The organism is Massilia sp. Mn16-1_5 (genome assembly GCF_004798585.1).
Taxonomy (GTDB): Bacteria; Pseudomonadota; Gammaproteobacteria; order Burkholderiales; family Burkholderiaceae_D; genus Telluria.
The window spans coordinates 115,344-230,686 of record NZ_PPXQ01000008.1; the positions used below are offsets into that span (position 1 = coordinate 115,344).

Annotated in this window: 91 protein-coding genes and 1 tRNA gene (2 of these 92 cut by a window edge); 37 read left to right on the plus strand and 55 right to left on the minus strand. The window is 64.8% G+C overall.

What is annotated here, in order from left to right; all coding sequences use genetic code 11:
- Positions 1–1,797, minus strand: partial view of a transketolase gene (gene tkt, locus C2862_RS11395; protein WP_136220241.1) — the 5' portion only. Its footprint begins 201 nt before the window's first position; 1,797 of the gene's 1,998 nt are visible here — the first part of the coding sequence; its start codon is at positions 1,795–1,797; its stop codon lies beyond the left edge, outside the window.
- Positions 1,798–1,961: 164 nt separating this feature from the next.
- Positions 1,962–4,829: a TonB-dependent receptor domain-containing protein gene (locus tag C2862_RS11400; RefSeq protein ID WP_136220242.1), complete on the minus strand. Its 2,868-nt coding sequence runs from the start codon at positions 4,827–4,829 to the stop codon at positions 1,962–1,964.
- A 309-nt stretch (positions 4,830–5,138) separates the two neighbouring features.
- Here C2862_RS11400 and C2862_RS11405 point away from each other — a divergent pair, with 309 nt between their 5' ends.
- Positions 5,139–5,870 carry a 16S rRNA (uracil(1498)-N(3))-methyltransferase gene (locus C2862_RS11405; protein WP_136220243.1) on the plus strand — a complete coding sequence of 244 codons (732 nt, stop codon included), beginning with the start codon at positions 5,139–5,141 and terminating at the stop codon, positions 5,868–5,870.
- Positions 5,871–5,961: 91 nt separating this feature from the next.
- On the opposite strand, the gene C2862_RS11410 is transcribed toward C2862_RS11405, so the two are convergent.
- Both C2862_RS11410 and C2862_RS11415 read right to left on the minus strand, forming a co-directional pair.
- Positions 5,962–8,946 carry a TonB-dependent receptor gene (locus tag C2862_RS11410; RefSeq protein WP_229467390.1) on the minus strand — a complete coding sequence of 995 codons (2,985 nt, stop codon included), beginning with the start codon at positions 8,944–8,946 and terminating at the stop codon, positions 5,962–5,964.
- 655 nt (positions 8,947–9,601) lie between these two features.
- Positions 9,602–12,661 (minus strand): TonB-dependent receptor, encoded by a 3,060-nt coding sequence (locus C2862_RS11415; RefSeq protein WP_136220245.1) that lies wholly within the window; start codon positions 12,659–12,661, stop codon positions 9,602–9,604.
- Between the two features lie 606 nt (positions 12,662–13,267).
- Here C2862_RS11415 and C2862_RS11420 point away from each other — a divergent pair.
- A complete protein-coding gene (locus tag C2862_RS11420; protein WP_136220246.1) occupies positions 13,268–14,905 on the plus strand; it encodes an NAD(P)/FAD-dependent oxidoreductase in 1,638 nt (545 codons plus the stop codon).
- Positions 14,905–15,774 (plus strand): DMT family transporter, encoded by an 870-nt coding sequence (locus tag C2862_RS11425; RefSeq protein WP_136220247.1) that lies wholly within the window; start codon positions 14,905–14,907, stop codon positions 15,772–15,774. Before C2862_RS11420 ends, C2862_RS11425 begins: the two co-directional genes overlap by 1 nt.
- Here the strand turns inward: C2862_RS11425 and corA are convergent.
- The 5 genes from corA to glnA form a co-directional block, all read right to left on the minus strand.
- Positions 15,771–16,739, minus strand: a complete 969-nt coding sequence (gene corA / locus C2862_RS11430) for a magnesium/cobalt transporter CorA (protein ID WP_136220248.1) — start codon at positions 16,737–16,739, stop codon at positions 15,771–15,773. The two genes, C2862_RS11425 and corA, sit on opposite strands and share 4 nt — an antisense overlap.
- Before the next feature lie 173 nt (positions 16,740–16,912).
- Positions 16,913–18,379 carry a nitrogen regulation protein NR(I) gene (gene ntrC / locus C2862_RS11435; RefSeq protein ID WP_136220249.1) on the minus strand — a complete coding sequence of 489 codons (1,467 nt, stop codon included), beginning with the start codon at positions 18,377–18,379 and terminating at the stop codon, positions 16,913–16,915.
- Positions 18,380–18,440: 61 nt separating this feature from the next.
- On the minus strand, positions 18,441–19,523 hold the full coding sequence (gene glnL, locus C2862_RS11440; RefSeq protein WP_136220250.1) for a nitrogen regulation protein NR(II): 1,083 nt from the start codon (positions 19,521–19,523) through the stop codon (positions 18,441–18,443).
- The gene (locus tag C2862_RS11445; protein ID WP_136220251.1) at positions 19,520–20,038 is read right to left on the minus strand and encodes a DUF4124 domain-containing protein; all 519 of its coding nucleotides are present in this window, start codon (positions 20,036–20,038) and stop codon (positions 19,520–19,522) included. The genes glnL and C2862_RS11445 overlap by 4 nt, the downstream gene beginning before the upstream one ends.
- Before the next feature lie 162 nt (positions 20,039–20,200).
- Positions 20,201–21,616 (minus strand): type I glutamate--ammonia ligase, encoded by a 1,416-nt coding sequence (gene glnA / locus C2862_RS11450; protein WP_136220252.1) that lies wholly within the window; start codon positions 21,614–21,616, stop codon positions 20,201–20,203.
- A 333-nt stretch (positions 21,617–21,949) separates the two neighbouring features.
- On the opposite strand from glnA, the gene C2862_RS11455 reads away from it, so the two are divergent.
- Complete coding sequence (locus C2862_RS11455; RefSeq protein ID WP_136220253.1) at positions 21,950–22,408, plus strand: rhodanese-like domain-containing protein; 459 nt, start codon at positions 21,950–21,952, stop codon at positions 22,406–22,408.
- A gap of 92 nt (positions 22,409–22,500) precedes the next feature.
- Here C2862_RS11455 and C2862_RS11460 read toward each other — a convergent pair whose 3' ends face one another.
- From C2862_RS11460 to C2862_RS11475, 4 genes are all read right to left on the minus strand, one after another.
- Positions 22,501–24,453: a CocE/NonD family hydrolase gene (locus tag C2862_RS11460; RefSeq protein ID WP_136220254.1), complete on the minus strand. Its 1,953-nt coding sequence runs from the start codon at positions 24,451–24,453 to the stop codon at positions 22,501–22,503.
- A gap of 62 nt (positions 24,454–24,515) precedes the next feature.
- A complete protein-coding gene (locus tag C2862_RS11465) occupies positions 24,516–25,898 on the minus strand; it encodes a TAXI family TRAP transporter solute-binding subunit (RefSeq protein ID WP_136220255.1) in 1,383 nt (460 codons plus the stop codon).
- On the minus strand, positions 25,895–29,143 hold the full coding sequence (locus tag C2862_RS11470; protein ID WP_229467392.1) for a transglycosylase domain-containing protein: 3,249 nt from the start codon (positions 29,141–29,143) through the stop codon (positions 25,895–25,897). Before C2862_RS11470 ends, C2862_RS11465 begins: the two co-directional genes overlap by 4 nt.
- 335 nt (positions 29,144–29,478) lie before the next feature.
- Positions 29,479–30,309, minus strand: coding sequence for an EI24 domain-containing protein (locus tag C2862_RS11475; RefSeq protein WP_136220256.1), 831 nt, complete (start codon positions 30,307–30,309; stop codon positions 29,479–29,481).
- A gap of 104 nt (positions 30,310–30,413) precedes the next feature.
- Here C2862_RS11475 and C2862_RS11480 point away from each other — a divergent pair, with 104 nt between their 5' ends.
- Positions 30,414–30,770 (plus strand): FKBP-type peptidyl-prolyl cis-trans isomerase, encoded by a 357-nt coding sequence (locus C2862_RS11480; protein ID WP_136220257.1) that lies wholly within the window; start codon positions 30,414–30,416, stop codon positions 30,768–30,770.
- 165 nt (positions 30,771–30,935) lie between these two features.
- Positions 30,936–31,190: an acyl-CoA-binding protein gene (locus C2862_RS11485; protein WP_136220258.1), complete on the plus strand. Its 255-nt coding sequence runs from the start codon at positions 30,936–30,938 to the stop codon at positions 31,188–31,190.
- Between the two features lie 116 nt (positions 31,191–31,306).
- Here the strand turns inward: C2862_RS11485 and C2862_RS11490 are convergent, their stop codons facing one another.
- Positions 31,307–31,588: a polyhydroxyalkanoic acid system family protein gene (locus tag C2862_RS11490; protein WP_136220259.1), complete on the minus strand. Its 282-nt coding sequence runs from the start codon at positions 31,586–31,588 to the stop codon at positions 31,307–31,309.
- A gap of 179 nt (positions 31,589–31,767) precedes the next feature.
- On the opposite strand from C2862_RS11490, the gene C2862_RS11495 reads away from it, so the two are divergent.
- The 5 genes from C2862_RS11495 (at position 31,768) to C2862_RS11515 (ending at position 39,790) form a co-directional block, all read left to right on the plus strand.
- The gene (locus C2862_RS11495; protein WP_229467393.1) at positions 31,768–33,291 is read left to right on the plus strand and encodes a hypothetical protein; all 1,524 of its coding nucleotides are present in this window, start codon (positions 31,768–31,770) and stop codon (positions 33,289–33,291) included.
- A 305-nt stretch (positions 33,292–33,596) separates the two neighbouring features.
- Entirely contained in the window at positions 33,597–33,920 is a 324-nt protein-coding gene (fdxA, locus tag C2862_RS11500) for a ferredoxin FdxA (RefSeq protein WP_136220260.1), read from the plus strand.
- Positions 33,921–34,059: 139 nt separating this feature from the next.
- Positions 34,060–35,157, plus strand: coding sequence for an NAD(P)/FAD-dependent oxidoreductase (locus C2862_RS11505; RefSeq protein WP_229467394.1), 1,098 nt, complete (start codon positions 34,060–34,062; stop codon positions 35,155–35,157).
- Positions 35,158–35,445: 288 nt separating this feature from the next.
- The gene (locus tag C2862_RS11510; protein ID WP_136220261.1) at positions 35,446–36,681 is read left to right on the plus strand and encodes a polyhydroxyalkanoate depolymerase; all 1,236 of its coding nucleotides are present in this window, start codon (positions 35,446–35,448) and stop codon (positions 36,679–36,681) included.
- Positions 36,682–37,063: 382 nt separating this feature from the next.
- Positions 37,064–39,790 (plus strand): TonB-dependent receptor, encoded by a 2,727-nt coding sequence (locus tag C2862_RS11515; RefSeq protein WP_229467395.1) that lies wholly within the window; start codon positions 37,064–37,066, stop codon positions 39,788–39,790.
- 73 nt (positions 39,791–39,863) lie between these two features.
- Here C2862_RS11515 and C2862_RS11520 read toward each other — a convergent pair whose 3' ends face one another.
- Together C2862_RS11520 and C2862_RS11525 are read right to left on the minus strand one after the other, a co-directional pair.
- Positions 39,864–40,070: a hypothetical protein gene (locus C2862_RS11520; protein WP_136220263.1), complete on the minus strand. Its 207-nt coding sequence runs from the start codon at positions 40,068–40,070 to the stop codon at positions 39,864–39,866.
- Between the two features lie 214 nt (positions 40,071–40,284).
- Positions 40,285–40,728: an RcnB family protein gene (locus C2862_RS11525; RefSeq protein WP_136220264.1), complete on the minus strand. Its 444-nt coding sequence runs from the start codon at positions 40,726–40,728 to the stop codon at positions 40,285–40,287.
- A gap of 171 nt (positions 40,729–40,899) precedes the next feature.
- Here C2862_RS11525 and rsxB point away from each other — a divergent pair, with 171 nt between their 5' ends.
- Entirely contained in the window at positions 40,900–41,595 is a 696-nt protein-coding gene (rsxB, locus tag C2862_RS11530; protein WP_136220265.1) for an electron transport complex subunit RsxB, read from the plus strand.
- Positions 41,595–42,275, plus strand: coding sequence for an endonuclease III (gene nth / locus C2862_RS11535; protein WP_136220266.1), 681 nt, complete (start codon positions 41,595–41,597; stop codon positions 42,273–42,275). Before rsxB ends, nth begins: the two co-directional genes overlap by 1 nt.
- A gap of 28 nt (positions 42,276–42,303) precedes the next feature.
- On the opposite strand, the gene C2862_RS11540 is transcribed toward nth, so the two are convergent.
- The 9 genes from C2862_RS11540 to rplU all read right to left on the minus strand — a co-directional run bounded on the left by C2862_RS11540 (position 42,304) and on the right by rplU (position 50,411).
- Entirely contained in the window at positions 42,304–43,269 is a 966-nt protein-coding gene (locus C2862_RS11540; protein ID WP_136220267.1) for an IS1595 family transposase, read from the minus strand.
- A gap of 134 nt (positions 43,270–43,403) precedes the next feature.
- Entirely contained in the window at positions 43,404–45,080 is a 1,677-nt protein-coding gene (locus C2862_RS11545; protein ID WP_136220268.1) for a methyl-accepting chemotaxis protein, read from the minus strand.
- A 247-nt stretch (positions 45,081–45,327) separates the two neighbouring features.
- Positions 45,328–46,584: a serine hydrolase gene (locus tag C2862_RS11550; protein WP_136220269.1), complete on the minus strand. Its 1,257-nt coding sequence runs from the start codon at positions 46,582–46,584 to the stop codon at positions 45,328–45,330.
- A 79-nt stretch (positions 46,585–46,663) separates the two neighbouring features.
- Positions 46,664–47,035 carry a nuclear transport factor 2 family protein gene (locus tag C2862_RS11555; protein ID WP_136220270.1) on the minus strand — a complete coding sequence of 124 codons (372 nt, stop codon included), beginning with the start codon at positions 47,033–47,035 and terminating at the stop codon, positions 46,664–46,666.
- Between the two features lie 8 nt (positions 47,036–47,043).
- Positions 47,044–48,162: a glutamate 5-kinase gene (proB, locus tag C2862_RS11560; protein ID WP_136220271.1), complete on the minus strand. Its 1,119-nt coding sequence runs from the start codon at positions 48,160–48,162 to the stop codon at positions 47,044–47,046.
- The gene (locus C2862_RS11565) at positions 48,159–48,575 is read right to left on the minus strand and encodes a hypothetical protein (RefSeq protein WP_136220272.1); all 417 of its coding nucleotides are present in this window, start codon (positions 48,573–48,575) and stop codon (positions 48,159–48,161) included. The genes proB and C2862_RS11565 overlap by 4 nt, the downstream gene beginning before the upstream one ends.
- Positions 48,565–49,680, minus strand: coding sequence for a GTPase ObgE (gene obgE, locus C2862_RS11570; RefSeq protein WP_136220273.1), 1,116 nt, complete (start codon positions 49,678–49,680; stop codon positions 48,565–48,567). Before obgE ends, C2862_RS11565 begins: the two co-directional genes overlap by 11 nt.
- A gap of 106 nt (positions 49,681–49,786) precedes the next feature.
- The gene (rpmA, locus tag C2862_RS11575; protein WP_136220274.1) at positions 49,787–50,059 is read right to left on the minus strand and encodes a 50S ribosomal protein L27; all 273 of its coding nucleotides are present in this window, start codon (positions 50,057–50,059) and stop codon (positions 49,787–49,789) included.
- A gap of 40 nt (positions 50,060–50,099) precedes the next feature.
- Positions 50,100–50,411 (minus strand): 50S ribosomal protein L21, encoded by a 312-nt coding sequence (gene rplU / locus C2862_RS11580; protein ID WP_136220275.1) that lies wholly within the window; start codon positions 50,409–50,411, stop codon positions 50,100–50,102.
- Positions 50,412–50,699: 288 nt separating this feature from the next.
- Between rplU and ispB the strand changes: the two genes are divergently transcribed.
- Both ispB and C2862_RS11590 read left to right on the plus strand, forming a co-directional pair.
- The gene (ispB, locus tag C2862_RS11585; protein WP_136220276.1) at positions 50,700–51,686 is read left to right on the plus strand and encodes an octaprenyl diphosphate synthase; all 987 of its coding nucleotides are present in this window, start codon (positions 50,700–50,702) and stop codon (positions 51,684–51,686) included.
- A 52-nt stretch (positions 51,687–51,738) separates the two neighbouring features.
- Positions 51,739–51,815 (plus strand) — tRNA-Pro (locus tag C2862_RS11590).
- 55 nt (positions 51,816–51,870) lie between these two features.
- On the opposite strand, the gene C2862_RS11595 is transcribed toward C2862_RS11590, so the two are convergent.
- Positions 51,871–53,112, minus strand: a complete 1,242-nt coding sequence (locus tag C2862_RS11595; RefSeq protein WP_136220277.1) for an ROK family transcriptional regulator — start codon at positions 53,110–53,112, stop codon at positions 51,871–51,873.
- A gap of 294 nt (positions 53,113–53,406) precedes the next feature.
- Here C2862_RS11595 and C2862_RS11600 point away from each other — a divergent pair, with 294 nt between their 5' ends.
- From C2862_RS11600 to C2862_RS11610, 3 genes are all read left to right on the plus strand, one after another.
- Entirely contained in the window at positions 53,407–53,670 is a 264-nt protein-coding gene (locus C2862_RS11600; RefSeq protein WP_136220278.1) for a hypothetical protein, read from the plus strand.
- A gap of 340 nt (positions 53,671–54,010) precedes the next feature.
- Positions 54,011–54,760 carry a DUF6345 domain-containing protein gene (locus tag C2862_RS11605; protein WP_136220279.1) on the plus strand — a complete coding sequence of 250 codons (750 nt, stop codon included), beginning with the start codon at positions 54,011–54,013 and terminating at the stop codon, positions 54,758–54,760.
- Positions 54,761–54,763: 3 nt separating this feature from the next.
- The gene (locus C2862_RS11610) at positions 54,764–55,711 is read left to right on the plus strand and encodes a hypothetical protein (RefSeq protein WP_136220280.1); all 948 of its coding nucleotides are present in this window, start codon (positions 54,764–54,766) and stop codon (positions 55,709–55,711) included.
- Here the strand turns inward: C2862_RS11610 and C2862_RS11615 are convergent.
- The 7 genes from C2862_RS11615 to C2862_RS11645 form a co-directional block, all read right to left on the minus strand.
- Positions 55,708–58,392 (minus strand): nitrate reductase, encoded by a 2,685-nt coding sequence (locus tag C2862_RS11615; RefSeq protein WP_136220281.1) that lies wholly within the window; start codon positions 58,390–58,392, stop codon positions 55,708–55,710. The two genes, C2862_RS11610 and C2862_RS11615, sit on opposite strands and share 4 nt — an antisense overlap.
- Positions 58,393–58,408: 16 nt before the next feature.
- Positions 58,409–59,635, minus strand: a complete 1,227-nt coding sequence (locus C2862_RS11620) for an NAD(P)/FAD-dependent oxidoreductase (RefSeq protein WP_136220282.1) — start codon at positions 59,633–59,635, stop codon at positions 58,409–58,411.
- Positions 59,632–59,973 (minus strand): nitrite reductase small subunit NirD, encoded by a 342-nt coding sequence (gene nirD / locus C2862_RS11625; protein ID WP_136220283.1) that lies wholly within the window; start codon positions 59,971–59,973, stop codon positions 59,632–59,634. Before nirD ends, C2862_RS11620 begins: the two co-directional genes overlap by 4 nt.
- A 13-nt stretch (positions 59,974–59,986) precedes the next feature.
- Positions 59,987–62,512 (minus strand): nitrite reductase large subunit NirB, encoded by a 2,526-nt coding sequence (gene nirB / locus C2862_RS11630; RefSeq protein WP_136220284.1) that lies wholly within the window; start codon positions 62,510–62,512, stop codon positions 59,987–59,989.
- A 10-nt stretch (positions 62,513–62,522) separates the two neighbouring features.
- Entirely contained in the window at positions 62,523–63,830 is a 1,308-nt protein-coding gene (locus C2862_RS11635; RefSeq protein WP_136220285.1) for an MFS transporter, read from the minus strand.
- Between the two features lie 365 nt (positions 63,831–64,195).
- Positions 64,196–65,344, minus strand: a complete 1,149-nt coding sequence (locus C2862_RS11640; protein WP_136220286.1) for a CmpA/NrtA family ABC transporter substrate-binding protein — start codon at positions 65,342–65,344, stop codon at positions 64,196–64,198.
- A complete protein-coding gene (locus tag C2862_RS11645) occupies positions 65,341–66,000 on the minus strand; it encodes an ANTAR domain-containing response regulator (RefSeq protein WP_136220287.1) in 660 nt (219 codons plus the stop codon). Before C2862_RS11645 ends, C2862_RS11640 begins: the two co-directional genes overlap by 4 nt.
- Positions 66,001–66,488: 488 nt before the next feature.
- Here C2862_RS11645 and C2862_RS11650 point away from each other — a divergent pair, with 488 nt between their 5' ends.
- The 4 genes from C2862_RS11650 (at position 66,489) to C2862_RS25705 (ending at position 72,986) form a co-directional block, all read left to right on the plus strand.
- Positions 66,489–68,840 (plus strand): S9 family peptidase, encoded by a 2,352-nt coding sequence (locus C2862_RS11650; RefSeq protein WP_136220288.1) that lies wholly within the window; start codon positions 66,489–66,491, stop codon positions 68,838–68,840.
- A 94-nt stretch (positions 68,841–68,934) separates the two neighbouring features.
- A complete protein-coding gene (locus C2862_RS11655) occupies positions 68,935–71,193 on the plus strand; it encodes a hypothetical protein (RefSeq protein WP_229467396.1) in 2,259 nt (752 codons plus the stop codon).
- Positions 71,194–71,300: 107 nt separating this feature from the next.
- Positions 71,301–71,951, plus strand: a complete 651-nt coding sequence (locus C2862_RS25700) for a von Willebrand factor type A domain-containing protein (RefSeq protein WP_229467397.1) — start codon at positions 71,301–71,303, stop codon at positions 71,949–71,951.
- Between the two features lie 9 nt (positions 71,952–71,960).
- A complete protein-coding gene (locus C2862_RS25705) occupies positions 71,961–72,986 on the plus strand; it encodes a YfbK domain-containing protein (RefSeq protein ID WP_373888255.1) in 1,026 nt (341 codons plus the stop codon).
- Positions 72,987–73,082: 96 nt separating this feature from the next.
- Here C2862_RS25705 and C2862_RS11665 read toward each other — a convergent pair whose 3' ends face one another.
- Positions 73,083–74,300 (minus strand): urate hydroxylase PuuD, encoded by a 1,218-nt coding sequence (locus C2862_RS11665; RefSeq protein WP_136220289.1) that lies wholly within the window; start codon positions 74,298–74,300, stop codon positions 73,083–73,085.
- 106 nt (positions 74,301–74,406) lie between these two features.
- Here C2862_RS11665 and C2862_RS11670 point away from each other — a divergent pair, with 106 nt between their 5' ends.
- Positions 74,407–75,345, plus strand: a complete 939-nt coding sequence (locus C2862_RS11670; protein ID WP_136220290.1) for a LysR substrate-binding domain-containing protein — start codon at positions 74,407–74,409, stop codon at positions 75,343–75,345.
- A gap of 49 nt (positions 75,346–75,394) precedes the next feature.
- Here C2862_RS11670 and C2862_RS11675 read toward each other — a convergent pair whose 3' ends face one another.
- The 10 genes from C2862_RS11675 to C2862_RS11720 form a co-directional block, all read right to left on the minus strand.
- Positions 75,395–75,694, minus strand: coding sequence for a hypothetical protein (locus C2862_RS11675; protein WP_136220291.1), 300 nt, complete (start codon positions 75,692–75,694; stop codon positions 75,395–75,397).
- Positions 75,695–75,834: 140 nt separating this feature from the next.
- The gene (locus C2862_RS11680) at positions 75,835–76,698 is read right to left on the minus strand and encodes a DMT family transporter (RefSeq protein ID WP_136220292.1); all 864 of its coding nucleotides are present in this window, start codon (positions 76,696–76,698) and stop codon (positions 75,835–75,837) included.
- A 122-nt stretch (positions 76,699–76,820) separates the two neighbouring features.
- Entirely contained in the window at positions 76,821–77,150 is a 330-nt protein-coding gene (locus C2862_RS11685) for a hypothetical protein (protein WP_136220293.1), read from the minus strand.
- Positions 77,151–77,199: 49 nt separating this feature from the next.
- Positions 77,200–78,474, minus strand: coding sequence for a Zn-dependent hydrolase (locus tag C2862_RS11690; RefSeq protein ID WP_136220294.1), 1,275 nt, complete (start codon positions 78,472–78,474; stop codon positions 77,200–77,202).
- A 38-nt stretch (positions 78,475–78,512) separates the two neighbouring features.
- Complete coding sequence (hydA, locus tag C2862_RS11695) at positions 78,513–79,892, minus strand: dihydropyrimidinase (RefSeq protein ID WP_136220295.1); 1,380 nt, start codon at positions 79,890–79,892, stop codon at positions 78,513–78,515.
- 22 nt (positions 79,893–79,914) lie between these two features.
- Positions 79,915–81,399: an NCS1 family nucleobase:cation symporter-1 gene (locus C2862_RS11700; protein WP_136220296.1), complete on the minus strand. Its 1,485-nt coding sequence runs from the start codon at positions 81,397–81,399 to the stop codon at positions 79,915–79,917.
- 116 nt (positions 81,400–81,515) lie between these two features.
- On the minus strand, positions 81,516–82,838 hold the full coding sequence (preA, locus tag C2862_RS11705; protein WP_136220297.1) for an NAD-dependent dihydropyrimidine dehydrogenase subunit PreA: 1,323 nt from the start codon (positions 82,836–82,838) through the stop codon (positions 81,516–81,518).
- Positions 82,826–84,196: an NAD(P)-dependent oxidoreductase gene (locus tag C2862_RS11710; protein WP_136220298.1), complete on the minus strand. Its 1,371-nt coding sequence runs from the start codon at positions 84,194–84,196 to the stop codon at positions 82,826–82,828. Before C2862_RS11710 ends, preA begins: the two co-directional genes overlap by 13 nt.
- Positions 84,197–84,465: 269 nt before the next feature.
- Positions 84,466–85,968 carry a CoA-acylating methylmalonate-semialdehyde dehydrogenase gene (locus C2862_RS11715; RefSeq protein WP_136220299.1) on the minus strand — a complete coding sequence of 501 codons (1,503 nt, stop codon included), beginning with the start codon at positions 85,966–85,968 and terminating at the stop codon, positions 84,466–84,468.
- 11 nt (positions 85,969–85,979) lie between these two features.
- Positions 85,980–87,296, minus strand: coding sequence for an aspartate aminotransferase family protein (locus C2862_RS11720; protein ID WP_136220300.1), 1,317 nt, complete (start codon positions 87,294–87,296; stop codon positions 85,980–85,982).
- Between the two features lie 318 nt (positions 87,297–87,614).
- Between C2862_RS11720 and C2862_RS11725 the strand changes: the two genes are divergently transcribed.
- The 5 genes from C2862_RS11725 (at position 87,615) to C2862_RS11745 (ending at position 93,107) form a co-directional block, all read left to right on the plus strand.
- Positions 87,615–88,202 carry a GNAT family N-acetyltransferase gene (locus C2862_RS11725; RefSeq protein ID WP_136220301.1) on the plus strand — a complete coding sequence of 196 codons (588 nt, stop codon included), beginning with the start codon at positions 87,615–87,617 and terminating at the stop codon, positions 88,200–88,202.
- 95 nt (positions 88,203–88,297) lie between these two features.
- Positions 88,298–88,549, plus strand: a complete 252-nt coding sequence (locus C2862_RS11730) for a hypothetical protein (RefSeq protein WP_136220302.1) — start codon at positions 88,298–88,300, stop codon at positions 88,547–88,549.
- Between the two features lie 3 nt (positions 88,550–88,552).
- Positions 88,553–89,443, plus strand: a complete 891-nt coding sequence (locus tag C2862_RS11735; RefSeq protein WP_136220303.1) for a sensor histidine kinase — start codon at positions 88,553–88,555, stop codon at positions 89,441–89,443.
- Complete coding sequence (locus tag C2862_RS11740; protein WP_136220304.1) at positions 89,443–90,204, plus strand: LytTR family DNA-binding domain-containing protein; 762 nt, start codon at positions 89,443–89,445, stop codon at positions 90,202–90,204. The genes C2862_RS11735 and C2862_RS11740 overlap by 1 nt, the downstream gene beginning before the upstream one ends.
- A gap of 1,055 nt (positions 90,205–91,259) precedes the next feature.
- Complete coding sequence (locus C2862_RS11745; RefSeq protein ID WP_168710047.1) at positions 91,260–93,107, plus strand: cytochrome-c peroxidase; 1,848 nt, start codon at positions 91,260–91,262, stop codon at positions 93,105–93,107.
- Positions 93,108–93,268: 161 nt separating this feature from the next.
- Here the strand turns inward: C2862_RS11745 and C2862_RS11750 are convergent, their stop codons facing one another.
- From C2862_RS11750 to xapA, 6 genes are all read right to left on the minus strand, one after another.
- On the minus strand, positions 93,269–93,673 hold the full coding sequence (locus C2862_RS11750) for a cytidine deaminase (protein ID WP_136220306.1): 405 nt from the start codon (positions 93,671–93,673) through the stop codon (positions 93,269–93,271).
- A gap of 6 nt (positions 93,674–93,679) precedes the next feature.
- Positions 93,680–95,005, minus strand: a complete 1,326-nt coding sequence (deoA, locus tag C2862_RS11755; RefSeq protein ID WP_136220307.1) for a thymidine phosphorylase — start codon at positions 95,003–95,005, stop codon at positions 93,680–93,682.
- Positions 95,006–95,186: 181 nt separating this feature from the next.
- Positions 95,187–97,565, minus strand: coding sequence for an aldehyde dehydrogenase family protein (locus C2862_RS11760; RefSeq protein WP_373888254.1), 2,379 nt, complete (start codon positions 97,563–97,565; stop codon positions 95,187–95,189).
- 18 nt (positions 97,566–97,583) lie between these two features.
- A complete protein-coding gene (gene deoC / locus C2862_RS11765; RefSeq protein WP_136220309.1) occupies positions 97,584–98,540 on the minus strand; it encodes a deoxyribose-phosphate aldolase in 957 nt (318 codons plus the stop codon).
- The gene (locus tag C2862_RS11770; protein WP_136220310.1) at positions 98,537–99,730 is read right to left on the minus strand and encodes a phosphopentomutase; all 1,194 of its coding nucleotides are present in this window, start codon (positions 99,728–99,730) and stop codon (positions 98,537–98,539) included. Before C2862_RS11770 ends, deoC begins: the two co-directional genes overlap by 4 nt.
- A gap of 15 nt (positions 99,731–99,745) precedes the next feature.
- Complete coding sequence (gene xapA / locus C2862_RS11775) at positions 99,746–100,588, minus strand: xanthosine phosphorylase (RefSeq protein WP_136220311.1); 843 nt, start codon at positions 100,586–100,588, stop codon at positions 99,746–99,748.
- Between the two features lie 285 nt (positions 100,589–100,873).
- Here xapA and C2862_RS11780 point away from each other — a divergent pair, with 285 nt between their 5' ends.
- From C2862_RS11780 to C2862_RS11790, 3 genes are read left to right on the plus strand one after another with little or no spacing between them, the layout of a single operon-like run.
- Positions 100,874–101,965: a carbohydrate kinase gene (locus C2862_RS11780; RefSeq protein WP_136220312.1), complete on the plus strand. Its 1,092-nt coding sequence runs from the start codon at positions 100,874–100,876 to the stop codon at positions 101,963–101,965.
- Between the two features lie 14 nt (positions 101,966–101,979).
- The gene (locus C2862_RS11785; RefSeq protein ID WP_136220313.1) at positions 101,980–102,897 is read left to right on the plus strand and encodes a pseudouridine-5'-phosphate glycosidase; all 918 of its coding nucleotides are present in this window, start codon (positions 101,980–101,982) and stop codon (positions 102,895–102,897) included.
- Positions 102,898–102,904: 7 nt separating this feature from the next.
- On the plus strand, positions 102,905–103,807 hold the full coding sequence (locus C2862_RS11790; RefSeq protein WP_136220314.1) for a LysR family transcriptional regulator: 903 nt from the start codon (positions 102,905–102,907) through the stop codon (positions 103,805–103,807).
- A gap of 115 nt (positions 103,808–103,922) precedes the next feature.
- Here C2862_RS11790 and pcp read toward each other — a convergent pair whose 3' ends face one another.
- The 3 genes from pcp to C2862_RS11805 are packed head-to-tail and all read right to left on the minus strand — an operon-like array spanning position 103,923 to position 106,215.
- Positions 103,923–104,567 (minus strand): pyroglutamyl-peptidase I, encoded by a 645-nt coding sequence (gene pcp, locus C2862_RS11795; RefSeq protein ID WP_136220315.1) that lies wholly within the window; start codon positions 104,565–104,567, stop codon positions 103,923–103,925.
- A gap of 2 nt (positions 104,568–104,569) precedes the next feature.
- Positions 104,570–105,526: a DUF979 domain-containing protein gene (locus C2862_RS11800; RefSeq protein ID WP_210735961.1), complete on the minus strand. Its 957-nt coding sequence runs from the start codon at positions 105,524–105,526 to the stop codon at positions 104,570–104,572.
- Positions 105,523–106,215 carry a DUF969 domain-containing protein gene (locus C2862_RS11805; RefSeq protein ID WP_136220317.1) on the minus strand — a complete coding sequence of 231 codons (693 nt, stop codon included), beginning with the start codon at positions 106,213–106,215 and terminating at the stop codon, positions 105,523–105,525. Before C2862_RS11805 ends, C2862_RS11800 begins: the two co-directional genes overlap by 4 nt.
- Positions 106,216–106,343: 128 nt before the next feature.
- On the opposite strand from C2862_RS11805, the gene C2862_RS11810 reads away from it, so the two are divergent.
- Positions 106,344–107,504 carry an SMP-30/gluconolactonase/LRE family protein gene (locus C2862_RS11810; protein WP_136220318.1) on the plus strand — a complete coding sequence of 387 codons (1,161 nt, stop codon included), beginning with the start codon at positions 106,344–106,346 and terminating at the stop codon, positions 107,502–107,504.
- 21 nt (positions 107,505–107,525) lie between these two features.
- On the opposite strand, the gene C2862_RS11815 is transcribed toward C2862_RS11810, so the two are convergent.
- Positions 107,526–107,828 (minus strand): YciI-like protein, encoded by a 303-nt coding sequence (locus tag C2862_RS11815; RefSeq protein WP_136220319.1) that lies wholly within the window; start codon positions 107,826–107,828, stop codon positions 107,526–107,528.
- A gap of 209 nt (positions 107,829–108,037) precedes the next feature.
- Between C2862_RS11815 and C2862_RS11820 the strand changes: the two genes are divergently transcribed.
- The 5 genes from C2862_RS11820 to C2862_RS11840 all read left to right on the plus strand — a co-directional run bounded on the left by C2862_RS11820 (position 108,038) and on the right by C2862_RS11840 (position 113,983).
- Positions 108,038–108,910, plus strand: a complete 873-nt coding sequence (locus C2862_RS11820; RefSeq protein ID WP_136220320.1) for an alpha/beta hydrolase — start codon at positions 108,038–108,040, stop codon at positions 108,908–108,910.
- A gap of 383 nt (positions 108,911–109,293) precedes the next feature.
- Positions 109,294–110,301, plus strand: coding sequence for a BMP family protein (locus tag C2862_RS11825; protein WP_136220321.1), 1,008 nt, complete (start codon positions 109,294–109,296; stop codon positions 110,299–110,301).
- A 93-nt stretch (positions 110,302–110,394) separates the two neighbouring features.
- The gene (locus C2862_RS11830; protein ID WP_136220322.1) at positions 110,395–111,924 is read left to right on the plus strand and encodes an ABC transporter ATP-binding protein; all 1,530 of its coding nucleotides are present in this window, start codon (positions 110,395–110,397) and stop codon (positions 111,922–111,924) included.
- A gap of 5 nt (positions 111,925–111,929) precedes the next feature.
- Positions 111,930–113,015: an ABC transporter permease gene (locus tag C2862_RS11835; RefSeq protein ID WP_136220358.1), complete on the plus strand. Its 1,086-nt coding sequence runs from the start codon at positions 111,930–111,932 to the stop codon at positions 113,013–113,015.
- 2 nt (positions 113,016–113,017) lie between these two features.
- Positions 113,018–113,983 carry an ABC transporter permease gene (locus C2862_RS11840; protein WP_136220323.1) on the plus strand — a complete coding sequence of 322 codons (966 nt, stop codon included), beginning with the start codon at positions 113,018–113,020 and terminating at the stop codon, positions 113,981–113,983.
- A 125-nt stretch (positions 113,984–114,108) separates the two neighbouring features.
- On the opposite strand, the gene C2862_RS11845 is transcribed toward C2862_RS11840, so the two are convergent.
- Positions 114,109–115,343, minus strand: partial view of a hypothetical protein gene (locus C2862_RS11845; RefSeq protein WP_136220324.1) — the 3' portion only. Its footprint extends 136 nt past the window's final position; 1,235 of the gene's 1,371 nt are visible here — the last part of the coding sequence; its start codon lies off the right edge, out of view — the gene reads right to left on this strand; the stop codon is at positions 114,109–114,111.

The window sequence follows — 115,343 nt, forward strand, 5'->3', positions numbered from 1 at the left end:
TGCCTTGTAAGCTGCGTCCTGGCGGTCGAACACGTCGGTCGACGGCATCGAGACGACACGGGCGGCGATGCCCTCGCCTGCCAGCGCCTCGGCGGCTTTCACAGCCAGCTCGACTTCCGAACCGGTGGCGATCAGGATCACCTTGGCGTCAGCGGCGTCGCGCAGCACGTAGCCGCCCTTGGCGATGTCGGCCACCTGGCCGGCTTCACGTTCCATGAACGGCAGGTTCTGGCGCGAGAAGATCAGGGTCGACGGGCCGTCGCGACGCTGCACTGCCGCGCCCCAGGCCACCTGCGATTCGACCGTGTCGCACGGACGCCAGTTGTCCAGGCCCGGGATCAGGCGCAGCGAGGAGACGTGCTCGATCGACTGGTGGGTCGGGCCGTCTTCGCCCAGGCCGATCGAGTCGTGGGTGAACACGAACAGCGAGCGGATCTTCATCAGGGACGCCATGCGCAGCGCGTTGCGGCTGTAGTCCGAGAAGGTCAGGAAGGTCGCGCCGAAGGGGATGAAGCCGCCGTGCAGGGCGACGCCGTTCTGGATCGCGGCCATGCCGAATTCGCGCACGCCGTAGTTGATGTGGTTGCCCGGGATGCCCGAACGCACGGCAACGATCTCTTTCCAGTTGGTGAGATTGGAGCCGGTCAGGTCGGCCGAGCCGCCCAGGAATTCCGGCAGGATCGGGGCCAGGGCCTGGATCGCGTTCTGCGAGGCCTTGCGAGTGGCGATGGTTTCCTTTTTGTCGACGCAGGCAGCGATGGCGGCGTTCAGCACGTCGTTGAAGTTACCTGGCAGCTCGCCCTTCATACGGCGCTCGTATTCGGCGGCCAGTTCCGGGTGCTTGCTACGGTACTCGGCGAACATCGCGTTCCAGCTGTTTTCCAGCTCGGCGCCGCGTGCCTTGGCATCCCATGCCTGGTAGATTTCGCCAGGAATGTCGAACGGGATCGGATCCCAGACCAGGTGCTGGCGCACGGCCGCGATTTCCTTGTCGCCCAGCGGGGCGCCGTGGACTTTATCTCCACCTTCCAGGTTCGGGGCGCCCTTGCCGATGATGGTCTTGCAGCAGATCAGGGTCGGACGGTCCGATTTCTTGGCCGCTTCGATCGCGTTCGAGACGGCGGTCACGTTGTGGCCGTCGACCTTCGGAATGACGTTCCAGCCGTAGGCTTCGAAACGCTTCTGGGTGTCGTCGGTGAACCAGCCTTCCACCTTACCGTCGATCGAGATGCCGTTGTCGTCGTACAGCCAGATCAGCTTGTTCAGGCGCAGGGTACCGGCCAGCGAGGCGACTTCGTGCGAGATGCCTTCCATCAGGCAGCCGTCGCCCAGGAAGGCGTAGGTGTAGTGATCGACGACCTCGAAGCCCGGACGGTTGAATTCATACGACAGCAGCCACTCGGCCAGCGCCATGCCGACGGCGTTGGCGATGCCCTGCCCCAGCGGTCCGGTGGTCGTTTCCACGCCCGGGGTGATGCCCACTTCCGGGTGGCCCGGGGTCTTCGAGTGCAGCTGGCGGAAGTTGCGGATGTCGTCCATCGACACGTCGTAGCCGGCCAGGTGCAGCAGCGCGTAGTGCAGCATCGAGCCGTGGCCGTTCGAGAGCAGGAAGCGGTCGCGGTTCGACCAGTTCGGGTTGGCCGGGTTGTGGCGGTAATGCTTGTCCCACAGGGCGACGGCGATTTCCGCCATGCCCATTGGCATGCCTGGGTGGCCGGAGTTGGCTTTCTGGACAGCGTCCATTGCCAGCGCGCGGATTGCGTTGGCCATCAGGGTCGTGGTTTGCATAGATGTCATGATTGGTAAGTCTGGATTTGGAAGGCGGCGGCGCTACGGGAGGCCGTAGCCCGCTATTCTACCAGAGCTGCACCTGCCTAATAAAAAAGCGTTCAAGCAAAGTTGTGCAGTGCAAACAAAAATGGCGGACCGAAGTCCGCCATTTTATTGTCGACTACCAGCGATCAGAACCTGACCGTAGCGCCGAGGGTCACGTACCGCCCCACCGCGTCGTAGCTTTGCGGGAAGGTGTTGCCGCTGTTCGGACCGGTACCGCCGATCGAGCCGCCGACGATCGGCGGCTTCTTGTTCGCGGCATTGGTCACCGAGGCCACCAGGCGTACGTTCTTGCTGACGTTCCAGCTGGCGTTCAGGTCGACGTAATGGTACGACGGGATGCTGGCGAAAGCCGGCAGGAACACGGTGCCGCCCGGTTCCTCGATCACGCCGCTGACATAGCGCCAGTTGTAGCCGACCGCCCAGGCACCGAAGCTCCAGTTGGTGCGTTGGTTGAACTTGCGCTTGTAGACCGGCGCCGACACGATGTTGTTGCAGGCCACGCTGTAGTAGCCCAGGCAGTCGCGCTCGACCGCGGTCGGCGTCGCCTGGAAGGTGTAGCTATTGACCTGGTTGGCGCCAAGGCTGATGTCGAAGTTGCCCCAACGCGCATCCAGGCCCACGCGGCTGGCGGCCAGGCGGTACGAGATGTTCAGGTCGACGCCGCTGGTGCTTTGCGAGCCCAGGTTCGACAGCGGCGTGGCGACGCCGCGCGCCTCGTTGCCGTTGAAGGTGCCGTTGATCGTGTTACGGCCAATCATGCCGCAGAACTCGTTGAGCGTGAAGCCCGGATTCTGGCCCGCGCTGTAGCAGCGTTCCAGGATGTCGGTGGTCGCCGGCGACGAGACGGCATCGGTGATGTCGATCTTGTAGTAGTCGAGCGACAGGTTCAGGCGCGGCAGCGGCTCGATCACGAAACCGATGGTCTTGGTCTTGGCCGATTCAGGTCCCAGCGCCGGGTTGCCGCCGGAGAGGTTGTTGATCTGGCCCGAGGACGGCGCCGGCAGCGCGCCGACTTCGCTCAGCGGCACGCCGGTCTGCACGCACAGGTTCGACAGGGTACCGGCGCGGGCAGCGTCGGCCTTGTTGATGTTCGTGCCCTGGCAAGGATCGGTGGCCAGGTTCGACAGGCCGGTCACGGCCGGTGCGAACAGCTCGTTCACGTTCGGCGCGCGGGTGGCTTTCTGCACCATGGCGCGGAAGCGCAGCTTCTCGATCGGCGCCCATTCGCCGCCCGCTTTCCAGCTGCCGTAGTCGTTCTTGGCGCTGGCGGTGGAGAACTCGGTCTGGCGATAACCAAGCTCCGCGTTCAGGGTACGCACGAATGGCAGGTCGCGCGCGATCGGGACCAGCATCTCGACGGCGTACTCCTTCAGCGAGAAGCGGCCCGAGCGGTCAGGCGTCGGCGCGCCCGTGCCCAGCACTTCACCCTGCAGCTGCGAAGCGGCGTCCGACTGGGTACCGGCCGTGACCTTGCGGTTTTCGGCCAGCAGCGACATGCTGATCGGATCCTGCGCAAAGGGGCTGCGGATGGTGTTGCCCAGGTTGCCCGAGAACGCAATGGCGGCCACGTCCTGCTTGACGCTCTGGTTCAGGATCGCGCTGTTGTTGATGAACTTGGCCTGCTCGGGCGTGATCGAGCCTTCGGCGCCGAACACGTTCAGCGGTACGCAGCCATTGGTGTTGTTGACGCAGGTGGTGGTATTGAGAGCGTTCAATGCCTGGCCGACCTTGGCCAGCGAACCCCAGTTGCGACGCGTCTGGGTCTGGTCGGCGGTGCCGCGCGTCCAGTAAGCGTCGTAGGTCCAGTCGTAGGCGATCTCGCCCTTCAGGCCGATCGTGTACTGCAGCGTCTTGTTGTCGAAGTCGTTGAAGCGCGGGCCGAGTTCGGTGAAGCGGCGGTTGACCAGCAGCGGGACGATCGTGTTGTTGCCGGCAACGCAGTTGGCGGCCGGAATGCCGCGCCGTGCGCAGATCTGCTCGCGCGCCGCTTGCGGGATGTACGGGTTGCCGATCGGGACGTTGAAGGTGTTGCCGAAGGTACCGGTCGAAGCCAGGGCCGAGGCCACCTTGCTGTTGGTGGCGAATACCTCGGTATAGGCTTCGGCGTACTCGTTGATCTTGTAGTTGCCGAGCGCGGTCGCCTGGGTGCGGTCGAGGCCGGTCACATAATAATTCGGCGGATTGGTGTTGTAGAGCGCGACAGGCTGCACCAGCGTGCCGGTGGCCGGATTGATCTGCCATGCGCCGGACAGCACGTTGGCGTTGCCCGCCGTGCCGGCACTGGTCGAGAATGCGGCCGGCACGGTCGTGCCCGAGCCGGTCGGCGCGCCGGTCACCGAGTTCAGGCTGGTGATGCCGTATTCGCGTTCGCCCTGGGTCAGCGGATCGGACTTGGTCTTGCCGATGCTCAGCACGACATTGCCGCGGCCGCCGTCCAGGTTGGCGCCCATGGTGACGTCGGTGCGGCGGCGCTTGGCGTCGTGCTGGTCGGCGGTCATGCCGTAGGAGGTGGTGACGTCGACGCCGGTGAAATTGCGGCGCAGATTGAAGTTGGCCACGCCGGCGACGGCGTCGGCGCCGTACACGACCGAGGCACCGCCGGTCAGGATGTCGACGCGGCTGAGCAGGGCCATCGGGATCGAGTTGGTATCGACCGTGCCGCCGAGGCTGTAAGGAACGAGGCGGCGGCCATTGACCAGGACGAGGGTGCGGTTGGTACCGAGGCCGCGCAGGTCGATCGTCGCAGCGCCGCCGGTGCCGTTGTTGGTAGCCGGACCGACGGCGGGAACCGCTGCCGGCAGGGCCTTGAAGAACTCTTCCACGGCGACCGGCTGGGTGGCGCGGATCTCTTCGGCAGTCACCGAGCCGATCGGGCTGCTCGAATTGAAGCCGGGCGCCGTCATGCGCGTACCCGTCACTTCGACGACAGCGGGTTTCTGCTCTTGCGCCCAGGCGCCGGCACTCAGGCCGGCCAGGACGGCACCGGAAAACATCAGGCGTACAGACCGCGACAAAATCTTCTCTCTAGTCATTATTATCATCTTCCTCGTAGTGACAACCGAACGCTGCCAGTCCCGGATCGCGGTCCCGGCACGTTCCCCTCGGCAAGCAGTCAAGCCATGCGTGATGACATACATACTTGCTAGAAAGATAGGATCATCTTGTATTGACGTGTGTCAATACATTACGGTTATTGTTTCGTAAATACAACGATTGCAAACATCCGGCCGGCGCGTTCCCGCATGCGGCCGCGAACGGCGCCGATTACAATGCGCCCTTCCCTTTCTTGTTTGCAGCTGCTTATGCCACGTTTTTATTGTCCCCAGCCCCTTGCCGCGGGTACTGTCGCCGACTTGCCGGAAGCGGTCGCCCACCACCTGCACGTGGTGCGCATGCAGCCGGGCGAAGCGCTGACCCTGTTTGACGGGCGCGGCGGGCAATACCGGGCCAGCTTGCTCGAGACCGGCAAGAAGCGCGCAAGCGCTACGGTCGAAGCGCACGAAGCGGTCGAGGCCGAGCTGCCCTATGCGATCACATTGGCGCAGGGCTTGCCCGAGGGGAGCAAGATGGACTGGATCATCGAGAAGGCGGTCGAGCTGGGCGTCGCAAGCGTCCAGCCGCTGGCTGCGCGCCGCAGCGTGGTACGCCTGTCGGGCGAGCGCGCCGAGAAGCGCCACGCGCACTGGCAGGGCGTGATCGTGGCGGCTTCCGAGCAGTGCGGCCGTAACCGCCTGGCCGAGCTCGCGCCACTCAGCAGTGTCGATGCATGGCTGGCTGCGCCGGTGCAGGCGGCGCAGCCGACCATTCTGCTGTCGCCGCGGGCGCGGCAATCGCTGTCGGGCTGGGCACGTGAAGCGGGTCCGCAAGACCTGCGCTTGATGATCGGGCCGGAGGGCGGATTCAGTCCGGAAGAGGAAGATGCGGCGGTCGCCGCCGGCGCCATCGCCCTCTCGATGGGACCGCGCGTGCTGCGCACCGAGACCGCCGGGGTCGCGGTGGTCGCCGCGCTGAACGCGTTGTGGGGCCAGTACTGAGGCTTGCGCGTTTCGCAAGGCCATAAAAAAACGCAGCCGAAGCTGCGTTTTTTTGTTGCGGCCCGCAGGCCGCAAGCACTACGCGGTTCGATTACTTGAAGCGGTAGTTGTACTCGACGGTGAACTTCGCCGAACGTGGTGCGGTGAAGTACGAAGGCATTTCGTACGTAGCGACACGTGCGTAGTCGTCGTTGTATGCCTCGTAGACCTTCTGGATCGACTGGTCGTTGAGGACGTTGTAGACGTCAACGCGCAGCGACAGGCCCTTGGCGTACGCTGGCTTGTAGACCAGGTTCAGGTCCAGGGTCTTTTCCCAAGGCAGGCGGCCGACGGTACCGCGCGGCGACAGGGTGTTCTCTTCACCGGTTGCGCCGAAGCAGTAGTGCGCTGCCGAGTTGTAGTGGTAGCCCGAATCGATCGCGGTCGGATCGGCGCCCGAGCACGAACGTGGACGACCCGATGCCAGCAGCAGGTTGGCGCCGGCAGTGATCTCAGGCGTCACGTCGTAGAAGCCGAAAGCCTTGATCTGGTGCTTGCGATCGTTCGGCAGCAGGCCGTATGCACCGACCATCAGCTCCGGGAAGTCCCAGGTCTGGGTTGCGGCGACGTCGCCCTGGGCGCTCGTGGTATCCGACAGGGTCTGGCCTTCGGTGTTACCGCGGTTGCGCGACAGGGTGTAGTTGACCTTGGCATACCAGCCGTTGCGATATGGATGCTCGAAGAACATGTCCAGTGCAGCGTAGGTACGCGTCGGCTTGTCGAAGCCCAGTTCTTCCGCGCTCAGGTTAACCTTGGTGTAGGTCTGGTTGCCGGCGTAGTCGACCAGGAACTCGTTACTACGGCCCGGGTTGAACGTGGCGCAACCGAAACCGGCGTAGTTCGATGTGTCGATGTTGTTACGCTCGGCGTAAGCATCGAACGGACGTGGATCGCACAGGTCGTCGATGGTCGACTTCAGCTTGCGGTAGGTGACCTTGGCGCCGAAGTTCAGGTTCGGGCTGAATGCACGCTCCATGCCGATCGTGAACTCGTCCTGGTAGGCCGGTTTCATGTTCTGCGCGGCAACGGTCTTCGGATCCTTGGCCTGGCCGTATTCGTTGTTGTTCGACACTGGCTCGGTCAGCTGGGTGGTGCCGGTCGGCAGGCCGTTGGCGTCGGTACCGGTGTAGGTGTAGTACTGGAAGGTGTAGGTCGAGCCGTTGGCGCCACGCAGAGCGACCATGGTCGGGATCTGGATGGTGTAACGGCCGAGGCTACCGAAGACCTTGAACGACGCATCGCCGTTCACGTCCCACGACGCGTTCACGCGTGGGGCGTACTGGTTCTTCATCTCGATGTACTTGGTGTTGTCCTGGTTGGCGTTGTAGAAGCCTTCACGACGCAGACCGGCGGTCAGCAGGACGTCCTTCGTGACTTGCCAGCGGTCTTCCAGGTACTGCGCATCCTGGCCGGCATAGGCGTTCGAGATCGTCGAGTAGATGATGTTGCGGACGTAGTAACCCTGGGCTGCCAGACCACCGAACTGGGACAGTGCAGGCAGGGAGCCGCCCGACACGTTGATCGACTGGTTCGGAGTCGTGGTGCGCTGGTATTGCATCAGGCTACCGCCGGCGTAGGCTTCGCCCGCGCCGGTCGAGACCGCCTTGTTGTTGTCCAGGCCGGCACGCAGGGTGTGGTTACCCAGCTTGTATTCCAGGTCCAGGCGCTTCGAAGTGACGTCGTCCTTCGAGCCGCTCAGTGGAATCGTGCTCGTGACCTTCTGGCCGGCGACATAGTTCAGGCCAGGAGCGCGGTTGGCAGCAGCAGCCGACACCTGCGGCAGGGCCGGGTTGTAACCGAACGGTTCGTAGATGTGACGCGACTGGGTCTTGCCGTACAGGGCGTTGATCGTCAGGTTGTCGGTGAGGTTACCCACGTAACGCAGGCTCTGCAGCTCGCCGCCGTTGGCGTGGGCCGGACCGAATTCCTGGTGGATCGACGAAGTAACCGTCGAACCGACCGCGCGCGTGGCGTAGTTATACCCGCGGTAGTCGTAATCGCTCTTCGGCAGGTCGCCGATGGCCGTGAATTCCAGGCGGTGGTTATCGTTGATGTTCCAGTCCAGCTTGCCGTAGTAGCGCTTGGTCGTGGTCTCGGCATTGCGGAAACCGCTGTTGTTCAGCGTGGTGGACGTCGTGCTGCCGACGACCTGGTCCGCTTCGGACTTGGTCTGTTCCAGGGCCACGAAACCGAACAGGGTGTCCGGAATCAGCGGGCCGCCAACCCAGGCCGAGGCCTGGGTCTGCTGCAGTTCGTTGTCCTGGCGGCGCAGGTACAGCTTGCCGTCGGTTTCAGGGAAGGCGCCGGTGTTCGAGTAGTACTGGTCGCGATAGCTGGCGCGGGTCGAACGTGGGGTGATCGACGCCATGGCGCCGGCTTCCCAGGTGTTGGTACCCGACTTGGTGGTGATGTTGACCACACCGCCGGTCGAGCGGCCGAATTCGACGCCGAAGCCGCCGGTCAGGATCTGTGCCTGAGCGATCGCGCCGAATGGCAGTTCCATCGCGCCCAGCTGGGTCAGCGCATTGGTGGCGACCATGCCGTTGATGTAGTACGCATTCTCCGATGCGCCGCCGCCGCCGAAGCTGGCGCCAGCCGGGTAGCTCGGGTCGCCGCGGGTGGTGTTAGGAGCGAGCTGGACGATCGATTCGACGTTGCGGCCAATCGGCAGCTTTTCCAGTTCGCGCGCGGTGAAGGTCGCGCCGTTGTTCGAGCTCGACACGTCGATACGGCTGCGGCGGCCGGCCACGCGAACCGTTTGCACCGCGGTGGTGCCGGCGACGGCAGGAGCGTCGAAGCTGGCTTCGACGCCCTGGCCTGCCAGGACTTCGAGCTGGGTGGTGCCGACGGTGGCGCCGCCCTTGACTAGGGTCGCGGTGTAGGTACCGATCGGCAGGCTGGTGACGCGGAAGTTACCGTTCGCATCGATTGCGGACGAGCGGGTGGCGTTGGTGCCGGTGTTCTTGAGGACGATCGTGTCGCCTGCACCGCCGGCGACCTTGCCGAAGACGGTACCCGAAGCATTCGACTGTGCCATAGCGGTTGGCATCGTTGCTGCCGTGATAGCAGCGGTTGCGAACGCAACCTGCAACGCGCGAACCAAAACTGTGTTTCTCAACATATTTGTTCCTATTTGATTTTAGATCTACTGACAGTCGTGCCTTGGCATGGAGTCCCCGCAGCAGCCCCAGCCACTCTCCTCGACACGATGCCTACGAGGTCAAGTACACAGCGAGTGTTACTTAACTTACAAATATAAACATGCAGCAAGCATGTGTGTCAACGGCAACAGACACACATGTGCAGGATTGCAACAGTATTTTTTTCGTAAATACAGTTTTGGTAGTACATTCAAACCAACAAAAGACTGTTATCAATAAATTTTTTCTAGGTCAAACAGTATTTGTTAAAAGTGGAATTTGATAATGTGCATTTTGCGCTGCAACTAAATGTCCGCTAGAAGCGAAGCCTATGTAGTTTCACTATAAATACTCTAGAGTCATCTATTTTGCGTTCGCGCCTATCATTGCTGACTTTCAGATTTATACATCCAGAAAAAATAACTATCTGAATTATTCATTCCTGAAGTTAAGCAGAGCAGCAGCGCTGTGAAGCAGGATTTATAAAGCAAAGTGAACGGCCAAAAAAAAGCCCCGGCGAACCGGGGCTTTTACATCACGAGGTGATGAGGATTAGAACTTCTTGTCGTACATCACCGACACACGAGCATAACGCGGGGCGCTCAGGCTCAGTGGGGTTTCGTACAGCGAGCTGACGGCGTCTTCGACGTTGTAGGCTTCCGTCACGCTTTCGACAGCCTGGCGGTTGAACACGTTGAAGACGTCCAGACGAACCTGCAGGCCTGGGACCATCGATGGCTTGTAGGCCACATTCAGGTCAAGGCGACGCTCGCCGGGCAGACGGCCGACGGTACCGCGCTGAACGATGCGGTTTTCTTCGCGGGTAGCACCCAGGCAGTAGAAGGTCTGGTTTTCGTAGTTCGGCGAATCGCCTGGATTCGGCTCGGTACCGATGCAGCTGCGTGGACGGCCGGATGCCAGGACAACGTTACCGCCAACCACAACTTCCTTGGTCAACTCATAGAAGCCGAAGGCCTTCAGCTGGTGCTTGCGGTCGTTCGGCAGCAGGCCGTTGGCGCCGATCATCAACTCAGGGTAATCCCAGGTCGAGGTGACGGCGACGTCAGCCTGGCCATTGTCCGAACGGACCTGGCCTTCGGTGTTGCCCTTGTTACGCGACAGGGTGTAGTTGACCTTGCCGTACCAGCCATTGCGGAACGGGTGCTCGACAAACACGTCGAGTGCCGCGTAGGTACGCTTCGGCTTGTCGAAGCCCTGCTCTTCCGCGGACAGGAAGACCTTGGTCAGCTGGGTTTCGCTCGTGCCGTACTGCACCATGAAGGTGTTGTCCTGGCCCGGGTTGAAGGTCTGGCAGCTGTTACCGTACAGCGGGTTCGTGATCGCGATGTTGTTCGCTTCAGCATAGCGGGTGAACGGACGCGCATCGCAGAAATCGTCGATAGTCGACTTCAGCTTACGGTAGGTCACCTTGCCGCCGAAGTTCAGGCTTGGCGAGAATGCACGCTCGAAGCCCAGGGTGATTTCATCCTGGTAAGCCGGATCCATGTCCAGCGCTGCGAGGGTCGCGACGACCTTGTCCTGGCCGTATTCGTTGTTGCTCGACAGCGGAACGCTCAGCTGGGTCAGGCCGGTCGGATTGCCTTTGGCATCCACGCCCGAGTACGTGAAGTACTGCGAGGTGAAGGTCGAACGGCCCGCGCCGCGCACCGAGATGTGGGTCGGGATCGGCACCGAGTAACGGCCGGCGGTACCGAAGACTTTCAGGCTGGCGTCGCCATTGACGTCCCAAGCCGCGGCGAAGCGCGGGTTGATCTGGTTCTTCATCTCCAGGAAGGTCGTCTTCGAATCGTTCTGGTTCTTGAACGATTCGTTACGCAGACCGAAGGTCAGCAGCAGGTTCTTGGTAGCCTGATACTTGTCTTCCAGGTAGAAAGCGCTTTGTTCGCCGAACGAATCGGTCACGCTCGAGAAGATGCCCTTGATGACGTAGTAACCTTGCGGACCAAAACCGCCACCAGTGGCCGGTGCAGGAACACGGACACTGCCAGGACCGGTGATCGGGTTATTCGGATTTGCAGATTTTGCGTAGGTCCAACGGCCGCCACCGGCACGGAAGTCGCCGGCCTTGGCCGACTCGATCTTGGTCTGGTCCAGGCCACCGCGCAGGGTGTGGGCGCCGAAACGGTATTCCAGATCCAGACGTGCCGAGTCAACGATGTCTTCCGAGCCAGGGGCCAGGATGTTGGTGGTCACCGACTGCGAGTTCGTGTAGGCAACGCCAGGAACGCGGGCAGCCACTGGCGCCGAGATCTGGAACTGGTTCGGATCGAAGCCGTCGAAGTCGTTGGTGTGCTCCGACTTGGTACGGCCGTACAGGGCGGTCACGGTCAAGTCCTGGGTCAAGTTACCCGTGTACTTGAGCATGTTGGTCTTGCCACCGTTGTTGTTGATGTTGACGTTGGTGGCACCTGCGGTGACGATACCGTTGCGCGCGCCGGTCGTGTAGTCGTAGCCGCTGTCGCGGGTCTTGACGGTCGGCGTATCGCCCAGCGCGGTAAACTCCAGACGATGGTCGTCAGTGATGTTCCAGTCGATCTTCGCCATGTAGCGCTCGATCTTGGTATCGCGGTCGCGCCAGCCGAAAGCAGTGTTCGATGCTGCCGAAGAGACGGTGGTGGTATTAACGAAACCGTCATCCTGGCGGGTGGTTTCAGCTGCTGCGAAGAAGAACAGCTTGTCCTTGATGATCGGACCGCCGACGTAGGCGCCGTAGACCTTCTGCTCGCGCTCGTTCTGTTCGCGACGCTGGTACAGCTTGGTGTCGGTCAGCGGATTGAAGCCGGTGTTAGCGTAGTAGAAATCCTTCGGTTTCGCGCGCCACGACTTCGGCTCGAAGGTCACGATGCCGCCTGCTTCCCAGGTGTTGGTACCGCTCTTGGTGATGATATTGACCACACCACCGATCGAACGGCCGAACTCGGCGCCGAAGCCGCCGGTCAGGACCTGGGCTTCAGCGATCGCGCCGAACGGCAGCTGGGATGCGCCCAGGCCGGTCAGCGGGTTCACGACTGGGAAGCCGTTGATGTAGTACGAGTTTTCCGATGCTGCACCGCCACCGAAGGAAGCACCGCCGGCGAAGCGCGAGTCGGCGCGGGTGGTGTTCGGAGCCAGCTGGATGATGGCCTCGACGTTACGGGCGATCGGCAGTGCAGCCAGTTGGCGAGCGTTGAAGGTCGCGCCGTTGTTGGTGCTGCTGACGTCGATAGTGCGGCGCTGGCCGGTAACCTGGACCGTCTGCATGCTGGTCGCGGCAGCGGCTTGCGGGAACACGGCTTCGGCACCCTGGCCGATGCTGGCGTCGACCTGGACGGTCGAGACCACGGTGTCGCCTTTCATCTGCGACACGGTGTAGGTACCGGTCGGCAGCGAGGTCGCGCGGAAGCGGCCCTGTGCGTCCGGGGTAAGGACGCGGCGCAGGCCGGTTGCCGGATTTTCAACCACGACGGTGACGCCAGCGCCTGGGGTCACGGTACCGAAGACGGTACCGGTCGCGTTCGACTGCGCCATTGCCGGGTTCATGACGCCGACGGTCAGGGCTGCGCCGCTGAACGCCAGAGTCAAGGCATGCACTAATACGGTTTTTTTAAACATGTGTGATTTCCTGTCTGGATTTTCGTTCGTCCATTGTGTGGATGAACGGGTCTTGTTTTCGTTACTAATCACTCGTACTACAAAGGTCCCACTTTTTCTACTTCACCCCAAAAGGGTAGAAAATTCATGCTCTTGAACTTAATCAATAAATATGAATTTCTACATAGAACCATATGCATAATTGCAGTGTCAACATTCTCAAACGCAGTTTGTGCATATTCGCAACACTTTCAAAAAGTGACGCAGCGCAATCAAAATTTTCTCCTTTTGTTGGTGCAATGCAGCACTTTTATGGGATTTGCATGCACCAAAAAAGTGCACGAATCTACGGCAGCGTAAATATTCAACTGTTAGAACTAAATTCACCGAAATTTGGAAAGACGCTCGACTTTGCAGCGCAACAAAGGGAACAGGACGGCTCGCGCCTTTTGTTGTTTTTACGCGAATCTCATCTTCCCGAGCTCGTCTAGACAAATGTAACCGGCAGGTACAGCCGCGTGCATGCCTCGTTGGTCCCCGGTAAGTGAACAGGTAGAATAGAGGTTTGCCCTTCACCTGCGCTGGCGCCTCCTGATGCACAGCCATGGTGTGCCTCCTGGAATTGACATGCTGCGCATTAACGAACTCAAACTCCCCCTCGACCACCCCGACCACGCGCTGCGCGACGCCATCCTCACGCGCCTCGGCATCGGCGGCGCCGACCTGGTCGACTTCAACGTCTACAAGCGCAGCTACGACGCGCGCAAGAAGGCGGCCATCGTCCTGATCTATGCGATCGACGTCGAAGTCAGGAACGAGCAGGCGGTGCTGGCGCGCCTGAAGGGCGACCAGTACGTCGGCCCTTCCCCCGACACCGGCTACAAGTTCGTCGACGCGCCGCGTCCGCCGGCCGGCACGCCGCGTCCAATCGTGGTCGGCACCGGCCCCTGCGGCCTGTTCGTGGCCCTGATCCTGGCGCAGATGGGTTTGAACCCGCTGGTGCTCGAGCGCGGCAAGGTGGTGCGCGAGCGCACCGTCGACACCTTCGGCTTCTGGCGCAAGCGCAAACTGAATACCGAGTCGAACGTGCAGTTCGGCGAAGGCGGCGCCGGCACCTTCTCGGACGGCAAGCTGTACAGCCAAATCAAGGACCCCAAGCATTACGGACGCAAGGTGCTGACCGAGTTCGTGAAGTCCGGCGCGCCGGAAGAGATCATGTATGTCAGCAAGCCGCACATCGGCACCTTCCGCTTGGTGAAAATGGTGGAGCAGATGCGCGCCGAGATCCTGTCGCTGGGCGGCGAGATCCGTTTTGAAACCCGCGTCGACGACATCCGCATCAGCGAGACCGATGGCGTACGCCAGGTCCGCGGCGTGGTGCTGGCCAGCGGCGAAGAGATCGCCACCAACCACCTTGTGATGGCGGTCGGCCACAGCGCGCGCGACACCTTCCAGATGCTGTACGACCGCGGCGTGTACGTGGAAGCGAAACCGTTCTCGATCGGCTTCCGCGTCGAGCACCCGCAGTCGCTGATCGACGTCTGCCGCTTCGGTCCGAACGCCGGCAACAAGATCCTCGGCGCGGCCGATTACAAGATCGTGCACCACGCCTCGAACGGGCGCTCGGTCTACAGTTTCTGCATGTGCCCCGGCGGCACCGTGGTCGCCGCCTCCTCGGAAGAAGGCCGCGTCGTCACCAATGGCATGAGCCAGTATTCGCGCAACGAACGCAATGCCAACAGCGCGATCGTGGTCGGCATCACGCCGGAAGACTATCCGGGCCATCCACTGGCCGGCATCGCCTTCCAGCGCGAACTGGAGTCGCGCGCGTTCCTGCTGGGCGGCAGCACCTATGATGCGCCGGGCCAGCTGATGGGCGACTTCGTGCGCGGCGTACCTTCCAGGGAATTTGGCTCGGTGATCCCGTCGTTCAAGCCGGCCGTGCACCTGACCGACCTCGCGCCCTCGCTGCCGGAATACGCGATCACGGCGCTGCGCGAAGCGTTTGTCGCATTCGACAAGCAGATCAAGGGGTATTACAAGGAAGACGCGGTGCTGACCGGGGTCGAGACCCGCACCTCCTCGCCGATCCGCATCAAGCGCCGCGACGACGACCTGCAAAGCCTGAACACGCGCGGCCTGTTCCCGGCCGGCGAAGGCGCGGGCTATGCCGGCGGCATCATGTCGGCCGCCGTGGACGGCATCCGCGTGGCCGAAGCGGTCGCCATGGCCATGGGCGTGCCGGTGCCGGCACTGCAGGACTGATGGTGCAGGCCGCGCCGACCGCCGCTTCTCCCCGCGCGTTCGCGCCCTTCCTGGCGATCGTCGGATCGCTGGTATCGGTGAACGTGGGCGCGGCCTATGCCAAGGGCCTGTTCCCGCTGGTGGGCCCCGCCGGCATCACGGCTGTACGCGTCGGCCTGGCGAGCATATTCCTGATGGCCTTCTGGCGCCCTTGGCGCGCGCCGTTGGCACGCGCCGATGCCATGAACGTCGCCATCTATGGCGTCATGCTGGGCATGATGAATCTGCTGGTGTATGCCGCGTTTGCGCGCATCCCGATCGGGGTGGTGATTGCCATCGAGGTCATCGGGCCGCTGGCGGTGGTGGTACTGTCCTCGCGCCACCTGCGCGACTTCCTGTGGGTGGGCTGCGCCGCCTTCGGCCTGTGGCTGCTGGCGCCGACCACCGCGGGCGCGGCCGCGCTCGACCCGGTGGGCGTGCTGGCCGCCGCCGGCGCCGGCTTCTGCTGGGCCATGTACATCGTCTTCGGCAAGCGCGTCTCGACCCTGAAAGGCGGCCATGTCGTCGCCTGGGGCATGCTGGTCGCGGCCCTGTGCACGGTGCCGGTCGGGATCGCGCAGGCGGGCACCGCTTTGTTCGCGCCGCCCGTGCTGCTCGGCGGCCTGGCGGTGGCCCTGCTGTCCTCGATCCTGCCTTACTCGCTCGAGATGATGGCGCTGTCGCGCCTGCCGCGCCGCGTGTTCGGCATCCTGGTCAGCGCGGGACCGGCCGTGGGCGCGCTGGCCGGCTTCTTCGTGCTGGGCGAAGTGCTGACGGCGCTGCAGTGGCTGGCGATCGGAATGATCGTCGTGGCCACCGCGGGCAGCGCGGCGACCGCCGGGAAAAACTAGAGCCAGCCGGATTTCTTGAAGCGGTAATACAGATAGCCGCACACCCCGACCATGATGCAGATCGCGGTCGGGTAGCCGTACTTCCACTTCAGTTCCGGCATCACCTCGAAATTCATGCCCCAGACGCCGGCAAAGGCCGTGAACACGGCGAAGATTGCGGCATAGGCGGCAAGCTTCTTGTTGATGTCGTTTTCCTCGATCGTCACCATCGACAGCGTCACCTGGATCGCCGTGGCGATGGTGTCGCGGATGGTATCCAGGCGCCCGGAAATGCGCAGCAGGTGGTCGTGGACGTCGCGGAAGTAATCCTGGGTATGCGCCGCCAGGTCGGGCACGCGCCCGCCGTGCAGGCGGTCGACGGCGTCCATCAGCGGAATCACCGCATGGCGCAGGACCAGCGTATTCCTCTTCAAATCATACAGGCGTTCGATGTTGTCGCGCTGGGCGCCCTGGCCGCCGAAGATGCGGTCTTCGATCGATTCCAGGTCGGACTCGAGTTTATCGATGACGGGGAAATAGCGGTCGACGATCGCGTCCATCAGCGCATACAGCACGAAGCCGGAACCCATTTTCAGCAGCTTCGGTTCGCGCTCGGCGCGCGCACGCACGCCCAGGAAACCCTGGGCCGAATCGCGCCGCACCGACAGCACGTAATTCGGGCCGGCGAAGATCGCGACCTCGCCGGAGCACAGTTCGTCGCCGTTCAGGTTCACCGTGTGGACGACCGTGAACACGGAATCGCCATACTCTTCCAGCTTCGGGCGCTGGTGGCCGCGCGAGGCGTCTTCCACGGCCAGTTCGTGCAGGCCGAACTCCTCCTGCATGATGGCCAGTTCGCGCGGATCGGGATCGCGCAGTGCGACCCAGACGAAGCAGTCGGGTAGTTTCAGGTACTCGCTGATATCCTCGACCGGGATATCGGACAGTTTCTTGCCTTCCTGGTAGGCGACGCAGTTGATCAGCATGTGGGGCGAATGGATGGGACAGCGATACAGGAGCTTACACCATCCATGCCTGCCGCCGATGGGCGGACGTTACGCGTTCGCTGCTCGTAGGGTGGGCGCCCCGTGCCCACGCGTGAAGCGCGCGTCAACGAGGCGCATGCAGTCGGTGGGCACGGGGCGCCCACCCTACTCTTCTACTCCTCGCGCGCGCCGTCGATCCCTAACTCCACGATCTTGCGCGTGATCGTGTTCCGCCCGATCCCCAGGCGCATGGCCGCATCGTTCTTGCGCCCGTGCGTGTGCTTCAGCGCCGTCTTGATCAGCGCCGACTCGAACTGTTTACCGAGCGTGTCCATCACCTCGAACTGGCCGGCGCTGAGCATGCTGGCCGCCTGCAGTTCGAGGAGGCCGATCCAGCCGTCCGGTGTCGGCGGGGTCGTCAGCATGGCCGGGACCGCTGCGCCGCCGTCGGCCGGCGCGGCCACGAAAGAAGTCGTGCCCGCGGGCGGGGCCTGGGTCAGGTCGCGCGGCAGGTCCTTGATTTCGACCGTCTGGCCCGGCGCCATCACCGTGATCCAGTTACACAGGTTTTCCAGCTGGCGCACGTTGCCCGGCAATTCCAGGCTGCTGAGGAAACGCATCGCGCTGTCGCTCATGCGTTTCGGTTCGACGCCCAATTGGTGTGCGCTCTGCACCAGAAAGTGGCGCGCCAGCAGCGGGATGTCTTCGCTGCGCTCGCGCAGGCTCGGCAGGCGCAGGCGGATCACGTTCAGGCGGTGATACAAGTCTTCGCGGAACAGGCCGTCGCGCACGCGCTGTTCCAGGTTCTGGTGGGTCGCGGCGATCACGCGCACATTGGCTTTTACGGGCTGGTGTCCACCGACGCGGTAGAAGTGGCCGTCGGAGAGCACGCGCAGCAGGCGTGTCTGCAAGTCGAAAGGCATGTCGCCGATCTCGTCCAAGAACAGGGTGCCGTCCTCGGCCTGCTCGAAGCGCCCGCGCCGCATCGCCTGCGCGCCGGTAAAGGCGCCACGCTCGTGGCCGAAGAGTTCGGATTCGAGCAGGTCCTTCGGGATCGCCGCCGTGTTCAGGGCGATGAAGGGCTGCTGGGCGCGCGGGCTGTGCTTGTGCAGGGCGCGTGCGACGAGCTCCTTGCCGGTGCCCGATTCGCCCGTGATCAGCACCGTCACGTTCGACTGCGACAGGCGGCCGATGGCGCGGAACACTTCCTGCATCGCCGGCGCCAGGCCCAGGATCTCGGGCGTTTCCGCGGGCGCCGCTTCGACGCTGGCTTCGCGCAGGCTTTCCTCGAGCGCACGCCGGATCAGGGCCACAGCCTTGTCGATGTCGAAGGGTTTCGCCAGATAGTCGAAGGCGCCGCCCTGGAAGGAGGCGACGGCCGAATCGAGATCGGAAAAGGCGGTGATGATGATGACCGGCAGGCCGGGGTGTTTCGCCTTCACGGCCTGCAGCAGGTCGATGCCCGATTCGCCCGGCATGCGGATGTCCGATACCAGCACCTGCGGCGTATCGTGCTCGAACGCGCTCAGCGCATCGCGCGCGTTGGCGAAGCTGCGCGTTTCGAGATTTTCGCGCGCCAGGGCTTTTTCCAGCACCCAGCGGATCGATGCATCGTCGTCGACAATCCAGATTGGTTTCATGTAGTTCGTGGCTTTCCGCAATATGGTGTCAAAGTGGGACGCGGCGGCCTGCCACGGCCACTTATGGCAACGGCAGCAGGATCCGGAAATCCGTCAGTCCAGGCCGGCTTTCGCACTCGATCATCCCCAGGTGCTGCTGCACGAAGGTTTGCGCCAGCGTCAGCCCCAGGCCGCTGCCGCCATCCCTGCCCGACACCAGCGGGTAGAAGATACGGTCGCGGATCTCCGGTGCGATGCCCGGTCCATTGTCGATGATATGCAAGTCTAATGCCAGCCCGTAGCGGACCTTGGCCAGGGTGACCTGGCGGGCCACCCGGGTGCGCAAAACGATCTCGGCGTCGCCCGCCGCGATGCGGCTCGCCAGGGCCTGCGCGGCGTTGTGCACGATGTTCAGGACGGCCTGGATCAGCTGCTCCTTGTCGCCCCTGAATTCGGGGATCGAGGCATCGTAGTCGCGCCGGATGGCGAGGCCGTTCGGGAATTCGGCCAGCACCAGCGAACGCACGCGCTCGCACACTTCGTGGATGTTGACATCGCCGACGATGTGCGGCTTGCGGTGCGGCGCCAGCAGGCGGTCGACCAGGGTCTGCAGGCGGTCGGCTTCCTTGATGATCACCTGCGTATATTCCTTCAGCTGGCTCACGTGCAGCGGCGGCAGTTCGAGTTCCAGCAACTGCGCCGCGCCGCGGATGCCGCCCAACGGGTTCTTGATCTCGTGCGCCAGGTTGCGGATGAGTTCCTTGTTGGCCTGGCTCTGGTCGAGGAAGCGCTCCTCGCGATCGAGTTTCAGCTGCTGCACGTTCTCGCGCAGCTCGATCAGCACCTCGCCGCCTTCCAGGCTGCTGGCGATCGAGTGCACGTGCAGGGTTTCGCGGCCCGGCCGGTCCAGGGCCAGGTCTTGCCGCAGGTCGGAATACTGGTGAGCGCGGGTCTGTTCGCACAGCGCGGCCAGTTCCTCGCCGTTCGAGAACAACGACTTCAGGGTCCGGCACGACAGTGACTTGAGGGAGGCGTCGAGCATGTTCTCGGCCGCCGGGTTGGCGTAGCGCACACGGTCGCCGGCGTCGATCAGCAGGACGCTGGAGGCCAGCAGTTCGAGGCCGGCAAAGCGGCCCTCGGCAATCGCGCGGTCGGGAAGGTTCATCGGATATTCGAAATTTCGCGCCGCAGCGCCTCGATGTTGCGCTCGGTACGGCTGATGTCGTCGCGCATCTGCGCCACGCGCTCCTGGTACTTGGCGTAATTGCGCTCGTTGCCCTGGCGTTCGGGCTCGCCGTTGTTGAAGACCTTGCGCAAGTCCGCCAGCTTCTGCTCTTCGGCGCGCAGTTCCTCGTTCAGGATGCCGCGGCGATCGTCGTCGCGCGCGCGCTGCTGGGAGGTGTCGACCCGCGGGAAATTCGCAGGGCTCGGCGTAGCGGCGGGAGGCGCCGGACTACTTGCGCGAGCCGCAGGCGCCGGCCCGACGCGCGCGGGCGGCGCCGGGATATAGCCCGGCAGGTCGAGCGCCTTGCAGCCCTTCTTGCCGGTATCGGTGAATTCGACGCGGCCTTGCGCATCGACGCATTTGTAGACCGTGGTCTGGGCCGCGGCCGCACCGCTCAACAGCACGCCGGCGGCCAGTACGAGTTGTAAACCGCGAGCGGTCACACTGGTTGTCATTCGCATCAGTAGAAAGCTGCACGGCAACGCGTGCCAAGGGTATCGTTGGGCCGAATATACCGCATCCAAATAAAAACGCGGGGAAAGCCATCGGCCCTCCCCGCGTTTGTTACCTGCGCTTACAGCTTCTGATGCCGTAGCGCAACAGTCGATCCGTGCGGATTACGACGAGTAGTACATGTCGAATTCGGCCGGGTGCGGGGTCATGCGCAGGCGCTGGACTTCGTTCATCTTCAGTTCCAGGTAAGCGTCGATCATGCTGTCGCTGAACACGCCGCCGCGGGTCAGGAACTCGCGGTCCTTGTCCAGGGCTTCCAGTGCTTCTTCGAGCGAGGAGCAGACGGTCGGGATCAGCTTGTCTTCTTCCGGCGGCAGGTGGTACAGGTCCTTCGACGCGGCTTCGCCCGGGTGGATCTTGTTCTGGATGCCGTCCAGGCCGGCCATCAGCAGCGCGGCGAAGCACAGGTAGACGTTGGCCAGCGGGTCCGGGAAGCGCACTTCGATGCGGCGGCCTTTCGGGTTCGCCACGTGCGGGATGCGGATCGAGGCCGAACGGTTACGGGCCGAGTAAGCCAGTTTCACCGGCGCTTCGTAGCCTGGGACCAGGCGCTTGTACGAGTTGGTGCCAGGATTCGTGATCGCGTTCAGGGCCTTGGCGTGCTTGATGATGCCGCCGATGTAGAACAGCGCCGTTTCCGACAGGCCGGCATAGCCGTCGCCTGCGAACAGGTTCTTGCCGTCTTTCCAGATCGACTGGTGCACGTGCATGCCCGAGCCGTTGTCGCCGTTGATCGGCTTCGGCATGAAGGTGGCGGTCTTGCCGTAGCTGTGGGCGACGTTCCAGATCACGTACTTCAGGTTCTGGGTCCAGTCGGCGCGCTCGACCAGGGTCGAGAAACGGGTGCCGATCTCGTTCTGGCCGGCGCCGGCCACTTCGTGGTGGTGCACTTCGACCGGGATGCCCAGCGATTCGAGGATCAGGCACATTTCCGAGCGCATGTCCTGGAAGCTGTCGACCGGCGGCACCGGGAAGTAGCCGCCCTTGACGGTCGGACGGTGGCCGCTGTTGCCGCCTTCGGTTTTCGCATCGGTCGACCACGAGGCTTCATCCGAATCGATCTTCACGAAGCAGCCCGACATGTCCACTTTCCAGCGGATCGAGTCGAAGATGAAGAATTCAGGTTCCGGACCGAAGTAGGCGGTGTCGCCCAGGCCGGTCGACTTCAGGTAAGCCTCGGCGCGCTTGGCGATCGAGCGCGGGTCGCGGTCGTAGCCCTTGCCGTCCGACGGTTCGATCACGTCGCACTGCATGAACAGGGTCGTTTCTTCCATGAACGGGTCGATGTTCGCGGTGCTCGGGTCCGGCATCAGGATCATGTCCGATGCTTCGATGCCTTTCCAGCCGGCGATCGAGGAGCCGTCGAACGCGTGGCCCGACTCGAATTTGTCGAGGTCGAAGTGCGACACAGGAACGGTGACGTGCTGCTCTTTACCGCGGGTATCCGCAAAGCGGAAATCCACGAACTTGACTTCGTTATCCTTCACCATCTGCATCACATCTGCGGCGGTCTTTGCCATGCGTTTCTCCTAAATGAAATCGGGTGCTGTAGAACGGGCGAGATCGCATTCGACCGGTCAGCCCTCTACAACATGCTTGCAGGAACATATGCAGGAACCATGCCAGCCGCTTATCGGACTTTTCAGCATGAACAAATGCATAATCCTTCTTTAGAACGCCCAGCGTTTGACCCTAAAATCAGACAGCAGGCCGTGGTGCAGCTTTGCTCATCCATTGCACCAAAACAGTGCACGCGCTCCAAAGCGCACCATTTTGATGCAGAGCGCACCGTTTCGGCAAGCGCGCTCCGTTGCAGTGCGCACGCCCGGTGCGCATGCTCATGAAAGGACATTATGCAAACGACCAAAGAAATACTCGACGCCGCGCGCGAACGCGCACCGGGCCAGCCCTATGCCGGCGCCGTCACCCCGGCCGAGGCCTTCACGCTGCTGCAGGCGGCGCCGAACGTGAAGCTGGTCGACGTACGCACCAACGCCGAGCGCGACTGGGTCGGCCGCGTCGTCGTGCCCGAAGGCCAGCACCTGGCCGTCGAATGGGCGACCTACCCGGGCGGCCAGCCGAATCCCCTGTTCGGCCAGCAGCTCGAACGCCTGGCCGGCAAGGACGACGTCCTGCTCTTCCTGTGCCGCTCCGGCGTGCGCTCGCGCCACAGCGCGCGCGTGGCGACCGAACTGGGTTATGCGAATGCCTTCGACATCCTCGAAGGGTTCGAAGGCGACAAGGATGGGGAAGGACACCGCAAGACGATCGGCGGCTGGTGCAAGGCGGGGCTGCCCTGGGCCGGGGCGTAGGGTGGGCGCCCCGTGCCCACCAAACGATGCGTCGACGGCACCTAGGCTCATGGTGGGCACGGGGCGCCCACCCTACATGACTACGCCTAGCGTTACATTCCCGTCGGCAGCACCATCACCTGCAGCCCCGAGGCCTGCCCCGGCGCGTGATACACGCGCTGGGTCGCCTTGACGAAATCTTCCGGCTTCGCCTTCGGAATGTGCGTGAAGGTCTGCGGATTCAGGTCGATCAGCGGGAACCAGGAGCTCTGCACCTGCACCATGATGCGGTGGCCGCGGCGGAAGGTGTGGTTCACGTTGCCGATGTCGAAGCCGATTGCCTCGACTTTACCAGGCGTGAACGGTTCCGGCTTCTCGAAACTGTTGCGGAACTTGCCGCGCAGTGGGTTGCCGCGCACCAGCTGCTGGAAGCCGCCCATTTCCACGCCGGGCGCGCCGACGTCGCCGCCGCGCCGCTCGGAGGGCGTTTCCGGATAGGCCGCCGGATACACGTCGATCAATTTGACCACCCAGTCGGCATCGGTCCCGGTGGTGGAGACGAAGAGTTTCGGCGTCACCGGCCCGGCGATCGTCACGTCTTCTTCCAGTACCTCGCTCTGGTAGACCAGCACGTCCGGACGGGTGCTGGCGAAACGCTGGTCGGAGACCATGTATTCCTTCGGCATGCCGGTGGCCGGGTAGCCGATGAAGGGCACCGGCTTCTTCGGATCGGCCACGTACTCGTCGAAGGCGGCACCGCTTGGGGCAGGCTGGGTCCAGCCCAGGGTGCCGTTTGCCCCGAAGTAGAGCGTGCGCGGTTTCGCCTGCACCGGCGGCCAGGCGGTGTAGCGGCGCCAGACGTTGCTGCCGGTCTCGAACGCCGTCACTTCGGCGATCGCCTGCGCAGGCTTCGCGCCTTTCAGGTGCTGCTCGAAGAAGGGGAATTGCAGCTCCTTGCGGAAGTACTCGGCCGTCTTGCTGTCGAAGGAGACATGGCCGAGGCGTGCGCCCTCCCCGCGCGCCCAGCCGCCGTGCACCCACGGCCCCATCACCAGGCTGTTGGCGATGCCCGGGTTCTGCTTTTCGATGGCGCCGTAGGTGGTGAATGGTCCCTGCGGATCTTCGGCATCGAACCACCCGCCCACGGTCAGCACGGCGGCCCTGATGTTCTTCAGGTGCGGGGCGATGGCGCGCGCTTTCCACCAGGCGTCGTAGGTATCGTGTTCGATATTCGGCATGAAGAGCGCGCGCTGCTCCGCGCTCATGGCGCCGGCGATGTTCGACAGGGTCAGGTGCTTGAGGAAGAAGTCGTAGCCGCTGGTGGTGCCGTAGTCGAAGCCGGACCAGGTCTTGGGCAGCGGGGTCGGATTCGGCGCCTCGGTAAACGCGGCGTAGAAGCCGAAGTTCGCGGCCAGCATGAAAGCGCCGCCATGGTAGGAGTCGTCGCCCATGTACAGGTCGGTGACCGGAGCCTGCGGCGACGCTGCCTTGATCGCCGGATGCGAGTCGATGATGCTGGCCGCCGTATAGAAGCCCGGATAGCTGATGCCGTAGATGCCGACCTTGCCGTTGTTGTTCGGGACGTTCTTCAGCAGCCAGGCCACGGTGTCGTGCATGTCCTCGCTCTCGACGCCTTCACCGGCGGCGCGTTTCGCCTGCACGTGCGGCGTCATCTCCTGCCACTTCCCTTCCGACATGTAGCGGCCGCGCACGTCCTGCTCGACGAAGATGTAGCCGGCATCCTCGAACTCGCGCGACGGGCCGATGGCGTCCGGCATCCACTGCACGCCGTAGCGCAGCTCGCCCTGGGCCTGCACGCCGGCGCTGTAGGGCGTGCGCTGCATCAGGAAGGGAGAGGGGCGGCTGCTGTCCTTCGGCACGTAGACGGTGGTGAACAGCTTGACACCGTCGCGCATCGGGATGCGGTATTCGTACTTGGTATAGGTTTCGCGCAGATTGCGCTTGGCCGGCGGGGCATCCACCGCATTCATGGTGGTGGCGTGCACGGGACCGGCACCGAAGGCCAGCGCCAGGCTCAGCGCAAGGAGGGATAGCGGACGACGCATATGAATTCTTTCTGAAGCGGATACACGGGGCCGCCAGTGTAATCCGTTTCGGAACAGAATTGCTATTCGGGCAAGGCGTCGCCGCTGTGCTGCACGGTCTTCAGCCGCTGGCGCACGATGTTGATGTGGCCGCGCAGGCCATACAGGCCGTCGGCATAGGCCAGCGGAATCGAGATGTGGTTCACCTGCTCCTCGATCTCGTCCAGGCGTTTCAGGAGGTCGGCGCGGACGATCTCGCGCTGCGGCTCCTGCACGCCTTCCCATGCCTGCTCCACCGCGCGCAGTTCGCCATACCAGCGGTACACGCGCGAGCGCACGCGCCACACGTACAGCGGCGGCACGATTTTAGAAAGCGGAATCACGAGGGCCGCCAGCGCCACCACCACGACCCAGAGCCGCTCGAACAGATTCGCCAGCCAGAAGCGCATGTAGCGCTGCAGCAGCGGCGGACCGTCGCGGTAGTACTTGGCCGCCTCGTCGGCCACTGGAATCTCGGTGAACTTCGGCGAGGGGAACTGGCCCTGCTGCTGGAACCACCCTGCCCCGCCGTGGATCTCGCCGGCCGCCTTGACGAACAAGTCGATCAGGGCCGGATGCAGGTCTTCGCGCGCCACCAGCGTCGCCGTGGGCGCGATCAGGTGATAGTCCTGGTTCGGGATGTCGCGCCCGAGGTCGACGATCCCGCGCGGCAGGGTCACGTGGGTGAGGAAAGGCAGGCGCCGCGTATAGGCTTCGGCCTGCGTGAAATTGAAGAGGCGGATGCCGGGCGTCTGTAGCAGCATCTGGATCAGCGGCGCTTCCGGCGCCGAGCTGAAGACCAGGCCGTCGATGCGTCCGGCCAGCAGTTCGACCGTGGCCGGCGTGTTCTCGAGCGCGCCGATCTTCAAGTCCTGCGGCTCGACGCCATTGACACTCAGGATCTGCCGGAACAGGTTGGGCACGCCCGTGCCTTCCGGCCCCAGGTTGATGCGCAGGCCGCGCAGGCCGGTCAGGCTATTGGTTTTTACTTTGTCGCGCAAGAACAGCCAGACCGGTTCGGTGAACAGGCTGCCCAGCGACACCAGCCCGAGCTGGCCCGCCTGCTCTTCGCTGGTCGAGCCACTCTGGACGAACGCGATATCGGCCTCACCCCGGCGCAGGCGCTCGAGGTTGTCCAGCGAGCCGAGCGTTGGCTGGAGGGTGACGAGGATGTCGTCCTTCTTGAGCTCCTGCGCGTACTGCTTGCCGAAGCTTTCGTAGGCGCTGTTTTCCTGCCCTGTCGCCAGGCGCAGCTCGCGCGGCGGCGCCGGGTCGACCAGCCAGTAGGCGACGATGCAGGCGGCAAGGACCAGGACGATCGTCGGCCCTGCGGCAACCAGCAGGTCGCGCAGGGAGACGAAACTGAAGTTGCGGATTTTCGAGACGGCGCGCCGGCTGGCCCGGCGCGCCTTTTCGGACGCCGTCAACGCACGCACTGGCGCGTGGCGCCCACGCTGCCCTGCGGCGGTTCGATCATCGGCATCAGGCTCGGCGCCAGGGTCACCAGCAGCTGCGAAGGCAGCGCGCTGGTGAAGTCGTAGTGCTCCGACTGCGGACCATGAACGTAGGCCGTCATCGAACCAAAGAAGCGTTCGCCGATGTTGAAGACGAAGGTCGCCGAGCGGTTCACGTAGCGCGACTCGATCAGGCGGCCGCCGCGTGCGTAGACGTCGAAGCGCTGGTCGCCGGTACCGGTCTTGCCGCCGACGGCGATGACCTGGCCGTCCGAGGTGGCGAAGGCCGTCTTGACGCGCTTGGCGGTGCCGTCCGAGACCACGCCGCGGATCGCATCGGCCACGGCGCGCGCCACTTCCGGCGCCAGCACGACTTCGTTCTCCACTTTCGGCGCGCGCTTCACGAGCGTTTCGTACGGCGTGCCCTTGGCGAAGTGCAGCGAATCGATGCGCTCGACGGGTTTGCGCACGCCGCCGTTGATGATGATGCCCATCAGTTCAGCCAGCGCCGCCGGACGGTCGGCCGAGGCGCCCAGGGTCGTCGCATAGGACGGCACCAGCGAGTCGAACGGATAGCCCATCTTCTTCCACTGGGCGTGGATCTTGAGGAAGGATTCGACTTCCAGCAGGCCGGCGATGCGCTTGTCCTGGGCGTTCTTGCGGTTGGTCTTGAACAGCCAGGAATACACCTCCTGGCGCTCCTTCACGCTCGCCGCCACGGCTTCGCTCCAGCTGGCCTTGGCATGGGTGCGCAGGTAGCCGACCAGCCACAGTTCCAGCGGGTGGACCGAGGCGACGTAGCCGCGGTCGGCCAGCGACATGTTGGCCGGGGCGTACTGGTCGTACATCTTGGCGATGCGCTCGTCGTCGACCTCGTTGGCCGGCAGCGAGGCGTCGATGAAGGCGCCGAATTCCTGCAGGGTCGCGTTCGGGGCGATCGTGCGGTGCACGGCGGCGAGCTTCGAGGCCATCGGACGCACGCCCTGGACCAGCAGCGTCGTCGCCTCGGCCCCGGTCTTGCCCTTGTACTTGTTCCAGAACTTGGCCAGGAAGGTTTTGCCTTCGGCATCGGCGAAGCGCGCCAGGTATTCGGCGCGGCGCGGATCGTCGGCGTCGGCCAGCAGCGCGGCCGAGGAGCCCGGCAGCTGGAACATGTAGTAGCGGGCGACGTCGCGCATCATGCGCACGAACACCAGGTTCGTCGACTGCTGCAGCGCTTCCTGCACCGTCATGATCTTGTGGTCGTCGAGCTTGCTGAAGTTGCCGAAGTAATGCAGACCGCCGCCGGTGAAGAAGCCTTCGCCCGGGTTGCCCGAGTACTTGCGCGCCATCGCGGCGGCGAGCATCGGCTTGAGGCCGCGGTCGGCGTTCGCCGGCAGTGCCTGGAAATACTCGACGGCCCACTGGCTCAGGCGGTCCTTCGGATCGATGCGGGTTTCGCGCAGTGCCTTCGGGTCGAGCGGCTCGTAGCGCTTGTGCAGCTGGTCGACGATGTCGAGGTAGGTGACGAGCGTGCGCAGCTTGGCGGTCGAACCGAGATCGAGCTTGGCCTGCTCGTTGATGTCGAGCGGCTGGTCGTAGTTATCGGTCTGCACGCGAAGGTAGTTGACGTTCTCGCCGCGTTCCATCAGCGTGAAGCTGTACACCACTTGCGAAGGGTCGCCGTTGCCGAGCAGGCCCTTGCCGGTCAGGCCGGCTTCCGCCGCCGCTTCCGGCGTGGTGAGACGGCGCAGCGCCGAGGTCACGGCCTGCTGGGCTTCGGAGTCGAGCGTCGAGACCACCGACATGTCGAGGCGGTCGAGGTTGTACAGGCGCGGTTCGCCGAGCAGGTAGCCGAGGTGGTTGCGCACCGCGTTCGAGGCCTTGCGCGACACGAAAGCGTTGGCGGCCGGCGCCTCGACGCCCGAATGGAGCGCGGGTTTGAGCTTGACGGCGAGCGCGGCGTCGCGCAACTGCGGCGTGATCACGCCGGCCTGCGCCAGCACGCGCAGGTGGCTGTTGGTCAACGTCTCGAGGTCGGCTTCGCCGGCGCCGAGATAGTATGCAGGGCGGCGCTGCGCGATCATCAGCGACAGCGCTTCCTTGTAGATCAGGACCGCTTCGGGCGTGTCCATTCCACCCTTCAGGGTCGCGCCGACCTTTTTAAAGTCGCGGCCGTACCAGACCCACATGCCGTCGCCGATGCCGTTCACTTCGCCGTAGCCCAGCTTGGCCGACAGCGGCACCGTGTTCAGGTAATCGAGCACGATCTGGCGCCGCGCGCCGGTCGTGTCCTCGCCGTCCTGGTAGGCGCGCAGCGTGGCCGAGGCCATCTGGATCAGTTTATCGTGCAGCGAGGCGGTGCGGCCTTCCGGCGAGTGGCGGTATTTTTCGATCTGGGTGGCGAGCGTCGAACCGCCGGCCACGCGGCCGCCGCCGCTGATGCCGATCGCGGACAGCGACTTGTCGAATACGGCTTTCGAGAAGCGGTCCCATTCGATCGCCGGATTGCGTTTCGGGTAGGCCGGGTCGAGCAGCTCGCGGTTCTCGATGAAGAGCAGGCTTTGCACCAGCAGCTGCGGCGTGTCGTCGAAGCGTTCGTAGAAGCGCTCGGGGAAGCGCGAGGCGAACAGCGGCTGGCTGCGGCAGTCGAGGATCTCGAGGCCGGTTCGCGTCTTTTCGCGGTAGGTGGCGAAGATGCCGCGGTCGGCCAGCTCCACCATCTTGGGCGACAGGCGCGCCTGGGCGTCGATCACGTAGTCGCGCGTCTGCAGCTTGGTGAGGAAGGCCGGCAGATGCGAGTAGCCGAGGCGCGCGTCATACGGGCTTTCGGCGGGGAAGCGGATCGCGTCGCTCGGGCCCTTGGCCATGCGGTAGTGAACGTCCTTCATCATGCCGGCGAACAGCTTGGCCTGCAGGGTCGACGTGCGCGTTTCGTAGACAGCATAGGCCGAGCCGGCAGCCACGACCACCAGCAGGATCCCGAACAAAACGAGCTTGCCGCGGCCCTTGCCTTTCGGGGGCTCGCCTTCGCGTTCGGGTTCCGGGCTGGCGCCGTCCGCGGGGCCGGCGTCGGAGGGCGCGCCGGCTTCGGTCACCAGCGACAGGTGGGGGACGGGGTCCTGCAAGGACTCTTCCGGCGCGGCCGCATCGATGGCGGGCGCGGCGTTGCCGTCGGCTTGACCGCGCAGTGCGCGAAATACGTTACGAGGCCGTTTGAAACGGCGGGTGCTTTCCATGATGGCTCAACTGGTTTTGAATCGATATGCCTGCAATCCCGTCAACCTGCTCGCCATCCCTGCTGCCGGTTTGTTCGAGTGATCCGGGTGGTCATTTGTTCACGTTTGTGGTTCTTTTTTTAAGCGCCGATCCAGTAAGAATTGTGTCGGCGCCCAAGACATCATTCCACCACATCAACAGGTATAGGACGAAGCCCTGTTCAACAAATTTGACCTGCCCCGATTTTTTTCGCAAAAAAACAACGGCAGAGTTATCGGGATAGCATTGATGCCTACAAGCATCCTTCTCGCGATCTTACATGGCTGTCATGTCGGGTGTGTGACAGTCGGTTTCATCAACGTTCGAGGGTGCCCATCGGTGCACTTGCGTCCTGCCCGCGCAGGTCTTCCAAGGCCTGCAGGCAGTAGTACTGGAACCACAATCCCGTGAACAAAAAGATCAGGACATACAGCCAGGCCGAGAGGATGGCGAGGAAGGGAAACAGCGCAACGGCCAGCACCGCGCCGCCCATCCATGCGATGCCGGGCAGCGCGCCCAGCACGCCCGACGCCATGCCGATCGCCAGCAGCGGCCAGCGCCGCGCCTGCATCAGGGTCTTGCGTTCGGCCGCGCTGGCGTGGGCCGCGAGCGCGTCGTAGCTCATCACGCGCGAGGACACCCAGCCCCACAGGGCCGCCTGCACCAGCACGGCCAGCGGCGGAATCGCGTACAGAGGCACGGTGCACAACCACAGCAGCGCAAATACGAGCACGCTCGTCAGGTTCATCCAGACGCTGCCGGCGAAGCTGCCGCCCTCCTTGCGGGCGAGCTGGGGGAACTGGCGTGTGCCGACATAGCGTTCGATGGCGGGCATCGCGAACACGCCCATGAACAGCAGCGCGGAGGCGATCATCAGGGGCAGCAGCAGCAGGATCGCCATCAGCGGCACGACCACCACCTTCAGCACGCCCAGGCCCAGGCTGGAGAGCACGCTGCCGCTGGACTGGAACCAGCCGTACTCGCGGAAGACGGCGTCGAGCCAGTCGAACAGCGCCGGTCCATACGCCCACAGCAGGCCGCCCCAGAGCAGCAGCGACAGCAGCAGCGGCGCCAGCGACAAGAGCATCATGCGGCCCGAGAAACCGGCGCGCAGGGCGCGCGCCCAGGCGGTGGCGATGCCGTTCATACCAGGCTCCCAATGTCAAAAGGACATTGTAGTGCAGGGCAACGAATGGCGGTTTGCAGGTGCATGCACTACAATCGCCGTTCACAGATTATCGAGGGAACAACATGTCCACTACCACCACCGCTTCCGGCCTGCAGTATGAAGACACCGTCGTCGGCGAAGGCGCCGAGGCGAAAGCCGGCAACTACGTCACCGTCCACTACACCGGCTGGCTACGCAACGACGACGGCACGGCCGGCGCCAAGTTCGACTCCAGCAAGGACCGCAACGACCCGTTCCAGTTCCCGCTGGGCGCCGGCCACGTGATCCGCGGCTGGGACGAGGGCGTGCAGGGCATGAAGGTCGGCGGCCAGCGCCGTCTCACCATTCCTGCCAGCCTCGGCTACGGCGCACGCGGCGCCGGCGGCGTGATCCCGCCGAACGCGACGCTGATCTTCGACGTCGAACTGCTGGCTGTTTAATAGCGAGCAAGTACCACGCTGCCCTGCGGCTTCTGGCGCGGCAGGGCAGCGTCGAGCATCCCCTCTAAAATTCCGCCCGAAACGGGGCGATTCCCTACCCCCTGCGCTAAGATGGCCGCGCGCATTGCCATCCCGTCAATGCACCTTCATCCACAGGAGTATTTCATGAGCTTGCAAGACCAGTTCACCCAGGCCCAGGCCGATTCGAAGAACCTGCCGGAACGCCCGGACAACATGACCTTGCTGAAGATTTACGCGCTGTTCAAGCAGGCCTCGAGCGGCGACGCCACCGGCGATCGTCCAGGCTTCACCGACATGGTCGGCCGCGCCAAGTTCGATGCATGGGATGCCCTGAAAGGCACGTCGCAGGAAGACGCCATGCAGCAGTACATCGACCTGATCGAAGAACTGAAGGGCTGATTGTATTTCGTAGGGTGGGCATTTATGCCCACGCGGTCGTACCGTCGCATATCGCAACGTCAACATTGATCATCCGGTGATACCGCGTGGGCATGAATGCCCACCCTACAACACCATCACACTGCCGCAAACACGCGGCGCATCTTGTCCGCCACCTTCGCCTCGATCGCCGGGCGAAACGCACTCATCAGCATTCCCAGCTTGATCCGCAGCGCCGCGCGCTGTTCACCCAGGGTCAGCGCCCCTTCCACGCCGCTGCGCTCGAAGCGCAACACGTCGCCATCCCAGCGGCACTGCATGCCGAATTCGGCGGCCACCTTGTCGGCCACCTGCTGCGCCGCGGCGCGTGCCCGTTCCGGGCTCAGGTTGTGTTCCTGGACGATCTGGATGTCGGCCATGTGCTTCCTCTCTAGACAATGAATGCGCAAACAGTCCGCCATCATGCCAGTTGCATCGGCCTGATGCCAGTCCACTGTGCAATTGATTCGTGTCAAGACCGGTTCCACCGGGGGCGCGAGTATCACCTGAGCCAGGTCAGCACGACCACCCTCACGATCAAACAGACAAGGATTGCGCAATGGAACGAGCCCTGCTGCCGGACGACATTGTCCCCCCCGAGCGCGACCAGCCTCCGGTCGCCTTCATCCCCACCCCGAGCGCGCCCTACCGCCAGCACCGCAAGGCGGCCCAGCTGCTCGACCAGCCCGGCGCCCCGCGCGCGGTTGACGCGCCGCCCGTTCCGGACGTGCCCCTGCCCTACGCCTTCGGCGCGCGCGTCCTGATGTGGAAGCAGGATCCTTCGGTGCTCGAGATGGGCACCCGTAAGGCCTTCCTGCCCGGCGTGGTGCTGGCCGGGCCGCGCGACGCCCGCATCGCATCCGGCGACCCGGGCATCAGCCCGGTCGAGCCGAATGCCTTCGGCGACTTCGTCACCATGCCCGACACGCCCCAGTTCGACGCCGTCCACACCTTCGCCGTGGTGCGCCAGACCCTGACCATGTACCAGCGTTCGCTGTCCTCGGCCGGCGCCGAGATGCCTCTGCCCTGGCAGTGGAACAGCAGCATCGACACGGCGCCGCTGCAGATCTTCCCCTACGGCCTGCCAAACGTGATGAACGCCTTCTACAGCCGCAGCCAGACCTGCCTGAAGTTCGGCGACTTCGTGCCCGCCGGGGAGAAGGAACGTGTGTTTACCTGCCGCTCCTTCGACATCGTCGCCCACGAAACCGGCCATGCCGTGCTCGATGGCTTGAAACCGCATTGGCTGCTGGCCGACGCCCCGCCGCAGACGGGCGGCCTGCACGAATCCTTCGGCGACCTGACGGCGATCTTCCTGGCCCTGTCCCAGCTCGACCAGTGCGAGGCGGTGGTGGCCCAGACCAAGGCCCGCCTGCACGACAAGACCTTCCTCGCCGACATCGCCGAACAGTTCGGCCTGGCGCTGGGCGGCACCACGGGCTTGCGCAACGCCGACAACGACCTGACGCTCTCGCAAGCCGGCACCCAGGTGCATGCGATCTCGCAGGTGTTTACGGGCGCGGTGTATGACATCCTGGCCGACCTGTTTGCCCTCGAACGCAATCCGGCCTTCGAGGACGACGCCGCCGTGCTGCACCGGGTCGCCTCCTGGCTGCGCGGCCTGGTGCTGCGCGCGCTGGTGGCCGCGCCGGACATGGCCGCCACCTATGCCGACGTGGTCAACGAAATGCTGCGCCTGACCGGCGAGGACGGCAAGCCGGCGGCTTACGCCGAGTCGATCCGTCACCAGTTCACCATCCGCGAAGTCGTGGGCGGACCTGAAACCGGCGAAGCCGCCCCGCTCCCCTCGGAATCGGCAAGCGCGAGCGCGAGCGCCGTCCCCGGCATGCACAAGCGCCTGGCGGCCGGCGTCTGCGACGCCCCCGGCGCCCAGCAGGACCGGCGCGCCTGCTGCGGCACCATGAACCTGGCCGAGTACTACAACATCGAACGCGTGCTCGACGCCGAAGCCCAGGCGCTGGCGCGCTGGTGCGCCGAGCGCGGCCGCAACGGCCCGGCCGGCGAGGAGCTGCCGGTCGATACCCCACCACCGGGCGACCAGAGCCAGCTGGCGGCGTCGTGAAGATCCGCGCGAAAATGGCCGGCGGCCTGGCCCTCGGCGCCGCTCCAAGCAGGCGGGATGCGGGCGTTACCCCGGGGCGGTGCCCCGGGCTTCCCGGCGCAGGTGCCAGTTAAGCAGGCACAACGCGACCGTTATATGGGGTTGTGCGGGGCAAATCGCGCGTCACGCATCACATTTGCTTATGTATATTGTGTCTAAGCCTAATTTGTAGGAAACCTCGAATTGCCCTAAAATACAGTGCTTTGCCATGCGGGCGCCTTTCTTGCGCCCCGACGCCCTGGCACTCCACCATAGATAGGACTGTTATGACCCACGTTGTCACCGAATCGTGCATCCGCTGCCGGTATACCGACTGCGTCGATGTATGCCCGGTCGATTGTTTCCGGGAAGGCCCGAATTTCCTCGCGATTGACCCTGACGAGTGCATCGACTGCGCAGTGTGCGTGGCCGAGTGCCCGGTGAATGCGATCTATGCCGAGGAAGACGTGCCGGGCGACCAGCAGCAATTCATCAAGATCAACGCCGATTTGTCGCGCTTCTGGCCGTCGATCACCAAGACCAAACCGGCCCTGCCCGACGCGGAAGAGTGGAAAGACGTCAAGAACAAAGTGGACCAGCTGGCCCGCTAAGCGTCATGCTTCTTTGCCGCTGGCGCCGGTTTTGACCGGCGCCAGCAGGCACGCTCCATCCATGGCACACTAGCGGCCATCGCAGCATCGGGCATCCCCCGCGCGCCCCTCTTTTACAAAATCAACAGGACCCAAGCACATGACGATCAGTGCCACCCACGATGCGGGCAGCATCGCCCCCAACAGTTCGTTTGCCGGCGCCATCGACGCCGACGCCGTCATCATCGGTGCGGGCCCGGTCGGCCTGTTCCAGGTCTTTGAACTCGGCCTGCTCGAGATCAAGGCCCACGTCATCGATTCGCTCGCAGCCGTCGGCGGCCAGTGCGTCGAGCTGTATCCGGACAAGCCGATCTACGACATCCCCGCCGTGCCCGTCTGCACCGGCCAGGAACTGACCGACAACCTGCTCAAGCAGATCGAGCCTTTCGAGCCGACCTTCCACCTGGGCCAGGAAGTGACGACCGTGCAGCGCCGCGAAGACGGCCGCTTCAACGTCGAAACCTCGACCGGCACCCAGTTCATCACCAAGACCATCTTCATCGCCGCCGGCGTCGGTTCCTTCCAGGCGCGCACGATCAAGGTCGAAGGCATCGAGAAGTTCGAGAACACCCAGCTGCACTACCGCGTCAAGGATCCTGCCCTGTTCGAAGGCAAGAACCTGGTCATCTGCGGCGGCGGCGACTCGGCCCTGGACTGGGCCCTGAACTTCGTCGGCAAGGCCGAGTCGGTCGTGCTGGTGCACCGCCGCGAAGACTTCCGCGCCGCCCCAAGCTCGGTCGCCAAGATGAAGCAGCTGTGCGACGAGTACGAGATGCAGCTGATCACCGGCCAGGTTACCGGCTTCGACGAGAAGGACGGCCAGCTGAGCGAGGTGAAAGTCACCGGCGCCGACGGCGTCACTCGCCGCGTGCCGCTGGACATGCTGATGGTCTTCTTCGGCCTGTCGCCGAAGCTGGGCCCGATCGCCGAGTGGGGCCTGGACATCGAGCGCAAGCAGCTCAAGGTCATGGACACCGAAAAGTTCGAGACCAACGTGCCCGGCATCTTCGCCGTGGGCGACATCAACACCTACCCGGGCAAGAAGAAGCTGATCCTGTCGGGCTTCCACGAAGCCGCGCTGGCCGCCTTCGGCGCCGCCCCGTACATCTTCCCTGACAAGAAGATCCACATGCAGTACACGACGACTTCGCCGAAACTGCACAAGATCCTGGGCGTCGAGACTCCGGTCTTCGATTAAAACGACCGTTCAGTTTCAGATACACCACAATGCCCCGGACCTCCGGGGCATTTGTTTTTATGTGTGCCGCATCACCGACGGCCTAGCGTAATCGGGTGTATAAATTCCCTTAAGCGTGCGCCGAATAAGCTTGGGAGGGAAATGGATATTTCCACGCGTCAAGCAAGTTATCCTATAATTGGTTGATGAATTTTCGCGCACTGGAAATGTCCGCCCACACGGCGGCAAGCCGGGCGCAAGGGCTCCGGCAACGCGCCGAAGCGACACGCACCACATGAAGGAAATACTATGCTTTATCAACTGCACGAGATGCAACGCTCCTTCCTGACCCCGCTGATGCAATGGGCGGATGCGTCCTCGAAGCTGTTCTCCAATCCGGTTTCCCCGTTTGCCCACACCCCGTTTTCCCAGCGTATCGCCGCCGGGTACGAGCTGATGTACCGGTTGGGCAAGGATTACGAAAAGCCGGCCTTTGGCCTCGACACCACTACCATCAAGGGCGAGACGGTCAACATCGTCGAACGCGCGGCCGTCACCAAGCCCTTCTGCAAGCTCTTGCATTTCAAGAAGGATTTGCCGGACGCGGCTTTCGAAGCGCTGGCGCAGCCGACCGTGCTGGTGGTCGCGCCGCTGTCGGGCCACCACTCGACCCTGCTGCGCGACACCGTGCGCGCCCTGCTACCGGATCACGACGTCTTCATCACCGACTGGATCGACGCGCGCATGGTGCCACTGTCCGACGGTCCCTTCCACCTCGATGATTACATCTATTACGTGCAGGACTTCATCCGCACCCTGGGTCCGGACGTGCACGTGATCTCCGTCTGCCAGCCGACCGTGCCGGTGCTGGCCGCCATCTCGCTGATGGCAAGCGACAATGATCCGAAGCTGCCGAAGACGATGACGATGATGGGCGGCCCGATCGACCCGCGCAAATCGCCGACTGCGGTGAATGACCTGGCCACCGAAAAGCCGTTCTCCTGGTTCGAGAACACGGTGATCTACGCGGTGCCGGGTAACTATCCGGGCTTCGGGCGCAAGGTGTATCCGGGCTTCCTGCAGCACGCCGGCTTCATCGCCATGAACCCGGGCCGCCACGCCCAGTCGCACCGCGAGTTCTACCAGCACCTGGTGCGCGGCGACGAGGAGTCGGCGGAAAGCCACCGCCAGTTCTACGACGAATACAATGCGGTGCTCGACATGCCGGCCGAGTACTACCTCGACACCATCAAGACCGTGTTCCAGGAATTCCGCCTGCCGAAGGGCACATGGGAAGTCGGCGGCAAGCTGGTGCGTCCGCAGGACATCAAGACAGTCGCCCTGTTCACCATCGAAGGCGAACTCGACGATATCTCCGGCGCCGGCCAGACCCAGGCCGCGCACGAACTGTGCAGCAGCATCCCGGAAAACATGAAGCGCGACTACGTGGCGCCGAAAGCGGGCCACTACGGCATCTTCTCGGGCCGCCGCTGGCGCGAGACCATCTGTCCAAAGATCGGCGAATTCATCCGCGAATTCAGCTGAACGCCCCCCTTCTCTTCATCAAAAATGCCGCAGTGACTGCGGCATTTTTTTTGCGTTTTCCTCAAGTCCGTATGGCACAGCCACTCCAAGTTGTAAGTGCGCAACATACAGTGTTGCATCAAAGCATTTTGTAGAGTATTCGGCAAACCTGCCCAAAACGCATAGGCCCTGTATGTACGGGCGTTATGCGAGATTGCATCAGGAATGCACAGCGTTCCATTTGTGCAAATCTAACCAATTCCCACAAATTTCCCTTCGACATTATTGAGTTCTTCTACATAATTTATTTCGGTAACTGCAGAGGCGATCCCTCGCAGGAAGCCGGAGACCACTTGCAAAAACGAAATAAGGTAATAGAGAAGATATGATGTTCAGAGAGAAAATGGGCGTACGTTCCGTGCGCCTGGCGCTGGGCCTGTTGGCCGGCCTGGCAGTCAACCAGTCGTTCGCACAAGAACAGCCGATGCAGCGCGTCGAAGTGACGGGCTCGGCAATTAAACGCATCAACGTCGAAGGCGCACTGCCGATCCAGACGCTGTCGCAGGAAGTCATCGCCAAGACCGGCGCGACCAGCGTGGCGGAACTGATCCAGACCCTGCCGGCCATGCAAGGCTTCACGATCTCGGCCATCGCTGCCGGCTCGAACTCGGGCGGCCGCGTCAGCGCGTCGATCCACGACATCGGCGAAAGCTACACCCTGGTCCTCCTGAACGGCCGCCGCCTGGCGCCGCAAGGTTCGGGCAGCTCGGTCAACCTGCAGGCGATCCCGATGAGCGCGGTCGAGCGCGTCGAGATCCTGACCGACGGCGCCTCGGCCCTGTACGGCTCGGATGCCATCGCCGGCGTCATCAACTTCGTCCTCAAGCGCAACCAGCAAGGCGGCGACATCGAGGCCAACTACAGCACCCCGACCAGCAACCGCGCGGGCGATTCGAAATACGTGGCCGCCAGCTACGGTTTCGGCGACCTCGACACCCAGGGCTTCAACGTCCTGCTGAGCTATCGCCACGACGACCAGAGCCAGGTGCGCGCAACCGACCGCGACTTCGCGAAGACCGCCTACCTGCCGTTCGAATACGGCGGCAAGCAGTACATCTACGACCGTACCAGCTCGGCTACGATTCCGGCCAACGTCACCGTCACCTTCAACGATCCGAAAGTGGCTTCCGCGGCCTTCTCGCCATACCTGCGCAAGAACGGCAGCTGCCCGGAACTGAACTATGCCAGCCTGACGAACACCGCAGCGATCCAGAATTGCTCGTTCGACTTCGTCACCCAGGTCGAAATCGTTCCTGAAAACAAGCGCGACAGCCTGTTCCTGAAGGGCTCGCTGAAAGTTGCCGATAACGTCACCCTGTTCTCGGACGTCGCTTACTCGCGTTTCGACCTGACCGCGCGTATCGCCTCGAACACCGCGCCGTTCACGATCGCGACGAACTCGGCCATGTTCACCCAGTACGTCGATCCCTACCTGACGCCTGCCCAGCGCGCCGCCGGCATCAAGAGCGTGGCCGGTAACTACCGTACCTACGACTGGGGCACCCGCGACAGCCAGACCATCACCGAATCGAAGCACGCCGTCGTCGGCGCCGACATCGATGTGGCGAACTGGAGCGTGAACACCGCCCTGACCTGGTCGCAGAACGCCATCGACGAGCGCTATGTCGGCGGCTACGCCAAGAACGCCGAGTTCCGCAAGATGCTGGCCGACCGCGCCTTCGATCCGTTTGCACCGATCGGCGCCCAGAGCGCAACGACCCAGGAACTGATCAAGAACTCGATCTTCCACGGCTCGATCCGCGAAGCCTCGACCACCCTGAAGGCGGTCGACCTGCGCGCCTCGCGCGAACTGTTCGCCATGGCAGGCGGCGCCGCCGCGGTCGCCCTCGGCGCCGACTATCGCGAGTACCGCTACGACCAGGTGCCGCATGCCACCTCGGCCGACATCTACAACTTCAATACCTCGCCCGCGTACGACATGAAGCGCGACAACATGGGCGCCTTCACCGAGTTCCGTGCACCGCTGACCAAGCAGATCGAACTGAACGCTGCCCTGCGCTATGACAAGATCTCGGCGATCGACGATGCAATCCAGGGCCGCAAGTTCGGCAGCGACCAGTCGAAGTCGACCTACAAGCTGTCGGCACGCTACCAGCCGACCCAGCAGCTGCTGTTCCGTGGTTCGTACGGCACCGGCTTCAAGGCACCGAGCATGCTCGACATCGCCCAGCCGCTGGTCAACGCAGGCTTCACCGCCGGTAACTTCGACTGCCCGATCGCCGACGCCACCCTGTGCCGTCCAGGCAAGACCCAGTACAACGTCGTCTCGAGCGGTAACGAGAACCTGCGCCCGGAAACCTCGAAGCAGTTCACCATCGGTACCCGCTGGGAACCGAGCGCCCGCCTGTCGATGGGCCTGGACCTGTGGGACGTGAAGATCCGTGACGCCGTCTCGGCCGTCAGCGAGCAGCAGGCCTTCGCCGATCCGGTGAAGTTCCGCGACCTGTTCACGACCTACACCGAACCGTCGACCGGCAACACCTACTGGGCTTTCCGCAGCTCGTCGGTGAACATCGGCCGTACGCATAACCGCGGCATCGACTGGGACATCACCGCCCGTCAACGCTTCGCTTTCGGTAACCTGACCGCGACCCTGAACGGTACCCACACGCTGAAATCGGACTACACCCGTCCGGGCACCAGCGACGACTGGGTCAACAGCATGAACTACTTCGGCATCAACAACGCCGTGACGTTCAAGAACATCGCGCGCCTGCTGACCACGCTCGACACCGGCAAGCTGTCGAACAGCATCGTCGTCAACTACCGCAACGGCTATACCGACGCCGCAGCGGACGTGCGCGACGTGGCTGCCAACGCGACCGTGAAGAACTTCCGCCTGGAAGTGCCGTCGTTCACGACCTTCGACTGGCAAGCCCGCTTCAAGTACAACGAAGCGATCACCCTGCGTGCCGGTATCAAGAACCTGTTCGACCGCGAGCCGCCGCTGTCGCTGCGTAACTCGTCGGGCCACCAGGTCGGCTTCGACCCGCGCTACGCCGATCCGCTGGGCCGCCAGTTCTACCTGACCGGCAACTACAAGTTCTGATCAGTTAGGCTGAAATAAAACAAGGCCGTCCCGCGCAAGCCGGACGGCCTTGTTATTTAATGCGAGCTATTTCTTACAGCACGTCTTCGCGCCGGTCCTCGCCGCGGCCGAAGTCCGGATCGGCTTCGTCGTCGCGGTTGTCGCGGCGATCGCCATGGCGGCGCTCGCCATTCTCCTCTTCCGCTTCGTCCTGTCCGTCAGCGCTGTGCGCGGAAACGCGGTGCGCGATCATGCCGGTCGGGTCGGGTTCGAGCAAGGGGGCGATAATCCATTCGTTCATACATTCTCCTATCAGCGTTCGCCGCGTCATGCGGCCGATGGCCTATTAAGCCATCGGCGGCGGATCACATCTGTTAGATACGCCACTTACGAGAACGATACGCACTGTCTCAATTGCGTAGCCTGGGCTCCGTAGCCTGGGCTCTCGAGCCCAGGACTCCGGCGCAAACATCGTGTTTGCTTAATTATTCAACGGGCACAAATATCGTGTTTGCTTAATTATTCAACAGAACGCTGGCAATGATCCCCGTCGCAATCGCCGCCAGCACGTAGTCGCCGCCGACCTGCACCCAGTGGTAGCCACGCGGCGGCGCGCTCAGGCGGTGCGCGCGCCAGTTGTCGACCACGTATTGACGGTTGTGGTAAGCGGAGGGCAGGCGCTGGCCGCGGTACAGGTCGTGGCGCGGGCCGGCGCCGCGGCGGGCGTCGCGGTAGCCCTCGCGGTAGGCTTGGCGCTCGTCGCGGCGGTCGTCGCGGTAGTCGCGGCGGGCTTCACGGCGCTCCTCGCGGCGCTCCTCGCGGTATTCGCGGCGTTCCTCGCGGCGTTCCTGCGCGCGGTCGTCGCGGTGGTCGCGGTAGCCGCGGTCCTGGGCCATCGCCGGCAGGCTGCCTGCCAGCATGACGGCGATCATGGCGCGTGCAATCGTCTTGTTCTTCATGGATTTCTCCTGTCATAAAGCCGGCAACGGCCCGGCGGAGTCTCCAGTAAGCCACACGCCGGCTTACGCCTCTGTACGCTCACCCACGCAACTGCCGGGCTCGCCAGCGCAGGTCGCACCCCGCCCGCTTTTGTCGGATAATGACGCCTTTGACATCGCTTTCGCTGCGCCGTGACCAAGACCCTTGCCGACCTGATCGAAGACCAGCTGCCGCAGACGCAATGCACCAAGTGCGGCTATCCGGCATGCCGGCCCTATGCCGAAGCGATCGCCGCAGGCGAAGCCGACATCAACCAGTGCCCGCCCGGCGGCATCGAGGGCGTGCGCCGCCTGTCCAGCGTGACCGGCCGCCCGGTGATTCCGATCAACCCGGCCAACGGGGTCGAGCGCCCGCGCCCGGTCGCCTTCATCGACGAAGCCTTGTGCATCGGCTGCACCCTGTGCATCCAGGCCTGCCCGGTCGACGCCATCCTCGGCGCGGCCAAGCAGATGCACACCATCCTGCCCAGCCTGTGCACCGGTTGCGACCTGTGCGTGGCGCCCTGCCCGGTCGACTGCATCAGCATGGTGCCGGTCACCGGAGAGGCCACCGGCTGGGCTGCCTGGTCGCAGCAAGCGGCCGACGCCGCCCGCGCCCGTCACGACTTCCGCAGCGAACGCCTGAAGCGCGAGCGCGAAGAGAACGAAGCGCGCCTCGCGGCCAAGGCGCTGGAAAAGATGCGCGAAGTCACTGCCGAGGCAACCAACACCCCCGAGGAACTGGCGGAAAAGGAACGCAAGCGCGCCATCATCGCCGCCGCCATGGAACGCGCCCGCCAGCGTGCCGCCGCTACTCCGCCTGAACAGCCGAAAGATAAGCCTGACTAATGAACCCGGCCAAACGTTTAGAAATATTTACGCGCTTCCGCGCCGCCAATCCGCATCCGACCACCGAGCTGGAATACACGACGCCCTTCGAACTCCTGATCGCCGTGCTGCTGTCGGCGCAGTCTACCGACGTCGGCGTGAACAAGGCCACGCGCCGCCTGTATCCGGTGGCGAACACGCCGCAGAAGATCCTCGACCTCGGCCTGGACGAACTGAAGACCTATATCTCGACGATCGGCCTGTACAACACCAAGGCGAAGAACGTGATCGCCACCTGCCAGATCCTGGTGGACCAGTACGGCGGTGAAGTACCGCGCGAGCGCGAGGCGCTGGAAGCCCTGCCGGGCGTCGGCCGCAAGACGGCCAATGTGGTCCTGAACACGGCCTTCGGCGAGCCGACGATGGCGGTCGATACTCACATCTTCCGCGTGTCCAACCGGACGAAGATCGCACCGGGCAAGAACGTCGACCAGGTCGAGATGAAGCTGCTGAAATTCGTGCCCAAGGAGTTCCTGCAGGACGCCCACCACTGGCTGATCCTGCATGGCCGCTACACCTGCGTGGCGCGCCGCCCGAAGTGCTGGAACTGCATCATCAACGATCTGTGCGAGTTCCGCGACAAGACCCCGGCGCCGGATGGCCTGATCGCGCCGGAACCGGTGCCGCCGGTCGCCGCCTGACGGTGGCATAAAAAAGGCGCTGTTCGCGTTAAGTGTGGAAAGCCGCCTGACGCCCCAGCGCCATCCGCAGCAGTCCTTCCGGCGCCTTGATGCGTCCACCATCGAGTGCCCAGCGCCAGCCGAGGTAGTTGGTCAGGTAACGGCTGGCCACGCCCCGGAAAGGCTGGAGCCAACCGCGCAGGCGGCTGTGATAGGCGTTCACGTTCTGCACATGGATGGCGCCGCGCACCCGCACGCCGGCTTGCAGATTCACTGCTTCATGTGTGATGCCCGCTTCTCGTGCGAAATGGCGATAGGCCGCGTGACTATCCGTGACCAGCAGCACGTCCGGTTCCAGCCGGGTTTTCAGGTGTTCGTGCAACTGCCGGCGCGTCACCGGGCCTTTGCCGGGTACCCAGTCGAGCGTCTGGCCGCTGCGGTCGCGGGCGACCAGGATGCACATCTGCTCGTTCGAGATGCCGCGTTTTGTCGCTTTCCCGCCGCGCTTGCGTGCAGGGCGATCGAGCGAGCGTGAGCCTTTCCGGGATTCCAGCACATACATCTCGTCCGCCTCGGCGATGCCTCCCAAGCGGTCGGGACGGTCCTGCGTGCTCAAGGCGAGAAACCGGTGGCGCCAGCGAAAGCTGGTTGCGCCGGCCACGCCCAGTTGCTCGGCGGCGCGGCGGATGCTGTGCGAATCGAGCATCTCGCCCAGGTAATCGAGCCAGCGGTCCTTGTGGCGCAGGCGCGCCAAGGGTGTGCCGCTCAGCCCGTTACAGGTGCGTCCGCAATTGCGGCAGCGGTAGCGCTGCAGGCCGTGCGCGCGGCCGTGCTTGTGAAAATCGCGCGCGCCACAGCCGGGACACACGAGCCGCCCGGCGGTGTGCTGTTCGATTACCTCGACGGCCTGGTCCCGCTTTATCTCCGGAAGCAAGAGACTGAGCAAGCGTTGCCGCTGACGCAAGGTGAGCGCTGCCAGCTGCGTCAGAAAGTGCTCGAACTTGCGTGCTTGCATGCGAACCTCCGTCGGGTGAAGTCTGGATTTGACCTCAGCCGTTCAAGAAGATTCCATACCTAACGTGAACAGCGCCATAAAAAAAGCCCGCGCGGCATGGCGCCGGCGCGGGCTGTCAAGGCAAAAAACTTTACTTAGAACGCTTCCCAGTCGCCGGCGCCTGCTGCGACACGCTGTGCGACAGGCCTCGATGGGGCACGCAGGCCCGCTGCCGGCAGTGCGCGCACCGGCGCCACGCCGATGGCCGGTCCCGCCGGCGCATCGTTGGCGGCGGCCGGGGCAGCATCGCCGTCGAGCTTGAATACGCCGACCACGCCGTTCAGCGCCACGGTCTGCTCGCGCAGCGCCTCGGCCGCCGCCGCCGCTTCCTCGACCAGCGCCGCGTTCTGCTGGGTGACGGTGTCCATCTCGGTGACGGCGATGTTGATCTGCTCGATGCCGGCGCCCTGCTCGGTGGTGGCTGCGCTGATCTCGGCCATCACGTCCATCACGCGCTTCACGCTGGCGACGATGTCGGTCATGGTGGCGCCCGCTTCGCCGACCAGCGCGCTGCCCGCCTCCACGCGTTCGGTGGAGGCGCCGATCAGGCTCTTGATTTCCTTGGCCGCGACGGCCGAGCGCTGGGCCAGGCTGCGCACTTCCGAAGCGACGACGGCGAAGCCGCGGCCTTGCTCGCCGGCACGCGCCGCTTCCACGGCCGCGTTCAAGGCCAGGATATTGGTCTGGAAGGCGATGCCGTCGATGACGCCGATGATGTCGGCGATCTGCTTCGACGACTCGCTGATCGCGGCCATGGTGCCGACCGCGCGCTCGACGATGTCGCCGCCCTTGACGGCGACGTCGCAGGCGCTCACCGCCAGTTGCCGCGCCTGGCGCGCATTGTCGGCATTCTGCTTCACGGTCGAGGTCAGTTCTTCCATCGAGGACGCCGTTTCTTCCAGCGCGCCGGCCTGCTGCTCGGTGCGCGAGGAGAGGTCCATGTTGCCCTGGGCGATTTCGTCGGACGCCAGGGCAATCGTCTCGGCGCCGCTGCGCACCTTCGTGACGATCTGCTTCAGACTGGCGTTCATGTCGCGCAACGCGGCCAGCAGCTGGCCGGTTTCGTCGTTCGAGCTCACCTCGATGTGGGTGCGCAGGTCGCCGGCGGCAACCGTCTTGGCCACCGCGACGGCGCGGTCCAGCGGACGCACGATCGAACGCGAAACGACGATGCCGGCCACGATCGCGGCGGCAGAGCCGAGCACCATGGCGAGCAGGCTGAGGAAGGTTGCACGCCGGCTGCCGGCTTCCGCCGCGGCCACATCGTGCTCGGTTTGCGCGACGATCTGGTCTGACGCCTGCACCAGCAGTTCGGAGGGCGCGCGGTCCTGGCCCTTGACGGCGGCGTCGCCGGCGGCAGGATCGAAGCCTGCGGCCTCGAACTGCGCGTAGCCGGTACGGAAGTCCTGGCCCATCCGGGTATGGGCTTGCGCAAACTGCTCGAGCAGCGTGCGCTCTTTGCCCGCCGGCAGCGATGTGATCAGCTTGCCCGCCTGCTCGGCCACCTTGCGTTCGCCTTCCTGGAAGGCTTGCCAGTATTTGGCGCGCTGTTCATCGTCCTTGCCGCGTAGCAGGGTGTTCTTCCATTCCTGGACCTGGGTCTTGAAGCCCGACTGCAGGGTCGCGACGCCCTGCGCCTGGCTGTAGTCGGTGACGGCACCGCCATAGGTCGTGATCGAGCTGTTCAGCTCATAGAGGCCGAAGAATCCTGCGCACGCTACGACGAGCGCGACGGCGGCAAAGCAAAGGGGGAGTTTACGGCTGAGTTTCATGAAAATTCCTGGATTCACCACGGCGACCGGGCGGCCGCCAGCATTGCAGCGCCCGCATGGCAGGGCGCATGCATGCGGCATGTGACACCCAGTCTAACGTTTAGTGTATCCGTGCGGCAACTAAATGACCCGCGGTGGCTGTGATCGGCGCTCCCGGTGTGAACCCGTCGCAACACAGTTATTTGAACGGTATGCGCATTCGCACAAAGGCTCTGGACAGCCTGGCAAGGTGGTATTCGTGGCCTTCCTACCACTTGCCATAGTGTTCGACCACGCCGCGCCAGAAGGCGTCGGCTTCCTTGCCCAGCGAAGTCCCGCCTGCCTTGGCCGTGGCGTTCGCGGCGGTCTGCACCATGACCAGTTTTAATTGCGGATCGACCACGATCATCTGCCCGTACACGCCGAGCAGTGCGAAGCGCCGCTTCTCGCTTGGGAAGGTCCAGAACTGGTAACCATAGCCGTAGTAAGGCGTCGCTTCCAGGGGCCGGAAAGCCGGCGGCGCCCGGCGCCAGTCGGTGGCCTCCATCAGGTAGCCGTTCGGAATGACTTGCGTATGCGACGGATCGTCGGGACGCGCGCCGTCGTTGGCCAGCACCACGCCCAGGCGTCCGTAGTCGCGCAGCGTGGCATTGAAGTTGCCGGCCGCGCGTTCCAGGCCGGTCCGGTCGGCACGCCACAAGGCCGGCGTCTCGGCGCCGATCGCCTGCCACAGGCGCGTACCCAGGTAGTCGCTCAGGTTGCCGCCGGTCGCACCGCGCAGCACCGCCGCCAGCACTTCCGTTTCGGCGCTGGCGTAGGAAAAGCGCGTGCCCTGCGGCGCATCGCGCACCGTGATCACCCTGGCCGCCTGCTCGACCCCGCCCGCGATCACCGCGCGCGCCCAGCGCTCGATGTCGTCCTTGCCGTCGTAGCGCTCCTCGAAATGGGCGCCCGAGGACATGCGCAGCAGGTTGCGGATCGTGGTGTCGCCATACAGGGTGCCGCCCAAGGCCGGCGCGTACTTGTCGGCGCGGTCGTCGAGCGAGGCGATCTTGCCCTCTCCCAGCGCGATGCCCACGGCCAGCGAGACAAGCGACTTGGCCATGGAATTCGAGACGAAGCGCTGCTGCGCCGTGCGCTCATACTGGTAGCGTTCGACCTGGATGACGCCGTCCTTGATGATCAGGAGGCCCATGATGCGCTGGCGCGCCAGATAGTCGTCGATGCTCAGCTTGCGGCGCATGTCGAGCGTCCAGCGGATCGGCGGCTCCTGCTCCAGGCGCGGCAGCGGCATCGGCGCGCTGCTGGCCGCAAGGACGTTGGCCTTGCCGCCGAAGATACCGGGAATCTCGCCCTGGGCGGTAAAGGACCCGACCCGCACCGACTCGTCGTAGAACCAGTTTTTTGCCGTGCCGACCGGGTAGCCCAGCGGCTTGCCGAGTTTGTCTTCATCGGGCGCGGTGGCGGCGCATGCGCCGCCCGCTGCCCATAGCAGCAACAATGCGAGAGATCGTGCGTAGGGCATGCGGCGGTCCTTGTCCGATTGGAAATACCGGACATGTTGCCATGAAGTTATCCCTCAGGCAACAACTGGACCGCTTCGTTCAGGCAGCGGCGAACAGCGTGGTGGCGCCGGTGGCAAAGGAAGCGCGCGCGATGCGGCCGTCGACCACCTCGTAGATGCACAGCATCTCGACGCTGCCCTTCCCTTCCGGGAAGTTGCGCGTCACGACTTCGAGGTCGGTGACGAAGTTGCCCAGCACCGTGCGGCTGAGCAGGCGCGCGTGCAGGTCGGGCTCGGCAAAGCGCGTCACATAGCGCGGACGGATCGCATCGATGCCTTCGGCCAGTAGCGGGCCGTGCAGCGTGAACTGCCGGGCATCCGGCGCATAGGTCGCCATCAGGGCGTCGATGTCTTTGGCGTTGTAGGCGTCTAACTGGGCCTGGACGACGGCGGCCGGATCAGGGTGGGACATGCGTGCTTTCAGAGGAGGACTAGGTTGTCGCGGTGGACCAGTTCCGGCCCTTCGATGTAGCCGAGGATGGCTTCGATCTCGTGCGAAGAGTGGCGCATGATGCGGCGCACTTCGCTGCTGGTGTAGCTGGTCAGGCCGCGCGCGATTGGTTGGCCGGCTTCGCTGACGCAGGTGATCACCTGGCCGCGCCCGAATTCGCCCTTGACGGCGATGACGCCGATCGGCAGCAGGGACTTGCCTTCGCGCGTGAGTTTTTGCACGGCGCCGGCGTCCAGCACCACTTCACCGGACGTGTGCAGATGGTCGACCATCCACTGGCGGCGTGCGGTCAGCCGCGTGGTGGGCGCCTGCAGTTCGGTGCCGATCGATTCGCCGCCGGCCAGACGCGTCAGCACCTCGGGTTCGCGGCCCCAGGCGATCACGGTGTGGGCGCCCGAACGCGCGGCGCGGCGCGCGGCCAGCACCTTGGTCAGCATGCCGCCGCTGCCGATATTGCTGCCGGCGCCGCCGGCCATCGCTTCCAGGCTGGCGTCGCCGGCCTGGGCGCGTTCGATCAGGGTGGCGCTTGGGTCCTTGCGCGGATCGGCGGAATACAGGCCGCGCTGGTCGGTCAGGATCACCAGGGCATCGGCTTCGATCAGGTTGGCGACCAGGGCGCCCAGGGTGTCGTTGTCGCCGAACTTGATCTCGTCGGTGACGACGGTATCGTTCTCGTTGATGATCGGGACCACGCCCAGGCGGAGCAAGGTCGTGAGCGTCGCGCGCGCGTTCAGGTAGCGCTCGCGGTCGGCCAGGTCGGCGTGCGTGAGCAGCACCTGGGCGGTCTTGACGCCGTGTGCTTTAAAACTGGTCTCGTAGATCTGGGCGAGGCCCATCTGGCCGACGGCGGCGCAGGCCTGCAGCTCGTGGATGTCGTGCGGACGCGTAGCGAAACCGAGGCGCAGCATGCCTTCGGCGATCGCGCCGGAGCTGACCAGCACGACTTCCTTGCCGAGGCCGCGCAGGGCCGCGATCTGGGTGGCCCAGCGCGCGATGGCGTGGTGATCGAGGCCGCGGCCTTCGTTGGTGACGAGCGAGGAGCCGACCTTGACGATGATGCGGCCGGCGGTCTGGATGACTGAATTCATGGCGAGAGTCTTTTTTCCCTGGGGCGCAAGGCCAGCAGGGCCAGCCCTGCCAGCAACTCGATCCCGCTGACGACGAACAAGGACCCATGCGGCAGGCCGATCGCGAAGGCCGCGACCAGGCGCCCGGCCGGCTGGGCGAGCAGGAACAATGCTACGAGATCGCCGAGGATGGGCTGGTCGCCCCGCCTTGCCGCCAGCACAGCCAGTCCCGCGGTGGCGAGACGGACTCCGACATAGATGGCGTAGAACTGGCTGTAGCCGTTCACGCCAACGAGAAACAGGCCCATTGCGGTGGCGACCCGGTCCGGGTCGAGCAGCGCAACGAGCGCCGCCAGCGAACTGGCGGTGGCGACCAGCTGCAGCAGCTGGCCGCGGGCCCAGGCCCTGGTGAGTGCCGGACGCTTAGTCTTCAAGGATCTTGAAGCGTGGATCGTCCGGATCGATCGAGACGATGCCGCGTGCTTCTTCGGTCATCTGGGTGGTCTCGTCGGCGCGTACTTCGGCACCGCGTTTCTCTTCCAGGTGCAGGTAGATCGCATTGATCAGGTCCTGGCAGCCTTCGCGGCTGAGGGCCGAGATCTCGAAGACCGGGCCTTTCCAGGCCATCTTCTTGAGGAAGTCTTTTACTTTCTTCTTGCGCTCTTCTTCCGGCACCATGTCGAGCTTGTTGAGCACGAGCCAGCGCGGCTTGTTCAGCAGGTCTTCGTCGTACTTCTCGAGTTCCTTGATCAGGGCCTTGGCTTCCTTGACCGGATCGACGGTTTCCTCGAATGGTGCGAGGTCGACGATGTGCAGCAGCAGGCCGGTACGCGCCAGGTGGCGCAGGAACTGGTGGCCGAGACCCGCGCCTTCGGCCGCGCCTTCGATCAGGCCCGGGATGTCGGCGATGACGAAACTCTTCGCGTGCGATACGCGCACCACGCCGAGGTTCGGATGCAGGGTCGTGAACGGGTAGTCTGCGATCTTCGGCTTGGCGTTCGAGACGGCCGTAATGAAGGTCGACTTGCCCGCATTCGGCATGCCCAGCAGGCCCACGTCGGCCAGCACCTTCAGCTCGAGGCGCAGCGTGCGGCGCTCGCCCGGCTTGCCGTCGGTCTTCTGGCGCGGTGCGCGGTTGGTCGAGGTCTTGAAGTGGATGTTGCCCCAGCCGCCCTCGCCGCCCTTGGCGAGCAGTTCGGTCTGGCCGTGTTCGGTCAGGTCGGCGATGATCTCGCCGTTGTCGTTATCGATGATCAGGGTGCCGACCGGCATGCGCAGGGTGACGTCGTCCGCGCCCTTGCCGTAGCAGTCCGAGCCGCGGCCCGGCTCGCCATTGCGCGCCGTATGGGTCTTCGAATAGCGGAAGTCCACCAGGGTGTTGATGTTACGGTCCGCCACCGCCCAGATCGAGCCGCCCTTGCCGCCGTCGCCGCCGTCCGGACCGCCGAAGGGGCGGAACTTCTCGCGCAGGAACGAGGCGCACCCGTTGCCGCCGTCGCCAGCAATGACATCAATTCGTGCTTCGTCGATAAACTTCATTTTTGACCGCCAAAAAACTAAAAGGCTCTACATTAAGCAGAGCCTTTCGATGGAAGGCTTGCGCCTTACAAGATGCGCCGCTCGGGGCGGCGCTTGCATGCTTGATTTAAGCAGCGACTGCTTCGTTGGCAACGACGGTCACGAACTGCTTCGAGCCCACGCCTTGCTTGACGAATTTCACGGTGCCGTTGACCAGGGCGAACAGGGTGTGATCCTTGCCCAGACCGACGTTCACGCCAGGACGAACCTGGGTGCCGCGCTGACGCACGATGATGCCGCCGGCGTTGATCGCCTGGCCGCCGTACACTTTGACGCCGAGGCGTTTGCTTTCTGAGTCGCGGCCGTTACGGGTAGTGCCGCCGCCTTTTTTGTGTGCCATTTAGTTACTCCTTGATGACTGTTTAAATAGACCGGGGCAATTAGCCGTTGATCGAAACGACTTCGATCTCGGTGAAGTTCTGGCGGTGGCCCTGACGCTTCTGGTAGTGCTTACGACGGCGCATCTTGAAAATGCGGACCTTGTCGTGGCGACCATGGGAAACGACCTTCACCAGCACCGTCGCGCCTTCGACCAGAGGAGCACCAAACTTGATGCTCTCGCCCGCGCCAACGGCGAGGACCTGATCGATGGAGAGTTCGGAACCAATGTCTGCCGGTATCTGTTCTACTTTAAGTTTTTCGCCAGCGACAACTTTGTATTGCTTGCCACCGGTTTTTATGACCGCGTACATGATTGAAAACCTCATCAATTGTTAATTAAAAATCCCTGCGGCGGCGACCGGGTCAATGACCGCGCTGCGCTTCTCTGGTGCCGGGGAACAGGGAATTATACACGGATGATTCTGTTGCGTCAAAAGCCGGGATGGCCGCCACACGGGCGTGGCATCCCGGCAACGCCGCCCCGAAGGCGCAAAGCGCGGGCGGACACGCGCAAACTTGGCCAAATGGCACGGCTCATGCTTGCATGTCGTATAATCGCCGCACTCTCGCACATTCAACGCACATAACGCAGGTTCGCCTTGTCCGCCGCTACCCCTCACGCCCAGAACACCATCACCCAATCGATCGCCGCCGACATGGATGCGGTCAACACGGTGATCCGCCAGCGCCTGCATTCGGAAGTGAGCCTGGTTAACCAGATCGCCGAGTACATCATCAGCGCCGGCGGCAAGCGTATCCGCCCTGTGCTGGTGCTGCTGCTGGCCAACGCCTACGGTTACAAGGGCACGGCGCACCACGAACTGGCAGCCGTCGTCGAATTCATCCACACCGCCACCTTGCTGCATGACGACGTCGTCGACGAATCCTCGATGCGCCGCGGGCGCCAGACGGCGAATGCGCTGTTTGGCAATGCCGCTTCGGTGCTGGTCGGCGACTTCCTGTATTCGCGTTCCTTCCAGATGATGGTGAGCCTGGAAAACATGCGCGTCATGCAGATCCTGTCGGACGCGACCAACGTGATCGCCGAAGGCGAAGTGCTGCAGCTGCTGAACATGCACGATCCGGACGTGACCCACGAGAGCTACCTTAAAGTGATCCGCTCGAAGACCGCCAAGCTGTTCGAGGCGGCCGCCGAACTCGGCGCCCTGGTGGCCGGCGCCAGCAGCGCGCAAGTGGCCGCGGCCGGCGAATACGGGCGCTCTTTAGGTACTGCTTTCCAGCTGATCGACGACGTGCTCGATTACGCCGGCGACGCCACCGAGATCGGCAAGAACGTCGGCGACGACCTGCGCGAAGGCAAACCCACCCTGCCCCTGATCTACCTGATGGAACACGGCACGCCCGAGCAGCGCGAGCTGGTGCGCAGCTGTATCGAGCAGGGCGACGAGCAGCATTTCGACGCCGTGCTGGCCGCCGTCACCTCCAGCGGCGCCCTCGATTACACCCGCCGCGAAGCCGAAACGGCAGCGCGCCGCGCCGCTGAATCGATCGCCGATCTGCCCGACAGCCTCTACAAGGAAAGCCTGCTCCAGCTGTGCCGTTTCGCTGTTGACAGGAACCATTGAGCAAAATTATAGTAATGCTTCCCGAGACGCCTATCTTGGCGTCTCAAACCGTCGGGGTGTAGCTTAGCCCGGTAGAGCGCTACGTTCGGGACGTAGAGGCCGGAGGTTCGAATCCTCTCACCCCGACCACGAATACAAAAAAGCCCGCTTCTCGAAGCGGGCTTTTTGCATGTCGGGACGGCGTTCATCCCCTCCCCTGCTTCAGCAAGGACTCGTGTCCCGGCGCGAAATTCGCGTGCAGCGGCAGGTAAGCCGCTCCGATCACCTTCGCATCGCGCCCGATGGCGCCGGGAATGATGTCGGGGCGCATGATGCCCTGCCAGCTGTACTGGCCCAGCGCCGTGTGGATTGCATCGACCAGCTTGTCCAGCAGCGGTGCACCAAACGCGCCGTCGACGATCACGCCGCCCAGGTCGAGCAGGCAGGACGAGCCGTTGACGGCAAAGGCGATCGCGCGCGCCGCTTCCTCCAGCCAGCGCGCCGTGACCGGGGCCCAGGGCGCCTGCAGCAGGCGCGCATCGCCGGCCGGCAGCCTGTCCAGGCCCACGGCCGCCAGCATGTCATCGAGCGTGGCCAGCGAGGCGCAGGCCAGCAATTGCTGCGCGCCGCCCGGACGCACATCATCGGCCACCCCCAGCGGCATCGAACCGATCGCGCCCGCATTGCCGTAGACGCCGGCATGCGGCTGGCCGTTCAGGACCAGGCCGCCGCCGATCAGGGTATCGATGTAAACGTACAGGTAGTTCTTCAGGTGGCGTCCGCGCCCGGCCACCAGTTCGGCGACGCAGGCGGCCGCCGTGTCCTTGGCAAAGGCGACCGGCAGCCGGGTCATGGCCTGCAGGCGCTCACGCATATTGGTGCGGGTCCAGGCATCGGCATCCTGCGGCGACAGGCCCACCAGTTCGCGCCAGCCACCGAAGGCCAGCGGCGCGGCCAGGCCGATGCCGCTCACACGCTGCGCCTTCTCGGCGCCAAGCTGGTCGGCGATGCGCTCCAGGTGCTCGCCGATCTCGCCGAACACGGCGTCGACCGAAGGCGCGCCGTAGACGATGGACTTGCGGTAGCGCGGCGCCCCGGTGAAATCGATCAGGGCGACATCCAGGTTGCGGCGCCCGATCTGTACGCCGATCGCAAAGGCGCCGTCCGGATTCAGGGCAATCGGCTGCGAGGGCTGGCCTACCCGGCCGCGCAGGGAATCGCGCTTGACCACGAAGCCCTCTTCCAGCAAGCGGTTGATGATTACCGATACTGTCTGCGTGCTCAGGTTGGTCAGCCGCGCCAGTTCGGCCTTCGGCAGGCTGCCATGCAGGCGGATCGCATGCAGGACCACGCGTTCGTTGAACTCGCGCATGCCCAGCTGGTTCGAGCCCGGCAGACGTGGCGTGGCGGGGTCGACGAAGGAAGTTGGACGGGCAAAGGTATGCATGCGAAGGACAAAACGTGGCGAAAAGACATCGAGTATAAATTTCAATAATAAATAAATCAATGTGATTTATTAACTTCGTACCAAGTTTTTCTTTTTCTACACCGCAGCGCAACAAAAACGAACAGCGCATGCAAGAGAAACTGGTCACATTGGAAGTGCCCCGGCAGGGCTGGCTTATCAGCTCGACAAACATAAGCCTACATTATCGCGGACATCACGAACTGAAAGTATATTTATAGCCCCAAGGAATTTATACTGCACCGCAACATCACAGTATTTACCTTGGAGCCAAACATGAACGCAGCAACGATCACCCAGGCGCAGGAAGACGGTCTGCGCCACCAATCCACCGGCCTGTTCGCGACGATCCGCAGCTTCTCGGAACAGCTCTTCGTCGCCCACGGCGGCTGGCTCGCCGCGCGCAAGGAACGCGCCGCCAAGGCCTCCTACGCCGTCGCCGAACGCCAGGGCCGTGCCGAGCTGTTCGCCATGGCAGCCGACGCCGAAAAGCACTCGCCTAACCTGGCAGCGGAACTGCGCTGGCTGGCGAACCGCTAAGCAGCAAGCAGTAGCAGTAGCAGTAAGTATTAGGTAACAGCGCGCGCTCGGCTTTCGCCACCCCAAGTGGCAGCCGGTCGCAAACCTCCCTCCTTCGCCCGGGCCGTCGGCGCCCGCCACGCCCGGGCCGCACTTCCTCCCTCTCAAGCATTTCCCTGCCAACACGCCCCGCCTGCGCCGCGTCGAATACCACGCTGCCGCCACCGAGCGCCCGTGATCTACGGCAGACCTCGCTCCAAAACGGACCGCTACTGTGGTCACTGCTGCGCCGCGCACCAGGGATCCTTCCCTGCTCCTTGCGATTTCCCGGCGCACATCGACCGATCAACAGGAGGTTGTCATGGCAAGGTTCGGAGTCGAGGCGATCCGATACTTCAGTCATGCGCGCGCCGCTGGCGTGAGCACGGCAGGAGATCTGACCTATACATTCAATCGAAGTAACGGATTCGACAGCAAGCTGCGTGCAGCCGGCCACGTGCGCGCATTCTATTGGGCCAATACGGATTGCTGGGAAACCGACATCCGCGATGTCGACCAGGGCGGCGACGACCGCAGCTGGGTCGACGACGTCGATTTGTTCTGGCTCGAAACGCACGGCGGACACGAGGCCGACGGCCGCGCGCGCATGCTCTACGATACCCCGCACAGCGAGTGGCGCACCTACTCGAACCGCTGGCAGCTGGGCGAGGACTGGAACAACGAATGGGTGATGGCCTATTCCTGCGAGACCGTGGACCGCAACCGCGTCAGCGGCCTGTGGAACATCTTCGCCCGCATGCACATCTACTGCGGCGCATGGGAAACCATGTGGGACGGCGTCACGACCGACGAATGCGGCGAGGACGTCGCCGACAACCTCACCGACGGCGACACGGTCTGCCAGGCCTGGCATGACGGCGTCTCGGACTGGTGGGTGGACAACCACCCCATCACCGTCTGCGTGGGCAATGCCGCAACCTGGAACAACGGGAATATTCGCTGGGATTTGTCGTACCTGAATCGCGACCACCTGTGGGGACACGGCAATGTCGATGCCGACCTGGCGCCGGCCCAGCAGGCCTGCATCCTGTGGTACTGGACGGAGGGCTGAGCCATGAACGAGCAAATCCTGATCGACAGCCTGGCCGCGGCCTGCGCGGACCGGCTCCCCAACCGCGCCGACGTCCTGGCGCTACGCCCCTTCACCCTGGACGACGTGCGGGCGCGTGCCAGCCGTTTCCTCGCGCTGGTCGAAGAGGCGACCGAGTGCGCGCACGACCGCGCCAATTTCGCCACCCGCGACGACCGTACGCTGGTACAGCTGGCGAACGGCGCCCGCGCGGTCGTCTACCACGCCTCCGGCGCGCTGCAGTTCAAGGCGGCGGGCTCGCCCTTCGAATCGCCGTTCGCGCGGGTCGAAGAACGCGCCGTGCTGACGCGGATCGTGACCGAAGCGGCGCAACGCCTGCGGTTGCAGGAATGGGCCGGCGACAGCGGCAGCCTGCAGTTCGAACGCCTGTTCCAATCGAAGGGCCAGGGCGCGGACCGCAACGAGCGCATCGCCGAACCGGTGCTGTTCCGGGCCACCGGCGCCTGGCGCCATCTCATCGGCGGCATCCCGGTGCTGGGCGCGGCCTCGGTCGCACTGACGCTCTCCGGCAATGGTGCGACCGAGGCATTGGCCGTGCACATCCGGCCGGGGGTGGCAGAGAAACTCGATAGCACCGCCATCATCGCACCCGAAACGGCCGCGCGCCAGGTGGCCGCCAACCTGGCGAGCGTGCTGGGTAACGCGAAGGAGCGGCTGCCGGGCGATGTCGTCGCCTCGCAGACGATGCGCTTCGGCTACCTGGACCTGGGCAAGCGCACGTCGCAGCGCGTGCTGGCTCCGGTGTTCGTGGCGCAGATCGTGCTCCGCCACCGGCTCGAAACGCAAGCCTATGTCTTCGCGGTGCCGGCCACCGAGCGCAGCTATCTTGACCTGCCGCTGTTCGGCACCGAGGCCATGGTGGGCCGGGCGCGCGGCGCCGGCGGCAAGCATTGCGAGAACGGCTTGCGCTAGCGCGCCGTTTCCTGCGCCAGCAGCCTGGCGATCTCGGGCAGGCAGGAGCCGCAATTCCCGCCCGCCTTCAGGCAGGCCGTCACCTCGGCGGGACTGCGCAGCGCTTCCTTGCGGATCGCTGCGCAGATCGTATTGCGTCCGACGCCGAAGCAAGAGCAGACGGTCGGGCCCGGGTCGGCGCCCGCCAGCGGTGCGCGTCCCGCCAGCAGGGTGGCGCGGTCGCCGGCAGCCAGCGTCTCCTGCGCGAACAGGCCGGCCAGCCACTGGCGCGGCGGCAGCACGCCATGGCGAGCGACGAAGACGCAGGCCTGCAGCCTTCCGTCCACCAGGTGGGCGGCGCGGTACACGCCGGCGCCGGCATCGTCGTACTCGATCCAGCCGGCTTCCGCGTCGACCTTCAGCAGGGTGCGTGCCCACTGCGCATGCGCGGCGCCGCGTCCGCCAAGTTCATAGCGCACGAAGCCCGCCCCCTGCACCCGCGTCCAGTTGGCGACTTCGTCCACGGCCAGCGGCGTGCGGCTCAACACGAAGGCCTGCCACTCCACCACGAAGGGTTCGACGCGCACCGGCGTGTGCTTGAACTCCGGTTCGCCCGAGACCGGATCGACCACCGGATTGACCAGCGCGCCGACGCGGGCGTCAGAAGCCGTCTGGCCGTTCCAGTGGATCGGCACGAACACGCTGCCGCGCGCGATGCCGCCGCCATGTGCGACGCGCGCCACCATCGCGCCCCAGCGGCTGCTCACGCGCGCAAGCTCGCCCTCGCGCACGCCGCACAGCAGGGCGTCGTGCGGATGCAGGTCCACGGTCGGTTCCGGCGCGTGATTCGCCAGGCGCGGCGATTTGCCGGTGCGCGTCATGGTGTGCCACTGGTCGCGCAGGCGGCCGGTATTCAGGACCAGTGGGAAGTCCTCGTCGACGGCGTAAAACGGTGCACGCGGTGCCGTGGCGACGAAGCGCGCCTTGCCGTTCGCATGGGCGAAGCGGCCGTCCGCGAACAGGCGCTCGGTTCCCGCGCGCTCGCCCTGAGGCAGCGGCCACTGGACCGGTTCGAGCGCGTCGTAGTCCTGGCGGCGCATGCCGCTCAGCCCCGAGATGTCGAACAGGCGCCGATGATGTGCATCGTTACGCCAGCCCGACAGGCGCGCGTGCTCGTCGAAGATCGCTTGTGGCCCCTCGTAGTCGAAGCCGCTGAAGCCCATGCGTTGCGCGACGTCGCACAGCGCCCGCCAGTCGGCACGCGCCTCGCCCGGCGCCGGCAGGAAGGCGCGCTGGCGCGAGATGCGGCGTTCGGAATTGGTCACCGTGCCGTCCTTTTCGCCCCAGCCCAGGGCCGGCAGCAGGACGTCGGCGTAGCGGTTGGTGTCGGTCGCGGCCACGATGTCGCTGACCACCACCAGTTCGCACTTGTCCAGCGCGCGCCGCACCTGGTCGGCGTCGGGCAGGCTGACCAGCGGGTTGGTCGCCATGATCCACACCGCCTTGACCGTGCCCTCCTCTAGCGCGCGGAACAGGTCGACCGCCTTCAGGCCCGGCTTGTCGGCGATGCGCGGCGCATCCCAGAACGTGCGCACGGCCTCGCGCTGGGCCGGATTGTCGAGCTCCATGTGCGCGGCCAGCATGTTGGCCAGGCCGCCGACTTCGCGCCCGCCCATCGCGTTCGGCTGGCCGGTCAGCGAGAACGGCCCCATGCCGGGCCGGCCGATGCGTCCGGTCAGCAGGTGGCAGTTGATGATGGCGTTGACCTTGTCGGTGCCGCTGGAGGACTGGTTCACGCCCTGCGACCAGGCAGTCACTGTCTTGCCGGTGGCGGCAAAGGCTTCGTAGAAGGCCAGCAGCTTGTCGAGGTCGACGCGGCAGATGCGCGCCACCTGGGCCGGGTCGCCGCACTCCGCCTCGGCCGCCGCGAGTGCACCCTCCAGGCCTTCGGTATGGGCCTGCACGAAGGCAGCATCGGTATGTCCGTGGCGCGCGAGATAGCTGAGCAGGCCGTTGAACAGCCAGACGTCGGTGCCCGGCTTGATCGGCAGGTGCAGGTCGGCCAGCTCGCAGGTGGCGGTGCGGCGCGGGTCGATGGCCACGATGCGCAGACCGGGACGCGCTTCCTTCGCCTTCAGGATGCGCTGGAACAGGGTCGGATGGCACCAGGCCGCGTTGGCGCCGACCAGCACGACCAGGTCGGCCAGCTCGAGGTCCTCGTAGCAGCCCGGCACCAGGTCTTCGCCGAAGGCGCGCTTGTGGCCGGCCACGCTGGAGGACATGCACAGGCGCGAATTGGTGTCGATGTTGGCGCTGCCGACATAGCCCTTCATGAACTTGTTGGCGACGTAGTAGTCCTCGGTCAGCAGCTGGCCGGAGACATACAGCGCGACCGCATCCGGGCCATGCTCGGCGACGATGCGCGCGAAGCCGGTGGCCACGCGCTCCAGGGCTTCGTCCCAGCCGGCGCGGCGCAGGGAACCCTTCTCGCGCACCTGCGGATACAGCAGGCGGCCGTCCAGGTCGAGCGTCTCGCCGAGGGCGGCGCCCTTCACGCACAGGCGTCCTTTATTGGCAGCGTGTTCGACGTCGCCGGCGATGATCGGGATCGTGCCCGGCTTGACGGTCGCCGTCACGCCGCAGCCGACGCCGCAGTATGGACAGGTGGTGCGCACGGTCGGCGCGGGCAGGGACATGTCCATGGTCTTTCCTCTTTCCTTATGGTGCGGCGCAGAGCGCCTGGCCGAACAGCAGGCGGTCGCGCAGTTGTGACACGTCGGCGCCGCGCTGGATCAGGTCGAAGTACCAGGGGCCGTCGCCGACGTCGCCCACCAGTACCGCGCCCGTGACGCGGTTATCCTCGAGCACGAGGCGTTTATAGACGCCCGCCGTGCGGTCGCGCAGCACCAGCTCTTCGCTGCCGGCGCCGCCGAGGATGTCGCCGGCCGAGTACAGGTCGATGCCGGTGACCTTCAGCTTGGTAGCGGTGGCGGCCTGCACGTAGCGGCGGTGGCCCGCACCCGCCAGGTGGGCGGCGCAGACGCGCGCCTGTTCCCACACTGGCGCCACCAGGCCGAAGGTGGCGCGCCGGTGCTGCACGCATTCGCCTACCGCATAGATGCGCGGGTCGTAGGTCTGCAGGGTGTCGTCGACGACGATGGCGCGTTCGCAATGCAGGCCGGCTTCGCGTCCGAGGGCTACGTTCGGCCTCACGCCGGCGGCCATCACGACCAGGTCGGCCGGCAGCGCCGTGCCATCGGCGAAGCGCACCGCTTCGACCCTGTCCGCTCCTTCGATCGCGCTGGTTTGCGCATCGAGCAGGATGCTGAGACCAGCACGCTCCAGGGTTTCCTTCAGCAAGCGCCCCGCCTCGCCGTCGAGCTGCTGGTTCATCAGGCTGGCCGCCACATGCACGACGGTCACATCCATGCCGCGCCGTTTCAGGGCGTGCGCCGCCTCCAGCCCCAGCAGGCCGCCGCCGATGACGACCGCACGCCCTCCCCGGCGCGCCGCGGCCAGCATGGTGTCGACGTCCTGCAGGTCGCGAAAGCCGACCACGCCGGGTAGCGTATTGCCCGGAACCGGAAGCATGAACGGCGTCGAACCAGTCGCCAGCAGCAGGCGGTCGTAGGGCGCCTCAAGGCCGGAGCGGGCGATGACGACGCGGCGCTTGCGGTCGATGCGCACGACCGGATCGCCCGCATGCAGGGTGATGCCGTGTTCGGCATACCAGGCGCGCGGATGCAGCATGATCTCCTCGACCTGCTTGTCGCCGGCCAGCAGCGGAGAAAGCAGCACGCGGTTGTAGTTCCCGTGCGGCTCGGCGCCGAAGACGGTGATCTCGTACAGCTCGGGCGCAAGCTTCAGCAGTTCCTCGACCGTGCGCATGCCGGCCATGCCGTTACCGACCACGACCAGCCTGGCGCATTTCCGGCCGATATTCATGCCGCCACCCACACGGTGCCGTTCTCGATCCGCACCGGAAAGCTGCTCACCGAATGCGCGGGGGCTTCCAGGCACTCGCCCGTCTGCAGGTCGAAATGATGCTTGTAGATGGGCGAAGCGACCACGATGCGCTCGCCGATGCTGCCCACCAGGCCGCGCGAGAGCACGGCGGCATGCGCATTGGGGTCGTAGTTATCGATCGCGAACAGGCGCTCCTGGCCGACCCGGAACACGGCGACCTGGCGCCCGTTCAGCAAGGCGCAGACGCCGGTATCGGGGACGATCTCGTCGACCGCGCAGATCGCATTCCAGTTGTGCAGTTGTATATCTCGGTGCATGGCAGCCTCCTTCTCAGTTGATGACCGCAATCGGGATCGTGCGGCGGCGTTCTTCGATGGTGGCCGGACGGACCTGGCCGCGCTCGGGCATGAAGACGACGTTGTCGTCCGGTGCCGGGCTGTTGACGAAATGGCGGAAGCGCTTGCGCACCTCCGGGTCCTCGACCGCGTTCTTCCATTCGCAGGCATAGCTGTCGACGACCGCCTGCATGTCGGCTTCCAGTTCCTCTCCGATGCCGAGCCTGTCGTCGACAACCACGCTCTTGAGGTAGTCCAGGCCGCCTTCGAGGTGTTCGCGCCAGGTGCTGGTGCGCTGCAGGCGGTCCGCCGTGCGCACATAGAACATCAGGAAGCGGTCGACCAGCTTCACCACCGTCGCCTCGTCCAGGTTCGATGCGATCAGTTCGGCGTGGCGCGGCTTCATGCCGCCGTTACCGCAGACGTACAGGTTCCAGCCCTTGTCGGTGGCGATCAGGCCCACGTCCTTGCCCTGGGCCTCCGCGCATTCGCGGGTGCAGCCGGAGACGCCGAACTTCACTTTATGCGGTGTGCGCAAGCCCTTGTAGCGGTTCTCCAGCGCGATCGCGAAACCGGCGCTGTCGCCCACGCCATAGCGGCACCAGGTCGAGCCGACGCAGGATTTCACGGTGCGCAGCGACTTGCCGTAGGCATGGCCCGATTCGAAGCCGGCGGCGATCAGCTCTTCCCAGATCGGCGGCAGCTGGTCCACGCGCGCACCGAACAGGTCCACGCGCTGGCCACCCGTGATCTTGGTGTACAGGCCGTACTTCTTGGCGATCATGCCGACCGCGATCAGGCCGTCGGCCGTGACTTCCCCGCCCGGCATGCGCGGCACCACGGAATAGGTGCCGTCCTTCTGGATATTCCCGAGGAAGTAATCGTTCGAATCCTGCAGGCTCGCGTGCTCGGGTTTTAAAACGAAATCGTTCCAGGTCGAGGCCAGGATATTGGCCGCGACCGGCTTGCAGATGTCGCAGCCTAGTCCGGTGCCGTGTTTGGCCAGCAGCTCGCCGAAGCTCCTGATGCGGCCGACCCGCACCAGGTGGTGCAGTTCCTGGCGCGAGTGCGGGAAGTGTTCGCACAGTGCGCGGCTGACGGTCACGCCCTGCTTCGCCAGTTCGGCGTTCAGCACCTGGGTCACCAGCGGCACGCAGCCGCCGCAGGCCGTGCCGGCCGTCGTGCACTTCTTGAGTGCGCCGATGCTGGTCGCGCCATCCTGCACCGCGGCGCACAGCGTGCCTTTCGAGACGTCGTTGCAGGAGCAGATCTGGGCCGTATCCGGCAGTGCATCGACGCCCAGGCCCTTCTTCGCGGCGCCGCTGGCCTGCGGCAGGATCAGGCTTTCGGGCGCCTCCGGCAGGTCGATGCCATTCAATGCCATCTGCAGCAGGGTGCCATATTCGGCCGCATCGCCCACCAGCACCGCGCCCAGCAATCGCTTGCCGCAGTCGCTCACCACCAGCTTTTTATAGGTCTGGCGCCGCTCGTCGAGGTACTGCACGCTGCGGCTGCCGCTTGTCGCGCCATGGGCGTCGCCGATGCTGGCCACGTCCACGCCCATCAGTTTCAGCTTGGTGCTCAGGTCCGCACCCGCGAAACCGCCCGGCGCGCCCAGCACGTGGCGGGCGGCGCCGCGCGCCATGTCGTAGCCGGGCGCCACCAGGCCGAACAGCTGGCCGCGCCAGGCCGCGCATTCGCCGACGGCGTAGATGTCGGGATCGGAAGTGAGGCAATCGTCGTCGATGGCGACGCCGCCGCGCGGCCCCAGCGCCAGGCCGCAGGCGCGGGCCAGCTCGTCGCGCGGGCGAATGCCGGCCGAGAACACGATCATGTCGGCATCCAGGTGGGTGCCGTCCGCGAACTGCATGCGGTGAGTGCCGGCCTCGCCGTCGACGATGGCCAGGGTGTTCTTGCCGGTATGGACCGTGACGCCGAGTTCCTCGATCCGGCCGCGCAGCACGCGCGCGCCGGGATCGTCGACCTGCACCGCCATCAGGCGCGGTGAGAACTCGACCACGTGTGCTGCCAGGCCCAGGTCGCGCAGGGCTTTTGCGCATTCGAGTCCCAGCAGGCCGCCGCCGACCACGACGCCGGTGCGGGAGCGCGCACCGCATTCTTTCATCGCTTCCAGGTCCTCGATCGTGCGGTACACGAAGCAGTCGGCGCGCTCGCGGCCCGGCACCGGCGGCACGAAGGGAGAGGAGCCGGTTGCCAGCACCAGCTTGTCATAGGCGAGGACCTCTCCGCTGGCCAGCGTGACCGTGCGCGCGGCGCGGTCGATGGCATCCACCCTGGCGTTGAGCTTCAGGTCGAGATTGGTCCGTTCGAAAAAGCCGGGCGCCACCAGCGACAGGTCCTCCGCCGTTTTCCCGGCAAAGAATTCGGACAGGTGGACGCGGTCGTAGGCCGGGCGCGGCTCTTCGCCCAGCACCGTGATGTGGATATGGGGCGCGGCGCCGGCCAGGCTTTCGACGAACTTGTGGCCAACCATGCCGTGGCCGATGACGATGACGTTCATGCTGCTCTCCTCATGCACGCGCCGCGGCGGCGGCGCTCGCTGCTGTGTTCACTGCCGTACTGCTGAAACGGGCGCCGAGGGCGCACAGGCTGGCGACGACGACCAGGCCGCCGAGGATGAACAGGGTCTGGCGCACGTCGCCCGTCCCTTTCATCAGGAAGCCGGCCAGCACCGCGCCGACATTGCCGCCGGCGCCGACGATGCCGGCCACGCCGCCCAGGGCGTTCGGGGCGACGAAAGGCACCAGCGCGTAGGTGGCGCCACAGGCCATATGCGTAAATAAGCCGAACACCAGCATGGCGACGAGCGCAAAGGCGACGCCGTCGGCATTCGCGAACCACAGCAGCCCGAGGCCCTCGCCCACCATCAGCACGAACAGCACGGTGACGCGGCTGTTCAGGTCACCACGCCCGGCGCTGCGGTCCGAGAGCCAGCCGCCCAGCGCCCGGGCGAACAGCGCCAGCAGGCCGAAGCTGCCGGCCGCCAGGCCTGCCGCCTTCAAGGACAGGCCGAAATGGTCGACGTAATACACGGCCGCGATGTTGTGGATGAAGATCTCGATGCCGAAGCAGGCGCCGTAGGTGACGAACAGCAGCCAGGCGCGGTGATTGCGGCAGGCCGCCTTGAAACTGGCCCAGCCGCCCTTGCCACCGCTTTCCACTGGAAGGCCGGCCGCGCGCAGCTCGCTGAAGTTACCGGCCGGGCAGTCCTGGGTGTAGCGCCAATAGACGAGCGCCATGACCAGCATCGCCACGCCAGGGACGACCAGCGCGACGCGCCAGCCCAGGGTTTCGGAGACGCCCGCCATCAGCAGGGCCGCCAGCAGCAGCGGCATCGCCGCCTGCGCCGCCCCGCCGCCCGCATTGCCCCAGCCGGCGGCGGCCGCGTTGGCGGTGCCGACGACCTTGGGCGCGAACATCACCGAGGTGTGGTACTGGGTGATGACGAAGCTCGCGCCCACCGCGCCGATCCCGAGCCGGAACAGCAGGAAGCTTTCGTAGCTCTGGGCGAAGGCCACGCCGAGCACGGGAATCGCGCCGAGGGCCAGCAACCCGGTATAGGTCTTGCGCGGACCGTAGCGGTCGCACAGCGGGCCCACGAGCAGGCGCACCAGGATCGTGATCGCGACCGCGGCGATATTGATGTTCGCGATCTGCGCCACCGACAGCCCGAACTCGCCTTTGATCACCGGCATCAGCGGCGCGCAGGCGAACCAGGCGAAGAAGCAGACGAAGAAGGCGACCCAGGTCAGGTGGAAGGCCCGCATCTGGGGCGTATGGAACTCGAGTAGGTTGATGCTGTTCGCTTTGCTGGCCATGGTATCCCTCGATTGAAAACAAAAAGGCGTCCGCGTCCCGAGGTGGTCACCTGGGAGGCGGACGCCGTTGTCCGGTTGAGCCGGTCCTGCATTGGACCGGCTGAATAAATGAAGGGATCGCCGTTGATCCTGTCCTCTGTGTTTGCAAGAGGTGTGCCAGAAGCGGCGCGGGGCGGGAAGGACGCTCAGGTCCGAGTGGGTGCTCTATTGCAGTGCACAATGCGCGTTAATGATGCAAACGTATGCACTGATGTAGGGTGGGCGCCCTGTGCCCACCAATGGTCGAGCAGTGTTAGCGCACGCAGAACCGGTGGGCACGGGGCGCCCGGTGAAGCCGTGGGCGAAGCCATTGGCCTCGCCCACCCCTACGCACTAATGACGTGTGGTTCACGTTGGTGAATCCCGAACGACGCCGCATACCGCACCGGATCGCTGCCGTCCCACACCCGGCCATCCATCAGCGTACTGCTGCGCATCAGCCGATCCGGCACGTCCACGCCCGCCAGCGCCGCCGCCTCGCGGTACAGCTCGACCTGATTCACCGCACACGCCACGCCCAGGTAATCCGGATCGTCGCGCAGCAGCCCCCATCTCCGCTGCTGGGTCAGGAACCACATCCCATCCGACAGCCAGGGGAAGGTCGCCTCCCCTTCGCCGAAGAAGCGCAGGCCGGGAAAGTCGCCGCGCCGCGGCAGCAGGCAGGCGCGCAGCAGGTCGACCTTGGCGTGGATGTAGGCCGGGCTGGCCAGCACTTCGGCCGCCGCTTCGCGGTTGGTGGCGGAGGTGTCGAGCCAGCGCGCCGTGTCGAGCAGGGCCGCGACCAGGGCGCGGCAGCTGTTCGGATGGCGGGCGACGAAGTCGGCACGCGCGCCGAGCGCCTTGCCGGGATGATCGGGCCAGACCTGGCTGCTGGGCGCGACCAGCGCACCGCTCGCTTCCATCACCGCACGCCGGCTCCAGGGCTCGCCGGCGCAAAAGCCGTCCATATGGCCGGCTTCCAGGTTGGCCGCCATCTGGCCCGGCGGCACGGTCACCAGGCGTGTGTGCGCGAGCGGGTCGATGCCGGCCGTGGCCAGCCAGTAACACAGCCACATGGCGTGGTTCCCGGTCGGGAAGGTGTGGCCGAAGGTGTAGCGGCGCGGCTGCTCGCGCATCAGGGCGGCCAGGCCGGCACCGTCCTTCACGCCGGCCGCCGCCAGGGCGCGCGAGAGCACGATGGCCTGGCCGTTCTGGTTCAGGTTCATCAGCACCGCCATGTCGCGCGCGGGACTGCCGATCCCCATCTGCAGGCCGTACAGCAAGCCGTACAGGGCGTGCGCACCATCGAGTTCGCCGTTTGTGAGGCGGTCGCGCATGGCCGACCATGACTGCTGCCGCTCGAGCACCAGCTTGATGCCGTACTTCTCGTCGAAGCCGAGCACCGAGGCCATGACCAGCGGCGCGCAGTCGGCCAGGGGCATGAAACCGATACGCAATGTCTCGGTTTCGGGGCGGTCCGATCCGGCGATATTCATTTGACTCCTTTCGCCGGGCGCTCGCCCAGCAAGTCCTCGACGTCCAGGATGCGCTGCGCGATCTCGGCCAGTCTCATGTTCTTGTTCATCGCCAGGCTGCGCAAGCGGCCATAGGCTTCGTCCTCGAGCAGCCCGTGGCGCGCCATCAGCAAGCCCTTGGCGCGGTCGATCAGCTTGCGCTCGGCCAGCTTCTGGCGCGTGTCGGCCAGTTCGCCCAGCAGTTTCTGCTCGCGCTTGAAACGCGCCAGCGCCACGTCGAGCACGGGGCGCACACGCTCGGCGCGCAGGCCGGCCACGATATAGGCCGAGACGCCGGCCGCCACCGCCGCTTCCATCGTGTCCGCGCTGTCGTCTTCGGTGAAGAGCACGATCGGGCGCCGCTCCTCGCGGGTCGCGATCACGATGTGCTCGAGCACGTCGCGCGCGTCCGACTCGCTGTCGACGATGATCAGGTCGGGCTGCAGCTGGGCGATGCGCTCGGGCAGGAAGATGTCCGGCGGAAGCGAGGCGACGATGTCGTAGCCGGACTCGAGCAGGCCGACACGCAGGGCGGCGCTGCGGCAGGCCTGGGCAGCGAGGGCGGCGTCGCCCGCCTGCACGTCGCCGCCATGGACGACGACGATGCGCAAGCTGCGGGAGGGATCGGGAGCTTTCATGCCCTTGTCGATGCAAGAAGCGGGCCACGCCCGGCGTCCATACAGCGCAGTCGCACTCGAGATATTTCGCTCATCAATATCTACCGCAGCTGGTTGCGCCTAAATATTCATGGAACGTATCGCCGAGATCATCAACAAAAAGTTCGTTTATTTCTGAGAGGCACTTATACTGCAACGCAACATCACCAGCCAATCCAAGGAGCTCCAGCATGACCGTACTCGAATTCCTCCCTGTCGGCCTCGCCGTGCTCGCCGTTGTCGCCCGCGTCGCCATGTTCCTGCCACGTCAACCGAAGTCCGCCGCACAAGCCGGCTGAGCTGCAGCGCAGCAGCGCAAAAACGAAGGCGCACCCGTCAATACGCGGGTTGCGCTTTTTTTCATGGCCGGATAAATCTTCCGGCACTCCCCCCTGTCGCTGAGTGGCTGAGCTAGAATGCATGCGCATTTTTCTAGCCAGAAAGCTCTTTTTCACTCACAGACATCCACGATGCGACTTCCTGCACTGACCTTTCTTGCCGCGCTGAGCGCCCTTCCCGCCGTCGCCGCGCCCACGCCCATCACTTTAGAGCAAGCCATGGCCCATCCGGACTGGATCGGCAATCCGGTCGAAGCTGCATGGTGGAGCTGGAACGGCAAGGTCGTCTACTTCAAGCAGAAGCGCACCGGTTCGCAATTGCGCGACACCTTCCTGGCGGCGCAGAAAGGCGCACAGAAAGTCGCAGACGCCGACCTGGCGAAGCTCGACAGCCCGGCCGTGGTCTACGACCGTGCACACACCCGCACCATCATGGTGCGTAACGGCGACCTGTTCGAGCGCGACCTCAAAAGCGGGCAGCTGGTCCAGATCACGCGCGGCGTGAAGGCCGAAGACCCGCAGTTCTCCAGCGACGAGCGCGCGGTGCAGTTTCGCGTCGGCCACGACTGGTTCAGCTGGGACCGCGCCAGCCGTGTGCAGGGACCAGTGGCTTTGCCGCGCGCGGCCAGGGACCCGGCCAATCCGGAAGCGGATGCGCTGCGCGACATGCAGCTGCGCCTGATGAGCACCCTGAAGCGCGCCAAGGACGACCGCGACGCCGCCCGTACGCGCACTGAAGAAGAGCGCCGTGCCGATGCCACGCGCGCCCCTGCCCCGGTCTACCTGGGCGACAAGGTCACCATCGAAGGCAGCGCCCTCTCGCCGGACGGCCGCTGGCTGCTGGTCGTCACCGCCGCCAAGGGCGCGGATAAAGGCCGCGTCGGCAAGATGCCGCGCTACGTGACCGAATCGGGTTACGAAGAGATGGACGACGAGCGCACCCGCGTCGGCCGCGCCAACCCCATTCCGCACCAGCTGAAACTGATCGACCTGGCCGACAGCCGCGTGCAGGACGTCCCCTTCGACACCCTGCCCGGCATCACGGTCGACCCGCTCGCCAAACTGCGTGCCGAGGCCAAGCTCGATCCGCTCAAGGGCAACCGCCCGCTGCGCATCGCCGACCGCGCCGACGCCGTGCGCTGGACCCTGGACGGCAAGCAGGCCGCCGTCATGCTGCGCGCCATCGACAACAAGGACCGCTGGATCGCCACCGTCGACCTCAAGGCCGCGAAACTGGTGCCGCAGCACCGCCTCAGCGACGAAGCCTGGGTCAACTTCGACAACAGCGATTTCGGCTGGCTGCCGGACAACCGCAGCCTGTGGTTCGTGTCGGAAGAAAGCGGCTACGCCCACCTGTACACGCAAACGCCCGGCGGCCCGCACCGCGCGCTGACCAGCGGCCAGTGGGAAGCCGGCGACGTGCAGTGGAGTGCCGACGCCGCCACCGCCTACATGCTCTGCAACCGCAAGAACCCGGGCACCTACGAGGTCTGCGCCGTCAACGCAAAAGACGGCGCCACGCGCGAAGTGACGCAGCTGGAAGGTGTCGAACGCTTTACGCTGTCGCCGGACAGCCGCAAGCTGCTGGTCCACTATTCGTCGAGCTACATGCCCGCCCAGCTGGCCACCGTGCCGGCGAGCGGCGGCGCGGCCGTCAAGCTGACCGACACGCGCACCGCGGACTACAAGGCGCGCACATGGGTCCAACCCGAATACGTGGCCGTGCCCTCGAGCGACGGCGGCGCGCCGGTCTGGTCGAAGCTGTACCGCCCGGCGAACATGGAAGCGGGTAAAAAATATCCGGTCGTGATGTTCGTGCACGGCGCCGGCTACCTGCAGAACACGACCAAGCGCTTCCCGGTCTACTTCCGCGAGCAGATGTTCCACAACCTGCTGGTCGAGAAGGGCTATGTCGTGCTCGACATGGACTACCGCGCCTCCAAGGGTTACGGGCGCAACTGGCGCACCGCGATCTACCGCCAGATGGGCCATCCGGAACTGGTGGACTACCAGGACGGCGTGAAGTACATGGTGGCGAACCACCAGGGCGACCCGGCGAACGTCGGCATCTACGGCGGCAGCTACGGCGGCTTCATGACCTTCATGGCCCTGATGCGTGCGCCGGACATGTTCAAGTCGGGCGCGGCCCTGCGTCCGGTGACCGACTGGACCAGCTACAACCACGAGTACACCGCGAACATCCTGAACACGCCGGACCTCGATCCGCAGGCCTATAAAATCTCGTCGCCGATCGAGTACGCGGACAAGCTGCAGGGGAACCTCCTGATCGCCCACGGCATGGTCGACGACAACGTGTTCTACCAGGACTCGGTGCGCATGGCCCAACGCCTGATCGAGCTGCGCAAGGACAACTGGGAACTGGCGAGCTACCCGCTCGAACGCCACGCCTACACCCAGCCGGAAAGCTGGTTCGACCAGTATCGCCGCATCTTCAAACTGTTCGAGCGCACGCTGAAACAGTAAGGCGGCACGCGAAAAACGGACAAACGGGCGCCCCACGGGGCGCCTTTTGTTTTACTGTTCACCTTGTTATTCGTTTCGCTTTCCGATTGCCCTCATGACGCTTTCCGCTTTCCGCTCCCTCTCCTGCCTGCTTGCCCTCCTCGCCTGCGGCGCCGCCCACGCCCAGGACAAGGGCAAATCCGATGACCCCAACTTCATCGGGCTGCCTGTCACGGGCCAGCTCGATGCGAGCCGCGTGCTGGCCGAGCGCCACGGCGAGCAAGGCGTGAACAAGGACAAGGGCAAGGACAAGGGCAAGGACAAGGATAAAGACAAGGACACGGCATCCGCCAGGGAAGGCGCCAGGCCCGCGCCTGCAGCGCGTGGTCCGGCGATTCCCACGGGCGGCATCACCGGTGTCGTCATCGAGAGCACTGCGCGCGACGACCAGGACGAGGTGCCGGTCACGTTCGGCCAGGTGTTCGCGCCTGGCGACCTGCCGCGCGGGGCCGGGCTGGCCGCCAAGCTGCCCGACGGCAGCCTGCTGCCGCTGCAACTCGACGTCAAGGCCAGCCATCCGGATGGGTCGGTGCGGCATGCCGTCGTGTCCCTGATCGTGCCGCGCCTGCGCGCCGACAAGGACCTGGGACTGGCCCTCGTCAAGAGCACAAAGAAGGCGCAGGACACCGCCAAGGTGGGCGGCGCGCCCGACACCGTGGTCACTGTCGTGATCGACGGCGAGCGCTACACCGCCTCGAGCGCGGCCCTGCTGAAGACGCAAAAGGCGCAGACCTGGCTGCAAGGCCCGGTCGTCACCGAGCTGCAGGTGGCCGCGCCCCTGAAGAACGCCAAGGGCGACGAACATCCGCACCTGGCGGCGCGCTTCGCGCTGCGCTGGTATCCGCAGGCGCGCCAGGCGCGCATCGACGTCACCGTCGAAAACGACTGGGCCTACGAGCCGGATCCGCAGAACTTCACCTACGACGTCACGATCACGGCCGACGGCAGGCAGGTCTACCGGAAGCAGGACCTGACGCACTATCACCACGCGCGCTGGCGCACCCTTGCCTGGACCGGCGAGGCGCCAGCGCTGCACCTGCGCCACGACAGCGCCTACCTGATCGCGACGCGCGCGCTGCCGAACTACGACCTGTCGGTGGTCATGCGCGAGCGCGAACTGGCCCAGCTGGCATCGCGCTGGGAAGGCCCGAAGACCGAGCCGATGGGCGTGGGCCTGGCCATGCGCGCGATGGGCACCACCGGCGGGCGCGGCGACATCGGCCTGCTGCCCGGCTGGGGCGCCGCCTACCTGATCAGCATGGACCCGCGCGCGAAGAATGTCACGCTCGGGACCGCCGACCTGGCCGGCAGCTGGCCGATGCACTACCGCGACAAGCGGTCCGGCCTGCCCGTCAGCCTGATGGACTATCCCTACATGACCCTGCTCGGCCATCCGGGCGATACGCGCAATCCGAAGACCGGCAAGCGGGAAGCCTTCCCCGCCTGCCGCAAGGACGCGTGCAAGTCGCCGAACCGCCCAGACGAATCGCACCAGCCGGCCTTCGCCTACCTGCCCTATCTCGTCACCGGCGACCATTACTATCTCGAAGAGCTGCACTTCTGGACCATGTACAACGTCTTCTCCTCGAACCCGGGCTACCGTAGGAACGTGCAGGGATTGCTGAGCACCGGCCAGGTGCGCGGCCAGGCCTGGAGCCTGCGCACGCTCGGCGAAGCGGCCTACATCACGCCCGACAGCCACCCGCTCAAGCGCGACCTGCTGGCCATCCTCGACAGCAACCTGGCCTGGTACAACGCAACCTATAGCAACAATGAGGAAGCCAACAGGCTGGGCGTGCTCGTCAACGGCTACGCGGTGCTCTACAAGAAGAAGACAGCGGTCGCGCCCTGGCAGGACGACTTCTTCACGGCCGCCGTCGGCCATGTCGCGGAACTCGGCTTCAAGGAGGCCGAGCCCCTGCTCAAGTGGAAGGCGCGCTTCCCGATCGCGCGCATGGTAGGCGACGGCGCCTGCTGGATCCTGGGCGCGAACTATACTTATGCGGTACGCGCCACGCCCTCGTCGCCCTTCTTCACGTCGATCGGGCAGGCGTATGCCGCCACGGCCGGTCCCGAACTGGCGAACCTGGCCTGCGACAGCGCAGAGATGGCAGCTGCGCTCAAGACGAAACCGGGCGACATGGGCGGCTACTCCAGCACCGTCACGGGCTTCCCCTCGAACATGCAGCCGGCCCTGGCCTATGCCGCGAACGCCGGCGGCGAGGCCGGGCGCAAGGCCTGGGCGCGCTTCATGGCGCGCAGCGTCAAGCCCGACTACGGCTACGGCCCGCAGTTCGCGATCGTGCCGCGCTGAGTACACGCGACCCGCCTCGATTAAAACGATTACAACATGTAACGGCGATTGCATCGGTGCGTGGCTCGTAGCATCTTGTACGAACAATAATTCGACAAGGTCCTGACATGAGACACGCCGCCTTCGCCCTGCCTGCCCTGGCAGCCGCATCCCTTCTTGCCGCCTGCAGCACGGAAAGCCAGCTGGCGCAGCCGGCGCCGGCCGTGGCCAGGGCCAGCCCCGTGGTGCCCGCGCCGGCCGCGCCGCAGCAGCGCGTCGAGGTGTCCGGATCGAGCCTGAAGATGGCCGCCGGCGCAGCCTTCACCTATGCGCCGGCGCCACCGCCACCGCCCTACCTGGTGCCGCACGTATTCCGCTTGCCCGGTGTCGACAAGTTCCCCGATGCGCTAGCGAACAAGGCGGTCCTGGTCCAGGAGCAGCCCGTCTCCACCTTCAGCACCGACGTCGACACGGCCTCGTATGCCTTCGTACGGCGCCAGCTGACTGCCGGACGGCTGCCGCCGGCGGCCGCCGTGCGCGTCGAAGAGATGGTGAATTACTTCCCCTACGACTACGCGCGCCCGTCCAGCCGCAGCCAGCCCTTCGCGGTGACGACCGCGGTGATGCCAAGTCCGTGGAAGGCGAAGAACCAGCTGCTGCACATCGCGGTACGCGGCTTTGACGTGAAGGCGGCGCAGCAGCCGCCGATGAACGTGGTGCTGCTGGTCGACGTCTCCGGTTCGATGGGGCCGCAGGACCGGCTGCCCTTGCTGAAGTAGGGATTTCGCCTGTTCGCGCAAAGCCTGCGGCCGCAGGACCGGGTGGCGATCGTGACCTACGCCAGCGGCACCACGGTGGCGCTCGAGCCGACCGGCGGTACAGACAGGCAGAAGGTGCTGGATGCCATCGATGCCCTTGGTGCGGGAGGCAGCACGGCCGGCGCCGACGGCCTGCAGCGCGCCTACGCGCTGGCCGAGCGCCACTTCGACAAGGACGCCGTGAACCGCGTGATCCTCGCCACCGACGGCGACTTCAACGTCGGCATCACCGATCCGCGCGAACTGGAGAAATTCGTCGCCGCCAAGCGCAAGAGCGGCGTCTACCTGTCGATCCTGGGCGTCGGCAGCGGCAACCTGAACGACGCGCTGATGCAGCGCCTGGCGCAGTCGGGCAACGGCAACGCGGCCTATATCGATTCGCTGCTGGAAGCGAGAAAGGCGCTGGGCGAGGAACTCGGCTCGACCATGTTCCCGATCGCGAACGACGTCAAGATGCAGGTCGAGTTCAACCCGGCGAAGGTCGCCGCCTACCGCCTGATCGGTTATGAGACGCGCATGCTGGCGCGCCAGGATTTTAAAGACGACAAGGTGGACGCCGGCGACATGGGCGCGGGCCATACGGTCACCGCGATCTACGAGATCACCCCAAGCGGCGCCGCCGGCACGCTGGTCGATCCGCTGCGCTATGGCGAGGGCAAGAAAGCGGCGCCACGGACGAAGACCGACGAACTGTGCTTCGTGCGAGTGCGCTACAAGCTGCCCGGCGAAGACAAGAGCCGCCTGGTCGAACAGCCGGTGCGCGCGGGTGCGGCGCATCAATCGCTGCAGGCGGCGCCGGCGGACCAGCGCTTCGCCGTCGCCGTGGCCGCTTTTGGGCAGCGCCTGCGCGGCGAACAGCAGTTGGCCGATTATCCGTATGCCGACATCGCCGAACTGGCGAATGGTGCGCGCGGGGCGGACGCCGAGGGGTATCGGGCGGAGTTCGTGAAGCTGGTGCGGATGACGGAGGCGCTGGGCAAGGCCGGTCAGCGGTAGGGTGGGCGCCCCGTGCCCACCAACACGATGCGTCAACGCGGTGCATGCATTTGGTGGGCACGGGGCGCCCACCCTACGACTGCCGCAGGGCGTGCTTCACTTGCCAGTTTTTGCACCGGCTTCGAACCAGGCGCCGACCTGCGCCCGTTCGGCGTCGGTCATGTTGGTGAGATTCGCCAGCGGCATCGCCTTCAGTTGCACCGTCTGCTGGTAGATGCGGGCCGCGTGCTGGGCGACCAGTTCCGGCGAATCGAGCATTACGCCGGCCGGCGCCGTGGCGAAGCCGGGCTGGGTCGGGTGCGCGGCATGGCAGGCCACGCAGCGCTGATCGACGATGGCTTTCACGTGCGCGAACTGGGCGGCGCTATCCACGCCCGGCTGCTGCGCGGTCGGCGCCTTCGGCGCGATCAGCACTGCCAGCACGGCCAGTAGCGCCACGCCTGCCGCCGGATAGGTCCACTCGATGCGGCCCTTGTGGCGCAGGTTGAAGAAGTGGCGGATCAGCACACCCGCCGCCATGATCACCGCCAGTACGGCCCAGGCGTGCGTGTGGCGGTAGGTCATCGCGTAGTGGTTGCTGATCATGAGGAACAGCACCGGCAGCGTGAAATAGTTGTTGTGCACCGAGCGCTGCTTGGCGCGGATGCCGTACACGGGATCGGGCTTCTGGCCGGCCATCATCGCGTTCACCATCTTGCGCTGGCCGGGAATGATCACGTGCGCGACGTTCGCCACCATGATGGTGCCGATCATGGCGCCGATGTGCAGGTAGGCCGCGCGCCCGCTGAGCAGGTGGGTCAGCACATAGGCGCTGCCGACCAGGAAGGCGAAGATCACGAGGCCGAACAGCAGGTCGCGTTTTCCCAATGGCGACTTGCACAGCAGGTCGTACACGAGCCAGCCGACCACCAGGCTGCCGAGACCGATGCCGACCGCCTGCCAGCTGGTGAGATCGGCCACGCTGCGGTCGACCATCATCGCCTGCGCATTCAGGTAGTACACGATGAACAGCAGCGCAAAGCCCGACAACCAGGTCGAATAGGCTTCCCATTTAAACCAGTGCAGCTCCTTCGGCAGCTCGGCCGGAGCAACGAGGTACTTCTGCGGGTTGTAGAAGCCGCCGCCGTGCACGGCCCAGAGTTCGCCGGCCACGCCCTTCTTCGCCAGGTCCGAACCCGGCGGCGGCGGCTTGATCGTGTTGTCCAGCCAGACGAAATAGAAAGAGGCGCCGATCCAGGCGATACCCGTGATGATGTGCAGCCAGCGCACCAGCAGGTTGAGCCATTCGAGGCCGTAAGAGGCGAACACGTCCATGCAAGTTCCCTTTGCTGATATTCCTCTGACGATAAACCGATTTCATTTTGTACAACATGAAAATTAACGTATATTCGACATACCCGAATCCATATACGACAAGCTCATGTCCGCCCTGCCCCAGCACCTGGATATCCACCTGATCCGTATCCTCTACCTGCTGCTGGTGGAGAAGAACGTCTCGCGGGTGGCGCTGAAGCTGAACCAGCCCCAGCCCTCGATCTCGGCCTCGCTGCGTAAACTCCGCGAACTGACGGGCGACCCGCTGCTGGTGCGCGGCGCGCGCGGCATGGTGCCGACCCAGCACGGCGAAAGCCTGTTAAAGCCGGCCAAGCGCATCCTCGACGAGACCGAGAGCCTGTTCGTCAAAAAATCGGCCTTCGTGCCCGAGGAAGCGGCGCGCACCTTCCACATCGCCGCGCCCGACTATCTCGACACCCAGTTCCTGCCGAACGTGGTCGCCGCCGTGCGCCGCGGTTCGCCCAACAGCCGGGTCGCGATCCACGGCATGGGCGCCGGCGCCGACTACCTGCGCATGCTCTCGGACGGCGAAATGGACCTGGTGATCGCCAACTGGGACGAGCCGCCCGCGCACCTGCACATCTCGAAGCTGTTCGAGGATCCGATCGTCTGCACCATGCGCGCCGACAGCCCCTACGCGCGGCGTACCTCGACCGATGCGATGAGCATCGAAGACTACCTCAGTCTGCCGCACGTGGCGCCCTCGCAGACCCTGCCCGGCTACCACGGCGTGATCGATTCCTTCCTCGCGCGCCAAGGCATGCAGCGCAAGATCGCGGTCGAGTCGCCCTACTTCGGCCTGATCCCCTACATGCTGACCCAGACCGACCTGGTGCTGACCACGGGCCGCCAGTTCATGCGCTCTTATGAGAAGACGCTGCCGCTGAAGACGTTTACGATGCCTCTGAAATTCCCGCCGATGCGCTTCTACCAGCTCTGGCACCAACGCGTGCACCAGTCGCCGGAACACAAGTGGCTGCGCGACCAGGTCAGCCAGGCGGCGCGGGCGCTCGTCCAGAAGTAGCCGTGAGCCGGACTGGCGGCGCAGGTACTGCTCGATTTCCTGCGCAGTCTCAAGCCCTGAGGGATTTTTGCGTGCCCGGCAGGATGCCGCGCACGGTCAGTGCGATCGACAGGCCGATCGACGCCAGCAGCAGCGTTCCGCCCAGCTGGCGCTCGGCCTGTTCGCCGAGCAGGAGCAGGCTGCCGAGCCAGAACGCGACCGCCCACAGTACGCACAGGGCGATCAGCTTGAAGGGATTGCGCGGCACGAACGAGGACATCTCGACAGCGCAAGGCGCGCCGCACACGGGACAGGCCGCGCCGCCGTGATGCGTGCCGCTGGCGCAACCGGGACAAAAAATTGTTTCCATGTTCGCTACTCCCTCGCTTGCAGGCCGACGTTTGATGCGCGAAGAAAAGATTACGTCGCCGGCATGGCGAGGTGGTGATGGCCGTCAGAGCCAGATTAAGCTTGTAAGCGAGCGTGTCAAGGAACGCACGCTAGCGGCTGCTATTGGCTGCGCCGCGCCAGCACCAGCGCGATCCCACCCAGGATCGCCACCGAAGCCAGCGCCAGGCGCAGCGTCACCGGCTCGGACAGGAAGAGCACGGCGCCGAAGGCCGTGATCAGCGGTACCGACAATTGCACCGTGGCCGCGCGCATCGCGCTGAGCTCGCGCAGCGCCGTGTACCAGAGCGCGTAGCCGACGCCGGAAGTCAGCGCGCCGGAGACAATCGCCAGCGCGATGCCCGCCGCATCCGCATGGGCCATCCCGGCGAAGGGTAGCCACAGCGCAAGGGCCAGCGGCGCCGCGCGCAGGAAGTTGCCGGCCGTGGCGCGCAGCGGATCGGGCGCCCCGCGGCCGCGCAGCGAATACACGCCCCAGGCGGCACCGGCCAGCGCCATGAAGGCGGCGCTGAGGGGCGGCGGCGCGCTGACGCCCGGCAGCACCAGATACACCAGTCCCGCCCCCGCCAGTCCCAGCCCGCACCACGCTGCGGCAGAAAACCGTTCGCCGCCACGCAATGCCCAGCCGAACATGCTCAGCTGCACCGCCCCGAACAGGATCAGCGCACCGGTGCCGGCCGTTAAATTGACATAGGCGAAGGAAAAGAAGGCGACGTAGGCGAACAGCATCGCCGCGGAAAGCCAGTCGCCGTCGACCCGCGTGTCATGCCCCGCGCGCCGGCGCACGATCAGCACCAGCGCCAGCGCGCCGGAGGCGACCCGGATCGCGCCGAAGCTGGCCGGATCGATGCCGTCGCCGGCCAGCGCCAGGCGGCACAGCAGCGAATTGGCGGCAAAGGCGAGCAGCGCCGCCGCCGTGAAGGCGAGCGTGGCCAGGCGCGGCGTCTCGAGGGCACGGTCACGCATGGGGGCAATCCATCAGACAACAGCTCATGGGAAGATCCGCATCCTCGTTGGCATGCTCCCACATTAAGCGCTGTCCCCGTGCTCAGACAAGCACGGCGCGGGTAGGCAACGGCGTCGCGCGTCTATTCGTCCACGCGCTGTACGGCGCGTTTGGCCGTGGCCCGGCTCTTCAGCCAGTCGCGTCCGCCTGCTTTGAGTGCGCGTTCGACCACGGCCGGCGGCAGGCTGTACACGGTGGCCCAGGTGGCGCGGCCATCGAGGCCGTTCGACGGAAAGCTGCTGGTCTCGATCGGCCAGTTGTACTTGCGCTTCAGGGTACGTACGATGGCCGCGAGCGTGACGCGGCCGCGTAGTGGCTCGGCGCCGGTCTGGTCTTCATCGGACAGCAGCACCGCCAGCACGGCGCCACGCGCCGTCAGCGGACCGGGAAAGGTGGGGGTTTTGCTCGGCATGCGGGCATTGTAGCCGCGTTTTCGCGCGGCCAGTGCACGCCGGCATGCCTCACACGCTTGCGGTTTCCCCGGCCATGAGGGCGTCGGTCGCAGCGCCGGCCCGTTCCAGCATGGCGTGCAAGAGCACGTTGCAGCCGGCCTCGAGGTGGGCCGGCTGGGCATCCTCGATCTCGTTGTGGCTGATGCCGTCCTTGCAGGGCACGAAGATCATGCCCGAGGGCGCCACGCGGGCCGTATAGATGGCGTCGTGGCCGGCGCCCGACACCACGTCCATCGTCGAATAGCCGAGCTTTTCGGTAGCGGCGCGCACGGCGTTCACGCAATCCGGGTGGAAGGGGCAAGGCGGATAGTAGGACACGCGCTCGATCTCGATGCCGAGGCCCGTCTCGCGCCGGGTTTTGTCGACGAAGGCCAGCATCTCCTCGTGCATGGTGTTCAGCAGTTCGTCGTTCACGTTGCGCAAGTCGATGCTGAATTTCACCTGACCGGGAATCACGTTGCGGCTGTTCGGGAAAACCTGCACCATGCCGACTGTCCCACGCCCATAAGGCGGGTAGCGGTTCGCGATCGCTACAGTTTCCTGCATGATGGTGGTGGCCACCTGCAGCGCGTCGCGGCGCAGGCCCATCGGGGTCGGGCCGGCGTGCGCTTCCATGCCGGTGACCGTGCAGTCGTACCAGGACAGGCCCATCACGGCCGGCACCACGCCGATGATCTTGTCGGCATCTTCCAGCACCGGCCCCTGCTCGATGTGAGCCTCGAAATAGGCGCCGATCGGGTGCCGGCCCGGTTCCTCGCTGCCGAGATAGCCGATGCGCTCCAGTTCCTCGCGCACGGTCTTGCCCTCGACATCCTTCGCCGCGTAGGCGGTCTCCAGGCTGAAGGCGCCGCAGAACACGCCGGAGCCCATCATCACGGGCACGAAGCGCGAGCCTTCCTCGTTGGTCCAGAACGCGACCTCGATCGGAGCGTCGGTGACGATGTTATTGTCATTCAGGGTACGCACAACCTCCAATCCGGCCAGCACGCCGTAATTGCCGTCGAACTTGCCGCCGGTGGGTTGCGTATCGATGTGGCTGCCCGTCATGACGGGAGGCAGGCTGTCGTCGCGTCCGGGCCGGCGCATGAAGACGTTGCCGATCTTGTCGACCGTGACGCGCATGCCCGCTTCGCGCGCCCAGCCGACAACCAGGTCGCGGCCCCGGCGGTCAAGGTCGGTCAGGGTGAGGCGCTTGACGCCGCCCTTGTCGGTGGCGCCGATTTGGGCCAGTTCCATCAGGGAGTTCCACAGGCGTTGGCCGTTGATGCGCAGAGTGTCGGACATGGTGTCTCCAGAGCGTGCGTTGAACGCGTAGGCGCGGGTCAGATAAAAGCAGGCCGGTCGATGTGGCGGCCGGCGCCCTCTTCCGCGCGCAAGTCGCCACGCTCGAAGACGAGCTTGCCGGCATGGACCGTGTGGGTCGGGATGCCGCGTACGGTGCGGCCTTCGAAGACGTTGAAGCCGCCTTTCGCGAACTGGGTCTTGGCCGAGATGGTGCGCGTGCCGTTCGGGTCCCAGATGACGATATCGGCGTCGGCGCCGACGGCGATCACGCCCTTCCTCGGATACATGTTGAAAATCTGCGCCGCGTTGGTCGAGGTGACGCGCACGAATTCGGAGGGGGTCAGGGTTCCGGAATTCACGCCGGCGTCCCAGACCACGGCCATGCGCTCTTCCACCCCGCCGCAGCCGTTCGGGATGCGCGTGAAGTTGTCCTTGCCCGCCGCCTTCTGCTCGGCGCAGAAGGTGCAGTGGTCGGTGGCGGTGGTATGCAGGTTGCCGCCGCGCAGACCCTGCCACAGCGCCTGCTGGTGATGCGGGCTGCGAAACGGCGGGCTCATCACGTGGCCGCGTGCAAAATCCTCGTCTGGGCTGTCGTAGACGCTGTCGTCGATGACCAGGTGTCCAGCCAACGCTTCGCCATACACGCGCTGGCCCTTGGCGCGGGCACGGGCGATGGCGTCCAGCGACTCGGCGCAGGACACGTGCACGATGTACACGGGCGTGCCGAGCACGTTGGCAATCGCAATCGCGCGGTTGGCCGCCTCGGCTTCGACTTCCGGCGGACGCGACAGCGGATGCGCTTTTGCTCCCGTGATGCCGCGCGCCAGCAGCTCCTGCTGCAGCTGATACACCAGTTCGCCGTTTTCCGCGTGGACGGTCGGGATCGCGCCCAGCTCCAGCGCACGTCTGAAACTGTTCACCAGCGTCTCGTCGTCGGCCATGATCGCGTTCTTGTAGGCCATGAAGTGCTTGAAACTGTTCACGCCATGCTCGCGCACCAGGGTGCCCATCTCCGCATGCACGGACTCGTCCCACCAGGTCACGGCTACATGGAAGGTGTAGTCGCCGGCCGACTTCCTCGCCCAGCCACGCCAGGTGCGGTAGGCCTCCAGCAACGACTGCTTCGGGTCGGGAATGACGAAGTCCATGATGGTCGTGGTGCCGCCCGCCAGGCCGGCCGCGGTGCCGGTAAAGAAATCGTCGGCGGTGACCGTGCCCATGAAGGGCAGCTGCATATGGGTGTGGGTGTCGATCCCGCCCGGCATCACGTACTGCCCATCGGCGTCGATCACGGTGGCGTTGGCCGGCGCGTCCAGCTGTTCGCCGACGGCCACGATCTTGTCGCCGAAACACAGCACGTCGCCGCGGAAGGCGCGGTCGGCGTTCACGATGGTGCCGCCACGGATGATCGTCGTCATGAAGACTCCTTGTCAGGTGAAATCAGGTAGGTGAATTCGCCGTGCGCACCGCCTGGGCCGCGCGCCCGTTCATCATGAGGCCATACACGATAGCGGCAATGACGACGCCGACGAACCAGGCATAGGTATAGATCGTCTTGAAGGCCTCGCCCACGTTGGGAAACGCGTTTGGCAGTGCCGCATTCAGGAAGCCCGGCAGGTTCGGCAGCACGCCTGCTGCGAATGCGACCAGGGCGGCGACGTTCCATCCGCCGCGGTAGGTGTAGGCGCCCTGGTCGCGATACAGCTGGTCGACGTCGAGTTCGGTTTTGCGGATGAAGTAATAGTCGATGATCATGATGCCGGCGATCGGTCCGAGCAGGGCCGAGTAGCCGGTCAGCCAGATGAAGATGTAGTTCTGGGTCGTTTCCAGGATTTTCCAGGGCATCATCGCCAGCGCGATGCCGGCCGTGATGTAGCCGCCGACGCGGTAGGAGATGCGCTGGGGCGACAACGCGGAAAAATCGTAGGCCGGTCCGACCAGGTTCGCCGCCAGGTTGACGCTGGCGGTGTCGATCAGCAGGATCAGGAGCGCCACCAGCACCGCCACGCCCGTCATGCGGCTGGCGACGTCGACCGGGTCCCACAGCGCCTTGCCGTACAGGACGATGGTTGCCGAAGTGACGGTCACCGCCAGCGCCGCCAGCAGCGCCATCGGCAGCGGCAGGCCGAGCGACTGGCCGACCACCTGGTCGCGCTGGGTCTTGGCAAAGCGGGTGAAGTCGGGAATGTTCAGCGCCAGCGTGGCCCAGTAGCCGATCATGGCGGTCAGCGAGGGCCAGAACACGCTCCAGAACAGGCCGGCCTTCTTGCCGCCTTCGACGAATTGCGAGGGCTGGTCCAGCAGCGGACCGAAGCCGCCGACCTTGCCGTACACCCACCAGAGCAGCAGGAAGCAGATCGCGATCTTCAGGGGGGCGGTATAGGTTTCGAGCTTGCGGATCGATTCCATGCCGTGCACGACGAAGTACATCTGGATCGCCCAGAAGCCCAGGAAACAGGCCAGCTGGCCGAGATTGATGCCCAGGCCGGGTAAATTGTCGCCGCCGATCGGGTGGCCGAGCAGGACGCCCAGCAGCGTATAGATCATGCTGCCGCCGAACCAGGTCTGGATGCCGTACCAGCCGCAGGCGACGATCGCGCGCATCAGCGCCGGCAGCCGCGCGCCGCGCGTGCCGAAGGAGGCGCGCGCCAGCACCGCATAGGGGATGCCGTACTTGGTGCCGGCGTGGCCGATCAGGAGCATCGGCAGCAGCACGATCACGTTCGCCAGGAACACCGTGATCACGGCCTGCCAGGCCGACATGCCGCTTTCGATCAGGCTCGAGGCCAGCATGTAGGCGGGAATACTGATCACCATGCCGACCCAGAGCGCGGCGAAGTGATACCAGCGCCAGCTGCGCTGCGCGGCGCTGGTGGGCGCCAGGTCGTGGTTCCAGAGTTCGTTGCTGACAGGATGTTGCGTCACATTATGTTCCAATCGTGGTTCTCCAAACGGGTTGATCTTTCACCCGAGTGTAGCCCAAACGTCAGTACGGTTGCGGGACTTCGCGGCGGCAGGCCGGCACGAAGCCCCCACCCGGTTCAAACCGCTTCGATCACCGCCGCCGCTGTAGCCGGCACCAGCGGTTCCGGCCGGTTCTCCGCGCGCGGATTACGCGGATCCTGCGTCCAGTTCATGTACGGCTTGCCGGTTTCCTGCGGCACCATTGCGATGCAGGCCTCGACCGGACAGGTAATTTCGCACAGGTTGCAGCCGACACACTCCTCGCGGATCACCTCATAGCGGCGCGCGCCGTTGTCCATGATCAGCTGGGCGATCGCCTGGTGCGAGGTATCCTCGCAGGCGACAAAGCACTTGCCGCAGCCGATGCACTTGTCCTGGTCGATGTGGGCGATCACCTGGTAATTCATGTCCAGGTATTTCCAGTCGGTCGTGTTCGGCACGGCCTTGCGCGAGAAGGCGGCGACGTTGGCATAGCCCTTCTCGTCCATCCAGCGCGACAAGCCGTCCTTCATTTCCTCGACGATGCGGAAACCGTGCAGCATGGCCGCCGTGCACACCTGCACCGAGCCGGCGCCCAGCGCGATGAATTCGGCGGCATCTCTCCAGTTGCCGATGCCGCCAATGCCGGAAATCGGCAAGCCGGCCGTGATCGGATCGCGCGCGATCTCGGCCACCATGTTCAGCGCAATCGGCTTCACGGCCGAACCGCAATAGCCGCCGTGGGTGCTGGCGTTGCCTACCTGCGGGAATGCGACCATGCGGTCCAGGTCGAGATGGGTGATCGAATTGACCGTGTTGATCAGCGAGACCGCATCCGCTCCACCCGCCAGCGCCGCCCGGGCCGGGGCGCGCACGTCGGTGATGTTCGGCGTGAGTTTCACGATCACGGGTAATCTCGTGTGCTTCTTGCACCAGGCGGTGACCATCTGCACGTACTCCGGCACCTGCCCGACCGCCGCGCCCATGCCGCGCTCGGGCATGCCGTGCGGACAGCCGAAGTTCAGCTCGATACCGTCGGCGCCGGTCGCCTCGACCAGCGGCAGGATCGCCGCCCAAGGCGCTTCCTCGCAGGGCAGCATCAGCGAGACGATCAACGCGCGGTCCGGCCAGGCCTGTTTCACGGCGGTGATTTCGCGCAGGTTGATGTCGAGGCTGCGGTCGGTGATCAGTTCGATGTTATTGAAGCCGATGACTTCGCGGTTCTTGCCGTAGTGGGCCGAGTAGCGCGAGGAGACGTTCACGGCCGGCGGATCTTCGCCCAGGGTCTTCCAGACCACCCCGCCCCAGCCGGCCTCGAAAGCGCGCACGACGTTATAGGCCTTGTCGGTCGGCGGCGCCGAGGCGAGCCAGAAGGGATTGGGGCTCTTGATGCCGCAGAAATCGATGCTCAGGTCGGCCATGCTGCCTCCGCTACGATGTCGTTGTGGATCGCCAGCGCGGCCAGCTTGCCGTGCTGGACCGCCTGCACCGTCAGGTCCTGTCCCAGCGCGACGCAGTCGCCGCCGGCATAGATGCCGGGTACCCTGGTGCGCAAGGCAGCGTCGACGACGATGCGTCCGCCCTCCTGCCACAGGTCCTGGGCCAGGGTATCGAGTTCGGGCGGCGGCGCCATGGCCTGTCCGATCGCCTTGAAGACGGCATCGGCCGCGATCTCGATGAAGGCGCCAGTACGTGCCAGGCGGGCATCATCCATGCGGGTTTCCTCGAAGCGCATGCCGGCCACCCGGCCGGCGTCGTCAAACAGCACTTCGAGCGGCGAGGCCCAGGTTTTGATACGCACGAAATTCGTCTTCGCGATCTCGATCTCGTGGCCGGTTGCGCTCATGGCGTCGAAGCCGCGGCGGTAGACCAGGGTCACCTCGTCGGCGCCCAGGCGTTTCAGTTGTACCGCCATGTCGATCGCGGTATTCCCGGCGCCGATCACGATGGCGCGGCGCGGCACCGGCAGGCGTGACAGGTCGCTCGCCTGGCGCAGGGCGGCGATGTAGTCGGTGGCGGCCATCAGGCCCGGCGCGTCCTCGCCGGTAAGGCCAAGCCGGCGGCTGGCGCCCAGTCCCAGGCCCAGGAACACGGCGTCGAAGCGCGCATGCAGGTCGTGCAGCTGCAGGTTGTCGCCGAGGGCCTGGCCATACTGGATGTCGATGCCGCCGATCGAGAGCAGGAAGTCGACTTCCTGCTGGGCGAATTCGCCGGGCAGCTTGTACTTGGCGATGCCGTATTCGTTCAGGCCACCCGCCTTCGGCCTGGCTTCGAACACGACCACGTCGTGCCCGAGCATGGCGAGGCGGTGCGCGCAGGACAGGCCGGCGGGGCCGGCGCCGACGACGGCGATGGTCTTGCCGGTGGCGGGCGCACGCTGGAACGGGTGGCCGGCGAAGCGCGCGTTGTCGACCGCGTGGCGCTGCAGCAGGCCGATCTTGACGGGCTCGCGCTCGGCGTAGTGATTGCGCACGCAGGCGCTCTCGCACAGGATCTCGGTCGGGCAGACGCGCGCGCAGCTGCCGCCGAAAATATTCGCCTTGAGGATGCCGATGGCGGCGCCGTTGATGTTCTGGTCGTGGATGTTGCGGATGAAGCTGGCGACGTCGATGCCGGTGGGACAGGCACGCATGCAGGGGGCGTCGTAACAGTACAGACAGCGGGCCGCTTCGATGGCTGCCTGGCGGGCCGTGAGTGGCGGCGCCAGGTCCGTGAATTGCGCCGCGAGCGCGCCGTGCGAGTCGGCTGCCGGCGGCAGGTGCTGGAGAGTCTCGATCATGTGCATCCCTGTTGTTGTTGGAGTGCTGGTGTTCGACTGCTTCATGCGGGTGCTGCGGGGTGGTGCTGTTTCTGGTCTTGCCTTTCGTAAGGTGGGCATTCATGCCCACGCGGTGATACATGCCCTTCGATTTGTCGCGCGGCTGATCGTGCCGCAACTATCGATGCGTGGGCGGGGGACCCGCCCACCTTACGATCCTGCGCTTGACGTTTTCGTCGACGCATGCGTTCGCGTGGGCACGGGGCGCCCACCCTACACGGTGACGCCGTTTATTTCATCTGCGGGAAGGCGAACTCGGCGCCGGCGCTTGCGGTGTTCGGCCAGCGCTGCATCACGGCCTTGTGGCGCGTGTAGAAACGCACGCCCTCCGGGCCGTAGGCGTGGTGGTCACCGAACATGCTGCGCTTCCAGCCGCCGAAGCTGTTGAAGGCCATCGGCACCGGCAGCGGGACGTTCACGCCCACCATGCCGACCTGGATCTGCCGCACGAATTCGCGGGCCACGCCGCCGTCGCGCGTGAAGACGGCGACGCCGTTGCCGTATTCGTTGGCGTTGATCAGCTCCACGGCGCTGCCGACGTCGGGCAGTCGCACCACGCACAGCACCGGGCCGAAGATCTCTTCCTGGTAGATGCTCATCTCCGGCTTCACGTGGTCGAACAGGGTACCGCCGACAAAGAAGCCGTTTTCGCGACCTGCTACCTTGTGGCCACGGCCATCGACCACCAGGGTCGCGCCCTGCTCCACGCCCTCGCCGATCAGGCGCTCGATGCGCTGGCGCGCGGCCTGCGTGACGACCGGGCCCATCTCCATGCCCTCGCCCATGCCGTCGCCGATCTTCAGTTTTTTCGTGCGTTCGGCCAGGGTGGCGACCAGCTTGTCGCCGGCGTCGCCGATGGCCACCGCCACCGAGATCGCCATGCAGCGCTCGCCGGCCGAGCCGTAGGCCGCGCCCATCAGGGCGTCGACCGCCATGTCCATGTCGGCGTCGGGCATGACGACCATGTGGTTCTTGGCGCCGCCCAGGGCTTGCACGCGCTTGCCGTTGGCGCTGCCGCGCGCATAGATGTATTCGGCGATCGGGGTCGAGCCCACAAAACTGATCGCCTGCACGTCGCGGTTGTCGAGCAAGGCATCGACGGCGACCTTATCTCCCTGCACCACGTTGAAGACGCCGTCCGGCAGGCCCGCTTCCTTCAGCAGGCGCGCGTGCAGCAGCGAAGGCGACGGGTCGCGTTCGGACGGCTTGAGCACGAAGGTGTTACCGCAGGCCAGCGCCACCGGGAACATCCACATCGGCACCATCACCGGGAAGTTGAAGGGCGTGATGCCGGCGACCACGCCGAGCGGCTGGCGCATCGACCATGCGTCGATGCCGCGCGCGATCTGGTCGGTGAATTCGCCCTTCAGCAGTTGCGGAATGCCGCAGGCGAATTCGACGACTTCGATGCCGCGCGCGACTTCGCCCTGCGCATCGCTGAAGGTCTTGCCGTGCTCGCGCGTGATCATGGCCGCGAATTCGTCAGTGTGCTGCTGGCACAGCTGCAGGTATTTGAACAGGATGCGCGCACGCGCCAGCGGCGGCGTGGCCGACCAGGCCGGGAAAGCGGCTTGCGCGGCGAAGACGGCGGCGTTGACTTCGTCCACGCTTGCCAGGGTCACGCGGGCGCAAGGCTCACCGAGGGCCGGATTGAAAACGTCGGCGTAGCGGTCGCCCGCCGTATCGACCACCTGGCCACCGATGAAGTGGCCGATGATTTCATTCTGATTCATGTCTTGTCTCTTTAGTCCAGGTTTTTCAATACGTTGGTCAGCTTGCCGAACAATTCGTCGATGTGCTGTTTCTCGAGGATCAGGGGCGGCGACAGTGCAATGATATCGCCCGTCGTGCGGATCAGGATGCCGTCGGCAAACGCTTTTTTGAGCGCCTGGTAGGCACGCGCGCCCGGCTTGCCCGGGATCGGTTCGAGTTCGATGCCGGCGATCAGGCCGATGGTGCGCAGGTCGATCACGTGCGGCAGTCCTTTCAAGGCATGGACCGCGTCCTCCCAATAGGCTTGCATGCCCTTCGCGTGTTCCAGGATCTGCTGGTCCTGGAAGGTGTCGAGGGTGGCCAGCGCGGCGGCGCAGGCGACCGGGTGGCCGGAATAAGTGTAGCCGTGGAACAGCTCGATGCCGGCAGGCGCCTCCATGAAGGCGTCGTGGATGAACTTTTTGCTGAATACCGCGCCCATCGGGATCACGCCGTTGGTGAGTCCCTTCGCGGTCGTCATCAGGTCTGGCTCGACGTCGAAATAATCGGCCGCGAATGGCGTCGTCAGGCGGCCGAAGCCGGTGATGACTTCGTCGAAGATGAGCAGGATGCCGTGTTTGGTGCAGATCTCGCGCAGGCGTTTCAGGTAGCCCTTGGGCGGCACCAGCACGCCGGTGGAGCCGGAGACCGGCTCAATGATGACGGCGGCGATGGTCGAGGCGTCATGCAGTGCGACCAGGCGCTCGAGTTCGTCCGCCAACTCGACGCCAAAATCGGGCTCGCCACGCGAGAAGGCGTTCTTGAGCAGGTTGTGCGTGTGCGGCAGATGGTCGACGCCGGTGAGCAGCGGTCCGAAGTGCTTGCGGTTGGGTCCGATGCCGCCCACCGACAGGCCGCCGAAGCCGACGCCATGGTAGCCGCGCTCGCGTCCGATCAGGCGGGTACGCCCGCCCTCGCCGCGCGCCTTGTGATAGGCCAGTGCGATTTTCAGGGCGGTATCGACTGCCTCGGAACCGGAGTTGGTGTAGAAGACGTGGCCGAACTTGTGGTTCGTGTAGTCCATCAGCCGCTCGGCCAGGTCGAACGCGGCCGGGTGGCCCATCTGGAAGGTGGGCGCGAAATCGAGCTGCTTGACCATCTCGCTTACCGCGCTCACGATCTTCGGCTGGGCGTGACCGCAAGGCACGCACCACAGGCCGGCGGTGCCGTCGAGGATCTGGTTGCCGTCCACGTCCTTGTAGTACATGCCTTCGGCCGAGACCAGCAGGCGTGGATCGGCCTTGAAATCGCGGTTGTTCGTGAAAGGCATCCAGAATGCGGACATCGATTCGGGTCTGGACTCGTTCATGCAGGCTCTCCCTTGTTCTGTGAAGCAAAACGATGAGGCAATGATAGCAATGTGCGCGTCGGCGCCCCGAATGTAAAGCTGCGGGACACCGGTCCAAATCGGGTGCGTTGCAAAAATGCAAAAACACCTGCCGATCCGGTAATATAAACGCGCGCCGTGATGCCGTCATATCGATTTGCGTATATGCGAAGTCAGCGGCAACGAAGGAAGCATGCTAAATCAGCCGGCGTGCTGCCAGTGTGAGAATGCTAACGCCTTTGATCTAACGCAAACTCAGCCATCGCGCATAAGCGACTGTGATGCTGAGCGGAGACCGCCATGCCCGAATCGATGCCGCCCGTCCTGACGACCAGCCGCCTGCGCTTGCGGCCGCTCGCTGCCGACGATGGACCTGCCCTGTACTCGATCTTCTCCGACGAGGAGGTGGTGCGCTATTGGTCGCGCAGCGCGTGGACCGACATGGCCCAGGCCGACGAGATGCTTGCCGCCGCCATGCGCGATTACGCGGACGGCAGCGGCCTGCGTTATGGCATCGTGCTCAGCGCAACAGAGGAATTGATCGGCGTCGCCAGCCTGTTCGCCTTCAACCGCGACAACCGTCGTTGCGAAATCGGCTATGTCCTGGGCAGCCGGCACTGGGGCCAGGGTTATGCAAGTGAAGCACTGGTGCCCGTGCTCGACCATGCATTCGGTCCCCTGGGCATGAACAGGATCGAGGCCGACATCGATCCGCAAAATATCGCATCCGGCCGCGTGCTGGAAAAGCTCGCCTTCCGCCGGGAGGGCTATATGCCGGAACGCTGGTTCGTGCATGGGGAATACGCCGACACCGCCTTCTACGGCTTGCTCAGGCGCTATTGGGACGAGCGCTTGCTGTCCCGTTCGTCGGCGGTCGCTGCCGGTTAGCCCATGAAAACGCCGCTTCGTCGGACAAGCCTCGCCGCCGCCGGCGAAGGGTCGTAAAGTGCTTCCATCGACACCCCGCACATGAGGAGCACGTAATGAAAACCACCACTTTCCGATCCTTCGCCGCCGAGCTCGAAGAAGCCGCTGCCAACTGCATGCGCTTCCTGCGCAGCGGCCTGCGCACCTTCTCGGCCCTGCCCTGGCCGGCCCTGCTGCTGGCGGCGATCATTACTGCCTGCGCGATCACCGTCATTCCGCTGGCCCTGATGCTGTTTGCGATCTTCCTCGCCATCAAGTACGCCGTGCTGGCGATTAACAGCGACAAGAACACCCCGCTCGAGGACTGAAACATGCAAGCCAGCCAGATCAACCGGGCACTCGACCTGATGCGCGAAACCTTCGCCGAAGTGAGCAAGCTGTGGTGGGCGTTTTTCGACTGGGTCGCGGTCGTCGACTGGCGCAAGCTGGCCGTCACCTGGCTGCTCGCCTTTGTCTTCTTCGGCATGGTGAATACGCCGGAGCCCGCGGTCTGGTACCTGTTTATCTCGTTCGGCATCAAGGTCCTGGCCGGCGGCAAGCGGCGCGCCGAGCTGGTGGCCAAGGACGCCACCCTCAAAGCCGAGGTCGCTACGCTGGAGCGGCGCCTGACCGAGGCGCAGATGGCGGCCCTGCAGGCCCAGGTCGAACCCCACTTCCTGTTCAACACCCTGGCCCTGATCGGCCGCCTGATCGAGACCGACCCGCCGGAAGCGGCCAAGGTCCACGCCCACCTGATTTCCTACCTGCGTTCGAGCCTCCCGCAGATGCGCTCGAGCGGCGGCGCCACCCTCGGCAAGCAGCTCGAACTGTCGCGCGCCTATCTGGCGATCATGCAGGCAAGGATGAAGGAAAGGCTCGCGGTACGCTTCGAAGTGCCGGACTTCCTCGGCAGCGCACCCTTCCCGCCGATGATGCTGCAGACCCTGATCGAAAACGCCATCAAGCACGGACTGGAACCAAAGATCGAAGGCGGCACCATCACGGTGCGCGCCCGGGTCGAGGTCGCCACTCTGATCGTCGACGTCTGCGACGACGGCATCGGCATCGACCTGCACGCCGACGATGGCGTGGGCCTGGCCAACATTCGTGAACGCCTGCAGCTGCTGTATGGCAACCAAGCCGAACTGGTCATCGAAGCGCCTCCGGGCGGCGGCGCCTGTGCTTCGGTGCGGATTCCGTACAAAATGATGGAGGGAGCATAATGCCGGTCACTGTCCTGATCGCCGACGACGAAGAAGCGATGCGCGAACAATTGCATGCGCGCCTGCTGGAAGTCTGGCCCGAAGTCGAGGTCGTCGCCCTCGCGTCGAACGGCATCGAAGCCGTCGAGATGGCCAATCGCTACCAACCGCAGATCGCCTTTCTCGACATCCGCATGCCCGGCATGGGCGGCATCGAAGCGGCGCGCCAGCTCTACGACCGCTGCCACATCGTCTTCGCCACCGCCTACGACCAGTACGCAGTGGACGCCTTCGAGCACGGCGCCATCGACTACCTGCTGAAACCCGTCACCGCCGAACGCCTCGCTACCACCTGCGAACGCCTGCGCCGCCGCCTGGAAAAAGCACCGCAGGACATCGGGGCACAACTGGCGCAGCTGGGCAGCCTGCTCCAGCAAGGCACAGCGCCGAAGCGCAACTACCTACGCTGGATCCAGGCGCAGGTCGGCGGCAGCCTGCGCATGGTGAGCACACGCGAGATCCTGTTCTTCCAGTCCGACGAAAAATATACGCGGGTGCAAACGGCCACCGCGGAACTTCTCATTCGTAAGACGCTCAAGGAACTGGCGGACGAACTCGATCCGGACGAGTTCTGGCGCATTCATCGCTCGACCCTGGTGCGCGTGGACGCCATCGCCGAAGTCTCGCGCGACCTGCGCGGACGGCAGATGCTGAGGGTGAAGAATTACCCGCAGGAGCTGGAGGTGAGCCGGAATCATTCGCACCTGTTCCAGCAGATGTGAGTCCTCCAGTCGGACGGTTAACGTCCGCAACGCCCCTGACTTGACCGCCCGCCCAGGCCTCCATAGCGCTTTCTCGCCATCCCTGTAGGCACGCAAGTGTTGTATGAACCCGACCCGACAGTGGGCGGGTGGCGACTTGCTTGCCAGTATCGCTCGTCAAAAGTCGCATTGGCTGACTTGCCAGCATTCACCACCTACATCCGAAGCTAGCGCCAGACAGGCGTGCATTCCAATGACAGTGACGTGCGAATGCAGCTCAGGCACGGGCAACTTGCTGCAATAAGGAACTGGGTCAACAATTAATAAGGCCCATGTGCTTTATCGAAAGCAATGAACGCTGGCAATCAATAATTTCCTATTTGACAGAGGCAAGAATAAATTTTCTGATCTTCTTGACTGCCCTCCAAAATGCGGCAAAGATCTTGAACATATAAATTCAGTTACCAATATTGGTAATCAAAAAAATTCTTCGACGAAAATAAATATTTAGCTCGACGATATTATAACTAGGGATGCACTGCTTCCGCAGGGCAAATAGAAACAATCACCAGTGAACGCATCAAACCAATGCGCCAGGCGGCTCGCGCGTTGACGCCGATGCTTTGCCCATTTCAAAAGCACAAGAAAACCGTTTGCAAGTCATTGTCCTGTTCCAGCGGAAGACTGGCTCGCGAACGCACGCGCTCGCGCAACAATCGGCATAGCTGGCGCATGAGAAAAATTCATTCACAACTGCCATTATCACTTTTCATCAACAGCCTACTTTATAAGTTTGTACTGGGGATTCGATCATGCGCTCAATTCAAATTTTTTGCACCAAGCTTTCCACAAAGATCCAGGCATATCGTAGAAACGCATCAAGAACCGGGATTGCCCCACATACTTTTTTCGTACGTCCGAAAAATCTGAATAGACGATTGCAGGCATTCTCAGTATTAGTGCTAGGCGCATTAATATTAAGCGATAAGTTCTCGCATGCACAGGATTCCATCGAGTCAATGTCCTTGAAAACTGTCCCGGTGCCAGGTCCGTCTGCTGCGATGCTGTCGGAGTTTGTGAAAGACAAACAAGCAGTCATCCGGCTCGGGAAAGCACTCTTCTGGGATACCCGGGTAGGCAGCGATAACAAAACCTCATGTGCGACGTGTCACTTTAATGCCGGCGTGGATGATCGCAGCAAGAACCAATTGGATCCGGGAACGTTGCGGCGCTTCCCGCGCCTGGCGCCAAATATGCCCAACCCTGATTCAACGTTTCAGCTCGGCGGTGGGCCGAACTATCAACTCAAGGTCGAGGATTTTCCCTTCACCCGGTATATTAATGAGGCCGACACCAACGGCGCCGGCTCGAAAATATCCGATGTTAACGAGGTCGCTTCTTCGCAGGGTGTCTTTACCGCAAAGTTCAAAGGAATTTCTGGAAATAAACAGAACAGCGCAGACGAGTGCGACGTCGTCCTTGACCATCAGGACGGATTCAGCATAAATAATGTCAATACGAGGCGTGTCGAGCCGCGCAATACCCCCTCGGTCATCAATGCTGTTTTCAACTTCAGGAACTTCTGGGATGGCCGGGCAAATAATATGTTCAACGGAGGAGATCCATTTGGGCTGAGAAATACCGCTCCGCTGATCTGGAAGAGAGAAGCTGGTTTGCTCCGCCAGGTCCACGTCGCGCTCCCGTCGTCTTCGCTCGCATCCCAGGGATCGGGGCCGCCCCTGTCAGGAACTGAAATGAGCTGCACAGGAAGGGCTTTTGTCGCACTGGGCAAAAAGTTATTGAACCAGAAGATCCTGAGCGATCAGACGATATCGCCGACCGACAGTGTATTGGGAAAATACGCGAACGATAAGCCGGTTTATCGCGCCATGATTGCGCAGGCGTTTAATCCGAATTATTGGCAGTCCCCGTCGATCGTACGCTTCACGAATAGTCATGCGAAACGCATCGGCTCGATGGACCTCAAGAATCCTCATCCTTTCGACAATTTCCCGGACACAGACGCCAGCCAAATGGAGGCGAATTTCTCCCTCTTCTTCGGTCTGGCAGTACAGTTGTACCAAGCGACGCTGATTGCAGATGATAGCCCCTTTGACCGCTATGCCGAAGGCAAGGGACAGTTGTCGGAACAGCAGAGCAAGGGCCTCATCATATTCCGTGGAAAAGGTCAGTGTATCAACTGTCACGGAGGAGCAGAAATGACCAATGCATCCTTCCGCAATGTCATCAATCAACGTCTGGAAAAAATGACGATGAAAAACGGGTTGATAAAGACATATGACAACGGTTTTTATAATATCGGCGTCAGGCCGACAAGCGACGACATCGGCATTGGCGGGGTTGATCCCTTCGGTAACCCATTATCGGAAAGTATGTTTTTCGCCAAGTCTGCTGCCAATGCTTCGTTGCTGGGGAATGGGTTTGATCCGCGCAAGTACGAGCAACCTGCAACGGACAAGGTCAGCGTCAATGGCGCCTTCAAGACTCCTGGCTTACGCAATGTGGAGTTGACCGGGCCGTATTTCCACAATGGGGGCAAAGCCACACTGATGCAGGTTGTCGACTTTTACAACCGGGGTGGCGATTTCGCCGAGGAGAACAAGGATGACCTGGCGCCGGATATACGGCCGCTCAACTTGAGCGAGGACGAGAAGGAAAGCCTGGTCGCGTTTCTCGTGTCGTTGACGGATGAGCGTGTCAGGTATGAAAAAGCCCCGTTCGATCACCCGTCCTTGTGCATGCCAGATGGACACCCCGGCAATACCAAGACAGTCACGAACAGCGGGAACGGAAATGCGACCGATGTGAGTCCTTTACGGTGCCTGAAGGAAGTCGGGGCTGCCGGAAGCACCAGGAAGATCGCTCCATTCCTGGGCTATGGCGTCCTTCCCAAGCAACGGTGATGTCGATTCCAAACCAAAGGATGCGCAACGACGTCGACTGGGATAGACAAGCTTGCTCGAATGCCGTCCGGACGAAAACAACAAAGCGCCGCACATCGATGTGTACAGCGCTTTTGGTCGAGCAATCGGCGAGCGTGCCGCAACACGCGGCCTGTATTTCCTTACACGTTCAGATCGCGTCCGCCAAACGCGTTCGGCAACTGCTCCGCCGCCGTCGTCTCGAAGACATCGCCCTTCAGGTTGGTCAGCACCACGGGCAGCTCGTTCCCGCCCAGTTCCAGGACGACCTGGCGGCAGGCGCCGCAGGGAGCGATCGGGCCGTCGGTCTGGCCGATCACGGCCAGGGCCGTGAAGTCGCCCGGCTTGTAACCATGGGCGATGGCGCTGAAGAAGGCGGTGCGCTCGGCGCAGTTGCACAAGCCATAGGACGCGTTTTCGATGTTACAGCCGCGGAAGATGCGGCCGTCCTTGCATTCGAGGGCGGCGCCGACCTGGAAGTTCGAGTATGGCGTGTAGGCCAGCTCGCGCGCGGCTTTCGCTTCGGCGATCAGTTTTTCGTATTTCATGAGGCCTTACTCCGGACGGATGGTGCGATGGATCATCGGCGCGGCCGCGGTTTTCTCGGCGCCGATCTGGTAAGCCGCCTGCACCTGGCGCACGGCCTGCTCGGCCGCTTGCTGGGTGCGGGCGTGCACCATCGCCAGCGGCTGGCCGACGTCGATCTTGTCACCGAGTTCGACCAGGTTCGTCAGGCCGACGGCGAAGTCGATCGCATCCTGGGGACGCACGCGGCCGCCGCCCAGGGCGACGACAGCCAGGCCGAGGCCGCGGGTGTCGACGGCGGTGGCGTAGCCAGCCTGGGTGCTCGGGACCGGCACGATGACCGGCGCGGTTTCGAGATAGGCGTCCGGCTTGTCCATCAGGTCGGCCGGGCCGCCCAGTGCCGTCACCATGCGCGCGAAGCGTTCCGCCGCCTCGCCCGAATCGAGGGCCGCCTGCAGCTTGGCGCGCGCCTCGCCGTCGTTGGCGGCCAGGCCCGAGATGACCAGCATCTCGGCGCACAGCGCCATCGTCACTTCGTGCAGGCGCGCCGGGCGTGCCTTACCGGTCAGGTAGTCGATCGCGACGCGCACTTCGACCGCGTTGCCGGCGGCGTGGCAGAGCGACTCGTCCATGCCGGTCAGGATGGCCGAGGTGCGGGTGCCGGCGCCGTTGCCGACGCTGACGATGCTCTCAGCCAGTTCCACCGATTTTTCATAGGTCGGCATGAAGGCGCCATTGCCCACCTTGACGTCCATGACCAGCGCGTCGAGGCCCGCCGACAGCTTCTTCGAGAGGATCGAGCCGGTGATCATCGCTACCGATTCCACGGTCGCCGTGGTGTCGCGGATGCTGTAGAAGCGTTTATCCGCCGGCGCCAGTTGCGCGGTCTGGCCGATGATGGCCACGCCAACTTCCTTGACCACTTTGCGGAACAATTCCGGATCGGGGACGGTGCTGTAGCCCGGGATCGAATCGAACTTGTCGAGCGTGCCGCCGGTGTGGCCGAGACCACGGCCCGAGATCATCGGAACGAAGCCGCCGCAGGCCGCGATCATCGGACCGAGCATCAGCGAGACGACGTCGCCGACGCCGCCGGTCGAGTGCTTGTCGACCACCGGGCCCGGCAGGTTCATCGACTTCCACTCCAGCACCTGGCCCGAGTCGCGCATCGCCAGCGTGAAGGCGACGCGTTCGTCCATGTTCATGTCGTTGAAGTAGACGGCCATTGCGAGGGCCGCGATCTGGCCTTCGGTGACCGTGTTGTCAGGGATGCCGCGGACGAAAAACTGGATTTCTTCGGCAGTCAGGATGCCGCCGTCGCGCTTTTTGCGGACGATTTCTTGGGGGAGGAACATGGGATGTTCGCCTCTCTACTATTCAGATATTCAAAAGGACGTAGGGTGGACGGCTCTGCCGTCCACGCGGTGATCGTTATCGGCTCCGATGTCGTGCTCGAACCGGCATACGCCAACTATCACCGCGTGGACGGGGAACCCGTCCACCCTACCCGTCAACGTGACGGTCATGCAAAAGCCATCAAACGCCGTATGGAATCCAGACGTTTTTCACCTGGCTCGCGTGCTGCAGCACGGTACGGCCGCAGGCCTGCTTCGCATCGAACCAGTCACGGCCCTTGCCGCCGCCAACCCACGTACGCTTCAGCGTTTCCGACGACAGGCGCTCGACCTCGGCGCAGCCCTCGGCCGAGCCGTCGTGACGCCACACGGCATCGACGTCGCCGTGGGTTGCCAGCGTACGCGCCAGCTCGTCGGCCGAACCGGTAACGATGTTCAGCGCGCCGCCCGGCAGGTCCGAGGTGTCCAGCACCTGGTACAGGTCGGTCGCCGACAGCGGGTAGGCTTCCGACGGCACCGCAACGACGCGGTTACCCAGCGCCAGCGCAGGAGCGACCAGCGAGATGAAGCCCAGCAGCGGATTCTCGTTCGGGCAGACCACGCCGATCACGCCGACCGGCTCGTTCAGGGCGACGGTGATGCCGTGCATCGGCGGCTGGTGTGCTGCACCGTCGTACTTGTCGCACCAGGCGGCCCAGTAGAACAGGCGCTCGATCGAGGCCGCGACTTCGCGCTGCGGGTCGCGCACGCCGGTCATGGCGGCCAGGCGGGCTGCGAATTCCTCGGCGCGGATCGCCAGGTTCTCTGCGATGTAGTACAGGACCTGCGCGCGGTTGTGCGCGGTCGCTTTCGACCAGCCGGCAGCTTTGTGGGCGGCTTCGACGGCGTTGCGGATATCCTTGCGGTTACCCTCGCCGACGTCGGCCAGGAAGGCGCCGTTGGCGCCGTTGATCGCGCGGCTGTAGGCGCCGTCAGGGCGGGCCTGCTTGCCGCCGATGTACAGCTTGGCGGTGCGGTCCACGGCGAACGGGCTGCCGGCGTCCGATGCTTTCACTTTGCCTTTTTCGGCAACGATTGGTGCGGCCGGGCGCGCATCTTCCGACAGCGGGGTCAGGTACTCGTACATGCCTTCCTTGCCGCCTTCGCGGCCGAAGCCGGATTCCTTGTAGCCGCCGAAGCCGCAGGCTGCGTCGAACTGGTTCGCGGTGTTGATCCACACGACGCCGGCCTTGATCTGCGGCGCGACGTCCAGCGCCAGCGAGATCGATTCCGACCACACGCAGGCGGCCAGGCCGTAGACGGTGTTGTTGGCCAACTGGACGGCTTCGCCCGGGGTGCGGAAGCTCATCGCCACCAGCACCGGGCCAAAGATTTCGGTCTGCGCGACGGCGGCCGAGGTCGAGGCGCCGGTGATCAGGGTCGGCAGGTACCAGGAGCCGGCAACTGGCGCTTCGCAGGTCGGCTGCCAGATTTCGCAGCCTTCTGCACGGGCGGCTTCGACCAGGCCATGGATGCGCTGCTGCTGCACCGGATCGACCAGGGCGCCGATATCGTTCGACTTATCGAGCGGCGAACCGACGCGCAGGTTCTGCATGCGCACCTTGACCTTGGCGATGAAGCGGTCGTAGACCGATTCCTGCACCAGCAGGCGCGAGCCGGCGCAGCAGACTTGGCCCTGGTTGAACCAGATCGAATCGACCAGGCCTTCGACGGCCGCGTCCAGGTCGGCGTCGTCGAACACGATGAATGGCGACTTGCCGCCCAGTTCCAGCGACAGCTTCTTGCCGCTGCCGGCGGTGGCCTTGCGGATGATGCGGCCGACTTCGGTCGAACCGGTAAAGGCCAGCTTGTCGATGCCTGGGTGGTTGACGATCGCTTCGCCCACGCGGCCGTCGCCGGTGACGATGTTGACCACGCCCGCAGGCACGCCGGCCTGCTGGCAGATCTCGGCGAACAGCAACGCGGTCAGCGAGGTGTACTCGGCCGGCTTGAACACGATGGTGTTACCGGCAGCCAGCGCAGGCGCGATTTTCCAAGCCAGCATCAGGACCGGGAAGTTCCACGGCACGATCTGGCCGACGACGCCGACGGCGCGGTAGTCGGCGAATTCTTCCGACTGCAATTGCGCCCAGCCGGCGTGGTGGTAGAAGTGGCGCGCGGCCAGCGGCAGGTCGGCATCGCGGGTTTCGCGGATGGTCTTGCCGTTGTCCAGGGTCTCGAGCACCGCGAACAGGCGCGAGTGCTTTTGCAGCAGGCGCGCGATCGCGTACATGACTTTCGCGCGGCCGTGGCCGCCCATCGCGACCCAGCCCGGCTGCGCGCGGCGCGCGGCTTCGACGGCGCGGTTGACGTCGTCCGTGGTGGCTTGCGTGACTTGCGCCAGTTCCGAACCGTCGGCCGGGTTGTTCGACGCGAAGGTCTCGACGCCCTCGCTCCACGCGTTATCGATGAACAAACCAAAACGGCGTCCGTGCTGGTCCAGCCACGCTTGCGCTTCTTTGGTGCTCTCGGGTGCGGGGCCGTAATCCATAGTTTGCAGAATCTCTTTAATTGTTGGCATGACGAATCCGTTCGGTATTTAAGGTTGCGCGTGGCGGTGGGCGGCCGAGTAGGCGCCGGTCACGTAGTGCTCGAGCTGGCGCTCGATGTCGGTCATCAGGCTGGACGCGCCGATGCGGAACAGGTGCGGCTGCAGCCAGTCGTTGCCCAGCTCTTCCTTCATGACGGTCAGGTATTGCAGCGCGGCCTTCGCAGTCGACACGCCGCCAGCCGGCTTGTAGCCGACCTGGAAGCCGGTCTGCTCGTAGTATTCGCGGATCGCGCGGGTCATCACCAGCGAGACCGGGATGGTGGCGTTGACGCCTTCCTTGCCGGTCGAGGTCTTGATGAAGTCTGCGCCCGCCATCATGCAGACCCACGAGGCCTTGGCCACGTTGTCCAGCGTGACCAGGTCGCCGGTGGCGAGAATGGCCTTCACGTGGGCGTCGCCACAGGCCTGGCGGTAGGCGAGCATCTCGTCGTACAAGGCTTGCCAGTTACCGGTCAGGACGTGCTGGCGGGTGATGACGATGTCGATCTCGGTGGCGCCGGCGGCGACACTCAATTCGATTTCGCGGATCTTGGTTTCCAGGCTCGACAGGCCGGCCGGGAAAGCGGTCGACACGGCGGCGATCGGCAGGCGGCCCTGCAGGATCTTCGCGGCCGGCTGGATCATCTCGTGGTACACGCAGACGGCGCCGGTGGTCAGCGACTCCAGGCCGAGGGCCTGCATCAGGTCGGCGCGCAGCGGGCGCATCGCCTTCATGCACAGGCGCTCCACGCGGCCCGGGGTGTCGTCGCCGCCGAGGGTGGTCAGGTCCATGCACTGCACGGCGCGGATCAGCCAGGCGGCCTGGTATTCCTTTTTCACCGTGCGGCGGTTGGCCAGGCTGGCAGCGCGGCGGTCGGCCGCATTGCGGTTGACCTTGATGTGGTTCACCCAGCCGAGGTCGAGGCCGACGGCGGTGTTACGTTTGAAGTCCAGGTTCTGGGTCATAGCAGTGCGGTTCCGTTGGAGAGAGGTTTGACGCCAAGGTGTTTGGCCAGCGTGGCGCCGATGTCGGAGAAGGTCGACGCGGTCGGCAGTTCCTGCGGCGCGACGTTCGGGCCGAAGAAGATCATCGGGATGTGTTCGCGGGTGTGGTCCGAGCCCGGCGCGGTCGGGTCGCAGCCGTGGTCGGCGGTGATCACGACCAGGTCGCCGTCCTTCAGTTTCGCCATGAACTCCGGCAGGCGCGCGTCCAGCTCGTGCAGCGCGTTCGAGTAGCCGGCGACGTCGCGGCGGTGGCCGAAATGCATGTCGAAGTCGACGAAGTTCACGAACGACAGCGACTTCGCTGGGGCGGTGTCCGCCACTTCGACCAGACGGTCGAACAGGGCCATGTTGTCCGGGCCCTTGATCAGCTGGGTCACGCCCTGGGCCGCGAAGATGTCGCTGATTTTACCGAGCGCGATGACTTCGCCGCCTTCGTTTTTCACGTGGTCGAGCAAGGTTGGGCTTGTGGGCGGCACGGCGTAGTCGTGACGGTTCGAAGTGCGCTTGTACTTGCCATTCGCGCCCAGGAAAGGACGCGCGATCACGCGGCCGATGTTGTAGGGCTTGACCAGTTCGTAGGCCGCTTCGCACACTTCATACAAGCGATCCAGGCCGAAGCTCTCTTCGTGCGCGGCGATCTGCAGCACCGAGTCGGCCGAGGTGTAGAGGATCGGCTTGCCGCTGGCGACGTGTTCGTCGCCCAGTTCGTCGATGATGGTGGTGCCCGAGGCGTGGCAGTTGCCGAGCCAGCCCGGTACGCCGGTGAGTTCCTGCAGCTTGTCCGTCAGCTCCTTCGGGAAGGACGGCACGGTCTTCGGGAAGTAGCCCCAGTCGAACAGCACCGGCACGCCGGCGATTTCCCAGTGGCCGCTCTGCGTGTCCTTGCCGGTCGACTGTTCGCGCGCGACGCCCCAGGCGCCGGTAAAGCCCTCGCGTTGCGTAAAACCGGCGGCCCATTCGCCGCTCGCCTTGTGGGCTGCGGCAGCCAGGCCGAGACGCTCCAGGTTCGGCAGCGACATCGGCTTGCCCTCTTTCGCAGCCCATTGCGCGATGTGGCCGAAGGTGTTGGCGCCCGCGTCGCCGTATTTGTCGGCGTCGGGCAGCGCGCCCAGGCCGAAGGAGTCCAGCAGGAGGATGAATGCGCGTGACATGGAAGTCCTCGAGGTTTATTGGGCGGCGCGCGGGATCGAACCCAGGCGCTCGGTGAACGAATGGATCAGGGTGACCAGGTCTTTCGCCGCGATCGCCGCGTACTTCAGGGTCTGCTCGTGCGACAGCGGGAACGGCGACAGGCCTTCGGCCAGGTTGGTGATGGCGGAAATACCCACCACTTTCAGGCCGCAGTGGCGCGCCGAAATCACTTCCGGCACTACCGACATGCCGACGACATCCGCGCCCATCGTCTTGAACGCGCGGATTTCAGCGGCGGTTTCGAAGTTCGGGCCCGGCGCGGCCAGGTACACGCCTTCGGCGATCGTGATGTCCTTGGCGGCTGCAGTCTCTTTCACCAGCGCGCGCAGGTCGGCGTCGTAGGCGTTGGCCATGCTGAAGAAGCGCGGGCCGAACCGGTCGTCGTTCGGGCCGGCCATCGGGCTGCCCGGCAGCAGGTTGATGTGATCCGACAGGACCACCACGCTGCCGGCGTCGACTTCGGTGCGCAGCGAACCTGCGGCATTCGTCACCAGCAGCATCTCGCAGCCCAGCAGCTTGAAGGTGCGCACGGCCGAGGTCATGACATTCGCGCCGTATCCCTCGTAGAAGTGGCCGCGGCCCTTCATGCACACAACCGGCACGCCGGCCAGCGTACCCAGCACCAGTTCGCCCGCGTGACCGTGCACGGTGCTGATCGGGAAGCCCGGCAGTTCCGAGTAGCTGATCGAGACCGCGTCCGCCATCTGCTCGGCGAGCACGCCGAGGCCGGAACCGAGAATCATCGCCACGCGCGGCTCGAACCCTGGTTTGCGGGCGCGAATGATCTCGGCGGCTTCGAATGGGGTATTGCTGGACATGAGAATTCCTTCTAGTGAATCTGGGATGGGAGCTTGGTGCGGGCTGTACGTTGGAGCGGCCCGGCGTCGCAGAGGGGACGCAGATAAGCCAAAAATTATTATAACTATGCATTATCGCGGATATGTATGGCAAATACCATTTCTCTTGCTCATTTATATGAGGAGCGACTAAATGGCTGAGCCGGCCGTTGGCCTCCCGCGACACGTGCTCGGTCGTCAATATCGGTTGACTCCAACCAAACATTTGTCTAGCATGGACAAACATTTGTTTAAAACCAGGCCGACGTGACCGACCTTTCGAAAAAAGAACAGCTCTACGCGCTGATCCGCGCCAATCCCTTCATTGCCCAGAACGAGCTGGCGACCGAATTGAACCTGTCGCGTTCGGCCGTGGCCAACTACATCGCGACCCTGGTGCGCGAGCGCCGCCTGCTCGGGCGCGCCTACGTGCTGCCAAGTGCCCGCCCCATCCTGTGCATCGGCGCGGCCAACCTGGACCGCAAGCTGCGCGCCGCCGGTCCGCTGGCGATGGGCAGCTCGAACCCGGCCAGCGCGGTCGAATCCTTCGGCGGCGTGGCGCGCAACATCGCCGAGAACCTGGCGCGGATGGGCGCGAAGGTCGGCCTGATCACGGCGGTCGGCAAGGATTCCTCCGGCAGCGCCCTGCTCGGCCACGCGGACGGCGCCGGCATCGACACCCACGGCGCCTTGAAACTGGATGATGCCGCCAGCGGCACTTACACCGCAGTGCTCGACAGCGACGGGCAGATGGTGGTCGCGCTGGCCGACATGGCCCTCTACGACCGCATCACACCAAGCTTCCTCGACCTGCGCCGCCAGCAGCGCGCCGGCGCCTCGCTGATCGTGGCCGACCTGAACCTGAACCGCGAAGCCATCGAGACGCTGCAGATCGATGCCGCGCGCGATGGCGTCGATCTCGTCATCGTCGCCGTCTCGGAGCCGAAGATGAACCGCCTGCCGGAATCGCTGCAAGGCGTGCGCCTGCTGATCCTGAACCGCGGCGAACTGGCCGCGCGGCTGGGACGCACCCTCGACAGCGACGACGAACTGGCCGGCGCCTGCCGCGAACTGCAGGCGCAAGGCGCGCTGGACGTCGTCGTCACCCTGGGGCCGCGCGGCGTGCTGTTCACGACGCCGGGCGGCGTCGAACGGCTGGACGCGCCGCCCGCCCAGGTGGTCGACGTCACCGGTGCCGGCGATGCCTTTTCGGCCGCCGTCTGCCTGTCGCTGCAAGGCGCAAGCGCCGACCTGGCGCTGGCCTGCCGCCGCGGCCTGGCGCTCGCCACCATGACCATCGCCTGCCGCGAGACGGTCTGTCCGAACCTGACGCCCGAAACCTTCGGCGCCCTTATCTAAGTACTGGAACCACCATGCACTCCTTCCTGCTGTTCTCTCCTGAAGTGGCCGCCGCCCGCAACGCCGGCCGCCCCATCGTCGCGCTCGAGTCGACCATCATCTCGCACGGCATGCCCTACCCGCAGAACGTGCAGACCGCACGCAAGGTCGAACAGATCATCCGCGACGCCGGCGCCGTGCCTGCGACGATCGCCATCATGGACGGCAAGATCTGCATCGGTCTCTCCGACGAGCAGCTCGAGACGCTGGGCACCGCGCCCGACGCCATCAAGGTGAGCCGGCGCGACCTGGCCTACGTGCTGTCGCAGCGCCTGCTGGGCGCGACCACCGTGGCCGCGACCATGATCTGCGCGCAGCTGGCCGGCATCGAAGTGTTTGTTACCGGCGGCATCGGCGGCGTGCACCGCGGCGCCGAAACCAGCTTCGACATCTCGGCCGACCTCCAGGAACTGGCCCAGACCAGCGTCGCCGTGGTCTGCGCCGGCGTGAAGTCCATCCTCGACATCGGCCTCACCCTCGAATACCTGGAAACCCACGGCGTGCCGGTGGTGAGCGTCGGCCAGCCCGGCTTTCCTGCTTTCTTCACGCGCGAATCGGGTTTCAATGCCGACTTCCAGATCGACAGCGCCGCGGACCAGGCCAGCTTCATCCGCACCAAGTGGCAGCTCGGCCTGCAGGGCGGCGTCGTGGTCAGCAATCCGGTGCCCGCGCAGTCCGCGATGCCGAAGGAGGAAATCGACCGCATCACCGAACAGGCTTTGCAGGAAGCGGAGCAGCAAGGCATCAGCGGCAAAAAAGTGACGCCGTTCCTGCTGGCGCGCATCAAGGAACTGACCGAAGGCCGCAGCCTGGCCACCAACATCGCCCTGGTCGAACACAACGCGCTGATCGGCGCGCGCCTGGCCGTGGCCTTGAACACACACGCCGCATAAATAAAACATGTCGATCGACCTGAAACAGCTGAAATACTTCCTCGCCGTGGCCGAGGAAAAAAGCTTCAGCCGCGCCGCCGAGCGCCTGCACATCTCGCAGCCGCCGCTGTCCCAGCAGATCATGAAGCTGGAGGCGGAACTCGGCGTGCGCCTGTTCGCGCGCACCACGCGCAGCTTCGAGCTGACCGTGGCCGGCAAGGCGCTGATGGCGGAAGCCTCCGACCTGCTGGGCCGCATGCGCATGACGATCGACACCATCCGCCAGATCGACCGCGGCGAAGTCGGGCGCCTGCGCGTGGGCATCGTCGGCTCGGCGATGTGGGGACCGATCCCGAGCCTGCTGGAACGCTTCCAGAGCGAATTCCCGAAGGTGACCTGGACCATCCACGAACTCGGCCCGGACGAACAGTTCGAGGCGCTGCGCTCGAAGCAGATCGACGTCGGCTTCTGGCGCGAGCCGCGCCTGGACGAGGAAGCCTTGAAAGCGGCGCACCTGCACCAGGAACTGTGCTTCCGCGAGAACGTCTGCGTGGCCGTACACAAGCATCACCCGCTGGCCGCGCGCGAGGCGATCGACCTGCTCGACATCGCCAGCGAGCCGATGCTGACCCTGCACCTGAGCCAGTCGGCCGAGCCGCGCTATCTGATCCAGTGCTGCGTGAATGCGGGCTTCCAGCCGATGATTTTCCAGGAAGCGGCCGAGCCGCAGACCCTGCTCGCCATGGTCGGCGCGGGCCTGGGTGTGGCGCTGATGCCGGAGACGACCAGCCGGATCGGCTGGCCGGGCGTGGTCTTCGTGCCGATCGTGAAGAACACGCCGTCGGCGAATTTGTACATCACCTATCCGAGCCAGGACGACGCACCCGTTGTGCGGGCGTTCCTGAAGATCCTGAAGCCGGACGGTGGTTAAGGGTTTGTAGGGTGGGCTCCGCCCACGCGGTACGGTGGTCGATATGCGATTACATTTTCGGGAGCCGTCGCCGCAGATCGACCGGTGATACCGCGTGGGCATAGCCCACCCTACATCAGTGGGTCGCGCCCTCTACCTCAATATGCTCGGCACCACCCCGCACAGCTACCTCCACCGCCACCTTCAATCCCTCGACGATCTCGGATAGCCCCATCGACGGCGCGCCATCGATCGCAGCCGCCTGCTCCGGCAGGTAAGGCACGTGGATAAAACCACCGCTCACCTCCCTACCCTGCACGTGATGCATCAAGCCATAAAACACGTGATTGCACACGAAGGTGCCCGCCGTCTGCGACACCGAGGCCTTTAGCCCCCGCTCGCGCATCGCGCCAACGATCGCCTTGACCGGCAGCGACGCGAAATAGGCTGCGGGACCGTCAAGCGCAATCGCCGCGTCGACCGGCTGCTGCCCGTCGTTGTCGACGATCGGCGCATCGTCGACGTTGATCGCGACCCGCTCCACCGTCAGGTCCGCACGGCCGCCGGCCTGGCCGACGCAGATCACGACATCGGGCTTGATCTCGTCCACCGCGCCGCACAGCACCCGGTTCGCCTGGCCAAACACGCAGGGCAGCTGCAGCACTTCGACCAGGAAGTCGCCGTCCACCCAGCCCTTGAGCGCGCGCACCGCCTCCCAGGCCGGATTGATGGTCGCGCCGTTGAAGGGCTCGAAGCCAGTCAGCAAGACAGTCTTTTTCATCGCTATCGATTCATCAGGAAATAAAGGAGGACGATGTTCGCCGCCAGCAGCGGCAGCGCGGTCGGAATCTGCGCCTTGATCACCGCGTTTTTGTCAGGCAACTCCAGGAGCGCCGCGGGGACGATATTAAAGTTCGCCGCCATCGGCGTCATTAATGTGCCGCAATACGCGCTGAACATGCCGATGGCAGCCATGACAGCAGGATCGGCCCCGTATTGTCCAACCAGCACGGGTACCCCGATGCCGCCGGCGATTACCGGGAAGGCGGCAAAGCCATTGCCCATGATGATAGTAAACAGCGCCATGCCGATGCAATACAGGGCCACCGCCGCCAGGCGTGAATCGACCGCGAACCAGGACGTCGTCACCTGCGCCACCGCCTTGCCGACGCCCGCCTCGGCGAACAGGAGGCCGAGCACCGCCAGCATGTGCGGCAAGGTCACCGCCCAGCTCATCGCATCGACCAGGCGGCGCGCTTCGCGCAGGCCCTGCACCGGACTGGCCCGGGTCAGCCAGCAGGCCGCGCCCAGCGCCAGCAGCGCCGCCAGCCCCAGGCAGGCCAGGGTCAGGTGCGCCTTGTCAAACAGGGCCCATGCGCCGATATGGGCGTCCTTCAGCAGCGTCGCGCCCAGCACGGTCACGAGCGGAATCACCAGCGCCGGCAGGAACAGGCGGTTGCCGAGACGCGCGGCGCTGGCGCGGCGTTCGGCCTCAGGCAGCGTGCCGTGCTTGCCCGGCAAGACCCGCCCGCAGCCGGCCAGCAGCGCCATCGCGATCATCAGCGCCCCGGCCAGCGCCGGCGCCATGTAATCACCGACCAGGTAGACCGCCGCGTACAGGCCCCAGAACAGGCTCGAGGTGACACGGCGCGGATGGTCGCGGTCGAACGCGGTCAGCAGCGCCACGAAGCCCAGCAGCAGGCCGACCAGCACATACAGCAATCCGAGCGAGAAGATCACTTGCTTGCCCCCTCGCGGCGGATGGCGGCGTCGAGCCGGCGCAGGTTCCAGCTGTGGATCACGAAGGCGCACACCGCCGTCGGGATGCCCCATAAAGCCATGCGCAGCGGATCGACCTCGATCCCTTCGGCGCGCAGGATGGTCTGCATCAGCACGATGGCGCCGAAGGCCACAAAAATGTCCTCGCCGAAGAACAGGCCGACGTTGTCGGTGGCCGCCGCCATCGCGCGGATGCGGTGGCGCAGCGCGTCCGACAATGTGCCGTTACGCGCCTCGGCCGCGCCTTCGGCCAGCGGCGCGACCAGCGGCCGCACCATCGAAGGCTGCCCGCCCAGGCTCGTCAGGCCGGCCGCCGCCGATACCTCGCGCAGGAACAGGTACACGATCAATAGGCGCCCGGTCGTGGCCGAACGGACTTTCGCGATGCTGGCCATCGCGTGCTCCTTCAGGCCGAAGCGCTCGAGCAAGCCGATTGCCGCCAGCGGCAGCAGCAGCACCAGCGGCAGGTTGCGCGTCTTGATGAAGGCAGTGCCGAGCGACTCGAGTACCTGCATGACCGGCATCGCGGCCGCGGCCCCGGTGACGCCGCAGGCGGCGACCACCACCAGCACGGGATTGGCGCGCAGCAGGAAGCCGGCGGCGATGACGGCTACGCCCAGCAGCGGCCACAGGTTGACGGTGGTGTGCATGCACTCTCCGGCTCAGTTGCTCAGTTGATCAGCGGGAAGTGTAACTGAAGCCCGCGCACGCTTGATCGCGCTCATGCTTTGCGCGACCCTGTTCTCTAATCTCGGGACACAAACGACGAGGAGACAGCATGCGCCCGCCCGCCTTCCTTCCAGCCCTGCGCCGCTTCGCTAAACGGCTGAGTCCGCTCATCCTGTGCACCATGCTGGCCGCCTGCGGCGGTGGCGTGGCGATCGGCTTCGGTTACTACGACGACGACTTCGACGACCACCACGACAAGCCCGATCGCCCGGCCCCCGAGACCGGTGTCTTCCTGATCGCCGGCGACCTGTGTCCGACCTGTGGCGGTTCGCTCGACGGCACGGGCTCGGGCGCGCGCTTCGACGCGCCCGAAGGCATCGTCAACGCCCCGGACGGCAACCTGTACGTCGCCGAGAAGAACAGCGCGACCATCCGCCGCGTCTCGCCCCAGGGTGTCGCGACGACCTTCGCCGGCAGTGTGGGCGCCATCGGCAGCCAGGACGGCGCCGGCAACGCGGCGCGCTTCAACACGCCGACCCGGCTCGAGGCGGATGCAGACGGCAATGTGTACGTGACCGATACCGGCAACTCCCTGATCCGCCGGATCAGCGCCGCCGGTGCCGTCACCACGCTGGCCGGCGCGGCGGGCCAGTGCGGCAGCGCGGACGGCGACGCGCGCAACGCCCGCTTCTGCTCGCCGCAGGGCATCGCACTCGACCGCCAGGGCAACCTGTACGTGGCCGATACCCTCAACCACACGATCCGGCGCATCGACCGCGCCAACGTGGTGAGCACCATCGCCGGGGCGGCCGGCTCCTGCGGCAGCAGCGATGGACGGGGCGGCGCGGCGCGCTTTTGCGAACCGCAGGACATCGAGGTCGACAATGCCGGCTACGTGTACGTGGCCGATACCGGCAATTCGACGATCCGCGAGATCGCGCCAAACGGAGACGTGCGCACGATCGCCGGCGCGGCGGGACAGTGCGGCAGCGCCGACGGCGTCGAGGGTCGCGCCCGCCTGTGCCGACCGGCCGGCCTGGCCCTCGACGGCAACGGCAGCCTGTTCGTGGCCGATACCGGCAACGGCACCATCCGGCGCATCAACACCTCGAACGCCGTCACTACCGTGATCGGGGTGGCGGGCAGCCAGAACAACGTGCTCGGCCCCCTGCCCGGCGGCCTGAATGCGCCACGCGGCATCGCGGTGTTCGGCGCCGGGGCGCTGGCCGCGACGACGCAGAACCTGGTGCTGAAACTGGTGCCGCGCTGAAGCCGGCGCCGGAATGAGGAATTACGCCGGACGCACCGGCGTGGCGGCCATGTCGCCCACCACCGTGTTCCAGGGGCGCACGTGGAACGCTCGCACCAGGCCGTGGGTGACGTACGGGTCCTTGGCGGCGAACATCTGCGGGACTTGCGGGCTGTCGCAATTGAAGACCAGTAGCGCGCGGTCGGCCGGCTCACCCAAAGCACCGGCGAGCACGATCTCGCCGCGCTCCTGCGCTTCCCAGGCCAGTTTCAGGTGCTCGTCGCGAAATTCCGGGCGGCGCTCGAGGTAGTCGGGCGCGAGATCATAGGTCAGCAGGTAATGCACGGCGGTTCCTCGGATATTGAATGGACAATGAAAGGCCATCTTACCCGAAGCCGCTTCGATGCATCTTGCCGATGCAATCCAGGTCCGGGCGGGTGCCGGTGTGTGTTTCTGTAGCGAAAATCATACTCTCCCGTCGATCATTCCAAATGCTGCGGTGCATTGCGACTTGGCGCACAGAACATTTTCTGCCGACGAGGTAGACTGGCTCCATGAACACATCGAGCAAAAAAGTGGCGGCAGGGATGGCGGGCTTCGCCAGCGTGTTGTGGCTGGGCCTGACGGCCGCCGTCGCGGCCAACCAGCGCCGGCTGGTGTTCAACCCGACGATCATCCCCGAAGTCAACAGCCCGCGCAGCAGCGGCCACCGTACCCGTCCGATCGTGCTGCGCGCGAAAGACGGCACCCGCCTGTGCGGCTGGCTGATGACGCCGCGCGTGCCGGGTCCCCGTCCTGCCGTGCTCTACTTCGGCGGGCGCTCCGAAGAGGTGTCCTGGGTCGTGCGCGACGCCGGCAACCTGTTCCCGAACATGACGGTGCTGGCCCTGAACTACCGCGGCTACGGCAATTCCCATGGCATTCCAGACGAGACCCTGCTGATCGAAGATGGCTGCACCTTGTTCGACTGGCTAGCCGCCCTCGGCCAGGTCGACGCGCGCCGCATCGCGGTGGTCGGGCGCAGCCTCGGTTCCGGCGTGGCCGTGCAGGTCGCCAAGGAAAGGGCCGCGCACTCGGTCGTCCTGATCACGCCCTACGATTCGATCCTGGCGATCGCCAAGCGCAAGTTCCGCGCGATGCCGATCGAGTACATGCTGCGCCACCGCTTCGAGTCGATCAAGCACGCCCCTTCGCTGAAGGTGCCGACCTATGTCCTGCGCGCCGAAAGCGACGACATCGTGCCGCACTCGCATACCGACCAGCTGTGCGAGAAGCTGGCCAACCTGATCCTGGACGACATCGTGCCCGGATCCGACCACATGAACATCCCCTACCTCGAAGCGACGCAAAGCCGCATCGCCGGCTTCCTGACCCAGCGCTTCAGTGCGCCCCTGAAGACGCCCGAGCTCCTTCAAACTGTGGCGTGATGGAAAAAAATGCCGAATGTTGTCGGCATTTATATTTCCATCGAATAAATTGCCAAGTAAAATCGTATTTGCCTTGCATCGGCGGACTGATGCATATTTGACAGGTTGAGCTGCAGGATTCCGATAGCGGATGACGCGGCGCATGGCCGGCCCTCCCCCAGGACGAGAAATAGCTGTTGTGATGACGCGACATTCGCGCCTACAGCTGTCTTGAGGAAAGGTTCCGATACAAATCGTAACCCCATGAAATGTCCGGGGCTGACACAATCCGCACGGCTTCACGCGCATCGCACCAGTGCGATGGCGCTGAGCCTTGCCTCTAGTCGGCCCTCCCAACGCAGCCGTTGCGCCGGGTACAATATCGAAATTCCAGGAGCTCATTCATGAAATTCAAGCAACTCAGCACCACGATTGCGGCATTGTTCATCGCCGGCAGCGCCATGGCGCAAGCGCCGGCAGGTGCACCGAAGCTGGGCATCGTCTACGATGCCGGCGGCAAGTTCGACAAGTCGTTCAACCAGTCCGCTTTCGAAGGCGCCGAGCGCTTCAAGAAAGAAACGAACATCCCCTACATCGAAGTCCAGGCCAACAGCGATACCCAGGCCGAGCAGGTGATGCGCGGCCTCGCGCGCAAGAAGCTCGACATGATCGCCGCCATCGGCTTCTCGCAGACCCAGGCCGTGGCCAAGGTCGCCAAGGAATTCCCGAAAGTCAAATTCGTCCTGATCGACTCGATCGCGCCGGGCGCGAACGTCAACTCGATCATGTTCAAGGAACAGGAAGGCTCCTACCTCGTCGGCGTCGCCGCCGCGATGGCCTCCAAATCCAAGAAGATCGGTTTCGTCGGCGGCATGGACATCCCGCTGATCCGCGCCTTCGCCTGCGGCTACAGCCAGGGCGCCAAGGCGCAATTGCCGAAGATCGAGATCATGTCGAACATGGTCGGCACCACCAGCGCGGCCTGGAACGACCCGGCCAAGGGCGGCGAGCTGGCACGCCAGCAATTCGACCGCGGCGCCGACGTCGTCTTCGCCGTGGCCGGTGGCTCGGGCATGGGCGCGCTGCAGATGGCCAAGGAAAAGGGCAAGCTGGCGATCGGCGTCGATTCGAACCAGAACTACCTGCACCCGGGTTCGATGCTGACCTCGATGGTCAAGCGCGTCGACGTCGCGATCTACGACTCGTTCATGCAAGTCAAGAACAACACCTGGAAAGCCGGCACGACCTACAAGGGCCTGAAGGAAGGCGGCGTCGACTGGGTGCTGGACAAGGACAACCGCAAGGTCGTCTCGCCGGAAATCGAGAAGCGCGTCAATGGCGTGAAGGCCGACATCATCAACGGCAAGATCAAGGTCATCGACTACCGCGCCGCAAGCAGCTGCCCGGTCTAATCCAATCCAGTTTTACAAAGAGCGCGCCGCGCCGGGGTTTCCGGCCCGGCGCGCTTTTGAATGAATGACTCACCTTTTTCACGACAAATCGCTATGCAGCCAGCCGTAGAATTTCGCAACATAAGCAAGGCCTTCGGGCCGGTGCAAGCGAACGCTGACGTCAGCTTCACGATCGCCAAGGGTTCCATCCATGGCGTCATCGGGGAGAACGGCGCCGGCAAATCCACCCTCATGAGCATCCTGTACGGCTACTACCACGCCGACAGCGGCCAACTCCTGATCGACGGCCAGGCGCGCAGCATCCGCAACAGCCAGGAAGCCATCGACCTCGGGATCGGCATGGTGCACCAGCACTTCATGCTGGTCGAGAACATGACCGTGCTCGACAACGTCATGCTGGGCGCCGAGGGTGGCTTCAAACTGGCTGCCAATCGCAAGGAAGTCGAAAACAAGCTGCGCGAGATCTGCACGCGCTACCGCCTCGACGTCGATCCGCTGGCCATCATCCACGACCTGTCGGTGGGCGCCCAGCAGCGCGTCGAGATCCTGAAGCAGATCTACCGCAGCGCCAACATCCTGATCCTGGACGAGCCGACCGCCGTCCTGACCGCCCAGGAAACCGCCTCCCTGTTCGAAATCCTGCGTCTCTTCAAGGACCAGGGCAAGACCATCATCCTGATCACGCACAAGCTGCAGGAGATCATGGACATCACCGACCAGGTGACGGTGCTGCGCGCCGGCCGCGTGTCGGGTGCGGTCGCGACAAGCGAGACCTCGAAAGAGCAGCTGGCCAACATGATGGTCGGCCGCCCGATCGAGGGCAACCTGCCGCGCAAGCCCTTCAATCCGGGCGCGCCGGTGCTGAACGTGAAGAACCTGCAGCTCAAGGACGCCAACGGCGTCCAGCTGCTGGCCGACATCGACCTGAACGTGCGCGCGGGCGAGATCGTCGCCATCGCCGGCGTCTCCGGCAACGGCCAGAGCGAGCTGATGGAAATCCTGGCGGGCATGCGCCTGCCGACCTCGGGCCAGGTCGAACTCGAAGGCAAGCCCCTGCCCTTCGGGCGGCGCACCAACGCCGACGGCCTGCCGGCCACCTTCCGCGAGCTCGGCATCGGCCACGTGCCGGAAGACCGCCTGCGCGACGGCGTGATCAAGGATTTCTCGGTGATGCAGAACACCGTCTTCGGCTACCAGGACCGCGTGAAAAACCGCTGGGGCCTGTTCGACTTCGAGGCGATTGCCAAGCGCTGCGCCCACTTGCTGCAGGCTTTCGACGTACGCCCGAACAATCCGGACCTGCGCATCGGCCTGCTCTCGGGCGGTAACCAGCAGAAGGTCGTGATCGCGCGCGAAGTCTCGGCCGCGCCAAAGCTGATGCTGGTCGGCCAGCCGACCCGCGGCGTCGACATCGGCACCATCGAATCGATACACACCCAGCTGCTGCGCCTGCGCGACGAAGGCGTGGCGATCCTGCTGGTGTCGGTGGAGCTGGAAGAAGTGCGCGCGCTGGCCGACCGCATCGTCGTCATGTCGGGCGGCCGCGTCACCGGCGAACTGAATATCGATGAATTCGACACCACCCGCATCGGCCTCCTGATGGGCGGCATGCACAAGTCATGAAACAGATGAAAACCACCGAACTGCCACGCTGGGCGACGGGCTTCGCCCTGCCGCTCCTGAACCTGCTGTCGGCGCTGCTGGTCGCCGCGCTCGTCATCCACCTGCTGGGCGAAAGCCCGGTCGAGTCGATGCACATCCTGATCAACTCCGCGATCGTCAATCCGGAAGGCCTGGCCTATACGCTGTTTTACGCCAGCACCTTCATCTTCACCGGTCTCGCAGTGTCGATCGCCATGAAGGCAGGCCTGTTCAACATCGGCGCCGAAGGCCAGATGTACTTCGGCGGCCTCGGTCTCACTCTCGTCCTGCTGGCCTTCGACGCCAGCCTCTCGCCCTGGCTCCTGATCCCGCTGGCGATGATCGGCGCCGCGATCTTCGGCGCATTGTGGGCTTTCCTGCCGGGCTACCTGCAGGCCAAGCGCGGCAGCCACGTGGTGGTCACGACCATCATGTTCAACTTCATCGCCGCCAGCCTGATGAACTTCATCATCGTGAAGTACCTCATCCCCGAAGGCGAACAGAATCCGGCCAGCCGCGTGTTTTCGGACGCCGCCGCCCTGCCGACCCTGAACACCTGGTTCCCCTTCTTCGGCGACACGCCGCTGAACATCGGTTTCCCGATCGCGATCGTGGCCCTCGTCATCTACGGCGTCGTGGTGTCGCGCTCGAGCTGGGGCTACCAGCTGCGCGCGACCGGCCTGAACCAGCACGCGGCCCACTACGCCGGCGTGCGCATCAGCCGCATGATCATCGTCGCCATGCTGATCTCGGGCGCCCTCGCCGGCCTCGCCGCCGTCAACTCGGTGATGGGCTCGACCCACTACCTGAGCCTGAACTTCCCGGCCGGCGCCGGTTTCGTCGGCATCGCCATCGCCCTGATGGGGCGCCAGCATCCGGTCGGCATCTTCCTGTCGGCGGTGCTGTTCGGCGCCCTGATCCAGGGCGGCTTCGACCTGTCGCTGGAAAAGCCGAACATCCCGGTCGAGACCTTCGTTTTCATCCAGGGCCTGATCATCCTGTTCTGCGGCGCGATGGAGAATTTCTACGCACCGGCCGTCCTGAAACTGATCAACGCAACACGCAAGGGTTAATCATGGAAGGCTTTGATATCCTCAATATCGTCGTCTCGACGGTCCGCAACGCACCGGTGCTGATGTTCGCCGCACTGGCCGGCCTGTTCGCCGAACGCAGCGGCGTCGTCGACATCGGCCTCGAGGGCAAGATCCTCGCCTCGGCCTTCGTCTCGGCCGCCGTCGGCTACACGACGCAGAATCCGTGGCTCGGCATCGCTGCCGGCATCGCCGTCTCCGTCGCCCTGGCGATGGTGCAGGCCTTCGTGTCGATCACCCAGAAGGGCAACCAGCTGGTCGCCGGCATCGCGATCAACATCGCCATGAGCGGCCTGACCTTCGTCGTCGCCCAGTACATCTTCCAGCAGGGCGGCCGCACGCCGGACCTGGGCGCGGCGCGCTTGTCCAACGTGGTGCTGCCGGGCGCGGAAGCCTTGGCCGGCGTGCCGGTGCTGGGCTGGATCTGGAACAGCCTGCTCGGCGGCCACTCGCCGCTGGTCTACCTCGCCTTCATCCTGCTGCCGATCGTGCACTGGATCGTCTACCACAGCCGTTTCGGCCTGCGCCTGCGCGCCTGCGGCGAGAACCCGCATGCGGCCGATGCCGCCGGCGTGTCGGTCGAGAAGACGCGCTACCTGGCGATGCTGGTCGCCGGCGTGCTGTGCTCGTTCTCGGGCGCCTACCTGTCGATCGTCCAGAGCGGCTTCTTCCTGCGCGACATGTCGGCCGGCGCCGGCTACCTGGCGCTGACCGCCCTCGTATTCGGCAACTGGCGTCCGCTGCAGACCGTGCTGGGCTGCCTGATGTTCGCCTTTTTCCAGGCAGTGCAGATCCAGATCGAAGGCGTCGACCTGCCGGTCGTGGGCCGCATCCCGGGTTCGCTGATCCAGATGATCCCATACGTCGTGACCGTGATCGTGCTGGCCGGCCTGATGGCGAAGTCGGTGGCGCCGAAGGCGATCGGCAAGCCGTTCGTGAAGTCGCGCTGATCGGCGCTTCGTAAGGATGAAGGGCGGCCTGCGGGCCGCCCTTTTTTTGTCCGGAAAGGATGGTGGGCTCGGGGCGCCCGGTGAAACCGTGGGCCAGGCCATTGGCCTGGCCTACCCCTACCTCATCACTCCCGCTTTAGGAGCACACCACCCGCATCCAGCTTTTGCAGCGCGTGCTTCTTGCCGCTCTTCGCCTCGTGCCAGGCCGGCAGCACGCGGAAGGTCAAGGCCAGGTCGTAGTCGCCGGCCACGCTGCCCGTATCCATCGGCACGTCGCCCGCCCGGTTCTGGTACCAGCGCAGCCATTCACTGGACCCCGGCGCGGGCGAGTTCAGGTAGGGTGCGCCCGCCTTGGAGTCGCCAGGCACCAGCGGCATCATGAAGGAGGCCATGCCTTTCGCCGGATTGGCCGCGTTCCACTGCGAGGCGCCATGGCAGCTGAGGCAGGATGAATTGGCGGCGCGCCGCAGCAGCACGCGCTGGCCGCCGCTGGCCACCGAGATGTCGTTCACGCCATGGTCGTTCGGCCCGGACAGGCGCCCTCCCCATCCCAGCGTCTCGGTGGCATACAGCGGCGCATTCGGATTGATCCAGGATTCGGAAAGCGCCGCACCCGGATTCGCGGCGCTGTCCACGCGCGGATCGTTGCCCCACTGCGCGCCCAGCGGCACCATCTGGTCCCACACGAAGCGGCTGCCCGGACGCGTGTTGCGGTCGTAGACCAGGGTCGTGAACACCCAGCCCGTCTGCGGTGCGGACTGCGTGTCCTTGACCACGATATCGACCTGCATCAGCCAGGCCTTGCCGAGCGTCGGCTGGTCGAACTGGCCGGTGGTGGCGTTCGTCGTCATCATCATCGGCCAGGCCAGCGCGCCGCGCATCGCCGGCCATTCGGCCGGACCGGCCGTGGTGAAGGCGAGTTTCACCGTGACGGAACCGTCGGCGTACTGGGTGGCGCCGCTGCCCAGCTGCGGAGCATGCGGGTCGCGCCAGATCGCGCCCAGGGTCTGCGCCCCGATACGGTTGTAATAAGTGATCACATAGGTCGTGAACGGCTTCTTCAGGCCGCTCTTCGGAAACAAGTCGTCTTCCACGCGCTCGAGTCCGACCAGCATGCCGTGGATCGCCTCGCGCTGCGCGCCCAGCCAGGGATCGTTGTACCAGCCGCGCCGGCCGGCATCCCAGTCGCCCTCGTCCAGCAGCAGCGCGACCATGTCGCGCGCGACGGCATCCTTCAGCGCCTGGGTGTAGGCGGCGGCGTTGCTGGTGTCGATCGGCGCATTGTTGATGGCGGTGCGCCAGGGCATGTGTGGGACCGGCAAGCCGGACGGATAGTCGTGGCTGAGCTTGAACAGCGGCC

Coding starts and splice junctions, on each gene's coding strand:
- C2862_RS11405 (WP_136220243.1), top strand. CDS start 5,139: ATGCCACGTTTTTATTGTCCCCAGCCCCTTGCCGCGGGTACTGTCGCC.
- nth (WP_136220266.1), top strand. CDS start 41,595: ATGAACCCGGCCAAACGTTTAGAAATATTTACGCGCTTCCGCGCCGCC.
- C2862_RS11480 (WP_136220257.1), top strand. CDS start 30,414: ATGTCCACTACCACCACCGCTTCCGGCCTGCAGTATGAAGACACCGTC.
- nirB (WP_136220284.1), bottom strand. CDS start 62,512: ATGAACGTCATCGTCATCGGCCACGGCATGGTTGGCCACAAGTTCGTC.
- rpmA (WP_136220274.1), bottom strand. CDS start 50,059: ATGGCACACAAAAAAGGCGGCGGCACTACCCGTAACGGCCGCGACTCA.
- pcp (WP_136220315.1), bottom strand. CDS start 104,567: ATGAAAAAGACTGTCTTGCTGACTGGCTTCGAGCCCTTCAACGGCGCG.
- C2862_RS11675 (WP_136220291.1), bottom strand. CDS start 75,694: ATGGAAACAATTTTTTGTCCCGGTTGCGCCAGCGGCACGCATCACGGC.
- C2862_RS11475 (WP_136220256.1), bottom strand. CDS start 30,309: ATGAACGGCATCGCCACCGCCTGGGCGCGCGCCCTGCGCGCCGGTTTC.
- C2862_RS11520 (WP_136220263.1), bottom strand. CDS start 40,070: ATGAACGAATGGATTATCGCCCCCTTGCTCGAACCCGACCCGACCGGC.
- C2862_RS11750 (WP_136220306.1), bottom strand. CDS start 93,673: ATGAAATACGAAAAACTGATCGCCGAAGCGAAAGCCGCGCGCGAGCTG.
- C2862_RS11415 (WP_136220245.1), bottom strand. CDS start 12,661: ATGTTTAAAAAAACCGTATTAGTGCATGCCTTGACTCTGGCGTTCAGC.
- C2862_RS11505 (WP_229467394.1), top strand. CDS start 34,060: ATGACGATCAGTGCCACCCACGATGCGGGCAGCATCGCCCCCAACAGT.
- C2862_RS11725 (WP_136220301.1), top strand. CDS start 87,615: ATGCCCGAATCGATGCCGCCCGTCCTGACGACCAGCCGCCTGCGCTTG.
- C2862_RS11685 (WP_136220293.1), bottom strand. CDS start 77,150: ATGCCGAGCAAAACCCCCACCTTTCCCGGTCCGCTGACGGCGCGTGGC.
- C2862_RS11400 (WP_136220242.1), bottom strand. CDS start 4,829: ATGTTTTCCGGTGCCGTCCTGGCCGGCCTGAGTGCCGGCGCCTGGGCG.
- obgE (WP_136220273.1), bottom strand. CDS start 49,680: ATGAAGTTTATCGACGAAGCACGAATTGATGTCATTGCTGGCGACGGC.
- deoC (WP_136220309.1), bottom strand. CDS start 98,540: ATGACCCAGAACCTGGACTTCAAACGTAACACCGCCGTCGGCCTCGAC.
- C2862_RS11720 (WP_136220300.1), bottom strand. CDS start 87,296: ATGAACGAGTCCAGACCCGAATCGATGTCCGCATTCTGGATGCCTTTC.
- nirD (WP_136220283.1), bottom strand. CDS start 59,973: ATGCACCGAGATATACAACTGCACAACTGGAATGCGATCTGCGCGGTC.
- C2862_RS11645 (WP_136220287.1), bottom strand. CDS start 66,000: ATGAAAGCTCCCGATCCCTCCCGCAGCTTGCGCATCGTCGTCGTCCAT.
- C2862_RS11460 (WP_136220254.1), bottom strand. CDS start 24,453: ATGCGTCGTCCGCTATCCCTCCTTGCGCTGAGCCTGGCGCTGGCCTTC.
- preA (WP_136220297.1), bottom strand. CDS start 82,838: ATGGCCGACCTGAGCATCGATTTCTGCGGCATCAAGAGCCCCAATCCC.
- C2862_RS11540 (WP_136220267.1), bottom strand. CDS start 43,269: ATGCAAGCACGCAAGTTCGAGCACTTTCTGACGCAGCTGGCAGCGCTC.
- C2862_RS11835 (WP_136220358.1), top strand. CDS start 111,930: ATGAAAACCACCGAACTGCCACGCTGGGCGACGGGCTTCGCCCTGCCG.
- C2862_RS11770 (WP_136220310.1), bottom strand. CDS start 99,730: ATGTCACGCGCATTCATCCTCCTGCTGGACTCCTTCGGCCTGGGCGCG.
- C2862_RS11680 (WP_136220292.1), bottom strand. CDS start 76,698: ATGCGTGACCGTGCCCTCGAGACGCCGCGCCTGGCCACGCTCGCCTTC.
- C2862_RS11490 (WP_136220259.1), bottom strand. CDS start 31,588: ATGGCCGACATCCAGATCGTCCAGGAACACAACCTGAGCCCGGAACGG.
- C2862_RS11715 (WP_136220299.1), bottom strand. CDS start 85,968: ATGAATCAGAATGAAATCATCGGCCACTTCATCGGTGGCCAGGTGGTC.
- xapA (WP_136220311.1), bottom strand. CDS start 100,588: ATGTCCAGCAATACCCCATTCGAAGCCGCCGAGATCATTCGCGCCCGC.
- C2862_RS11595 (WP_136220277.1), bottom strand. CDS start 53,112: ATGCATACCTTTGCCCGTCCAACTTCCTTCGTCGACCCCGCCACGCCA.
- C2862_RS11410 (WP_229467390.1), bottom strand. CDS start 8,946: ATGGCACAGTCGAATGCTTCGGGTACCGTCTTCGGCAAGGTCGCCGGC.
- C2862_RS11485 (WP_136220258.1), top strand. CDS start 30,936: ATGAGCTTGCAAGACCAGTTCACCCAGGCCCAGGCCGATTCGAAGAAC.
- C2862_RS11635 (WP_136220285.1), bottom strand. CDS start 63,830: ATGGCCAGCAAAGCGAACAGCATCAACCTACTCGAGTTCCATACGCCC.
- C2862_RS11550 (WP_136220269.1), bottom strand. CDS start 46,584: ATGCCCTACGCACGATCTCTCGCATTGTTGCTGCTATGGGCAGCGGGC.
- C2862_RS11825 (WP_136220321.1), top strand. CDS start 109,294: ATGAAATTCAAGCAACTCAGCACCACGATTGCGGCATTGTTCATCGCC.
- C2862_RS11820 (WP_136220320.1), top strand. CDS start 108,038: ATGAACACATCGAGCAAAAAAGTGGCGGCAGGGATGGCGGGCTTCGCC.
- C2862_RS11690 (WP_136220294.1), bottom strand. CDS start 78,474: ATGTCCGACACTCTGCGCATCAACGGCCAACGCCTGTGGAACTCCCTG.
- C2862_RS11620 (WP_136220282.1), bottom strand. CDS start 59,635: ATGAATATCGGCCGGAAATGCGCCAGGCTGGTCGTGGTCGGTAACGGC.
- C2862_RS11455 (WP_136220253.1), top strand. CDS start 21,950: ATGCAAACGACCAAAGAAATACTCGACGCCGCGCGCGAACGCGCACCG.
- C2862_RS11830 (WP_136220322.1), top strand. CDS start 110,395: ATGCAGCCAGCCGTAGAATTTCGCAACATAAGCAAGGCCTTCGGGCCG.
- C2862_RS11425 (WP_136220247.1), top strand. CDS start 14,905: ATGGTGCAGGCCGCGCCGACCGCCGCTTCTCCCCGCGCGTTCGCGCCC.
- C2862_RS11525 (WP_136220264.1), bottom strand. CDS start 40,728: ATGAAGAACAAGACGATTGCACGCGCCATGATCGCCGTCATGCTGGCA.
- C2862_RS11640 (WP_136220286.1), bottom strand. CDS start 65,344: ATGAATATCGCCGGATCGGACCGCCCCGAAACCGAGACATTGCGTATC.
- ntrC (WP_136220249.1), bottom strand. CDS start 18,379: ATGAAACCAATCTGGATTGTCGACGACGATGCATCGATCCGCTGGGTG.
- C2862_RS11555 (WP_136220270.1), bottom strand. CDS start 47,035: ATGTCCCACCCTGATCCGGCCGCCGTCGTCCAGGCCCAGTTAGACGCC.
- C2862_RS11510 (WP_136220261.1), top strand. CDS start 35,446: ATGCTTTATCAACTGCACGAGATGCAACGCTCCTTCCTGACCCCGCTG.
- C2862_RS25700 (WP_229467397.1), top strand. CDS start 71,301: ATGAGACACGCCGCCTTCGCCCTGCCTGCCCTGGCAGCCGCATCCCTT.
- C2862_RS11655 (WP_229467396.1), top strand. CDS start 68,935: ATGACGCTTTCCGCTTTCCGCTCCCTCTCCTGCCTGCTTGCCCTCCTC.
- C2862_RS11740 (WP_136220304.1), top strand. CDS start 89,443: ATGCCGGTCACTGTCCTGATCGCCGACGACGAAGAAGCGATGCGCGAA.
- C2862_RS11810 (WP_136220318.1), top strand. CDS start 106,344: ATGCGCCCGCCCGCCTTCCTTCCAGCCCTGCGCCGCTTCGCTAAACGG.
- C2862_RS11445 (WP_136220251.1), bottom strand. CDS start 20,038: ATGACAACCAGTGTGACCGCTCGCGGTTTACAACTCGTACTGGCCGCC.
- C2862_RS11605 (WP_136220279.1), top strand. CDS start 54,011: ATGGCAAGGTTCGGAGTCGAGGCGATCCGATACTTCAGTCATGCGCGC.
- C2862_RS11615 (WP_136220281.1), bottom strand. CDS start 58,392: ATGGACATGTCCCTGCCCGCGCCGACCGTGCGCACCACCTGTCCATAC.
- deoA (WP_136220307.1), bottom strand. CDS start 95,005: ATGTTCCTCCCCCAAGAAATCGTCCGCAAAAAGCGCGACGGCGGCATC.
- fdxA (WP_136220260.1), top strand. CDS start 33,597: ATGACCCACGTTGTCACCGAATCGTGCATCCGCTGCCGGTATACCGAC.
- hydA (WP_136220295.1), bottom strand. CDS start 79,892: ATGACGACGATCATCCGTGGCGGCACCATCGTGAACGCCGACCGCGCC.
- corA (WP_136220248.1), bottom strand. CDS start 16,739: ATGCTGATCAACTGCGTCGCCTACCAGGAAGGCAAGAAACTGTCCGAT.
- C2862_RS11495 (WP_229467393.1), top strand. CDS start 31,768: ATGGAACGAGCCCTGCTGCCGGACGACATTGTCCCCCCCGAGCGCGAC.
- C2862_RS11790 (WP_136220314.1), top strand. CDS start 102,905: ATGTCGATCGACCTGAAACAGCTGAAATACTTCCTCGCCGTGGCCGAG.
- C2862_RS11515 (WP_229467395.1), top strand. CDS start 37,064: ATGGGCGTACGTTCCGTGCGCCTGGCGCTGGGCCTGTTGGCCGGCCTG.
- C2862_RS11670 (WP_136220290.1), top strand. CDS start 74,407: ATGTCCGCCCTGCCCCAGCACCTGGATATCCACCTGATCCGTATCCTC.
- C2862_RS11805 (WP_136220317.1), bottom strand. CDS start 106,215: ATGCACACCACCGTCAACCTGTGGCCGCTGCTGGGCGTAGCCGTCATC.
- rplU (WP_136220275.1), bottom strand. CDS start 50,411: ATGTACGCGGTCATAAAAACCGGTGGCAAGCAATACAAAGTTGTCGCT.
- C2862_RS11710 (WP_136220298.1), bottom strand. CDS start 84,196: ATGATCGAGACTCTCCAGCACCTGCCGCCGGCAGCCGACTCGCACGGC.
- C2862_RS11840 (WP_136220323.1), top strand. CDS start 113,018: ATGGAAGGCTTTGATATCCTCAATATCGTCGTCTCGACGGTCCGCAAC.
- glnA (WP_136220252.1), bottom strand. CDS start 21,616: ATGGCAAAGACCGCCGCAGATGTGATGCAGATGGTGAAGGATAACGAA.
- C2862_RS11735 (WP_136220303.1), top strand. CDS start 88,553: ATGCAAGCCAGCCAGATCAACCGGGCACTCGACCTGATGCGCGAAACC.
- C2862_RS11600 (WP_136220278.1), top strand. CDS start 53,407: ATGAACGCAGCAACGATCACCCAGGCGCAGGAAGACGGTCTGCGCCAC.
- C2862_RS11610 (WP_136220280.1), top strand. CDS start 54,764: ATGAACGAGCAAATCCTGATCGACAGCCTGGCCGCGGCCTGCGCGGAC.
- C2862_RS11470 (WP_229467392.1), bottom strand. CDS start 29,143: ATGGAAAGCACCCGCCGTTTCAAACGGCCTCGTAACGTATTTCGCGCA.
- proB (WP_136220271.1), bottom strand. CDS start 48,162: ATGAATTCAGTCATCCAGACCGCCGGCCGCATCATCGTCAAGGTCGGC.
- C2862_RS11730 (WP_136220302.1), top strand. CDS start 88,298: ATGAAAACCACCACTTTCCGATCCTTCGCCGCCGAGCTCGAAGAAGCC.
- C2862_RS11785 (WP_136220313.1), top strand. CDS start 101,980: ATGCACTCCTTCCTGCTGTTCTCTCCTGAAGTGGCCGCCGCCCGCAAC.
- glnL (WP_136220250.1), bottom strand. CDS start 19,523: ATGAACCTTCCCGACCGCGCGATTGCCGAGGGCCGCTTTGCCGGCCTC.
- C2862_RS11420 (WP_136220246.1), top strand. CDS start 13,268: ATGCTGCGCATTAACGAACTCAAACTCCCCCTCGACCACCCCGACCAC.
- C2862_RS11650 (WP_136220288.1), top strand. CDS start 66,489: ATGCGACTTCCTGCACTGACCTTTCTTGCCGCGCTGAGCGCCCTTCCC.
- C2862_RS11760 (WP_373888254.1), bottom strand. CDS start 97,565: ATGCCAACAATTAAAGAGATTCTGCAAACTATGGATTACGGCCCCGCA.
- C2862_RS11545 (WP_136220268.1), bottom strand. CDS start 45,080: ATGAAACTCAGCCGTAAACTCCCCCTTTGCTTTGCCGCCGTCGCGCTC.
- C2862_RS11665 (WP_136220289.1), bottom strand. CDS start 74,300: ATGGACGTGTTCGCCTCTTACGGCCTCGAATGGCTCAACCTGCTGGTG.